The following is a 115,343-nucleotide window of genomic DNA, read 5'->3' on the forward strand; positions in this document are numbered from 1 at the left end:
TGTGGTTGCCAAACCAATCATTAACATTTTGCCATAAGCAAATTGAACTCGTTTCGCTGTATGAACTACTCTATAAATCAAAGTCACAAACAAAATAAAAACGGCCAATCCTGCAAACCATCCGAATGAATAAATGATATACGTCAACATCCAATCAGTGTGAACATCATACAATGCGTACGGATTTATCTGAAAACCATTTGAGCTAAATTCATGAAGTGAGTATTGGTAAAAGTGGGACATATCAGCTTGATAAAGAGAAAATAATTGAACCATGAGATAGACAATACCTGCTGCTGTAAACGGAATAAGCTGTCTCATTCTTGCATGAGATACATACATCATCGTTATGCATATGACCATAAAGGTGATGGTTGCAGAAAGAGATCCGACTATATGTAATAAAATAATGGGTAAAGTGACAATCGCTAACCCTAACCAAGACTTAAAACCATTCTTCCAGTTCCAAGATTGGTAAATGCCCGCTAACGAAATAATCATCAGAAATGGAAAAATTTCAGTCAGATTGATCGATCCATTACTTAAGCTTAAAAAAAGAATACCGTTCACTCTTGTCCCAATCATCATTGTAAGAATCAGCATTCCAATCGTTCCTATATATAAATACCATGAATAGGGTAAAAAGCGCCGATAATCAAAAGCAAACAGCCCAAACATCAACGCAAGACCAAATACATAGTAAATGAGACTTTTATAAAAGATATTCGTGTCTTGAAAATGCAGTAAATGAGAATGAAACTGAAAATAATACATCACAAACAGCCCAAATGAACAAGTAGCTAGTACAAGAAGTATCGTTTTAAAGTCCACTTGAGTTTTGTGTGTTTCATGGAGCTGCATTCCGAGTATGGCTGCATCTCCAATTTGATTGAGCGCTTGATCTATCGCCTCTTCTTCTGACATGCCCGCACTGACCGCTTCCTCTTTCAGTGTGTATAAATGATCACGAAGCTCAAGCTTTATACTTGCATGTACGTCTTTATTTTTGATTCGTTTACACACATTTTTGATATATTGTTCAAATTTTTTCTCTAGTCCCATACGACTTTCTCCCCATTCAAAACGCCATCTACTGCATCTTTGAAGACATTCCATTCTTCCTTCTTTTCTTTCATAAACGCTTTGCCCTGTTCATTAATCTTGTAATACTTTCTTTTTCGATTGCCATTCCCTTCGCCCCAGTAAGACACAATGAATCCTTTCCCCTCCAAAGTGTGCAAAATAGGATATATCGTCCCCTCTTTGAAGCTAAAAATTCCTTCGGATTTCGACTCTAATTGCTTAATCATTTCATATCCATACATTGGCTTTTCATTTAGCAAGCTTAAAATAAGGGTAGCAGTACTCCCCTTTAGAAGCTCTTTACTCACTTTCATCCATCGTCACCTCTAATACATAGATTTACTATGCATATATTTGATATGCATATCTTACATGAAATCACATACTCTGTAAAGGTTCATCAGAAAAAAACAAGAAATTTGATACATCATAGCGAAAAACAGATAAAATAATTGAATAACAATCTGAATTCTACATAAGGCTTTGACATATAAAACAAGCATGTGACAACAATGTCACATGCACGTCTGTTTTGTTCGCCAAATCGCAGGAAGTCTGGTCAGCTTCTTTTTATACTAGAGATATCAATTAAATAAAAAAGGGGTTCGACAGATGAACATTTTAGAAGCTCGCAAATTATATAAAAGCTATGGAAATAAATTCAATAAACAAGAGGTGCTGAAAGGCATTGATTTGACGATAGAAGCTGGAGAATTTGTCAGCATCATGGGGCCATCAGGCTCGGGGAAAACGACCCTTTTGAACGTATTGTCATCGATTGATCATGTGTCCAGCGGATCGATTCGGATCGCAGATGCAGAAATGACGCAAATGAAAGATCAGCAGCTCGCTGAATTTAGAAAGAAACAGCTTGGCTTTGTTTTTCAGGATTATAACTTACTTGATACACTCACGGTTAAAGAGAACATCCTCTTGCCATTATCCATCTCTAAAACGCCTAAAAAAGAAGCTTTTGAACGCTTTCAACAGCTTGCAGAGGATATGGGGATTTATGAACTAAGAGACAAATATCCAAATGAATTGTCTGGTGGACAAAAGCAACGGACATCTGCGGTACGTGCCTTTATTCATGAACCAAGCCTCATTTTTGCTGATGAACCAACCGGAGCACTTGATTCCAAATCTGCTTCTGACTTACTGAACAAACTGCAAGAATTCAATCACAAGCGCAAAGCAACCATTGTCATGGTGACGCATGACCCTGTTGCAGCCAGTTATTCAAGACGAGTGATTTTTATCAAAGATGGACAGATCTATACACAATTGAATAAAGGCGCACTAGAGAGAAAGATGTTTTTCGAGGATATTATGAAAACGCAAGGTGTTTTAGGCGGTGTGAAGCATGAACATTAATCAGCTCGTCTTCCGCAATCTGAAGAAAAACTTAAAAAATTACTATTTATATGTGTTTGCACTTGTATTTAGTGTAGCGCTCTATTTTTCCTTTGTCACCTTGCAGTATTCACCAGCACTTGATGATGTAAAGGGGTCCATTAAGGGCGGTGCGTCGATTAAAGCCGCTTCAGTACTACTCATTGCCATTGTTGGAATCTTCCTGTTATATGCGAACAGCATTTTTATTAAACGAAGAGGGAGAGAAATAGGTCTCCTGCAGCTCATTGGCATGACGAAACAAAAAATTGCCAAACTACTCAATGCAGAAAACTTTATCCTATACGTGGTCTCCATGGCTATTGGTATCATAGCTGGATTTATCGGTTCAAAACTCATGCTGATGGTGCTATTTAAAGTAACCGGCGTGAACGCCATCGCCAACCTGCATTTTTCAGGCATGGCCCTTTTGCAGACACTGATCGTCTTTTTCGTCATCTATGGATTAATTATGTTAAGAAATCGATGGTTTATTAATAGACAGACGATTTTATCTTTATTTAGAACCACGTCTTCTACAGAACAGCGTGTGAAAAAAATCTCTGTGTTTGAAATCATCATTGGGGTTCTAGGCATTGCATTCATCAGCTCAGGCTATTATATTTCTTCTCAGCTTTTTACCGGCACATATACGTCCATGCTTGCGTTACTTTTAGCGATGATTTATATTCTAGCCTCTGTCATTATCGGTACCTTTCTTTTCTATAAAGGCTCTGTTTCGTTCATTGCCAATATCGTACGCAAACGAAAAAATGGCTATCTCGCCATTCATGAAGTCCTGTCTCTGTCATCTATTATGTTCCGGTTAAAATCAAACGCACTGCTTTTAACGATTATTACAACGGTATCTGCGCTTGCCATCGGGTTGTTATCTTTAAGCTACATTTCCTATTACTCAGCAGAAAAAACCGCTGAACAACAGATCCCATCACATTTCGTCATGGGTTCTGAGAAAGATACCGATACCTTCACTCGTGCACTTTCTGACAAACATATTGCGTATGAAACAAAGCAGTTCAAGGTCATTCAAGCGAAGTTTGACGCAAAAAAGATCATGGATTCAGAGATTAAAAATATGAATAATGATCCAGGCGTCTTAACTCTACCTGTGATCAGTGAGAAAAACGCACCAAATATTCATGTGAAAAGCAACGAAGTCATCTTAAGCGGCTACAGTGATTTATTGAAGAAATTCATGCCGATTCAAAGTTCAGGAGATGTGAAACTACTTATTAAGAAACCCCTTGATTTAAAGGTCATTGATATGAAGAAAGATTACCTCATTTCTTACAACTTTACGTTTGGTGGTCTACCTGTTGCTGTCGTCAGTCAAAGTGTCTTTGATCAGCTTGACCAGCTGAAAGATCCTAAACTTCAGATTGAGAATAATCAATATCACGCAGTCAATATAAAAGATGATCAAAACCTTGAACAAGCGAATGATGTGTTTACCTCTTTAAAACTAGGTGACAACAGCATGTCTCAATTGGCTTCAGCTCAGCAGCAAAAACAAACCATCGGATTGATGATGTTTGTAGTCGGATTTTTAGGCCTCAGCTTCCTTGTGACCTCAGGCTGTATTTTATACTTCAAACAGATGAATGAAAGCGAAGAGGAACAAAGCTCATACACGATTCTGCGTAAGCTTGGTTTTACGGAGACAGATCTCTTAAAAGGCATTCGGCTCAAACAGCTTTTCAACTTTGGCATTCCGCTTCTCGTTGGGCTCTTGCACAGCTACTTTGCTGTACAATCTGGCTGGTTTTTATTTGGTAGCGAACTGTGGACACCTATGCTGATTGTCATGGCGATTTATACCGTTTTATACTCCGTCTTCGGATTCCTATCTGTCCAATATTATAAAAAAGTCATTAAAGAATCGTTGTAAAGTATTCCCCATAGGCAGTGGCCTATGGGGATATTGCACGTCATTTTGTTGATTCAAACTGATGCGATAAAATGTGATCTCTTGCCGCATAAGCTTTTTGTTTGACCTCTTCTAAGTTCACTCCAACCAGCTTCCCATTTTGTTTCACTGCTTTTCCAGCCACATAGACAGAATCAACATTTGAAGGGTGTGCCGTTTGCACAACTGCCCCAGCTGGATCTGTCATCGGAAGAAGATTCATGCTTGTCCGATCGATCAAGATAAAATCAGCTTCTTTTCCAGGTGTGAGTGAGCCGATTTTGTCATCAAGCTTCAAGGCACGAGCCCCGTTTATTGTGGCTGCTTCAAGCATTTGCTGAGCAGACAATCCAAGTTCAGGTCCCGGCATCGTCCCTTCCATCAATAAAGATTGATTTTGAATCGCTCGCTCCGCCTGTAGTCCGAATTTCATTTGGGCAAATAAATCTCCTCCTGTCGCTGTCACCACATCTACACCAAGCGTTGGCAGAACGCCATTTTCAATAGCAAGCCCTGTGACAGGATATCCGTGTCCCATCATCATTTCAATCTCAGGTGTAATCGAGATGGAGCTTCCGCTGTCAGCTAACATCTTCATTTGATCTGCATCAATTGCATTGATATGCACCATATTCAAATCAGGCCCGAGCAGCCCTGCTTGATGAAGTCGCTCAATCGATCGATCCGCTGCTCCCCAATTTCCAAAGCCAATGTGCATACTGCATAATGCATCTAGTGATCTCGCTGTTTCAATTTCAAAGACGGTCGTCTCCCATGAAGAAAATTCTGGTCCACGAATGGCAAGTCCCATCGTCAACAGCTGATCCGAAGATTGAAAATGTTTTTGTTTCATGCGGGCTGCGTCTTCCATATTCGTGAGCGTACTCTCTCTGTCCCAATATGCTGCATCTCCAGAGGTACCAAAACCAAAGACCGCTCGAATACCCGCATCTTTTAAACCTCCAATGAGTTCTTCTGTATGATCCATAGAATTGATCATCGTCCAGTCGAAAAACGTGGTCACTCCTGCATCTAATGCCTCTAATGCGCCTAAATAATTAGCAATTCGATCATCTGATGGACGTCTCATCGCCCCATAGTTGCCATAATAAATTTTGCTCAAGTACGTTTGCAAAGACCAATCTGTTCCGATTCCCCGTATGACAGACTGCCACACATGACGATGGGTATCCACAAGCCCTGGCATGATGACCATGTCAGACGCATCCACAACATCAGCACCGCTTGCTTCAATCGAAGGTCCGACTTCTAAAATATGTGCCCCTTCAATTAATAGATCTCCCTTCTCCAGAAAACCTAAAGATGGATCAAGTGTGATAAGAGCCGCATCTTTAAACAATGTTTTCTTCATCCATATCCCCCTTTTCAAATAAAGAGAATGAGTCACTCACTCTCTCTGTCATTTTAAGACATAACAGGTTCAAATTAGAAGAAAAGTGACTCAAGGAATGTGGTTTTATGAGCTGATATTCCGAAAATAGTTGTATATCCGTTTTAATTTCACGTCATGCTTCCCTTTCGGACTTTCCATCATGCCAAATTCAAAGAACTTCACCGGTTTAATCCCGACATATTGTAAAAGAGCTCGTTTCATTAACATCTTATGAGCATTTTGCAAAAAGAAGAAAGGATAGTGGGTCGGTCCTTGCATTGTCGAAACACATACAGCCCTCTTTCCTTTTAACAAGCCTTCTGGAAGCAGCCCGCCTGTTTGACGATAAGCAAAATTCGCTGCAAACATGCGATCAATAAAACCAAGCAGCATGGCTGGCGGCCGCCCCCACCAAATCGGATAAACAAACACGATGTTGTCTGCCCATTTGATTTTCTCTTGATATTCTTGAATCTCAGGGTCCTTATGCATATCACGTCTTTTTTTCTCTTCATTAAAAATAAGTACAGGATCAAATTTGTCTTGGTATAAATCGATGATTCTCACTTCTTGAACGTTTGGATTTTCTTCACTGCCCTTTAGGATTTCTTTAAAAAAAGCACCATTTAAACTATTGTGATGGGGGTGAGTATAAATAATGAGTACATTCATGGCTTGGCTCCTTTAGTTATCATTTGATAACTAAAAGCATACACCCCTCTTTTTTAGTTGTCAAATGATAATTGTTTTTTGATAATAAATTTGGTATGGTACGTAGGAGGTGAAACATGATGAAAAACCCACATTTTTTCAAAGAGTTTGTCACATTTGCTTCTACTTTTTCTGAGCTGAAACATGCTATGATGAGCAAGATCAAACCCTCTGATCTAACCACTCTACAATATTTGATTCTGGAGCAGTTAGCCGTCAGTGAGCCGCTAACACCTAGCGAAATCGCCGATTGTCAGCACATGTCTCTTCCGAATGTCAGCAGAGAATTGAAAAAGCTTCACGAAAAACAATTCATTGATAGACAAGAAGATAAAGATGACAAGCGAAAACATGTCATTATGCTGTCTAAAAAAGGCCGCGAGTGTATGGACAAAGCATTTCAACAAATTGAATCCATGCTCATGGACAGCCTTTCTTCCTCTGACCGAAATCAAATGGATGATATCGTACAAGCTCTCCGTCTATTAAATCAAACCATCTTCAAAAAATGATCGAATGAAAAAAGCATGAGCGTATCGCTCATGCAAATGATTTTTGAACACATTAGTAAAGAGATGCTAAAAGATACGTGATGAAACCTACTATTGGAATAATCGGGATCATCAGCTTCAATGTTTTATTCGTATTCTTATATAAATTCCACAGCAAAACTGGTACACCAAACGTCAATGTATCCAAGACAGCAAGCACTGCCCCTTTACGCTGTTCTTTATGAGCCATTTGAAAACCTCCACATCCAATAAAATACATTTTTTTATAGTGTAGCATACATTCTATTTTGATCATTTCCTCCAGGTAATTGAATCGTCAGCATGTCTGATAAAAATGAACAGGATGTAACTGAAGCTTCTCCCGAAATAGTAGTCAACAAAAAAGCGCCAGATGTTTTCCATCCAACGCTTTTTCCCATGACATGTTCAGCACTCATTTTCATGCATCACGCCTCTTTTGCTCTATGTATCCTTTATCCAATAAGCTGATAGGCGATATATAATGCAACCAGCCAGATCATGACCGCAGAGGCTTTATTGATCCGGTTCATCCACTTGCCGTTTGTATCTAGCTTTCCTAACATTTTCCCGAGAAGGGCAAGACCCATAAACCATAACCACGAGACAATGATACAGGCTGCGGTAAATGCCACCTTTTCCGCCCCATGATATTGAAGAGAGTTCGTTCCTATCACTCCTATTGTATCGAGAATCGCGTGAGGATTTAAAAGTGAAACGGAACAGGCAAATATGATTTGTTTTCTCACAGGCATCAAGTCCATCTTTTCTTGATTACCTGTTGCGGAGCTCGTGTTCCAAACTGACCACCCCATATAAAGTAAAAAGAAAAATCCAATGATAAAAAGACCCATTTGCAAGATAGGGATGGTGAGTACAACAACCGAAACCCCAATGACAGCTAAAGTAATTAAAAGTGTGTCGCAGAGAGCAGCTGTAATGACCACAGGCAGTACGCGATATAATCGAGGCTGAAGGGCTCCTTGCTGAAATACAAATACATTTTGTGCGCCCAAAGGTAAAATAAGACCAAAGGCAAGCACAATCCCATGAATTATCGCAATCGACATTTTCAGAACATTCTCCTTTTCAAATCATCCTTACACATTTTAACATAAAACATCATGAACGAATTTTACATATTTGATTTGTCCAATAAAAAAAGCGCTGGATGATTTTCCATCCAGACGCTTATTGTTTCTACTGTTATGATGATTTTCGTGCAAGCTCTCTTTCTCTCAGCTCGACACGTCGAATTTTCGCTGACGGAGTTTTTGGTAGCTCGTCAATGAATTCGATTTCTCTTGGATATTTGTACGGTGCTGTTGTATTTTTCACGTGTGTTTGCAGTTCTTTAATCAGCTCATCGCTTTGTGCAGATGCATCACGCAGGACGACGTATGCTTTCACGATTGATCCTCTGATTTCATCTGGACTTGCCACGACCGCACATTCTTTCACGGCTGGGTGTTTAATCAGTGCATCTTCGACTTCAAACGGGCCAATTGTATAACCTGAGCTGACAATGATATCATCCCTGCGGCTTTCAAACCAAAAATACCCGTCTTCATCTTTTTTCGCACGATCACCGGTGATAAAGTAATCCCCGCGGCGCTGCGCCTTTGTACGCTCTGCATCTTTATAGTATTCCTTGAATAAAGCCGGCGTTTCAAGATGAACGGCAATGTCACCTATTTCTCCTGGAGCACAGATCTGGCCATTCTCATCAATGATCTCTACTTCATTGCCAGGTGTTGGTTTGCCCATGCTGCCTGGCTTGATGTCCATTCCTTTCAGCACCCCGACTAGCAGCGTGCTTTCTGTTTGCCCGTAACCATCTCGCACTTCGATATCGAAATGTTTTTTGAACGTATCGATGACTTCACGGTTAAGCGGCTCTCCCGCAGAAACAGCACTATGCAATTTCGGCAGCTCGTACTGACTGAGGTCATCTACTTTTGCCATAAACCGATATTCCGTTGGTGTACAACATAAAACATTGATTTCATTTTTTTGAAGCAGCTCTAAGTACGTATCCGGATTAAACTTTCCTCCATAAACAAAACCTTCTGCTCCACTTCCTAAAACAGATAAGAGAGGACTCCACACCCATTTTTGCCAGCCTGGTCCTGCTGTTGCCCATACTTTATCCCCTTCATTAATGGAGAGCCATGCTTTGGCCGCTGTACGTAAATGTGCATACGCCCAGCCGTGTGTATGAACAACCCCTTTTGGATTACCTGTTGTGCCTGATGTATAAGATAGAAACGCCATGTCCGTACGTGTTGTGTCTGCCAATTTCAACTCGCTTGACTGCTCTTCCTTTTGCGCAACAATGTTTGTCCAGCCATGATCATTCTCACCAATCGAGAATGTTTTGAAATCTTTTGGCTGGTTGGTTCCTTCAAACGATTGAATGAATGATGCGTAAACAATCGCTCCTTTTGCTTCTGCATGTTCAATTCGGTAATCTATATCTTTAGCGCGAAGCATTTCTGAACAAGGAATTACAACCATCCCTGTTTTTAAAATCGCTAAATAAATGCTGTATGCCTCTAGCATACGCGGCACCATCACAATGATTTTATCGCCTTTTTTAAAGCCTGCATTTAATAGAACATGACCAATTTTATTTGCCTCTTCCACTAATGCTGCATATGTCACATGCGCTTCATGGCCATTTCCGTCCTGCCAGTGCAGGGCGATTTTCTCCTGATCATGACTGAACGCTTCAATCTCACTGACTAAGTTATATTGTTCTGGTGCAATTAAGTCTTCTCTTTTCATGGTACAGCTCCTTTTAGCCTCTTTCTATGAAACGAATCATGTTTCAATTTACCTATTCTAACACTCATAACTGAAAAATGCTTGAATTAGGACCTACTCCTAGTATTATGCCATAATTTTTTCATTTCGTCTTCTTTTTTAAAAATATTCTAACAATTTATGTACAAAAAAAAGAGCGGGAATAAACCCGCTCATAAGCCATAGCTTTTTAATTGTGTGTCTTAGAAAGATCCGCCACCCATATGTTGTTGAGCGTAAGATACAAGACGCTTAGTGATTTCTCCACCAACTGATCCGTTAGCGCGAGCTGTTGTTTCTGGTCCAAGGTTTACGCCAAATTCTGAAGCGATTTCGTACTTCATTTGGTCGATCGCTTGTGCAGCGCCTGGAACGACTAATTGATTAGAACTGCTTTGTCTGTTTTGTTGAGCCATGTGTTCTCACCTCCTTGTGAATATAGAATGTGTAGAAACACATGACTTCATGCGATTGATTTTATGGTAATTATTATGAAATTTTTTATTTAGAATAAATCAGCGAATTTGTCAGCTGCTTTCTTTTCATTTGTGACAACGATTGTTTCGATCTGCTCCACTGCATCATCAAGCATTGGCTCGAATTCAGCAAAGCTTTCGTATCGTTCTACTTTTTCAAGCTTTGGTTTTGTTTTTGGAGATGGCGGCGTAAAGATCGTGCAGCAATCCTCAAATGGCTGAATGCTTGTCTCATATGTGCCAATTCGTCTCGCTTCTTCGATAATGTCATTCTTATCCACGGCAATCAGCGGGCGAATAATCGGTGTGTTTGTGACATGATTAATGGCATACATGCTTTCAAGTGTCTGACTTGCCACTTGACCAAGGCTTTCCCCTGTAATAATGGCAAGCGCATCACGCTTGGCTCTTATTTTATCTGCAATTTTGAGCATCATTCGTCTCGTTGAAGTCATCGTATAGTTTTCTGGTACTTGTTTGTGAATGAGTTCTTGGATTTTCGTAAAAGGAACGATGTGAAGCTTGACTTCGCCTCCATAGGCAGCTAAGCATTCCGCTAAATCAATGACCTTTTGCTTGGCACGTTCACTTGTATAAGGTGGGCTAAAGAAATGAACAGCTTCAATTTGAATACCTCGTTTCATTGCCTGATAGCCGGCCACTGGGCTGTCAAAGCCGCCAGAGAGCATCAGCATCGCTCTTCCGCTTGAACCAACTGGCAGTCCGCCTGCACCTTTTACATCTTTAAATGTAATGTACGTCGCGTGTTCTCTTATTTCAATTCGCAAGTGAACATCTGGCTGTTTCACATTAACGGTTAAGTTGTCTGTATTCCTTAGAACATGTCCACCAATTTCTCGGTTCATTTCATTTGAATCAAGCTCAAATTGTTTATAAGAGCGTTTCGTTGAGACCTTAAATGTATTTCCTTGTTCATACACTTCATGAACCGCTGAGAGTGCCGCTTCTTTGATGGCATCAAGATTTGTCTCACATTTTACAGCCAGGCTAAAGCTTTGAATGCCAAATACACCTTTAAGCTGTTCTGAAATCGGTTCAGGGTCTTCTCCGTTTAGCATGATCGTAATGCGGTCTCTGTCAGATGCATACTTTAATGCTTCAAAGTCTTTTAATACAAACCGGATATGCTGTCTTAGTTTTTCGATAAATTTCTTTCTATTTTTCCCTTTTGTTGAAATCTCACCAAAACGGACTAAAATATGGTCATACTTCATGTTGTTATCTCATTCCTTTTAATTTTTTCACACTTTGTGCGATCGATGTGATGATTTGTGGCGCTAGCTCTGGTCCTTGCCCATATGTCAAACTGATTCTCATGCTGCTTTTGGCTGCTTCTTCTGATTTCCCCATCGCCAGCAGGACACGGCTTGGTTCCTTTTTCTTAGCAGAACAAGCAGACGTTGTCGAAACGTAAATGCCTTCTTTTTCGAGCATATGCAGAAGGACTTCGATTTGAATACCTGGCACTGAAAAATTCACAATGTGCGGTGCGCTATGCGTCAGCGGTGTGTTTATGACGACGCCTTCTATCTTTCCAAGCTGCTGCTCTAGCTCTGCTTTTAAAGCGACCATCTCATCATGATGCTTGTTTAAATGTTCAAATGATTGCTTTATGGCTTTTGCTAAGCTGACAGCTCCAGCAGGGTTCTCAGTCCCTGAGCGAAGGCCTAGTTCCTGCTCTCCTCCTGTGATAAAAGGGGCAAGCACGATCTCTTTCTTTAAAAAGAGGGCACCTGTTCCCTTCAGGCCGTGAATCTTGTGGCCTGACATCGTTAAAAGATCAATATCCATCTCTTTAGGCAGCGGAACCTTGCCAATTCCTTGTACGCCGTCGACATGAAAAATCGCCTCTTTGGCATACGTCCGAATGATGCTGGCCGCTTCCTCTATCGGCTGAATCGCGCCTGTTTCATTGTTTACATGCATGAGACTGACAAGCACTGTATCAGGGCGAAGCACTTCTTTTAAATGCGTCATATCTGCACGGCCATGCTCATTTACTTGAATATAGGAAATATCAAAGCCAAATAATGTTTTCAGCTGTTCAAACGATTCGATGACAGATGGATGCTCAATCGCTGTTGTGACAATATGTCTGCCTCGGTTCATCTTGGCAAGAGCAGCCCCTTTGATGGCAATGTTATTTGCTTCTGTTGCACCTGAAGTAAAAATAATCTCATATTGTGTAAAGCCTGTATAGTGAAGGATTTGTTTTCGCGTTTCACTTAATAGACGGCTCGCATCAATTCCAAGTTGATGCAGCGAAGACGGATTCCCAAAAAAACGCTCACTCACTTGCTGATGTACTTGTAAAACCTCTGGATAAGGCTTTGTTGTGGCACTATTATCAAGATAAATCATATCTTAAACTCCTTACAAAAAAACTTAAAAAATAAATGCATTTATATGTTACCATAATGAAGTCAGACAGAGAATTTTCTGAAAATGGCAGTTGACAACTTTTCATTTTCACTATATCATCCATAGTGCAAATGTCATATAAACACCTAAATTGTCAGAATATTTAAATTTGACACAATACACTGATTGAGGAGGGACTATTTTGAAAAATAGTTTAAGTATAAAAGAAACATTTGCTATTGGACTAATGCTTTTTGCATTATTCTTTGGCGCCGGAAATATGATTTTCCCGCCTGTTCTTGGACAATATGCTGGTGAAAACGTATGGCTTGCCATCGGCGGATTCCTACTTACAGGCGTAGGTCTTCCACTATTAGGGGTTATTGCTGTCGCCCTTACAGGTACCGGAGCCAAAGGCCTTGCTGATAAAGCACACCCTAAATTCGGGACTATCTTCACCGTGATTCTGTATTTATCCATTGGACCATTTTTCGCCATTCCGCGAACTGGTACGGTTTCGTATGAGATAGGATTAGCTCCATTTCTCTCAGGTGCCCAATCCACTTCATGGGTACCACTATTCATCTTTACCGTAGTGTTTTTCACTATTTCATACTTGCTTGCGTTAAATCCTTCAAAGCTGGTTGATCGTATTGGTAAAATTTTGACACCGATCTTATTAACTGTTATTGCTATTATTGTCATTAAAGCCATTGCTACGCCAATGGGAATGATCGGTGCTCCAGATAAAACATATGAGGCAAATCCGCTTTTCACTGGATTTTTAGAAGGCTATAAAACAATGGATGCACTTGCTTCTATCGTATTTGGAATCGTCGTAGTGACAGCTGTTAAGGACAGAGGCATCACAGAGCGAAAATCTCTTGCAGCAGCTTGTATTAAGGCAGGACTCGTAGCAGCTGTTGGACTGGCACTCGTGTACATTTCCCTTGCTTATGTGGGTGCTTCAAGCCCCGATGCCACGGGAATGGTTGGTGCAAATGAAGGAGGAAAACTACTTTCACTTTCTGCCAACTTTTTATTCGGTTCTGCTGGTAACATTGTTCTTGGCGCAGCCATTTTATTCGCTTGTTTAACGACTAGTGTTGGACTTATTTCATCTTGTGGAGAATATTTTTCAAAGCTCTTCCCTAGCCTGTCTTATCGCACAGTCGTTCTGATCGTCTCTTTATTTAGTACACTGGTTGCAAACCTTGGACTCGCACAGATCATCTCACTATCCGTTCCAGTTCTTGTGACCATCTATCCACTAGCCATTGTGATTATTTTATTGTCATTCCTTGATCGCTGGATTAATGGCAGAAGAATCATTTATATCACTTCTCTCATCTTTACTGGTTTCTTTGCCATTATTGATGGATTATTAGCTGCAGAAGTGAATCTAGGCGGCTTGCCTGGCATCTTGAAATCAATTGTTCCGTTTTACGATTTAGGCATTGGCTGGATCATACCAGCTATTATCGGTGCTTTGATTGGTGTACTTATTTCCATGTTTACCAGCCCACCAAAGCAACTTGCCTCATAATCATCGCAAATCAAAACATCCCCTTCTAAAGAAGAAGGGGATGTTTTTTTATTGTTCTTCATATACTAAAATAGAAAAATTCATGACTTTTGTACGAAAACACATGTTGACATCAGGCGTACATCCTTTATAATTAGTGATTGTTAATGATGAACGGTTACCTAGCAACTAATTAACAGAATATTTCAACATAATAATGGAGGCTTTAAATGCAATGAAGGCAACTTTGTCGACGAAAGATACGGTTATCATAGGTTTTATGCTGTTTGCTCTATTCTTCGGCGCCGGTAATATGATTTATCCACCAGAGCTTGGGCAATATGCTGGGCAAAATGTGTGGAAAGCAATGGGCGGATTTTTATTAACAGGTGTCGGTTTACCTCTTCTAGGGATTATTGCAATCGCTTTGACAGGTCGAGATGCAAAAGGGTTAGCTGATAAAGCTCACCCAGCTTTTGGAACAGCGTTTACCGTCATTTTATATTTATCTATCGGGCCACTTTTCGCTATTCCTCGTACAGGAACGGTTTCATATGAAATTGGTGCATTACCCTTTTTAGCAGGTGTACCAGCTTGGCTCTCACTTTTTTTATTTACACTGGCCTTTTTTGGTATTACGTATTATCTTGCGCTAAATCCAACAAAAATTGTGGATCGTGTAGGAAAAGTGTTAACACCGATTAAATTTACGATTATTTTTATTATTATTGTCAAAGCCATTCTAACGCCGATGGGCGTCATTGGCACACCTGATGTGTCCTATAGCAATGGATCATTTTTCAAAGGGTTTCTAGAGGGTTATAAAACAATGGACGCTCTTGCATCTATTGTTTTTGGGGTTGTTGTCATCAACGCCATTAAAGGACGTGGTGTAACAAGTAAAAAAGCACTCACATCTGCTTGTATCAAAGCTGGCCTAATTGCAGCTTGCGGATTAACATTTGTTTATCTATCACTTGCTTATTTAGGCGCTTCAAGTACACACGCCATTGGGTTTGTTGGAGATGGCAGTAAGATCTTGGCGCAGTCTTCTCAATTCTTATTTGGCAGCTTAGGAAATATCGTGTTAGGCGCTGCAATTACGGTGGCTTGTTTAACGACAAGTATCGGTCTTGTTACATCATGTGGAGAGTATTTCTCGAATTTATTACCTAAACTTTCTTATAAAATGGTCGTTACACTCGTGACATTATTCAGTTTTATCATTTCAAATTTTGGACTTGCTCATATTATCGCTTTCTCTGTACCAGTGTTAACTGCCATCTACCCGCTAGCGATTGTCATCATTGTTTTGTCGCTGGCAGATAAATGGCTTGGTCAAAGAAGACCTGTGTATGTCCTTACTTTGATTTTAACTGGCTGCGTCAGTTTGTTTGACGGCTTAGCAGCGGCGAAACTGCCGATTGGTCCTGTGAAAGATCTCTTTCAAACGATCTTGCCGCTATATGACCTTGGCATTGGCTGGATTGTACCTGCCATACTCGGAGTCGTGATTGGATTTGTCATCTCTCTTTTCACTTCTTCTGCTTCAGAAGAACGCCAAAAACAAGTTTCATAACATGGAAAAAGCTGAAGTCCTAAAATGGACTTCAGCTTTTTTATTGATGCTGATATTCTTTTTCTTGCTGAGTTAAAAGCTTCTGGACGGCTCCAGGTGATGCTTTTTCGACAGCAGCTGCTGCCACTTCAAATGAATCGTTATAATCATAGGCATAAAATCTTCGTTCTGCCTCTTTTAATTGCTCTGAAAGAATGTGGTTTTGACTTCTAAACCGGTTGCCGTATTGTATAATCCGTTCAATTTGATCCACTTTACGAAGCATGTCATGTGTTTCATCAACCACATGTCTGACTGTTTCAGAGGCTTCTTTTAATTGCTGGTTCACTGCCGGCATATTCAGCGGCAAATTCTCTAGCTGCTCCTGCACTTGCTGAATCATCTCCTGCGCTTTTTCAGCACGGTCTTTGATGTCAGCAGGTACACCTGGAATGTTGCTTTTGTGCAGCTGGCGCACTGTATCTGTCAGCATGGTTTTAAGTTCAGCCAATGTTTCTCTTGCCTGTAATTCTTCTTTTCGTAAAGATTGAAGGTGATCTTTAAACGCTTCATGAAGTGTTTTGGCATCCTCAATAAAGGTCTCAAGCTGATTGATTTCATCCATTAATAATGTGTATGCGACATGGTCACGATCAAGCTTCTCTCGTATTTGCTTCATGAGCTTTTCAATTTCTTCTAATCGTTTTTCGAAAGCTTTCTGCTGATCCAGCTCTCCTGCTGTCAGCTTGTAGCTTTCTTTCACAAGAGCCGTTTCTGCCTTTGTCTGCGTGTGGTCTTGTTCAAGTTTTTCAAATGCTTCGGTCAGCTCAGGCATTTTGCTCTTGATTTCCTGACCTGCTTCTACTTCTGCTTCTAGCTGATCATACAGCGTCTGAATCGCATCATCAATCATTTGCAGAATGCTTGATGCTTCATCTAAGTTGAGTTCATCAATCAGCAGCTTCTCCGCCCGGGTCAGCTGTTTATTCAAGTTATCCAGCTCTTTTGTGATCTGGATGTGCTCTAGTTTGTAGCCTTTGTCTGTCATTTCTTTATAACCGTCTTTCAGCTTCGTCAGCTGACCTGGCACAGTTTGTTTGCAGTCTGCGATGAGCTTCGGTACATCATTGATATATAATTGCAGCTGATCGAGTCTGCGGTCTTGCTCAAGCAAAATTTTCCTTGCTGTCATGTAGTTTCCGTTTTCTGTCTCTTCTTCATACTGCTTGATCCCTTCCCAGGCCTCGTCCAAGTCCTGCTCCATTTTGTCATAAAGGGTGCCATATAAATGGCTGTAAGCAAGTAGATTTTTTCGTACCGTTTGATATTGCTCTTTGACCTTCTCGATGTCTTTTCGGTTTTGCTCTTCACTTGTGACAAGGTCTGCAATCTCTTTTAAAATGTCTTCGATGTTTGAATCAGCAGCGGTGAGCAGATCTCCTATATGTGCAAGAACTTGCTTCGCTTTGGAGAATCGATATTTATCAGAATACTCCTCTGCATCATATAATAGCTCCTCTACCTTTGGAAGATGGGCTGTGACGATATCGTCCCACTCTGCACGCCATCTTTCAAAAAACTGCTCTGTTTCTCCGGTCATTTTTAAATGTTTGATTTTTGAAATTTCTTCTACAATTGATCTGTTTAAAATTTCAATTTTCCATGCTTCCAATCGGTCAATCTCTTTATATATATTTTTTCTGAGGAAATAACCGACTGAAAACAAAGCAAGCAAAATGACAATTAAACCGATGATAAACTCCATAATGAGCCCCCTTGTTGTGATCTAAGTGATGTCAGGGTAGTGTCCCGAGTAGACCTGAGAACCCTTTCGTGTCCGCTTTGCATTTGTTTTTTATAAGCAGGATTGTATTTTTGCCAATACGCTCCATTCACGGTTTTATGTATGTTTTTTCAAGAAAGTCATTCAGGCTTTCTATCGTTTGATCACATGTATTGATGTGACCTGTTTTTATGTATGCGGAAGCTGTCGTTTTCATTGTTATTATGATACCATGTAACCAGCATTTTTGGTCATGATTTTTCATTATTTTCGCTGATAAACATGACGTTTTTCAAAATATCGACAAGAGGTGACGACATGTTGAAACAAGATGCACATTTACATACGCCATTTTGCCCGCACGGTACGCTTGATCCTTTTCATTCTTATATTGAAAAAGCAATGAAAAAGGGATTTGATTCCATCACCTTTACCGAGCATGCCCCGCTGCCTCCTTCGTTTCGAGATCCAACGCCTGAGCAGGATAGCGCCATGAAGCTTCAAGACCTTGAAGCCTATTTGACGAAGCTGGATCAGCTGAAACAGGAATATAAAGGACAGTTAATAGTAAAAACTGGGCTTGAGGTCGACTATATCAAAGAGTATGAAGAGGAAACAAGTGCCTTTTTAGACTGCTACGGCCCTGAACTAGACGATAGCATTTTATCTGTTCACTTTCTTCCTGCTGGCAATGATTATATTTGTCTTGATTTTGATGAGCACGCCTTCAAGCAGCTGATCAGTATCTATGGCAGCACAGAACACGTCTATCAAAGCTACTATGACCAAATTCATTCTTCTATTCTATCATCTTTAGGTCCATATAAGCCAAAGAGAATCGGTCATATCACCCTTGTCCAGAAGTTCAAACAACTTTTCCCATACGAAATGTCGCCAGAACTATGTCAAAGGGTCACCCTTTGTCTTGAAGAAACGGCAAAAAAAGGCATGTCCTTAGATTTTAATACATCAGGTCTTCGTAAAACATATGCCAGAAGTATCTATTTAGATCAATGGATGATTGATCTTGCAAAACAGAAAAAAATTCCGCTCATATTCGGGTCTGATGCCCATCAAGCGGAAGATCTCGGGTATGCGTATGATCAATTTGAAGACATCATGAGTTTCAGGTGAGGATCAAGTGCGGGTTCGTTTGGTTCTAACAGATGATGAAGCGACCGGCTCAGTTCCTTATAATACGTTTGATAAAAGTAAGGCTCGCTTGGGTTGATATAAAGCACCTCTGTTAAATATTGCGGCTGCAGATATGGCATCATCAGAAGTGATTTTAGCTGGATCATAAATGATGAGAGTGACAGCTGCTCACAAATCACATGGGTGCTTTTTCCTTTTTCAATGATGAGCTGAAACAAGTATTTTTCCTTTGTTAAATAGGTGGACATGATTTCCCTAATCAGCGTTGAATCAATGGTCACCTCTCGATAAACGAAACGGGTTAATTGACGATTTTCATGCTGATAAGATAAAATATCAAAAACCACATGAAGTAAACATTCTTTTGCATGACGGATTTCCATGTGCTGGATGTGCGATTCAATCATCTGAATATAGCCTTCATAAAAATCGGATACGAGCTGCTCGAGCAGCCCTCCTTTTCCTTGAAAGTAATAAGATATATGGGCAACGTTGACGTTTGCTTCCTTCGCAATCTCACGTACAGAGGTTCCAGAAAATCCTTTTTGGTTAAAAAGTCTGATGGCAGCTTCAATAATACGGTCTTTTGTTTGCACGGTTGTTGATGTTTTCATCCGCTCACCCCTCTTCATGTGTACATACTTCAAGGTGAAGGCGGAAGTTCCTTTAATCATTGCTCGACAAATCCCACATGCGAAGCGCAAGTTATGTATTTTTGAGATAGAAAGTAGGAGATTTTCATGTTTCATGTCGAAAAACAGTCTGGCGATCCATCGAAAGACTATCAATTACTCATCAAGCAAGTAGAAGCGATTACGGATGGTGAACCTGATCTCATTGCCAACCTAGCCAATGCTGCGGCGCTGCTTTATCACTCGCTTCCTGAAGTCAATTGGGCAGGATTTTATTTAGCAAAAGGCGGAGAGCTTGTGCTTGGTCCATTCAACGGACTGCCCGCATGTGTACGTATTCCTTCTGGAAAAGGGGTTTGCGGTACAGCATTTGCTACAGGTGATGTACAGCGTATCGCTGATGTCCATGCATTCCCTGGTCATATTGCATGTGATGCAGCATCGCAATCTGAAATTGTGATCCCACTTAAAGTAAATGGACAAATCATTGGGGTACTCGATATTGACAGTCCAGTGAAAGATCGTTTCAATGAAGTGGATGAAACGTACTTAGTTCAATTTACAGAAGTTCTCCAAAATGCGTTATCAGCCTCTACTGATGCGTCATGATGCTTGAAAAGCAGACAATGTGTCTGCTTTTTTGTTTTGCTTTCTTCCCGGATGAATGCCGACCACGTTTGACATTCTCCTCTTTAAATAGGTTGACTTCTCCTATCTGGCGTCATATAATAGAGTTTGTGTGAAATATGGCAGCCTTTTTGTTCGGCTTTTTTGTATCATTTTGTTCCTTCTATATGGAGGTGCATCTTGTAACTCCCTGCTGCTGGAGCGAGGATGCATGAAAACATAATGACGGAAAAGACAAAGAACAGACGGTTTTTATTTTTCACAAATAAAAACAATAAGGAGGAGTCACATTATGGCTCGCTATACAGGTCCAAGTTGGAAGATTTCCCGCCGTTTAGGCATTTCATTAAGCGGAACAGGTAAGGAACTTGAAAAACGCCCTTACGCTCCAGGCCCACATGGTCCAGGACAACGCAAAAAACTATCTGAATACGGTTTACAATTACAAGAGAAGCAAAAGCTTCGTCACATGTACGGTGTCAACGAACGTCAATTCCGTACACTATTTGACAGAGCTGCTAAACTTCCTGGTAAACAAGGTGAAAACTTCATGATCCTTCTTGAAACTCGCCTTGACAACCTAGTATACCGTCTTGGCCTTGCTCGTACACGCCGCCAAGCTCGTCAGCTAGTAAACCATGGTCACATCCTTGTTGATGGAAGCCGTGTAGACATCCCATCTTTCTCTGTGAAACCAGGTCAAACGATTGCTCTTCGTGAGAAATCTCAAAACCTTGCAGTTGTGAAAGAATCAGTTGAAGTGAACAACTTCGTACCTGAATACCTTACTTTCGATGCTGAAAAGCTTGAAGGAACTTTCACTCGTCTTCCAGAGCGTTCTGAATTAGCGCCTGAAATCAGCGAACAACTAATCGTTGAGTTCTACTCTCGTTAATTTCATTGCTCTCTCAGAGAGTGATCAAACAAACCCTAGAGACCTTGATTATTCAAGGATTTCTAGGGTTTTTTGTTTGGTCTTTTGTACGATACTCTCTAGCTACAAAATTACACACAAGAAAATTAGAACACAGATAACTCTTTACTCTTTTTCGTTTTCCTCTTACAATTACATTTACTGGATAACTCACAACTTAAAACAATAATGTAAGGAACGTTAGGAGGAAAGCAATTTGTCGATTATTTCATTTATGTTAGCACTTATGCTCATTTCAATTATTATCTATGCGATTTTGAGAAAGACAAAAGTTGTCGATGAAGCGCCTGGAGCTATCGCTGAAATTCTCCTCATTTTACTCATCTTTTTTTCGATTAGTTTTGTCATCATCATTCCAAGTTCTGTACTTTATGTTGTTTCATTAGGAGTGAATTTTCTTTTTGGAGAATATATTACCTATGCATCCTTTCTTTCATTATTGACCTTCTGTCTATTCGTCAGTGGGATTGTTCTTTTTTGGTCGATCTTTTTAGTATTCATTGGTAAAGGAATTTCCTCTTTGCTAAGATTTCCTCAATGGTTCACGTTTATCTTTGAATTTTTACTCTCATGGGTCGTTGTGCATTTCTCAATTAAGTTTGTACTTAATATGAACATAGTCAATGTCTCCATTTGGGAGCACGGCACACTCATTTTATCTTTCTTTGTCAGCTTCTTATTTATTGGAATTGATCTCATATACTCAAGTATTGAACAACGAAAACAGCCGCTGGATGAACAAGCAAAAAGCTCCTAGAGATGATTCTAGGAGCTTTTGCTTGCCCAATTTGTGATCAGCTGCTCTGTTGTCAGGACAGTCGCAAATTCGTCATGCAGTGTTGCAAGTGAAAGGCGATGGATCGTTTCTGCGTCATAGTATGTACCGGTTTGATCTGCGAGTCCAAAGGCGGCTGTTGCATCCGAAATGAGGTATGTATCAAAGCCTAGGTTTCCACTCATTCTTGTTGTGGTAGATACGCAGTGCGGTGTTGTGAGTCCAGCAATCACAACAGTGTCGATCTCGTTTAATCTTAGTTGTTCCTCTAAGTTTGTGCCTATAAAGCTGCTGTTGACTTTCTTTTGTATGACCGTTTCTTCATCTAGCGGTTTGGCGATCTCTTTGAAGGAGTGCCCTTCATTTGCTGGATGAAATAAGGAGTGCGGCTGATCCGATGTATGCTGAATATGAATGACTGTCCAGCCTTTTTCTCTCCAAAACGTCAATAGACGACTGATGTTCTTCTCTGCATCTAGATTATTCCGTTCTCCCCATTTTTCGTGCTCGAATGCTTTCTGTACATCGACCATAATCAAAGCCTTTTGATGATGTTGCACAAATCCCCACCTCCAAAGAATCTCGTTCATTATATGTAGTGTAAGGAATGGTGGTTGATTTGTACATGTTTTTATTTGGCTATGTACGATGTTTTGTCTGTTTTTGCAGTAAAAAGACAAACCACACACTGGCTATTAAGTAATAGATACCAATGATGGATGTACAATTAGATATGACTTCTGCCCATTGTACTGATTTGACGATTGCCATCCAGATCATATAGATGATCAGAAATGAACATGGGAAATAGAGAAAGTAGCCTAAGAAAGCATATTTGAGTTTTTGCGTCATCTTTTATCCTCCTAAAAACCTTCTGCAACACCTAGCAGATCCTATATAACCATGACATCAAAAAAGACAGCACAAATCGCTGTCTTTTTCATTTTTTAATTCGTATTCTGTCCTCCGCCATTCAATCCTTCTTTCACATAGCCTTTGACTTGGCTTGAGGTTAATAGACCGATATGTCCAACGCCGTGGATGAGGACGTTTCTCGCGCCAATTAAACGTGAGAGGCTGTTGACGACAATGAGATCGGCTGAGCTATAGACAGATGTGTAAAGAATTTTTTGATTTGGATCGGTGCCTGGTAATGCTCTGAGTGATACGAGTCCATTCGCTCCACCAAGTGTGACGACGTTTTCAATTTTATCTCCACCGTCTAGGTTTTTAATATAGTATAACGTGTTCGCACCACCCATACTATGAGCCACAATATCTACTTTTTTGGCGCCCGTTTTGGCTAGTACATCTTTGACGAATCTAGAGAGCCTCGGGCCATTGTTCAGGTTATTGCCTGTTTTGTCTATGAAATCGATTGCAAAAAGTTGGTTTTGATCCCAGCCCTGTGTCACTAAGTATCGTTTGATCGAAGCAAAGTTATAAGACGCACCGCCCATACCATGCACCATCACAACCGGATTATGCGCAGCCGCTTTGACTTCTTTCGGCTGGATGAAGGCCATTGAACCTAGCACTAAGGCAAGGGCAACAAGAATTTGCAAACTCTTTTTCTTAAATCGAATCACTTTCATTCCCCCTTATTCATCTTATTCGACTCTATTTTATACAAGAAAAATATGTCAGAAAAGTGAACAAGGTAATGTTTTATGAGATGATTTTACAGAAATATAAATAATCATAAAGCACCTTGGACTTTTTTAAATTAAAACAAAAAGACTACGAGACCTTCTTTCTTTCATATATAATATCAATAGACAAAAGGAGGTTCTGCTAGATGCTGTTTACTCAAACACCTGCACTACCCTATTATGCCGTGATTTTCACATCAAAACGAACAAATGTCGAGCAGAAAGAATACGCCGTGGCTGCTCAAAAAATGGAACAATTAGCGAAAGAACTAGACGGGTTTCTTGGAATAGAAAGTGTACGAGATGAACATGGTGTTGGAATCACTGTCTCTTACTGGGATTCATTAGCAGCCATCAAATCATGGAAAGCACATACAGCACATCAGCGTGTTCAAAAAAAAGGAAAAAAAGATTGGTATGAATCCTATACAACCCGAATTTGTAAGGTAGAACATGCTTACACAAACGAAGATTCACTTCTTGAATAAGAAACAGACAAATGAGAGAAAACCGCTCTGTAAAAGCTTAATTCCTACTTCTGAATAAAAAAGAAAAACACCTCAATGTATATGAACATTTGAGGTGCTTTTCATGGTACTTACTGTTTCATAAGGATTTATTTATACGTTACAAGGAAGTATTTCTTTTTCCCTCTTCTTAAGACTGTAAATTGGTTTTCAATTCGGTCTTCAGCTGAAAGGACATAGTCTTTGTCGGTTTGTCTCTCTCCGTTGATGTAGACGGCACCGTTTGTGATATCTTCACGTGCTTGACGTTTTGATGGAGACAGTTTTGATTCGACAAGAACATCAACAAGTGTTAATTCTTCTGCACTGTCTTTCTCCATTGATGGCACATCTTTAAAGCCTACTTTCACTTCTTCTGCTGTAAGAGATTTGATCTCGCCTTTAAATAGCGCATTTGAGATGTTGACAGCCTGTTCTAGTGATTCACGGCCATGCACAAGTGTTGTGACTTCTTCTGCCAAACGGCGCTGTGCTTCACGTTTTTCAGGGGCTGTTTGCACTTTTTCTTCGTACGATGCGATCTCTTCTTTTGATAGGAACGTAAAGTATTTTAAGTATTTCACGACATCACGGTCATCTGTGTTAATCCAGAATTGGTAGAATTCATATGGTGATGTTTTTTCTTTATCTAACCAGATGGCACCACCTTCTGTTTTCCCAAACTTCGTGCCGTCTGCTTTTGTCACAAGCGGCATTGTGAGACCGAATGCTTTTGCGCCTTCTGCTTCAGACTTACGGATCAACTCAAGTCCAGATGTGATATTTCCCCACTGGTCACTTCCGCCGATTTGCAGCTTACAGTTTTCATTTCTGTAAAGGTTCAAGAAGTCTAACGATTGCAGAATCACGTAGCTGAATTCTGTGTACGAAATCCCTGTTTCAATACGGGAGCTGACGATATCTTTTGCGAGCATGAAGTTGACACCGAAGTTCTTTCCAATATCACGAAGGAACGTGATGACATTCATTTGACTGATCCAGTCATAGTTATTGACGATGACAGCTGGGTTGTCACCTGCTTCAAAATCAAGGAATTGAGAGAGCTGGCCTTTGATTTTCTCTGACCACTGTTCGACGATTTCTGCTGGGTTTAGTGAACGTTCTGCTTTTTTGAAACTTGGGTCACCAATCAGTCCAGTTGCGCCGCCAACAAGTGCAATCGGATGATGGCCTGCTTCTTGGAACCTGCGTAATGTTAAAATCGGCAATAAATGACCAATGTGCAAGCTGTCAGCTGTTGGATCGAAGCCGGAGTATAGCTTGATTTTTTCTTCTGTTAATAATTTTGTTAAACCTTCTTCATCTGTTTGCTGCTGAATTAATCCTCTGAACGATAAATCTTCCATCAATTGACTCATATCCAAATCTCCTTTTTTTACAATTCAACATAAAAAACGCCCCTTCGAATGAACGAAGGGACGATATATATCGCGGTACCACCCTGCTTAAAAGACAAAACAACACGTCTTTTCACTTACACTGATAACGGACAGATCCGTTCTTTCACTAATCAGATAGCATATGCTCCTTTTCGTAAAAGCGGTTCGTGAGGGTAATTCGAATATCTCTTTGTACTGACTCGCACCAGCCGTCAGCTCTCTTGGACAGGGAAAGATGATTCTACTGAATCTCAGTCAAAACCTTTTCATATTCAACTAAAGTCATTTTTAACATACTTTTGATATCAAGTCAACTGACGGAAGTGATTAATCTTCCATTGTCGAGAGATCGCCAGCAGGTAAATTCAGTTCCCACGCTTTTAGCACACGTCTCATAATTTTACCGCTGCGTGTTTTTGGCAGTTTGTCTTTAAACTCAATTTCTCTCGGTGCTGCATGTGCAGCGAGTCCTTTTTTCACAAACGTACGAATCTCTTCTTTCAGCTCATCTGTCGGTTCATATCCGCTTCTAAGCGCTATAAATGCTTTAATAATTTCACCGCGCACAGGATCTGGTTTTCCGATGACACCAGCCTCTGCAATGGCCGGATGTTCCACCAGTTTACTTTCTACCTCAAATGGACCGACCCGCTCTCCTGACGTCATAATGACATCGTCGACACGTCCCTGGAACCAGAAGTATCCGTCTTCATCCATATAAGCTGAATCTCCTGAAACATACCAATCTCCCGGCATAAAGTAAGATTCATATTTTTCAGGATTGTTCCAGATCGTATGCATCATAGACGGCCAACCTTTTTTGATGGCAAGGTTCCCCATCCGGTATGGCGGAAGTTCATTTCCGGCATTATCTACAATCGCAGCTTCAACGCCTGGAATTGGTTTCCCCATTGACCCTGGTTTGATATCCATGCATGGATAATTACAAATCAGCTGTGCACCAGTTTCCGTCATCCACCAAGTGTCGTGAATTCGTTTGCCAAATACAGCGTCTCCCCAGCGGATCACTTCAGGATTGAGAGGCTCTCCTACACTTAAGACATGTCGAAGCGAGCTGAGGTCATATTTTTGAATGAGGTCGTCGCCTGCCCCCATCAGCATTCTGAAGGCTGTGGGTGCACTGTACCAAACGGACACACCAAGTGATTCAATGGTTTCATACCACGTATCAGGATTAAACCGGCCTCCTAAAATGACATTCGTCGCCCCATTTAACCACGGTGAAAAAATACCGTACACTGTCCCTGTTACCCAACCTGGATCAGCTGTGCACCAGTAGACGTCTTCTTCTTTCAGGTCAAGCACCCATTTACCGGTCTGATCTTGCTGCACCATTGCGCCATGGACGTGCAGCACACCTTTTGGCGTACCAGTTGACCCTGACGTGTAATGGAGCAGGAAACCGTCTTTTTCATCCATCCATTCAATGTCAAGTTCCTTTGCTGCCTCCTCAAATGCCTCTTTATAGTGAATTGTCCGCACGTCATCGATGTCTTCCTTTTCTCCGCCGACAATGACGACTGATTCAAGCTTTGGAAGCTCTGCAAATGGAATGCGCTCAAGCAGGTCAGGCGTTGTCACAATCACTTTTGCCTCACTATTTTCTAAACGATCTTTGACGGCACCTTCCATAAATGCCTCAAATAACGGACCGACGATCGCACCAATTTTGACAGCACCAAGCAGTAGAAAATAGAGCTCAGGTGATCTTGGCATAAAGATAAACACGCGATCCCCTTTTTGCACATGTGCCTGTTCTCTTAATAGATTTCCTGCTTTGTTTGTCTTGATTTTCATATCCCTGAACGTATACCTTTCATCCCGCTGTGAATCTTTGTAGTGAAGCGCCACCTTGTTTTTACGAAACGAGTCCGCATGTCTGTCAATCGCTTCATAAGCTGCATTTACTTTTCCTGTTTCATACCAAGAGAAATTTTTTCTCGCTTCCTCCCATGAAAATTCCTTGTATGCTTGCTCATAATCATTTAAATGATAGTCCCCTTTTACTGATGGTAGCGTTTCCACTTTCATCAAACAGTCCCCCTTTGCATACGTTTACAATGACCATTATAGTATAGATGACTTTTTTTCTCAATTTTTAAAAAACTTCTGATGAAACCGTTTTAATTATTGTCAGATTTAAGATAAAATAGAGACGACTCACTAGAATTTGAGGCGGTGGATACGTGGAGCATCCTAAAACTTATTATTCAAAAACCATTGAGCGAGAAACAGGTTCCATCCTGATTGAAGGACCGGTACCTGCATCAGAGCTGGCGAACTATACGTTTCATGAAGGACTAACGGCATTTCGCACGCCTGAGGAACAGAAACAAGCACTTGTTGAAATAGCAGATCTTCCTGAAGGACGTATTATCATTGCTAGGGTGGATGAGCTTGTCGTAGGCTATGTCACGTATTTGTACCCTGATCCGCTTGAACGCTGGTCAGAAGGCAACATGGACAATTTAATTGAGCTCGGTGCCATTGAAGTCGCTCCTCCATTCAGAGGCTGTTCACTTGGCAAGCATTTACTGGATGTGAGCATGATGGATGAGCAAATGGAGAATTACATTATCATTACAACCGAATATTACTGGCATTGGGATTTAAAGGGGACAAAGAAAAACGTGTGGGAGTACCGCAAAATGATGGAGAAAATGATGAACGCAGGCGGTCTTGTCTGGTTTGCAACAGACGAGCCAGAGATTAGCTCACATCCAGCCAATTGTTTAATGGCACGGATCGGAAAAAATGTGAGTCCTGATTCGATCGAGCGTTTCGATCGTCTTCGCTTCCATCAGCGCTTTATGTATTAACGTTCAATTCGTTTTTTTGGCAAAGGGGATTGGTAAACATGATGATTGAACAAATTATGGAGCGTGATGTGATCACGCTGCGAAAAACCGATACGATTGAAGAGGCCATTCAAAAAATGAGTGCACATCATATTCGGCATATTCCCATCGTATCTGAGCAGGGATCTGTCATTGGGATGGTGACAGATCGGGATATTAAAAATGCCAGTCCAAGTATTTTTGAAACAGAGAAAAGGCAGCTTTTTATTCAGCGGCCGGTTGAAGACATCATGGTGCTAGAGGCGATTACCGCTCATCCGCTTGATTTCGTTGAAGAGATTTCAAGTGTCTTTTTTGAACACGGAATTGGCTGTCTTCCCGTTGTGAGACGCGGCAAGCTTGTAGGGATCATCACAAAAACAGATTTACTTCGTACTTTTGTAAGACTAACAGGTGCAGATCAGCCTGGATCACATTTAGAGGTTGAAGTAGCGCAAGTGACAGAGGGTCTTGCAGACATTACGGCCATTTTAAAAGAGCAGCATATCCAAATGCTGAGTGTACTTGTGTACCCACATGCCAATGAAGCCTCTAAAGTGCTCGTCTTCCGCCTTCAAACGATGCATGCTGATCATGTGACGAAGCTAATTCGTGCAAAAGGCTATAAGGTGCTATGGCCTATGGAGCAGACGATCAAATGAAGGAAGCGACCTTTGTTTTTTCACCATCTTTTCAAACGTACCAGTTTCACCAAGATCATCCCTTCAATCAGCTTCGCGTCTACTTAACTTATGATCTTCTTCAAAAAATGAAGGCGTTAACGGATGATGAGATTGTCGCACCTCGTATGGCGACGCTGGAGGAATTAAAGCTTGTCCATACAGCAGACTACATTCAAGCAGTACAGCGGGCAAGTGAAGGAAAACTGTCCACCGCAGAGGGGGAACGTTATGGTCTTGGCACTGAGGACACCCCGATGTTTGCAGGGATGCATGAGGCTGCTTCTCTCCTTGTTGGCGGAACATTAACAGCGGTTGATCAAGTGATGCTTGGACATTCGCAGCATGCGCTCAATCTTGGTGGCGGGCTTCACCATGGATTTAAAGGACGTGCTTCTGGCTTTTGTATTTATAATGACAGCTCTGTGGCCATTCAGTATATTCAAAAGACATATGGCGCTAGAATTTTATATATTGATACAGATGCTCATCATGGCGATGGTGTCCAGTTTAGCTTCTATGATGATCCAGAGGTATGTACTGTTTCCATTCATGAAACAGGGCGCTATTTGTTCCCTGGAACTGGACAAGTACAGGAAAGGGGTCATGATAAAGGCTATGGCTATGCATATAATATCCCGCTTGACGCATTTACAGAAGACGAATCATTTTTAGAAGCCTATCGAACAGCAGTGACAGAGATTGCTGCTTTTTTTAAACCAGATGTCATTTTGACGCAAAATGGAGCAGATGCCCACTATTATGACCCTTTGACGCATTTATCTGCTACCATGAAAATATATGAGGAAATTCCTAGAATTGCCCATGAGCTGGCGCATCAATATTGTGATGGAAAATGGATCGCTGTGGGCGGAGGCGGCTATGATATTTGGCGTGTCGTTCCAAGAGCATGGAGCCGCATTTGGCTTGAGATGAAAGGCATTACACCACCAGATGCGCTTCCTCAGGAATGGATTCGGGCATGGGAAAAACAATCGCCTGTTCCGCTTCCATCCACATGGCTAGATCCTGACGATTTATATCCACCGATTCCAAGAAGAGCAGAAATTACAGAAAAAAATGCGCAAACGGTAGAAAAAGCTCTCATGCCTGTTAGACGAGAAAAGAAAAAGGCATAAAAAAAAGCAGGCGTCCACTGATCAAGTGAGCCTGCTTTCTTTTTTATTTCGTCGATTGTCTTTCTTCAATTCTATGTGGTAATTCAACAATTTGATCTTCTACTTGTTCTTTGTTCATGAGCTTTGTCAAAAGTCTCATCGCAACAGCGCCAATATCGTAAGTCGGCTGAACAACTGTTGTCAATTGAGGGCGCACCATGAGGGATAGTCTTGTGTTATCAAAGCCAATCACTTCTAAATCTTCAGGAATTGATACGCCTCTGTCCTGCGCTCCATGAATGACACCTAGCGCCATTTCGTCAGTCGCTGCAATCACAGCCGTCGGCTTGTCAGATTGCTCAAGCAGATTAGCGAGCGCTTCAATACCAGAGTCATATGAGTAGTCTCCTTCAGCAACAAGCGCTTCGTCAAACGCGATACCAGCTTCTTCAAGCGCACGCTTATAACCAGCAAGCTTTCTCATAGAGTTAATTGGTTCTGACATTGGTCCAGATACAAACGCAATTCGTTTATGTCCTTTTTCAACTAATAGCTGAACTGAATCATAAATGGCTTGTTCATAGTTAATGTTGACTGATGGTGTTTGTGCCTGCTCTTCGACAGATGCAGCAAGTACAATTGGTACAGGAGAGCGCTTAAATTCTTCCACATGCACATCTGTAATGTTTCCGCCCATAAAAACGATTCCATCTACTTGTTTGCCAAGCATTGTGTTTAACAAATGAAGTTCTTTATCAGTATTTTGGTCTGAGTTGCTCAAAATAATGTTGTACTTGTACATCGTTGCAATATCTTCAATTCCTCGTGCAAGCTCTGAATAGAAGATACTTGAAATATCAGGGATGATGACCCCAACTGTTGTGGTCTTTTTACTTGCAAGGCCTCGTGCGACTGCGTTCGGACGGTAGCCGAGACGATCAATTGCTTCAAGCACCTTTTTTCTTGTTGTTGGTTTTACGTTTGGATTACCATTAACAACGCGTGATACCGTTGCCATACTTACGTTTGCTTCTCTTGCTACATCATATATTGTAACATTATTCACATAAATCACTCCTTCAAATACACTTCATATCTATAGCATTCACCAATTGGATAGAGACATGTCAGATACGAGGAAAATAATATCCTATTTGTCATTAAAACGATGAAAAGAGACACATAATTTTTCAATCTACATCAAAATGACATTCTTTTATGAAATTATACACGTTTTTTCTTCATATGAAAACGTTCCCTTTCTTTTTATAACTAAATTAAACAAACTTTAATGAGCTTGTTACCTGTAAATTGAATCATATTTCACCAAAAATCGTCGTGAACGTCAGCTATGACAATGATCTTAGCAGATTCTATCGCATTTTAAAAATGAAAACATTGTGAACAAGCATATTTTTAGCTTGCAATGTGCTCTCTTCCTTTCATTGCCAATCTTGATCGTATTTTTTCATGAAAAAACCGCCGGGCTGTCATCCGGCGGCTTTTCTAATTATGATTATGCGTGAATGTTGACAAGTGGTCTTAACGCATCTAACCATTTTTCGAATTGTGGAATGTCCATTTGCTGCGCTGAATCAGATAGGGCAACAGATGGATCTGGATGCACTTCTGCCATCACACCGTCTGCTCCAATCGCAAGAGCTGCTTTAGCTGTTGGAAGAAGTAGATCTCTGCGTCCTGTTGAGTGTGTCACGTCAACAAAGACTGGTAAATGTGTCTCTTGTTTCAAGATTGGCACAGCCGAGATATCTAGTGTATTTCTTGTGGCTGTTTCGTAAGTGCGGATGCCTCGCTCGCAAAGGATGATTTGGTCATTTCCTTGTGCGATGATGTATTCAGCTGCATTGATGAATTCTGAAATTGTTGCTGCTAAACCGCGTTTTAAAAGAACTGGTTTGTTCACTGATCCAGCTTCTTTTAAAAGCTCGAAGTTCTGCATGTTACGTGCTCCAATTTGGATGACATCGATATGCTCAATCGCTTCTTCAATATGAGCAGGATTCACGATTTCACTAATAACTGCAAGACCGTATTCATCTGCTACACGTTTTAGAATTTTTAGACCGTCTACGCCAAGTCCTTGGAAGTCGTATGGACTTGTGCGAGGCTTAAATGCGCCGCCACGAAGAAGTTTTAGTCCCTGCTGTTTCGCTGCTGCCGCTACTTCTGCAACTTGCTCGTAGCTTTCAACGGCACATGGTCCAACGATGAAACGTTGTTTTCCGTCACCGATCGCTTCTCCATTGATATTTACAATTGTATTTTCAGGTTTTTTCTTACGAGAAACAAGAAGTGCTTTGCTGTGGTCATCTTCTTGAAGCTCTAAACCTGCTTTGAAAATTTCTTTGAAAATATGTTGAATCGTTGAATTTTCAAAGGGGCCATCATTTTCTTCAAGAATTTGATTAAGCATTGTGCGCTCTCTGACAGGGTCATAACGGTTGACACCTTGCGCTTCTTTTGCCTTTCCAATTTCTTTTACAATGTTTCCTCTTTCATTGATCAGTTTTAAGATTTGAAGATTTAGTTCATCTGCTTGCTGTCTCAATTGTTCCAATTCATTGTTGCTCATATTTGTCATCCTTTCCTCTGCCCGCTCTCGCTTTTTATTTTTGATCTCTTATAATAGGGTTTATTATAAACAAAGATTTCGGAATTGTCACGAAAAAATTCTTTATTACCCAAACGCTTTTAAGCGATAAAGTATTATGTGTAAGATTATAGCATACTTTTGATGCAAGTAAACCTTTTTTATAAAAAAAACGTCAGCAATCGCTGACGTTTTTCTACATGTTATGCTCAAGCGCTTCTTTTGTAATGCTTGAGTGAGAAGCATGCCACTTTACTTTGCCACCGCTAAAGATGAGTGCCTGCGGGCTTTCGTGCTTGATCCCTGACTTTTCAGTCACATAGGATGAAAGCTCTCTTGTGTTTTGAATTTGCAAGAAATAAGCAGGAACATCCTCATGTTCTGACGCAAACGCTTCAAACTCTTGAAAAGCAGCTTGGCTGATTGGACATGTCAAACTGTGCTTAAAAAAGACAAAGGTTCCGTCTTGATTCGTTAGTTGATCAAACTGTTCTTCTGTTTCTATGAGTTGTTTAGACATGATGTGCTCCTTCCTAACTTAAGCAGCGAGTTAGCCTTTCGTAGATTGTTCTACTTTTGCTTTGACATCTTTGATGCCGTCTTCAATGTCTGCTTTTGCTTCTTGTGCTCTTACTTTTGCTTCATCTGCTACATCTGAAGCTTCATTTGCAATATTTGCTGCAGCATCTTCTGCTTCGCTTTTTACTTGTTTAGCTTTTCCAGCTGTACGATCTTTTATGTCTTTTACTTTGTCTAAAATCTGGTTTGATTGCTCTGCTACGAGCTGAGACAATTCAGATGTTTTGTCTTTCGCAATCGTCACATATTCAGTGCCTTTTTCCTTTGCATCTGTTGTGAGACGATCTGTTTTTTCTTTTAGGGCATTCGCTTGGGTGTTCAAATCATCGCGAAGCTCTTTCCCTGACTTTGGTGCTAAAAATAATGCCGTTGTTGCACCGATAATGCCACCGATAAGTGTTCCGATCAAAAAGTCTTTGCTATTGATTCCGTCTTTGCTCATGATTATTCCTCCTATGCGAAAATGGTTGATTATTGTTGTTTACGCTGTTTCCATTTTTTATAGATTTCAAGTGCTGCGTTACTCCAGCTTACCACATCCGTGACTTTCTCTTGATTTCGTTCAACGGATGAAGAAACCGCACCAGCTGCCTGCTTTATGCTTGTATTAAATTGGTTGATCGAGCCACCAATTCCCTGCACCGCATCCACAACTGTGTTAAGTTTTGCCGATTTGTCTTGAATATCTTCAGCAAGCTGATTGGTCTTATGTAGCAACTGTGCTGTCTCTGTGGTGATGCCTTGCATCTGTCCTTCAAGACCTTCTAAAGTTGATGCGACATTCTTTAATGTCAGCTGTAAGGATTTCAATGTTTTGGACAAGTAGATGACAAGAATGAGGAAAGCGATTGCGATGAGTGCAATGCTTAAATAGAGAATAATAATCATCTGATACCTCCTTTGCTGCGGGCATATTCAATTCAATACCCTCTCGTTGTATCATTCAAACATCGCCTAGAATGACCGATTGAATAATAATTCTACACTTATTCGCCAATTCCTGTCCACAGCGAACGAAAAAAAGCGGCACATCTTGTCACATTTAGCCCCTTTGTCACATTTTATTCAAAATAAAAAAGCGCCGATTGAATCGGCACTTTTTGACAGGCAATTATACTGCGACTTTCTCATAAGCACGAAGATACTTTTGAATATCTCCTGCTCCCATAAAGACCAAGATCGCATTTTCGTGTGCTTTCAGCACAGATGTCTCTTCTTCTTCAATCAATTGGGCTTGCGGAATTTTTTCCCGCAAATCTTCAATGCTTAGTTTCCCAATGTTTTCACGAGCTGAACCGAAAATATCACAGAGGTATACATAGTCTGCTTTTTTCAGACTGTCCGCAAATTCACTTAAAAATTGCTGTGTACGAGTGAAAGTGTGCGGCTGGAAGACTGCTACAATATCACGGTCTGGATACTTCTGGCGGGCTGCTTCGATCGTGACTTCAATTTCAGTCGGATGGTGCGCATAGTCGTCAATTAAGACTTGTTCACCGACTACTTTTTCATTAAAGCGTCGTTTCACACCGCCAAATGTCGTTAAAGCACCTTTGATGAGCTCTACATCAATGGCCTCATAGTGGCATAATGCAATGACCGCTAATGAGTTAAGGACATTGTGGTTTCCGTAAGCAGGAATGTAGAAGGTATCATAAAACGTATTACGTACAAATACATCAAATGTGGTGCCTTCTGTGTTTTTCACAACATTTCGTGCTTGGAAATCATTTTCTTCATTGAATCCGTAGTACACAACAGGTACTTTTGCTTGGATCTTGAGCAGATGCTCGTCATCACCGCAAGCGATGATGGCTTTTTTCACTTGAAGTGCCATGTTTTGAAACGCATCGAACACGTCATCAATATCCGTGAAATAATCAGGGTGATCAAAATCAATATTGGTCATAATCGCATAGTCTGGATGGTAGCTGAGGAAATGTCTGCGGTATTCGCACGCTTCAAATACAAAATACTCGCTGTTTTCTTTCCCCATTCCAGATCCATCACCGATTAAGTAGGAAGTTGGTTTTGCCGCTTGCATCACATGTGCAAGCAGACCTGTTGTCGATGTTTTACCATGAGCACCAGTAATTGCAACGTTTGTGAATGAATCCATGTATTCTCCAAGAAATTTATGATAACGAATAACAGGAATCCCTTCAGAAAGAGCACGCTCAATCTCAGGGTGTGTATCTGGGAATGCATTTCCTGCAATCACCGTCATCCCTGGCTGAATATTATCTGGGTCAAATGGAAGAATTTTAATATTTCGTTCTTCTAATGCTTTTTGTGTAAAGATATGTTTTTCGATATCCGATCCTTGGACAGTATACCCAGTATCATGAAGAATTTGGGCCAGTGGACTCATACCTGTCCCTTTTATTCCAACAAAATGATAAACAGTCATAATTGTACCTCCAACAAACGTCTATCTGACTTACAGTATATGACGCTCATTTCAATTTGCAACTTGTGATTTTTGTCTCTAGCTGATCACAAATCGCAGCTCCAAATAAAGATTTTTTTCCGATCTTCCTATTCTAATCAATATTAACTATGATTAGTATCCGACAACTTTCCCATTTCTAACACCTGCTTTCGCTCATTTTCGTTAAAAAGCGTGCAGACAGGCATGCGAAAAGCGTCCAATTCAAAAATTGCACCTATGTGCTATCATACCATGTTTATCAAAAAAATGAAGTGGTTTGTTTAGATCAATTGTTCTAAGTCACTCAGTGTCATGAGGACCTCTCTTGGCTTACTGCCTTTTGCCCCAGAGATCATTCCTTCACGTTCCATCATATCAATTAATCTTGCTGCTCGATTGTAGCCAATTCTAAACCTTCTTTGCAAACTGGATGTACTTGCACTATTTTGCTCGATGGCGAACCGGCATGCGTCCATAAACAATTCATCTTCGTCTGTAATGGCAGAGCCTTGGAGCATCAATTCTTCCTGTTCAAAAAGGAACACAGGTTTGCGCTGTTTTCTCACATGCGCTACCACTTCATCAATCTCTCGATCTGATACAAAGTTCCCTTGTAGTCTTGTCGGTTTGCCAGAGCCATTTTCTAAGAACAGCATGTCTCCTTTTCCGAGAAGCTTTTCAGCACCTGCCATATCAATGATCGTTCTTGAATCCACTTGGCTTGAAACAGAGAAAGCAATTCTTGTTGGGATGTTTGCTTTAATGAGGCCTGTAATGACATCAACAGAAGGTCTTTGCGTCGCAATGAGTAAGTGAATCCCGCATGCTCTTGCTTTTTGTGCAATTCGACAAATGCTTTCTTCGACTTCATTTGGTGCGACCATCATTAAATCAGCCAGCTCATCAATGACAACGACGAGATATGGCAGTTTTTCACCCATTTGTTTTTCTTTCACCAGTTCGTTAAATCGTTTGATTTCTCTCACACCAGAGTGTGCAAACAGTTCGTAGCGTCTTTCCATTTCATCTACTACCCATTTCAAAGCAGCTGTTGCTGTCTTGGCATCAGTAATAACCGGGCTCACAAGATGCGGAATGTGATTATACGGTGCCAGTTCGACCATTTTAGGGTCGATTAACAGCATTTTCACTTCATCAGGTGAGGCTTTAAACATCAGGCTCACGAGAATGGTATTAATACAGACACTTTTCCCTGAACCTGTTGCTCCGGCAATTAAGCCGTGCGGCATTTTTTGCAAATCAACCACAACGGGCTGACCGGAAATATCCAATCCGAGTGCCGCCGTTAATGGAGATGGATTGTCTCTGAAGGCACTGCTTCTGATCATTTCTCTTAAGAAAACCATTTTACTGTGAAGGTTCGGCACTTCGATTCCAATCGTGTTCTTCCCAGGAATCGGCGCTTCGATTCGAATATCTTTTGCAGACAAACTGAGTTTGATATCATCTGACAGGTTTGTAATTTTGTTCACTTTCACGCCTGGTTCAGGATGCACTTCAAATCTTGTAACAGAAGGACCTTGTGTCACATGAACAACACTTGCTCTGACATTGAAATTTTTCAGTGTGGCATTGAGCAGTTCTGCCCGTTCTTTCACCCATGTTCCGTCCTCTTCTTTTTGTGCTGGCGGAACGTCTAGAAGAGCTAAACTCGGAAATACATATCCTTGTGCATCTGCCGTTTTCTTCTGTCCTTGCACGCGCTGATCACTTTTTAACATCATGACGTTAAAAGGAACGGTGGAGGTTTGACCGCTTGAGCGCTTTGGCTGTGGAGAAGACGGTTTTGGTTCTTCACGTTTTATTTCAGGCGTTTCTTCAGGTGTTTCCTCAAGCTCTTCTGCCATATCCCCGGCGATCTCTGCTTGTCCAGAGTCAGCAAATTCATCTGATGCTTCTTCAACTGGCATGACTTCATCATCTGTTAATTTTTCTTCCGGCAGGGAATCATCATCTTGCGAATCTTGTATGATCACCGGTTCTTCTTGTTCAAATGCTACCGCTGACACGTCTACTTGACTTTCTTCTATCCGTGCAGCCTCTGCTCTTTCCTCCATAGCCTCTATGTTCTTCTCTTCCAGCATCGCAGTTTCTTCTACTGGGCTTTCTATCTCCATGTCGAGTGCTGGTGATGGGCTTTCAGCTGTTTCAAATGTAAAGCTCTCTTTTTTCTGAGCATCATCTTCAAGCGGAATCATCGGCTCTTCTTGTTCAATGGTGACTGTCTGTTCTTGCTCCATCTCTAGAGGCTCGTTAGATGCTTCAGCTTGCTCCATATGTAAGAATGCTTCCCGATCGTCTTTGGTCTGTGACAAAGCTTGATCTTGATCCTCTGTCTCACTGAAAGGCTCGTCATATAAACGTTCCATCGTTGATTGAACGTGATCTTGATAAGCGAGTTCCTCTTGCAAAGTAAGCGGGGTCGTGACAGGTTGCTTCTCTACTTGTTCTGCTGTTTGGGCTGACATCATGTCTTCCATACGTTGTTCTTTTCGTATAGACGGGATGTTCATTTGCTGTCTTACATTCCGTTCACGCTCTGCTTCTTCTGATAACAGTGTGACACGCTGTGACGTTTCTTCTGCCGATTTCATTTTGACAGAAGATGTGTCTTCTTTGGCTGCTGCATGTTTTGGACGCATATCCTGGTGGTAGCCATAGATGGGTGAAGGGATTTGCTCTGGTTTAAAAGGCTTTTTATTGAGATCAGGCTGCACCGTTTGTTTTGGCTGATAGGTCGTCTGCTTTGCCTTTGGCTGACTTGGCCGCGTGCGCCTTCTTTCTTGCTGCTTTGCTGCCTCACGTGCAGGTTCATCTGGAACGAGAGGAAAGCGGAAATTGCCTTTTGGATATTCATAATACACTTTCGTATCTTCAACTTTTTTATATTCTTTATGCTGTTCAACAGCTGGCTGCTTTGGTGCAATCGGACCTGTTTCAGGCCTCTCAGCTTTTTCTTCTTTTTTTTCTTCTCCTAAAAATACACTAAAAAATTTATCTAACCAACTCATCATTTATCACTCACTTTAACTCCCCTTACGTTTTCTTGGGCGATTTTTAGTATACCATTGCTTTTTCATGCAGAAAAGCGAGAAAAGTGCTACGCTTTGCTGTTCATGCTGTCTGTAGATGAAAAAAAGTCACTAAGTACGTACTTAGTGACTTTTGGTATAACACATTCTTCGCTCATTTGTACCCGTTTATGGGAGGTTACGCTTCAAATGGTTCGCCAGCTTGGTGGCTTCCTTCTAGAACAAGGATTCCTTTTTCAGCAGGCGCATTCGGAAGATCTAATTCTTTTGCAGAACAAATCATTCCGCTTGAAGGAACACCTCTTAATTCAGCATCTTTGATCACCAAACCGCTCGGCATCACAGCACCGACCTTTGCAACCACAACATATTGACCTTGATCAACGTTTGGTGCACCGCACACGATTTGTAAGGTTTCATCGCCAACATCTACTTGGCAAATGTTCAGTTTATCTGCATTCGGATGTTTTTCTTTTTCCTTCACATAACCGACCACAAACTTAGGTGATAGATCAACTGTTAATGTTTCACTGACACCGTTGCGGTTCAAAATTTCATTGATATCTTGAACAAGCGTTTCAGAAAGCGGTACAGATCCGTTTTCTTCAATTTTCATGTAAGTAGATGCATTGAAAATATTAAAACCTGTTGTTTCTTTTGTGTCTTGATTGAAGATTCTTACGACATCTCCAAACGTTTCATGACCTACTTCTTCTCTTGTTACATCTTTCAATGAAATAAGGAGTGTGTCGCCGACACCTTCTGCATTATAAAAAACGTTCATTCTTCAAAATTCCCTTCTACTGCTGTTTTGGTCTACTTTTTGCAAGAATAAAGATCGGTTCAAGCTTGCCTTCGTCATATAAAAATGACAAGGCCGTAATCGGAACCGTGCCGCTGGCGAAGAAGCTCATCGACATTTGCCCTAAAATATCATAGCCTGATTCATTGCGTACATCTGCAATGATGAACACATCTTGATGGGGAACGGAAATAGCCATTTGTCCCTCTACTTTTTGCGCGTATTCTTGTAAAATCGATTCATTTAATATTCTGCTTGCATCGTACCCGTCGTTTGCACGGAAGAAATAAAAACGGTTGCCCGCCACTTCATCCATTTTCACGACAGTCTTTAGTGAACGGACGTTAAAACTTGCGGTTTCTCTGATTCGTTCTTTTGTCCAGTTTTCCTTTTGCAGCATCTTCTCGTCAATTAATCTGTAGGTGCTTCCAAGGTCAAGTGCATAGTAGATTCTTGTCTCTGCTGTATGCTCATCAAAAACGAGCGGAATCTTATCACTTGATGTTTCTGGAAAGGACGTTGAACGAATGACCGGATAAATGTGCTTCTCTTTGCCTGAGATGTGCTGCGCTTCACCTTTCATAGCGCTGAGCGCCTCTTTCACATAATAAACGATCTCATCCAGTGTTTCATCAGGCTTTACTTCCCACTTTGCAATAATCGGCGGGAGCTCAAGCGTGATGCCCTTTCCTGTATGTTTATCTTCCACACGAAGCGTATCTTTTTCCCTGTCAAACTGGTGGGTCCAGCTGTCGTTCGTCAGACGGCTTTTCAATTGATTGGCAAGCTGTCTTGATGTCATTTTCGCCATGATAAGACTCTCCTTTCGTTATTTAGAAAGAGAATCTGTTAAAAATGCTTCAATCTCTTCCTTTGTCTTACGATCTTTGCTGACAAAACGGTTGATCTCTTGTCCGTTTTTAAAGACTAAAAAGCTTGGAATTCCGTAAATTTCCCACTCTGCACAAGTGTCGATGAACTGATCTCTATCCACATAGAAGTATTCAAATTCTGGATAGTTTGCTTCAAGCTCTGGCAAAAACGGCTCAATAAATGTGCAGTCAGGGCACCAGTCAGCTGAAAATAGTAATACGGTTAAGTCTTCTTGAATCACTTTTTGTAATTCTTCGTTTGATTCAATTTTTTTCATGTTTGATTCCTCCAGTTTGTATACTTAAATCTCCGAATTGTATATAGCCTTTCTTTCTCATCCATTCTGATACTACCAAACTAATCACTGCCGGGCCAACGATATGCAAAAGAGCAATTGCGAGGAAAACGGATGGATGAAATCCCATGACTGTGAGTGTCATGAGCTGGCCGACAAGACCGCTCGTTCCCATACCCGCTCCTGCCGCATTATTGACCATCCCAAAGCCAATAATACCAATTGGCGCAAGAATCAGTCCTGCAATCGTCGGCGGAATGAGAATGAGCGGATTTTTCACAATGTTCGGCAGCTGTAGTTTTGATGTTCCAATGCCTACCGCAGCAAGACCGCCAAAACGATTTTCTCTAAATCCTGCAGCAGCAAAGCCGACCATCTGCGCACAGCAGCCAATCGTTGCCGCACCAGCAGCAAGACCGCTTAAATCAAGCATCAGCGCAAGCGCAGCACTTGAAATCGGTGAGCTAAGAGCAAGTCCAACAATGGTTGCAACCAGCATGCCCATGATGAGTGGACTTTGGTCAGTCCCCCATACGATCAGCCTGCCGAGCCCTGTCATCACCGCCTGAATCCCAGGGCCGATGAAAGCAGCGGTGAGAAAACCTGTGATAATGGTCACAAGCGGCGTTAAAATAATATCAATTCTTGTCTCACCACTGATCAGTTTGCCTAATTCCACACCAATGAGAGCAGCCACGAAGCTTCCAGCAGGTCCCCCAAGCTCTGCTCCAGCGGCACCTGAAACAACACTTGCGAAAATAATTAAAGGAGAAGCGTTTAAGCGATAAGCAACCGCTACGCCAATTGCTGGTCCCATCAGCCCCATAGCGAGCGTTCCCATTTCCACGATGAGAGGAAATGATAACAGGCCGCCTGCTGTTTTTAAAATCAGCCCTACCACTAATGTAGCAAATAGACCTAGAGCCATATAAGAGAGTGCATCAATAAAATACACCTTTGGCGAAAGGGAAATACCCTTTCTTTTTAAATAAGTCATCAACGTCGTCTTCCTGCTTTCTCATAGGAAAGACGAAGAGGCCTGTCCTTCCCATTATATGTAGTCTTCTTACGATGAAAAATAGTCTCTACCATGAATATCATAATCATATTTTTTTTGCTTTATCAAGCACTTCTTGTGTAACATGAAAAGAAACAGGGCAAACCTTTACTAAGTTTGTGCACAAGGAGGAGATTGTTATGCAATTAACGGTTTATTTAGCTGGAGAAATTCATAGCCAGTGGCGCGATGAAATTAAGGAAAAAAGCCAGTCGTTGAAACTCCCAGTGACGTTTGTTGGTCCAATGGAGAATCATGACCGATCAGATAACATCGGAGAAGATATTTTAGGTGGGCAGCCAAATGCCATCTTGAAAGACGATGCGGCTTCTGATTTGAACAATTTCCGCACCGAACTATTATTAAATAAGGCAGACGTCGTCATCGCCCGCTTTGGTGAGAAATATAAACAGTGGAACACGGCAATGGATGCTTCTTCTGCCATCGCCAAAGGAAAACCCCTTATTTTGATTCGTCCTAAAGAATTACATCATCCCCTAAAGGAACTATCAAACAAAGCAAATATCACTGTCGAAACAGTGAATCAAGCGATTAAGGCGTTGTCATACGTGTTTGAACAGGAATAAGAAAAAGGCTGTGCTCTTAATGAGACAGCCTTTTTCTTATCGTTTACACTTGTTGATAAATCGAATCCACCGTGCTTTGATCACAATTTTTCACAAGACGAACAATTAATTCTTTTGCCGCTGCATAATCATCCACATGCAAGACAGAGTGACTTGTATGAATGTAACGCGCACATACACCAATAACAGCAGACGGTACACCTTGATTTGAGATATGGACACGTCCAGCATCCGTACCGCCTGGCGATACGAAATATTGATATGGAATATTGTTTGTTTCGGCTGTATCGAGGACAAATTCTCTCATGCCTCGGTGCGTAATCATCGTGCGATCATAAATACGAAGAAGTGCACCTTTTCCAAGCTGGCCAAATTGTGATTTGTCTCCCGTCACATCATTTGCGGGACTCGCATCTAGAGCAAAGAACAGATCAGGCTGAATCATATTCGCAGCTACCTCAGCCCCTCTGAGCCCTACTTCCTCTTGGACGGTTGCGCCTGAATATAGCTGACATGAAAGAGCTTCGTGTTTTAATTCTTTTAATAATTCAATAGCAAGTCCGCACCCATAGCGGTTATCCCAAGCTTTGGCTAAAATCTTTTTCGGGTTGGCCATTGGGGTAAAGACCGTTGCAGGAACGATTTGCTGCCCTGGGCGAACCCCAAGCTCTTTCGCTTCTTCTTCACTATCTGCACCAATATCAATCAGCATATCTGACGGTTTTACTGGTTTGCTTTTTTGTTCTGGTGTCAGAAGGTGAGGAGGTGTGCTCGATACAACGCCCGGAATTGGCCCGTGATCCGTATGAACATCCACACGCTGCGCAAGCATCACTTGACTCCACCAGCCGCCAAGTGTTTGAAAACGAATCATTCCGTTTTTCGTAATGGATGACACCATAAAGCCGACTTCATCCATATGACCAGCCACCATAATCTTCGGCGCGTTCTCTGGGCCTTTGCGGACACCAAACACTCCGCCAAGACGATCCTGTATGAGTTCATCGGAATATTTCTCAAGTTCCTTTTTCATAAAAGCACGCACATGGTGCTCATTACCTGGAGTTCCTTGTAGTTCTGTTAAATTTCGGAAAAGCGACATTGTTTCTTCGTTCATTTGACAGTTACCCTCATTTCTATGTAATGACCATATAAATTCCTATAAAAATAACACTCACTTTATACTATAAGAATTCTTTCGGTTTTCCAAGTATCTCTCCAGAAATTTTGAATATGCTTTCAAGTATTCGGATTTCTTAACATCGCTGGACAAGTTTTGTATAATGGAAAAAACAGCAATACGGAGGTGCAGCACGTTGAAGTTAAAACATGTTCTGATTGGTGCAAGTATTGGCGTAGCCGCTGCAATTGTTGCAAAGAAAGTCTTTTTCCCGACGTATATCTCGTCTGAAAAAGCGTTAAAAATTGTGAAATCCGCTTTTAAACAGCGCGGCCCGATTGATGGCTCTTGGATTTATACTGTACCAGAACCGTATACCGTAAATGGTGAAACGATTGATGTGTACAAATCTGGCATTACACGCTCCGCCTTTGGCGAACTTGAGCAGTATGAAGTCATGATTGATGCAAAAACAGGCATGATCGTTGATGTCATTGATTCTGTTGCTTAATAAGAAAGCTTCGCAAAGACAAGTCCTTGCGAAGCTTTTTTTAGATGGCTTTGATTTTTTTGTATACAGGGTGCCACATGGCGTCTTGTACAGCCTGAATGAGATCATCAGGGGTTTCTTCCGCAATTCCTTCGTCAATCGCTGCTTGTGCCACACGGACAGCCACTGTCGCTGAAACTGTTCGGAGCTGATCAACACTTGGAAGCATCGCAGCACCCGGTTTTCCGACATTGACCATGCTCGCAATCGCTTCAGCACTCGCAACAAACATGCTGTCTGTCATGAGGCGGGCTTTACACACAATCGTTCCAAGACCAAGCCCTGGAAACACGAGGGCATTATTTGCCTGCCCAATTTCATATGTCACGCCCCCATATTCTACTGGATCAAACGGACTTCCAGTTGTGACAAGCGCACGTCCTTCTGTCCACTCAATGAGATCTTCCGGCTTTGCCTCTGAAAGAGGAGTCGGGTTAGACATCGGTAAAATCGCTGGCCGCTCTACATGTGACGCCATTTCTTTCACAATTTCCTCTGTAAATGCCCCACCTACAGTTGAGGTACCAATTAAGATCGTAGGTTTCGCCTGCTTCACGACCTCTAACAAATCAATGGAATGCTTTGGACCATTACGTGCATAATCCTTCACTTCATCAGAACGTCTTGCATACGGCTTTTGGAATGGCTGAATATCGGGTGAATCATCTGTGAGCAATCCCGTTTTATCAATACACCAGAAATGATCATATGATTCCTCTTCTTTGACACCATCTCGCACGATGGCATCACGAATTTGCTCGGCTATACCAATCCCTGCTGTACCTGCTCCAAAGATCACGATTCGGTGATCTTTCAGCGGAACCTTCGATGCTTTTGCACAAGCCAGAACGGCAGCAAGTGAGACGGCTCCAGTTCCTTGAATATCATCATTAAACGTACAAATACGGTCCTTATATTTTTCCAAAATGGCGCGCGCATTTTTTGTACCGAAGTCTTCCCAGTGAAGAAGTGCATTTGGAAAAGTCGCACGGGCAAGCTCAACATATTGATCAATAAACTGATCATAGCGCTCTCCTCGAACGCGGGAGTGCTGATTTCCCACATAAAGCGGATCATTTAAAAGGCTTTCCTGGTTGGTCCCAGCATCAAGCACCACTGCCAGTACGCGGCTAGGATCAATACCTGCTGCGGCTGTATAAACAGCCAGCTTCCCGACTGAAATGGCGATTCCGCCAACACCCCAGTCACCGATGCCTAAAATTCCTTCTGCATCTGTTGCGACAATGAGATCAATTGATTCATCCACTCCGTAAGATGCAAAAATTTCTTCCATTCCTTCTAGATCATCAATGGATAAATAAATTCCTCTTGGCTTTCTATACTCGTGGCTGTAACGCTGAATCGCTGTTCCTACGGTCGGTGTGTAAACAATCGGCAGCATTTCTGCCAAATGCTCATTTAATAATTTATAAAAGAGCACTTCATTTCTGTCATGAAGCGCAGTTAAATAAACGTTTTTCCCAAGTGCGTCTGGCTGTGCTTTGAACTGTTCATATGCACGCTTTGCTTGATCTTCTAGTGTTAACACCTTCGGCGGCAGAAATCCCTTTAACCCAAGCTCTTCCCGCTCTTCCTTTGTAAATGCGACCCCTTTGTTTAAATAAGGGACAGACATGACCTCGATCCCTCTTAACGGTGTCTCGATGACATCACCATGTACACGATAAAATTGATTCACCTGCACTCTTCCTTTCACAAGTTCATTTTGTCGTTATTTTGTGTGAAAGGCGAAAAAACATACAGATGATCTTTTATCTTCCGGTTTCTCTTTTGACCTCATGGGTCATTGCCCCGTCTTCATCCCACTTTACAGCACGGTAGATGGCATCATGATAAAACAAGTACCATGCATTGTTTTCTTCGGCAAATGCCTGCCATTTTTGCTTCGCCGGGATCGAGGTCATTGGATAATCATCGTATGCCAAGACCCATAGCGGGTTTTTATGAGCGTGTGTCGGCATGATATCCGCTAAATGAATAGCTGTTTCTCCCTGACTTGTGAGCGTTAAGATGCTATGCCCATCGCTATGTCCACCTGTATGATGCAGGCGAATGCCTTCTGTTACTTCAATGCTATCTTCAAATGTCATGACTTGATCGGCAACAGGCTCCCAGTTTTCTTTCCAATATGTATTTCTTGAGCGGATGTTCGGCGCTCTCATTTCGTCCCATTCAATTTTGGACGTGATGATTTTTGCCTGTTGAAAAACAGACACGAGCTCTTCGCCTTCACGTTTTGTCAGCCCGCTTGCATGATCAAAATGCAGATGAGTCATTAAGACGTAATCTATATCAGATGGGCGCAAACCGAGAGCCGCAAGTGATTCTTCTATTTTCGTTTCCTCTGTGACGCCATAATTGCGTTTTTGTTTCTCTGTCAGCTTCCCTGACCCGATGCCGGAATCTACTAACAGATGAAGACCGTTCCACCGTATGAGCATTGGATCACACCGTAATTCAATTTGATTTCGATCATTCACAGGGTATTTCTTTGACCATAATGGCTTTGGCACCACGCCAAACATGGCACCGCCATCCATGTGTGTATCTCCCCCATTTAACCAGAACAGTTCCATTTCGCCTATTTTCATTGTCTCCATTGCTGTCATCCCTCCTTTTTCTATCGTAGCAAATACAAAGAAAAATCGCATGTACTAATCTTTTCATCAAAAAAGCTGACTGCAATCGTTCGTTGCAGCCAGCTTTGTTCGCTTGTTATTCAGGGAATTTTACTTCTGATCGATAGATCGGTTGTCCCATGGAAGAGAATTTCTCTTCATATTCTGTCATGACATTTCCTTCGAGACCATCCTCATGTAAATCAAGGCTCACATACGTTAAAAGGAGTCCGTAAGACGAAAAGCTTTTCAAGGAATATTCAAATAGTCCGCGGTTATCGGTTTTGAAATGTAATTCACCGCCTGGACGGAGGATCTGTTCATATCGCTTTAAAAAGGCTTTAAACGTCAACCTACGTTTTTCATGCCTTGATTTTGGCCACGGATCAGAGAAGTTCAAATACACCCGGTCAATCTCATTTTCCGCAAAGACATCTGTCAGTGTCTCTGCGTTGATGTTTAGAAGCTTTACGTTTTCTACATCTGTTTCTTTGATTTTATCGACTGCCGTCACAATGACACTTTTAAATAATTCAATGCCGATATAGTTTATCTCAGGATGAAGCTTGCCCATTCCGGCAATAAAGCTCCCTTTTCCTGTACCGACTTCGATATGGATTGGATGATCATTTTCAAACAGCTCATGCCATTTCCCTTTGTATTGTTCAGGGTTGGCTAAAGCAATATGAGCATTTTCAGCTAAATAATCATCCGCCCACGGTTTATGTCGCATTCTCAATTTGATACACCTCTATTTTCTTTACATTTTATCAAGATACCATGAAACATAAAGAGCCGCAAGACAGCATCTTATCCGCACATATGAAAAAGACCAGCTGCTAATTGGGCTGGTCTGCTTCATGTATAAAATCAAAGCTGAATGCACAGTTTAATCACATAAATGACACGCCTTGAAAGGAGCATACGTATGGGATTAAACCGCCAACATCAGCTTCAATTAATCAAAGATATTTTAACTGATCACCAGCTGGATTGCTGCGGGACTGTTGCAGAATATGAACAGGTGGGACGCGTGATTCAATTAATGCTGGCAAAAGAAGATTTGGATGCTGACGTTCGTCAGCTACTAACCGATATTTATGATTACAGCCAAAAAGGCACCTCTGTCAGTTCAATTGATGCACATATCGAAGCGCATCAATCTCATCTATCTAACTGGGTCGAGAACATTCCACTGTCTTAATGGATGTTTAACCGTTTTAAGAGTGCATGTAGCTCGGCTTGCACTTCTTTTTGCGCCTTTTCATTTCCTTTTCTTTTATGCCAAACGACAAACGAGACGGTTTCAGCCAGCACATACCATGCCATGCGTTTTCGCAAGTTGTCGGTCAGCGGAGCACCATACATAGAGAGCCAGCTTTCCCAGTTCTCTTCTTCAACATAATGGTATAAGAGCGGTCCAAGATCAATCGCTGGATCCGCAATCATTGCCCCGTCCCAATCAATTAAATAGAGCTGGTTTTCATCTGTCAGCAGCCAATTATTATGGTTGAGGTCACAATGGCATACGACCTTATCCTCGTAATGAACTGCCTCCACATGTTTCTCTAAATACTGGATGGCACGCGTGATATCATGCGAGTCAATCTGCTCTTTTAAGATCGATGCCTTGAGATGCATCAAGATCGATGCCGGGTCAAGCGAGTGCTTTTCTAATCGTTTCAGCATATCGAGCAGCTCTTTTGATGTATGAATTTTTCTTAGCTGCTCCGCTACAGGACGGTCATTCATGTCCTTTGGCTTCAGCTCTCTCCCGCTCAGCCAGTGCTGCGCAGTGATGACATCCCCATTTTCCATCCGTTTTGTCCAGACAAGCTTCGGCACAATGCCTTCAGCTGACAAAACCGCAAGAAACGGTGACGTATTGCGTTTTAAAAATAGCTTTTGGTCATTGTGTGTTGCGAAGTACGCATCTCCCGTAGCGCCTCCAGCAGGAGAGATGTGCCATTCGCTACCTAATATTTGTCCCAACCAGTTCATATCAATTTTCAACCCATCATTTCTTAAAATATTTTAAATCATGCTTTTTTAGTCGACAAAATTCAGCCGATTGAGATCAATTGGCTGTTTATTTTTTATTTATATGATCATAAAAACAAAAAGGACAGCTATTGAGAATGAGATGCTAAACAATAGCCGTCCTATAGATTTTATCGCTACCTTCTTATACTCGTCAAGCAAAACTAGAAAAACAGGACAAGAACCTTATGAAAAGGGAAGTCTTTTTTCATGTTTCTTTTGCTCGTGCGCACACTGGCTGCTTCTTAGCCACGTAATTTTAACGATCGCTCACTAGCCTTAACAAACACTGGAGTGGCGCCAATCACTTCTCCATCAGCGTGAAATAGGATTTTTTCATCTGCCTCCAAGTAGGCTTCTTCATGCTGAAAAAGGGTGACTCCCTCCATTACAAGGTGCTTTTTAAAAACCATTGCACTTAAAAATAAGAGGACTTTCAATGGATTCAAATCCGTGACAACGATTGTTTGAAATCCTGATTGCCTCGCACTTGCTTCCGGCGCTGCTTCCAGCCCGCCTCCATAATATGGGTGATTACATACAATCACAAACCACACTTGGCGAAAAACTTTTCTCTCATTTTCAATAAAAAGAGCAAGGTCAAACGGTTTGAAAGACCATAACGAATGTAGAAAGGACAGCGGGTAGATGATAAACCCGAGTTTGAGTCGGTTGAGCCACTTTTTCCCTCTAAAATGGACCGTTCTCTTCAAGACATGCGCATCAAAACCAACACCAATATGATTGAGAAAAAGAACAGATTGCGGACTTTCTGCATGATCTTGAAAGGAACCGAGAGAAAATGTTTTCGTCAGCATCCTCTTTTGTTTTCTCACTTCTTTGATCACATCATGACGCTGGATGCCCAGCCCCTTCGCAGCATCATTCCAATGACCTGCTGGGACAAAGCTTAGCTGCACATGATCAATTTCTTTCAAACCATTCAGTACTTCATGAAATGTACCGTCACCACCAATGACGATCAACCGTTTCAATCTGTCGTCTTGCATAGCGCTAATCTGTCTAGCCAAAACTTCGGCATGTCCTTCATGCTGGGTAAGAAACGATCTGTAGGAGATCTCTACCTTTTGTAATTCTTTCTCTATGCTTCTCCAAGTGCGGAGTCCTTTTCCTTGTCCTGCTGCTGGATTGACGATAAAGTACCATTCATTCATATATTAGCTCCACTCAGGTCTCATTTTTTGGTGACCTTGATATGTCTTTAATCGAGCCATTCCTGCCTTCTTTTGCTGTCTGATTCACCATAAGCGAGCAATGCCTTTGTCGCTTTGAATTGCTGGTGCTTTGTCGGCGCGGTGTTTTTCCGCTGCTTGTCAAACCAATCCTCCGCTTTCTTCTTATCGACAACCTCCATCCCGAATGGAACTTCGGGCAAATCAATATACGAAGTGCGGCTGATGAGGATTTTTTTCACAGGAAGTTCTACACCACTTTGCTGTAAAATTTTTGACACAACAGTTCCAGAGCGAAGAAGGCTTGCACAAGGGTTTAAAACGGATTGAACAGCTTTTCCCGTCGCCCGCTTTTCCCAAAAACGTTCCTTCGATCCAATATATACGCTGTCTGGCTCTGCTTCTAAGAAAGATAAACAGATGACTTCAAGCGGCGTAATGAGCACTGGACACAATTCTATCTCAGCTTTTTGAATGAGCAACACCGGCTTGTACATCACAAAATAAGAATCTGGCAGCTGCCTTGCAAGCATCCGCAGCTTTTCATCATATCGAATGTGGTGAGAGACAGTTGAAATATGAGAGATCGTCGAGCTGGCCCATTTTAATTGAACATCGTAAAGATGATCCTTAAAAAAGTGAATCAGCTTCGTTTCATCGGTAGGAACGTTTGTAAAAACACCTTGTTCTATATCTGTTGGCTCGTTAAAAAGACTCAGGTCCCGTTCCTTTTTCATATCGGCTTCTTTTTGCTTTCTTTTTAAGGAGAATTTCTTTCTCTTTTCTTCCTCTTGCTCAGGTGCTTGCTCGGTGGCTTGGTCAGCCTGCTTTTGCACCTGCTCTTTTGAAGCCTTTTTTAACTCGTCCCACCTTTGTTTTTTCAACCGAATAAACTGATTGATGTAATGATGCGGGTCTTGTTCATATCGTGATATATAATCTTGGATTTTAATAATTTGCGCCATCTGCTGCTCACTCCAACCTCTAGAATCATTTATGTAGTGTAAATTGTTTGAACGCGTGATAACGTGGGGTTTCTTTTAGACGAATTTCAAATAAAGCGATACTAGAAACCTCCATCGAGTATGGTTCTTTCCATAAGGGCGCTTGTTCTATATAGGACTGTTCTCTATTCCATTTGCGCGCAATCGTCATATGTGGATGAAAGGGTCTCTTTTCGACAGGATGACCTGCTGTCAAAACGGCTGCTTTCACCTTTTCTCTTAGATCCATCAAAGGCTTACTTTCATTAGGCTTTGCAAAAAAGACTCTCGGCCGCTCCTTTTGACCAAATACCCCTACCTCATTCAGCTTCAGCGGGAAAGCAAACACCTCATGAGACAGCTGTGCAAGTAGCTCAGAAATCTTATTTAAACGGTCCTCTGGAATCGCACCTAAAAACACAAGGGTGACATGATAATCAATGGGTGCTGTCCATTTTTGAAAGGAAAGTCCGCTCCTCTTGTCTATATCCGCTTTTATTTGATGCGCAAGTTGTTCAGGGATTGGAATCCCGATAAAATAATGACGGCTTTCAGTCATATCTTCACCTGTCCTTTTTAACAAACTTTACGAATCCCCATTGATGATAGTATAACTAAAGTAATGCGGAATGAGAAGAAAGGGTGTCACATGATGAAGGTTGCACAAAATATAGCTGAATTAATAGGTCATACACCACTTGTAAAATTACAGCGCCTTCAGCCAGAACATGGCGCTGCTGTTTATTTAAAACTGGAATCATTTAATCCTAGCGGAAGTGTAAAAGATCGGGCTGCTTACAATATGATCCTTGAGGCAGAAAAACAAGGAAAGCTCACAAAAGGGGCAACGATTATTGAACCAACAAGCGGGAATACAGGAATTGGCTTAGCGATGAACGCTGCTGCAAGAGGCTACAAAGCCATTCTGATCATGCCTGACACGATGACCCAAGAAAGAATCAATATTTTAAAGGCATACGGCGCACAGGTCGTTTTAACCCCAGGGGAGGAAAAAATGCCAGGCTGTATTCGCAAGGCAGAAGAATTAGCTGCTCAAATTCCTAACAGCTTTATTCCCATGCAATTTGACAACGGTGCGAACCCCGATGCTCATAGAGGGACAACGGCTGTAGAAATTATCGATGCAGTGCAACAGATCGGGCAGCCGCTTGCCGCTTTTGTCGCAACTGCTGGAACGGGCGGAACCATTACAGGCACTGGAGAGGAACTCAAAAAAGCATTCCCGGAATTGACGATACATGTGGCAGAGCCAAAGGGGTCTCCTGTTTTATCAGGCGGGAAACCTGGCAAACATAAGCTTGTTGGCACAAGTCCAGGATTTATCCCACATATTTTAAACGAACAGGTGTATGATGAGATTGTGCAAGTGAGTGATGAAGATGCTTACGACATCACACGAAAGCTCGCCCGTCTTGAAGGTATTTTAGTCGGTCCATCATCTGGTGCGGCATGCTATGCAGCGATTGAAGCAGCCAAGCAAATGCCAAAGGATCACATTGTCATTTGTATGACAGCAGACACGGGTGAACGTTATTTATCAAGTGATGTGTTTCAAGATTAAAAAAGGAACAGGGTATATGCTCCTGTTCCTTTCAGATTGTTGACAAAGGGCTAAAATGAACTTGATTTTAGCCCTTTGTCTTCTTTTCAGCGTGATAGAAAACCTTTGAAGTCTAGGAAGGACGAGCACTGGCACGGAGCGAATTTGACATTCGTGAGTACCAGCGCGCAGGACTGACAAAGAATGCGAGGGTTTGTCTACACGCTGAAAGGAACAACTCAGACCGTCTTGACCTCAGTCTGTTCGCCTGTCACAAGTAAAACTTGTTCATCAGTGAGCGGGCATAAAGAGAGCGTATTTTGATCTTTCTCTATGATGTGCTGCGCGGCTTCACCTAAATAAGGATTGTTTATATGCGGTACCGGATAGCTGCTAATCTCATCGAATCCTTCAAAGGAAGATAATTCTGGCGCTTTCTCCTGATCATCCATCAGTGAGATGTATTCAATGCTTGGTCCCATGATAATACTCCCCGCAGATTCTCCGATATACAGCTTGCCTTTGCCGATCTCTTCTTTCAATACACGATCGAGCCCGTGCTTTCTTAATTCTTGCAGCAAATAAAAGGTATTGCCGCCAGATACATACATGACATCATTCTTCCTAATGATCTGTGTGATCTCTTGAACTGTTTGCCCGGTCAGCTGAACAGTCTCTACACGCATTTCTAATTGATGAAAGGCTTCTTTTGCTGCATCGACATAGTGCGTGACTTCTTCCACTTCACTGGCTACCGGAATGAATGTCACACTTTTTCCTTTTAAGGTGTCGCCTGCAAAGTCAGACAAGAGAGAATAGCTATCTTTGAATGAAGAGCATAAGAACATTTTTTTCACGGTGAATCCCCTCTTCTCTTTCCTTTTTTATTTCGCCAATTCATACATGGCTTGTGCATATAGCGCAGTTGCTCGTAGTAAATCATCGATTTCGATATATTCATCCTTTTGGTGTGCGCAATCAGGTCTTCCAGGGAATAGAGGGCCAAAGGCAACACCTGCTTCTAATGACCTTGCATACGTTCCTCCCCCAATCGCAATAAGATGGGCAGGATCTCCTGTTTGTTCTTCGTAGACACGCTGTAATGTTTTCACAAGTGGATGGTCTTTTGAGACATGATGAGGGGGACTGTCATCAAATTTCTCAATCGTTGCCCCTTTTATTCGTTCAATCCCTTTTTTGACTTCCTCACCGTCCGCTGTTACGGGATAGCGGACATTCAGTCCAAGCTTCGCTTCTTCGTTTTGCGAATAGCGGATTGTGCCAACATTCAAGGTCAAGTCACCACTAATATCATCTTTACAAGCGATGCCGAGTTTTTGTCCTCTTGTGTCTTGATCAAATAAGGCATTAATTTGTGATGTAAAAGCGAGCCCTCTTTCATCTAATTCATGCGCACATAAGAAATTCGCCATATGAATGCCCGCATTTGTGCCATTCGCCGGCTCCATTGCATGAACTGATACACCTTTTAATGTGAATGTCAGTCCATCTGCTGTATGGTTTGTCTCACCGGTTAACTGATTTTCCGCAAGATAGGCTGCAAAAGCCGTTTTTAAGGCTTCAGCATCGTGATCATTTGCTGCTGCCACAATCGCGCGAGCCTCATCTGGGACCATATTGAGACGCATGCCTGATGTGAATTGCTTGAGGATGTAACGTTTGTTTTCTTCTGATTGTTCGTATGTAAAGGATACGATGGCATCTATGATCCCTTTTTCAGCATGAATAATTGGAAAATCAGCATCTGGCGCAAAGCCAATTTGTGGCATCGCCTCATGCTTGAAATAGTGATCGACGCAGCGCCAATCGCTTTCTTCATCTGTGCCAATGATGATTCGAATCTTTTTCGACAGCGGCAGACCGGCATCTTTTAACATTTTCAATGCGTAAAACGCCGCCATGGTCGGCCCTTTATCATCAATGGCTCCTCTTGCAAAGATTTTATTTTCTCTTATGTCCGCTGAAAATGGCGGGGTTGTCCAGTCGTCTCCCGCAGGCACGACATCCACATGACATAGCACACCGACGATATCTTCGCCTTCTCCATATTCAATATGACCAGCATAACCATCAACATTTTTCACTTTGAAGCCCTCGTCCTGCCCTTTTTTGAGCATATACTGAAGAGCCTCATCCACTTTTTCACCGAACGGTTTTCCTTCTGTGCCGCCTTCTTCATCCAAGACACTTTCAATTTGTAAAAAAGATTGTGTATCCTGAATCAAACTGTCTTTTTTTCGTATGACTTCTGCTTCCCAATTCATTTTTCCATTCCTCCTTGAAAAAAGGTTGCAATCCACCCTTAAAACGAATATTATATTAAGTGTTTTGTAATAATGTTCGTAAATGGAGGATTTTATGTTTCAGTTAAAAGAGAACCAAACCAACATAAAGAAAGAATTACTCGCTGGTATGACGACATTTTTTACGATGGTATATATTGTAGCCGTCAATCCAGGAATCCTTTCAGATGCAGGCATTCCTTTTGACCAAGTCTTTACTGCAACCATTATCGCTGCTGTTGTCGGTACCCTCTGGATGGCACTCTTTGCAAACTATCCGATTGCCATTGCACCAGGTATGGGGCTGAATGTCTATTTCACCGTCACTGTTGTCGGTGGTGGGGGTCTCAGCTATCAAACAGCATTTAGTGCGGTATTTGTTGCTGGAATACTCTTTATCATTTTATCGTTAACATCCCTTAGAAAACAACTCATTGAGGCGATTCCAGATAATTTAAAGTACGGGATTACAGCAGGTATCGGACTATTTATTGCATTCATTGGGCTAAGACAGTCTGGGATCATCACTGCTGATCCACAAAACCTTGTGAAACTAGGCAATCTAAGCTCACCTGTTGTCATTTTGACACTCGTTGGTTTAATGATTTCTGTCATATTAATGGTTCTTCAAGTGAATGGAGCGCTGTTTATCGGCATGTTAGCAACCACGTTAATTGCACTTGCAACAGGCCAGCTTCATTTTCCTAAAGTGTTAGTGGATACCCCAGCACTGCCTGAAGGAATGCTGATTACAAATCCATTCGCTGCGTTTGGCGATGTATTTTCCCATCACTTGTATGCTGTTGTCTTCTCCTTTTTACTTGTGACGATTTTTGATACAACAGGAACAATGATCGGGGTTGCGGAACAAGCAGGTTTAATGAAAAATGGTCAGCTCCCAAAAGTACGCAGAGCCTTACTTGCTGACTCTGCTGCGACGACAATTGGCTCAATGTTTGGAACAAGCCCAACCACAGCTTACATTGAATCATCATCAGGAGTTGCCGCTGGTGGAAGAACTGGACTGACCTCTTTAACTGTTGCTGCATTGTTTATTGTGGCCTTGTTTTTTGGTCCGCTCGTTCAAGCCATTTCGTCTTTGCCGTCCATCACTTCACCTGTCTTAATCATTGTCGGCTGTTTGATGATGAATTCAGTGTCACGTATTCGCTGGAATGAGCTTGACGAAGCATTTCCTGCTTTTCTTGTGATTCTTTCCATGCCGCTGACATCTAGCATCTCTACAGGAATTTCACTAGGATTTATTTCATATCCACTTGTGAAGCTGGCAAAAGGAAAATGGAAAGAAGTGCATATTCTTGTGCTCATTTTCGCCGTCTTATTTTTCGTGCAGCTCTTTTTCTTAGAAGGATAGCCAAAATAAAAAGACACATTTCTCATTTGAATGTGTCTTTTTTGTATGAATGATTTTTTATTTTGTAAATTTTCTGTGTTTATTTTTTGATCTTTCTTAAGTGGTAAACTTCTTTATACGCCTTGTGTTTATTGGGTTGTAACCGGATTCAAATCATGATATATAACATAATTTCATTCATAAAGACAAGTTTAAAAACACGTAAAGTTGACTTTTTGGTGGAACTAGATGCATAATAACGTGTATAATAGAATAAAACATTAAGAAACACGAACATTTACCATTGTTGCATGTCCTTATGTCGCAGTTTTAGTGTAGTAAGTTGTGGTTAGTCAAGTCCATCCGATCTTATTGATAGGGAGTGGTTTTTTGAAACCTTCAACAAACCGTATGATGACTCGAATAAAATCAGTTTATATGTTCATTCAAGAGAAAGGTCTTGTGACGACACAAGAACTGGTTGATGAATTCGGGATCACACCTAGAACCATCCAAAGAGACTTAAACGTGCTTGCCTATAACGATCTTGTTCATAGTCCAAGCAGAGGCAAATGGGAAACAACGAGAAAAAAAGTAAAAATATCATCATAAGCGAATAATGAACTTCCATATAACAAAAAGAACCGGCGATATGCCGGTTCTTTTCATTTTCTCTATATTAATCACGATTGATTAAGCTGTCTAACTCTTCCTCCGTCAATTCACGGTATTCTCCAGGCGCCAAATCTTCGTCTAATGAAACAGCTCCCATCGAGAGCCGTTTTAAAAAGATCACTTCATTGCCCACTGCTTGTGCCATCAGCTTCACTTGATGGTACTTCCCTTCAGTAATCGTTAAACGGATTCGTGTATCTGCCTCTTGGTTGGCATCTACTTCAACCTTCGCCGGCTTCGTTCGGTAGTCGTCTAAAATCACAACTCCCTCTTCAAGACGAGTGATGTCTTGATCTCCAAGCGGGTATTTCAGATGAACTTCATACGTTTTCGGGACATGCTTTTTCGGAGATAACAATTGATGAGCAAGCTGGCCGTCATTTGTAAGGAGGAGGAGACCGACTGTATCCTTATCCAGTCTCCCCACAGGGAATGGCTCCCTTGCAATATCCTCTGGCTCTAGTAGATCGACAACCGTCTCATCTCGCAGATCCTCCGTTGCTGAAATGACACCGTCTGGCTTGTTCATCATGAGATAAATGAATTCTTTATACTCTACACGCTCTCCATGCACGAGCACTTCATCATTTGTTGGATCGACATGATCTTTCACCTGCTTCGCCACTACTCCATTCACTGTGACAGCCCGGGCCTTGACCAGCTTCTTTACATCTTTCCTTGAACCAAAGCCGGTATTGGCCAGCAATTTATCAAGCCTCATGCTTCTCCACCTCTTCTAACTCTTTTTTCTTAAAAATGATGGCATCCGGCTGCCAAGTACACGCTCTAACAATCCAACTTTATAAGATAAGAACATATACACACCGCCGCCAGTGATCATTGAAATCAAAATAACAATACCAGCTTGTATGATTCCGCCTTCATATGAAATGACTTGACTCACAAGCTGACATGTCACATAAGCCACTACAGCCATGATTGCCGTTAAAATACCAATTAAAATAAACCGTTTGAAAATCCTGCGGAACGAATAGCCTGCATGGCGCTTGATCATGATGAACATATACAAAATCGAGGCACTGTATCCTAATGCCGTTGCAAGCACAGAACCGTTTCCTTGCAACCAGCTAATCAGCGGGATATTGAGAACCGTTTTAATGATGATCCCTAACAAAAGACTGACGATCGCAAATTTTTGTTTGTTAATCCCTTGTAAAATCGCTGCGTTAATGGTGAATAAAGAAAACAGTAACGCAACAGGTGCATACCAAAACAAAATAGAAGTCCCAATCTCAGGATGCACAGATGGATAGAAAAACCAATAAACTGGTCCAGCCAATGCCGAAATACCAAATGAAGCAGGCAGAACGAAGAATAAAATGACCTGCATCGTTTGATCAATTTGCCGATTCAACAGCTTGTAATTACGTGCTGTAAAGGATTCCGTAATGGTTGGAATCAATGTTAAACCAAATGCAGTTGCAAGTGACACAGGAATCATGACGAGCTTCGGTAAATATAACGTCACAATAGACAGGACCGCTGTACTAATATCCTGATGTCCTGATGCAATCATTGCTCTGTTAATTGTATTTGTATCAATATAAGAATAAATCGGAATGGCAAGCCCAACAAACACATAGGGTGCTGCATAACTGAACAGCTCTGTAAACATTTGCTTATAAGATAATCCAGAATAGTCCCCTGTATTCGGCTGCATTGCCAAAAGCCGATCTTTCCGCTTCAGCCAATATAAATAAAGCGTAAATAGACCGCCAAACGCACCAATGAGTGCGGCAAATGTGGCATAACCAACCGCAATAACAAGACCGCCGTCAAGCACTTTTAAAATGATAAACGTCGCTGTTAATAGGAAGATGATTCTGACAAGTTGTTCGATGACTTGGGAAACAGCTGTCGGGCCCATCATCGAGTGCCCTTGGAAAAACCCTCGCACAAGACTCATAATGGGTACAACCAATAGACCCAAACTGACCATCCGAATCACATAAACCACTTGATCGACCGTCAAACCGCCCGTTTCATTCGATCCTCCAAGCTGAATCTTGGCAAAGATCGGTGCGGTCAAATATAAAATAGAAAAGGCGATAATACCGGTGACAAGCATGACCGACATACCCGCCCTGAACATTTTTCTTGTTGTCTCATAATCGCCGATTGCATTATATTTAGAGACGAATTTCGATACCGCTGTTGGAAAACCGAGCGTAGCAATACTTAAAAAGATCGTATACTGATTGTATCCATATTGGAATAGCGCACCACCAGTCGCTCCGACCATTGCGCTAAATGGAATTAAGTAAATCATACCAAGAATACGAGAGAGATAAGTCCCTATCGTTAAAACCAACGTACCACGAAGCAGTTTATTAGACATGCGCTTAACCACCATTTTTCTAATGAATATTCAACTTAACTATTTTAACACATCATTTCATCGCACAGGTAACAAATCCAATACAGAAGTCACAAAACCAATCAATTCATATTTCAGCCTTCCCCAATCTTCGTTATAATAGAGAAATGACTGAAAGTAGAAAGAGGAATGTAACATGAAACATTATGATGTCATTGTCATTGGCGGTGGACCTTCTGGACTGATGGCCGCGATTGCATCGGCAGAACACGGTGCATCGGTTCTGTTAATTGACAAAGGAAACAAACTTGGCAGAAAGCTCGCCATTTCTGGCGGTGGACGCTGCAATGTGACCAATCGCCTTCCAGTAGAAGAAATTATCAAGCATATTCCCGGAAACGGCCGTTTTCTATATAGTGCATTTTCTGAGTTCAATAACGAGGATATTATTTCGTTCTTTGAAAATCTAGGTATTGAACTAAAAGAAGAAGACCATGGACGTATGTTCCCTGTCTCAAACAAAGCACAATCTGTTGTGGATGCCCTATTGGATAGGCTCCGCGCGCTCAATGTGACCATTCGAACGAATGAAAAGATTAAAACCGTTCTGTATCAAGACGGACAAGCAGCTGGAATTGTTACAAATAATGATGAAAAAATTTCAAGTCATGCCGTTGTCATTGCTGTTGGCGGGAAAAGTGTGCCGCATACAGGCTCTACTGGCGATGGCTATGCATGGGCAGAAGCCGCTGGTCATACCATTACAGAGCTCTTCCCAACAGAAGTACCCGTCACGTCAGACGAGCGTTTTATTAAGGACAAAGTGCTACAAGGTCTGTCATTAAGAAGTGTGGCTGTGAGTGTTTTAAATAAAAAAGGAAAACCCGTCGTCACTCATGTCATGGATATGATCTTTACACACTTTGGCTTATCAGGTCCTGCCGTTCTGAGATGCAGCGGATTTGTTGTGAAGGAACTGAAAAAGCAACCGGCCGTCCGTCTTCAAATTGACTTATACCCAAAGCTCAATGACGAGGAGCTTTTCCAAAAACTTCATCGTGATTTAAAAGATGAACCAAAAAAAGCCATTAAAAATGTCCTGAAATCTTGGATGCAAGAGCGCTATTTATTGTTCCTTTTAGAACGAAATGGCATTGATCCGCAGGAGACATTTTCTGGTCTCGCTAAAGAGAAACTCCGCGCTTTTGCGCATGATTGTAAACATTTCATCGTTCATGCAAATGGGACGCTTTCTTTAGATAAAGCCTTTGTTACAGGAGGCGGCGTTTCTGTCAAAGAAATTGAACCGAAGAAAATGGCATCCAAAAAAATGGCCGGTCTTTATTTCTGCGGAGAAATTTTAGATATTCACGGTTACACAGGCGGTTACAATATTACGTCAGCACTTGTGACAGGCAGGTTAGCTGGCATGAATGCCGCACTAGAAGTAAAGGAGAGATTTCAATGATTAGACGCGCACTTCCGATTGTCCTTGCAGTTGTCATTAGTTTGACAGCCGCTTTCTTTATGAAGCTGTCCATTACCCCGTTAAAAATTACCATTATTTTAGCGTTTACGATTTTCGCTGTTTGTTTAAAAGAATATGTCTACCGTCTGCGCAAAAGAATTGAAGAAAAGTCATCTTCACACATCGATGGTTGATAAATGGAAGCAAAACATGTTACGGTAAAATAGAGGTCGAGTGAGAAACTCGCCTCTTTTTGTTTGAAAATAGTTGAGACAGGGGATATTAAATTAAATCCTCTGCTTAAACGTGTAGAACAACAGGAGAGTGAGATGGTGTGAAAAACGTATCAAGTGTATTTTGGATTGTGATTGCTATCACATTTATTGCCGTTCTATGGGGAGCCCTTTCTCCAGATACGCTGCAAAATGTGACAGATCAAATTCAAACATACATTACAAATGACTTTGGCTGGTATTATTTATTAGTCGTATCGCTGCTAGTCGGCTTTTGTCTATTCTTTATCTTTAGCCCTATCGGAAAAATTACGTTAGGAAAGCCAGGTGAAGAGCCTGAATTTGGTCTTTTTTCTTGGTTCGCCATGCTATTTAGTGCTGGAATGGGCATTGGGCTTGTTTTTTACGGAGCCGCTGAACCGATCAGCCACTTTGCCATTCAATCCCCAACAGGCGAGACGGAAAATGCACAAGCCTTCCGTGATTCCCTTCGTTATACCTTTTTCCACTGGGGACTTCATGCATGGGCCATTTATGCAATTGTCGCCCTTTGCATTGCATACTTTAAATTTAGAAAAGATGCACCTGGATTAATCAGTTCCACCTTATACCCAGTATTCGGAAACAGAATTCATGGATGGATTGGAAAAACCATTGATTGCATCGCAGTATTTGCAACGGTGGTCGGTGTAGCCACTAGTTTAGGACTAGGTGCCGCACAAATTAATGGCGGATTAAACTATTTATTTGGTATTCCAAATAACTTCCTAACTCAGCTCATCATTATTGCAATCGTCACGGTCCTGTTCCTTCTCTCTGCTTGGAGCGGTATTGGTAAAGGGATTAAATATTTAAGTAATTCAAATATGATCTTTGCTGCTTTGCTTATGATCTTTTTACTCATTGTTGGACCAACTGTGTATATTTTAAATTCATTTACTGATTCAATCGGTCAATACTTATCAAATATTGTACAAATGAGCTTTAGATTATCACCAAATGATCCTGAAAAGAGAGAATGGATTAATGGATGGACCATCTTCTATTGGGCATGGTGGATCTCTTGGTCGCCATTTGTCGGTATTTTTATTGCAAGGGTTTCACGCGGGAGAACCATTCGAGAATTTTTAATTGGTGTCTTAGTGGCTCCTTCCATCCTCGTGTTCCTTTGGTTCTCAATCTTTGGCGTATCTGCAATGGACTTACAACAGAACAATATCGTCGATGTTGCAAACATGTCTACTGAAACGATGCTGTTTGGTGTTTTAAATGAATACCCACTCGCCATGATTACATCCATTCTGGCACTGATTTTAATTGCGGTATTCTTTATCACATCAGCAGACTCAGCTACATTCGTTCTCGGAATGCAGACAACCTATGGATCATTAAATCCAGCGAATAGTGTAAAGATCAGCTGGGGTATTATCCAGTCAGCAGTAGCGGCAGTGCTCTTATTTTCAGGCGGTCTTCAGGCCTTGCAAAACACAGCCAAACTTGCTGCTTTACCGTTCTCTGTTGTCATCATTTTAATGATTGTATCCCTGTACAAATCATTAAATGAAGAACGAAGAGCAATTAAACAAGCAAATAAGTACAATAAACCAAGAAGTCCAAGAGTAAAAAAAGCATAATCATCACAAGAGAAAAGTCGTTCCTCATCCGAACGGCTTTTTTTCTCGTTGAAATAATTGAAGATTGTCATGACATGGCGTATTCCGATAAAATAGTGTTGAATCATCACTTTTCTACATAATGGAGGTTTATATGACGTTACCTACGTTCAAGTACAACCCAGACCCAGTTTCATTACATGTGATTAAAAAAGAGCAGACGATATGCCCCGTTTGTGAGAAAGAACGAGATTATGTATATCATGGTCCTTTTTATTCTGTTGAAGACGTTTCTGGCATTTGTCCTTGGTGCATTAAAGATGGATCAGCTGCTCAAACATATAATGGAATGTTTCAAGACGATGTGAGTTGTGATGACGTCGATCATGAAGAATATATAGATGAACTGATCTTCAGAACGCCGGGTTACCGAGGATGGCAGCAGGAATATTGGTTAAGCCATTGCGGGGATTTTTGCGCGATTGTGCAGAATGTTGGATGGAAAGAGATTGAGCATTTAGAAGAAGAACTCTCAGAGGATATTGAAGAGATTTGCAGCGGTGGACATTTCACAAAAGAGAACCTGAAACAATGGCTCGTGAACGGAGGAGACTTGCAAGGCTACCTCTTTCAATGCGTTCACTGCAAAAAGCATCGTTTACATATTGACGCTAGTTGATCATGGCAAAAGGACCCTTCAGCAGGTCCTTTTATTTTTTATATAAAATGAGCGCTGAAAAACAGTAGAGCTGCTCTCCTCCTTGCTCACAGATCACCGCCACATTGTATTTGATGTCAATAATTTGGTCGTCGTCCATTCCTTTTAAAAAAAGATTGATTTCGCTTTGCAAATCTTTCTCGTGTTCTTCATCAAATACAGCTACCTTCAGCACATATGCCACTCTCCCTTCTCTTGCTACTCTATTTTTATGCAAATAGAGACGGACATATGAACAAAAAAAGCCTTCCATCTTGTCGATGAAAGGACTTCTTTTTACAGCTTCGGTTTTGTTTCTCCTGTCCATGCAAGCATGCCGCCAACGACATTGGTTGCTTGATAGCCTTGGTCTTCTAAGAAATAGCAGACATTCTCACTGCGTTTACCAGAACGGCAAATAATATAATACTCTTGCGTCTTATCAAACGCATCTAGCTTCTCAGGAATATCGCCCATTCGAATATGGACTGCCTCTGGAATCATGCCTTCTGCTACCTCTTCATCCTCACGCACATCGACGAGTTGAATGGCTTCTTCTTGCTCTAGCTTTTGCTTTAATTCTTCTATTGAAATTTCTTTTACTGACACGACTCTCATCTCTCCTTTTATTCACGGTGACACCATTATAGCAAATCATACACATCACTGCGTATTCACCCGCTTGGATTGAAGGAAAGACGGGAATCGTTTCTTCACATCAACTGCCGGCTGCTCGCTTTCAAACTCTATCTTTTTAAACACTTGATAGGCTAGCCACATGTGGCCATATGCGAGAATGCTGATGCTAAAAAACGGCACGATCCCTGGCAAATAAGCAAATAGGATAAAGAGAACAGCCGAGAAAACGAGCATAGAGAGCGTATATTGCAAATACGAGATCCCAAGTAGAAGGGAAAATTTCAAATAAAGACGCTTTTTCCAATCATAATGAGCCAGCAGCGGAAAGATATAAAACAAGCTGACAATAAACAGAAAACCAAAGATATAGATCGCAAAGCGAAGCACGTGTAAAAACCAGCTCGTTGGATAAATATAAGCAAGGTCTACATAAATAATTGTCCCGATGATGACCAGCACCACTCCAATGACATTAGAGCGTACAAATTCTTCGCGGTATACTTTCCAAAAGGTTTGAAAGACGCTGACTTGCTCATGCCCTTGTATCCACTTTCTCATCACAGAAAATAACGCTGTTGTTGCAGGCATGAAGCCAAAGATTCCAAGCCCAAGTAAAGTGAACAAAAGCCATAACAAATTCGTATAGGCAAGTCTCATCACCCACTCACACATGCGCAACATTCTGCTCATTGATCCATCATGATCCATCTCTCTTCCCTCCTCTCTTTCTCGTTACACCGTCTCTTTTTGAAACAATTCTTCTATTTCAATCGGACGTTTTTCTGCAACTGAGCGCCACATGCCTTCGCCAAGTGCAATGGAATAAGCACCCGCCTCTGCTCCTGCCGAAATGTCATAAGGAATGAGCGGATCTTTTCTTAAAAATAAATCTGCTAATAATAGCGGATCTCCGCCTCCATGACCACCTGATTGCTTCACAACTTCAATCGTTTCTTTTCCACCAAACATCGGGTAGTATGCAATTGTCTGTTCAGGGAATTGAAAAGGGATTCTCGATGGCACATGAAACTCATTTGTTTCAATCCGTCCCTTCGTCCCGTTAATCGCAAGCCGGTAGCCTTCATATGGCGCTGAAAATTGAATCGAGTAACTTAACAAAGCCCCCTGATCATAAGCCACTGACGCCACATATGTATCCTCAATATCAATTTCTTGATCAAAAATACAGGCATCTGGGCGATAATTCGAGTATTGCTTTGACTGCTGCTCACCTGATTCAATATGGTCATCCTCCACCTTTGTGCGCTCTACCCGCGGATTCCACCTTGCTTCATAATGACAGGTATCTCTTACATGACAGGTTCCACAATATCGATTCTCTTCACCCTGCAAAGGATTCCAAGGACTTTCATCCCCATAATAATTCAGTGCGCCATAGGCAAATACTTGCTTCGGCTTTTGATCAATCCACCAGTTGACCAAGTCAAAGTGATGGGTCGATTTATGAATAGACAGACCGCCTGAATATTGACGCGAGCGGTTCCACCTTTTAAAATAACTGGCTCCGTGATACGTATCAATGAGCCAGCTTAACTCAACAGACGTGACCCTGCCAATCTTTCCATCTAAAATGAGCTCTTTTATCTTTCGATGGAATGGATTGTAGCGATAATTAAAGGTGACGGTGACCTTCCCTTTGCTTTCTGCCTCTTTTTCCATCACCCGTTTGGCGTCTTTTGCTGTTGTGACCATCGGCTTTTCCGTTATGACATCCAGATCATGATCCAGTGCCTGCAGGATATATGTGACATGTGTATCATCTCGCCCCGCCACAATGACGATATCTGGTCTTGCTTCCTTCACCATCTGACCAAATGCATCCTCATGAAAAAATGAGACGCCCCTTAGTGATGGAAAACGCTCCTGACAAAGTGTATACCGCTTCTCATCTACATCTAGGAGCCCTGTAATCCTGTAATGCTCGTTAAAATCCTCGGTGAGCGGTTTGATAAACATATTGAAAGCGCGGTGACTGAGCCCGCAAACGGCGACCCTTTTCACATTCCCCCACCCCTTTTTCTATTGGTTTTCACGAAGCTGCTTCATGAGAGACAGTGCCTCTTTAGATTTCTCCGCATACACAGGAATGAAGGCGACCATATCTCGATGTAATCGAAAGGTATAGCCATTTAGCTGCTTTGTTCCTTTCTTGATTTGGACCGCATAATTGACTGTATTTCCCGTCTTTGCATCTTCTACCGTATATGGTCCTGCCCCTTCGCCATCTACCCGCATCTCTTCAAGCAGCTGAAAGCTTTCAGGGTCATCATATGTTCTAAACATTTCTTCCGGGACAAACATCACGTCCCCCTCTTTTGCAGTTATTTCAACAAGAAGTTTTTCAGGAATTGCAGGGAAGATGTGAACGTCATATGTCTCCTGATTTGGTTGAAAAGCTTTCTCCACTAATTGGTCTTTCATTGCTTTTGACATGTCAGAAAAAATAAGGACATCAATCCCCTCTGTTTTCCCCTGACAGGCGGACAAATAAAAGGCAGCGATGAAGCTTAAGAGCCATGCCGCAGCCCTTTGATGCCGCCTCATACCTTTTGAAACACAGACAGCTTTTCTAGTTCAGTTAACGCCATAATAAAAGCGCCTGCTCCATGCAAATCATTCGTGCTCCGCTCTCTGCCAACGTAATAGTCATAAAATCCCGCAGATGTTCCAATACAAATATCGTTCACTGTAAAATCGCCGTTGTCTTTTTCCTCCGTTTTATACTGAATCAATCCTTGATACGCTTTGACCACGTGATCAACATATCGAAGACTGACATATCCTTCATTCATGGCTTTTGCCATCGCATATATGAATAGACATGACCCTGAGCTTTCAAGCCAGTTGTCGCTATGACTTCCTTTATCAATGATTTGATGCCATAGACCCGTTTCGTCGTCCTGATATTTTGCCACACTTTCCAGCATATCTGTCAGTGTGTCCTTCCACACTTTTCGTCCTTCATGTCCTTCTGGTAAATCTTCGATCATATCGGCTAACGCAAGGACATACCAGCCAAAGGATCTTGCCCAAAATTCTGGGGAACAGCCCGTCTGTTGATCAGCCCATGGCATCACTTTCCGTTCATCCCATGCGTGATAGTAAAGGCCCGTTTTTTCATCTTTGGTATGCTTTCTCATGAGATGCTCTTGATGGATGACCATGTCCACCAGCTCCGATTCTCCTGTCAACTGGGCATACTTTAAAGCAAAAGGCCCACCCATATAAAGACCATCTAGCCACATTTGATAGGCATAATTGTCTTTATGCCAAAATCCGCCCTCAGACGTGCGATTCAGCGTCAGGTAAAGCCCCCGAAGCTTTTCTGCTGCCTTCACATACCGCTTCTCTCCCGTTCTTTCAATCAGCGGGAATAAAATGAGCCCTGCTTGAATGGCATCAAGCTCGTCTCTTCGGAATAACAGATTCCCATGGTCATCAATGAGTGAGTCTGCATAATTTTTCACATAATCAAAGTACGCCTCGTTTTCTGTTGCTTCGTAAAGCTTCATCACTCCGCAAAGGAAAACCCCTTGATGATAGTGCCACCTTCCAGCTGGCGGAAGTTCAATCGGTGTATACGCTTTCATTATTGTTTGTGCTAATTTCTCTGCATGCTCAAGCGGTGATCCCTTTTCAATCGATAAAGTCATTGGTCTTCATCTCCCCTTTTAATAAATCCCTTCTTCTCCAAACTTCTTCGCTAAACGGTTTGCCATCATGACCAAAATAAGTCCAACGGCTGCTTTAAATAAACCAACAGCGGTACTATAGCTGAATTGTCCTTGCTTCAGACCAGCTGTATACACATACGTATCAAAAATCTCTGCGACTTCCCTGTTGGTCGCATTGAGTAATAAATAGACATGTTCAAATCCAAGCTCTAATGTATCACCGATTTTTAAAATGAGCAGTACAACAATGACACTTTTAATCGCAGGAAGGGTGATGTGCCACATTTGTCTAAGTCTACCGGCTCCATCCATTTTTGCTGCTTCATATAGCTGCGGATCCACTGCTGTAATCGCCGCAAGATAAATAATGGTTGACCAACCCGCTTCTCTCCAGATTACCTGCAAAATGTACATGGGTCTAAACCATTCTTGACTAAGAAGGAAGTTAATCTTTTCTCCTCCGAAGAAAGCAATCAATTCATTGATTAACCCGCCATCTACCGTTAACAAAACAAAAGATAAGGACACGACAATCACCCATGACATGAAGTGAGGAATATAAATCATTGTCTGAACAAATTTCTTAAACAGTGCCAATCTGACCTCGTTTAAAAGAAGGGCTAATAAGATCGGAATCGGAAAGAAAATCACGACATTCATGGCAAATAAAATGAGCGTATTTTTTAATAAGATGAAAAATGTTGGTTCTGTAAATAAGCGAATAAAGTGTTTGAAGCCAACCCACTCACTGCCAAGAATTCCGAGAAACGGCTGGTAATCTTGAAAAGCAATGATCAGCCCCCACATAGGGACATATTTAAAGACAAGAAAATAAAGGAGCCCTGGCAAAATCATTAAATACAGAAATTTTTGACTAAGTAATTGATTAAGTAAGCGCTTTCTCTTTTCTTTTTTCAAAGCTGCCGCAGGCACACCCTTGGCAGTGACATCCTGTGTTTTCACAGATAAAGCCTCCCCTCATGCTGATGCATGTGTTAACTGTATCTTAAGGATGAAAAATCTGTCTACAATCATATCATCAGATCATATTTACTCAGGGGAAGCTACTCAAAACGTTACATAAAACATAAGAAAATGATCCTAATCTCAGAAAATGATTATTGACAAACCTACCAGATTTTTGGATTAATAAACTAAGGGGAAAAGATTGTTTCGTTTGAAATGGGGGGTTTTATGAAAAGAAAGCAGTATAAATTTTATTACAAGCTGGTGACGTTTTTTTTCGTGCTTAGTACGATTCCTGTTATTATTGTCGGTATTTTTTCTTATCAGCATTCGCAAAAAACTGCACTCGAAAATATTTCAAATGAAAAGCTGGACAGCGTCAAACAAACGCAATCCAATATTGAGCATATTCTAAAGACAGTAGATCATTCTCTCACTCACTATGTCAGTTCGCCGCCTCTCCTTCAAACACTGGCAGAACCTTTAAATCCAGACCAATTCCAACTTTATAATCAAGTCCAGCAAGAACTGAATTACCTGCAAACCTTCGACACCGATCTCTCCAATATTACACTTGTTAGTAAAATGGAAGATTGGTATATGAACAATTCTGGTCTTTATCATGTCTCAAACGGAGATCAAGAGAAAGCGTTAACCTCTTACCTCAATATTCCGAGTCATTCCAGCTGGGCACTTGAAGAAAATAATCCACTTGTCTCAACAAAAGAAGGAAAGACATCCTTTTGCAAATACAATGTGAATTTAATTAAGCAGCTTCCAATGAACAGTGTCCAAAAAAAGGGGATCGCCGTCGCCAGCATTCCAAGCTGCGTGATTGCTGACAACATGCCTGATTTCTCTCAATCTGATAGTATGTTTGTCATTGATACAAACGGAAAAGTACTGCTACATAATCGAAAAGAACAAATTGGTGACTCGTTAAAAAATCAAGATTTCGTCAAACATGTCCTGTCACTTGAAGAACGATCCGGACAATTTGATATGAAAATCGATGAACTAAACTATCAAATTACGTTTCAAAAATCAGATTATAACGAATGGACATACTTATCCTTTGTCTCCATTCCAGAACTAAAGCAGCAAACGAAATCAATTGGGTGGATCACCTTTATTATTTGCTTTATTTTGTTAGCGCTTTCATTGTTATTTTCATGGTTTGGATCTAGACACTTTTATAAACCGATTCGCTTATTATACGAATCCTTTGCACGTAATGAGTCGTTTTTGCATAAACAGCCTTTCCAAAATGAATTTGAGCTCATCGAATCGAGCATTAAACAAATGAAAGATCAAAACAATGATCTAGAGGAACGGATTGAGCAGCAAGTGACACACTTACAGCAATACTTTATGGTGCGACTGCTGCTTGGCAAGCTGACGGAAGAAGAGATTCACAACCGATTTCAAAGTCTAGGCTTTCCTCGTGACTGGTCCCATTTGTCCATGCTTGTGACCCAAATCGATACACTAAAAGGAACGCCGTATGAAAAAAAGGATGCAGACTTGCTTTTATTTGCGATAAATGGACTGATTGAGCAGATTATTCCGCTAGAGGAGCACCTTCAGCCGACCGTTGTCAATCAGCATCAAACGACGATTGTTCTCAATCAATCGAAGTCAGAAGAGGAATTTACTGAATATTTAAATCAATTAGCCGAAACAATTCAGCAGCGGATTGAGGAAGAGCTGGGCTTGTCGATCAGCATTGGGATCAGTCGCTCATTTAAAGAGCTCTCTATGGCCAAACATGCTTATATTGAGGGAAAAGAAGCCTTGAAATACAGGCTCAAGGCAGAGAAAAAATCCATTCTTTTATACGAGCATATTCAGCAAGGAAAGACGTTTAAGACTCACTTCCCAAAACAGCTGCAGCATGATTTATTTGATGCCATTAAAGCAGGCGATCAAGGCAAGGCAGATCACTATTTACATGTGCTTCTGCAATCCATTTTTTCTAAAAATGCTGGACCACATGAGTACCAGATTGCTCTCGCTCGTTTTTTAAACAATCTCATCGAGCTGATGCATTTGCTAGGCATTGAATTGTTTGAAGTCGAAGATAATAAAATGCTCTATGATACGATCTTTGAGTTTAAAACGTTTGAAGATACAGAAGCGTGGCTGAAACATGAGATCATTCGACCCATCATTGATCAGCTCGGCGCGCGTGAAGACTCTCAATATAAAAATATCTCAGAGAAAATCATTCATATCATTCATCAAGAATTTGACTCAGATCTGACCTTGGACGAAATCGCTACACGCCTGCACTATAATCCAAATTATTTAAGTAGTATTTTTAGAAAAGAAATGGATATCTCCTTTAGTGAATATCTCTCGTCTTACAGACATCATGTCGCCAAAAACTGGTTGGTGGAGACGGATATGTCGGTGAAAGAAATTTCGGAAAAGCTAAAATACAAAAATCCGCAAAATTTCATCCGCTCCTTCAAAAAGCTGGAAGGCACGACACCTGGGAAATACCGTGATCAGAAAAAAGGCACATAAAGCAAAGTCCCGCTCTCACAAGAAGCGGGACTTTTTTATTTAAACTGTTCATTTAGGATACTGTCTTCCAGCACTGAAAGCGGCTCGCCATACACTCGTTCAATATGGGCTGCCCCCCAATCACATAACGCATTCAAAATTCGCTCAAGTGACTGTCCATATTCACTTAATTCATATTCCACTTTGGGCGGCACTTGTTCATATACAATGCGGTTAATCACACCATCATTTTCAAGCTCTCTCAGCTGCTGTGTGAGCATTTTTTGCGTGATATTTGGCATGAGGCGCTTCAGTTCACTCGTCCGCTTTTTCCCATGTGTTAAATGACATAAGATGACACACTTCCATTTCCCACCGATCACTTCAAGCGTTGCCTCCACAGAGATATTATATTTCTTCTTTTCCAACGTCGCTTCACTCCTTTTGATGCTGTACAGGCACTTTTTAGTACCTATATTACAAAAAAGTACGTACTTTTTTTTCTGTCATCTATGTTAGATAATAACTCTTGCCGATCGGCTTCGTCTATTAAAATGTCATGAAAGAAGGATGTGAATCACGATGCAAAACAAACAAAATCACTTTGCCCTTCTCGCACTAGCGATTAGTGCATTTGCTATAGGTACAACTGAATTTATCTCTGTAGGTCTTCTGCCGATGATATCAGAGGACTTTGGCGTGAGTGTCAGTCAGGCCGGCTGGACCGTTTCTTTATATGCGCTCGGTGTTACTTTTGGCGCACCAATTCTAACCTCACTTACGTCAACGATGAAAAAAAAGACATTGCTTTTGCTCATTATGCTCGTCTTTTTGATCGGAAATACACTCGCCACGATTGCCCCGACTTTTTCTGTAATCTTAATCGGACGAGTGATTTCAGCCCTATCACATGGCGTATTTATGTCGATTGGCTCAACCATTGCCGCAAGCCTTGTGGTGAAAGAAAAGCGGGCAAGCGCTATTGCCTTTATGTTCACTGGTTTAACGGTCGCTACTGTGACCGGTGTGCCATTCGGTACGTTTCTTGGTCATGAGCTCGGCTGGCGGACGTCATTTGGTGTAATTGTCATGATTGGCCTAATCGCACTAATTTCTAACTATTTCCTTGTTCCGTCTCAATTGAAACAGGGCGTGAAAACAACGTTTAAGGATCAAGCAGCCTTATTAAAGACGAAAAGAATGTTGCTTTTATTTGTCATTACTGCTACAGGGTATGGAGGAACTTTTGTCGTCTTCACCTATTTATCCCCTCTCTTGCAGCATGTGACAGGTCTTGCGCCTGGAACAGTTGCCTTGATCCTGCTGTTATACGGGATGACCATCGCCGCTGGGAATGTCATTGGCGGAAAAGCAGCGAATAAACAGCCAATGAAAGCACTCATTTATATGTTTATCATTCAAAGTCTCATCTTGTTTATCCTTAGCTTTACTGCTGGATTTATGACACTCGGGATTGGAACTGTGATGCTGATGGGACTGTTTGCTTTCATGAATGTACCCGGTCTTCAAGTTGCCGTCGTTGATTTTGCAGAAAGGTATACACCTGGAGCTGTCGATGTTGCTTCCGCTCTGAATATCGCTGCCTTTAATGCAGGTATCGCCATTGGTTCATTTTTAGGCGGCATCGTGACAGATACCCTTGGGCTTGTGCATACCGGCTGGGTTGGCGGCATCATGGTGCTCATGGCTGCCTTACTCACAATGGTGAGTCATCAAATCGAACAAAAAGAATACAAACAAACCATGTAAAGGAGTCTTTCATATGAACAATTTACAAAGTACAAAAACATTAAACAACGGGGTCCGCATGCCAGGATTTGGTCTTGGGGTCTTTCAGGTTGAAGAGGGAACGGAATTAATTGAAGCTGTTAAAACAGCCATTCAATTAGGATATCGCAGTATTGATACAGCTTCTATTTACGGCAATGAAGAAGGTGTTGGACGAGGCATACAACTTGGTCTAGCAGAAACAGGCCTTCGCCGCGAAGATATCTTTGTGACATCCAAAGTGTGGAATGCCGATTTAGGATATGAAGCGACACTAAAAGCATACGAAGACAGCCTGAAAAAACTTCAGCTTGATTACCTTGATCTGTATTTAATTCACTGGCCAGTTGAAGGGAAATACAAGGAAGCATGGCGCGCACTTGAAACGCTGTACCGTGAAGGAAAAGTCAGAGCCATCGGTGTGAGTAACTTCCAGCCGCATCATCTAGATGAATTATTGAAAGATGCGGACATCATTCCAGCGATTAATCAAGTCGAGTTTCATCCAAAACTCACGCAGGAAACGCTGTTTACGTATTTGAAAACACATGGCATCCAAATGGAAGCCTGGTCACCACTTATGCAGGGAGAGCTGCTGCACCACCCGCTGATCACGGAGCTTGCGGGCACATACAGCAAAACACCTGCTCAAATTATTTTGCGCTGGGATGTGCAAAAAGGCGTCATTACGATTCCTAAATCAACGAAAGCCCATCGTTTAAAAGAAAATGCCGATATTTTCGATTTTGTCCTATCTGATGAGGATATGAAGCGCCTGTCTGCCTTAAATGAAAATAAACGAATTGGTCCTGATCCAGACAACTTCGACTTTTAGTGAAAACACCCCCGCTTGCTTTTTACTAAGCGGGGGTCTTCATGTTCATCATTTTGATTTTTTAAAGGAAGCTTCATATTCTTCTATGATTTTATTTCCACCATTTGATTTCCACTTCTCTACATCTTTCTTAAATTGTTCTTCGTTGATATCACCAAGAATGAACTTATAGGTCGCATCATCGATGATTTTCTTCAATTCATTTCCTCGCTCTGATGCTGTTTCTGAATACAGGCTTTCAGCAGGGTTAGCGACAATGATGTTTTTATTGTCTTCTTCTAGCTCTTCATATTTTGTACGAACTGCATCGCCTTTATTTTTCAAGTAACGTTTATCAATCCCTACGAGGCTGACAAGTGGCTGTACATCTGTCTGCCAGCTTTTCACTTGGCTTTCTTCCCTCACAAATGTATTTCCATCTTGTTTGTTATAATGCTTTCCATCAATCCCGTATGTCATGAGACCATACACGTCTTCTTCTGCAATGCGGTCAAAGAAAGCCAAAATTCTCTTTAACTCTGCTTCTGATTTGACGCTTGTTTTAGGGAAAGCGAAGATGCCATTATGGCCGCCTGATGCCCATACACGTTCTTTGCCATCTGGGCCTTTGATTCGGTTGATAATATCCACTTCCATGTTCTTATCTGTTGCATCATCTCTTAAGTTCACTGCATCTACCATATTTCCAACATAGATGCCCGCTTTTCCTTGTGAAAATAATTCTTGCTGCTGCGTTTTGCTTGTGACTGGGAAGTCTTTGTTTATATAGCCGTTGTCACGCAGCTTTTTCATATATTTCATTGTATTCATATACTCATCTGTCATAAAGTCTGGCGTAAATTTGCCGTCTTCTTCTTTCCAATCTGTTGGCATTCCTTCATAAGAACCAAGCGTTTTAAATGCACCGTAAATCAAATCGTTACGGTCTGTAAAACCAATTGTATCGTCCTTGCCATTTTTGTTCGGATCTTTTTCAGTAAATGCCTTGGCTACTTCATAAAGGTCATCTAGCGTTTTTGGTGTATCCAAATTTAAATTTTCAAGCCAATCCTTTCGAATGACAATCCCTTGTCTTGAAAGTGGTCTCTCTCTATAAATGCCATAAAGCTTCCCATCGATAGAGGCATTTTTATTAATCAGTTCGTTCATCTTACTTAAATTTGGATAATCCTTTAAGTATGGACCGATTTCCCAGAACATGCCTGATCTGAACGCATTGATAGCAGATGAATTCTTAATGTCTTGAATCGTCACAATTTGCGGGAGGTTCCCTGCGGCAAGTGCTGAATTTAAACGGTCTTCTTTCACCGCATCAGGCACCCACGTAATATCAAGCTCTGTATTTGTAAGCTTCTCAATCTCTTCTAACACTGAATCTTTTGGCGGCTGCTGATGATACAAAATCGCCATCCATGTCAGTTTCACCTTTTTGTCTAAATCAACCTTTTCATCTGATGAGCTTGCTCCTTTACTTGAACAAGCTGACAGAATACCGCTTGCGGCAAATAACAAAACAAAGGCAATCAGCCATAATTTCTTTCTCCCCATAAGATCCCTCCGTTATTCCATCTTTTTAACCCTTTACAGAACCTAGTAATGCCCCTTTGTTGAAATGCTTTTGAATAAATGGATAGACAAGCAGAACGGGAATGGTCGCCACGACGATGACCGCCATTTTAATGGTTTGGTCTGGCGGCGGTGTTGATGAGCCCATATCTGACATATCTCCTTGCATACCGCTTGATACAATGACGATTTGTCTTAACAGGACCTGAATCGGCCATTTCACTGAATCGTTTAAATATAAAATGGCTGTCATGTACGTATTCCAATACGTCACGGCATAAAAAAGTGAAATCGTCGCAATAGCTGGCAAAGAAAGTGGCAACACGATTTTAAAGAAGATCCCTAAGTCGTTACAGCCGTCCATCTTCGCTGATTCTTCAAGGCTTGCCGGAATGTTTTGAAAGAAATTTTTCAAAATGATCAAATTGAATGCATTGATGGCCACTGGCAGAATGAGTGACCAGTAAGTATCAAGCAGCCCTAGTGTTTTCACGACGATAAACGTCGGAATCATCCCTCCGCTAAACAGCATCGTGAAGACAACGAGAAACATGAGGGTTCTCCTGCCCTTTAGCTCCTGACGAGACAGCCCATACGCCATAAGTGAGGACAAAAACATGCTGACCGCTGTTCCAACGAGTGTCACAAGAATGGATACAATCAGGCTGCGATACACAATATCTGTAGAAAAGATATAGCGATAGGCCTCTAGAGAAAACGTCGTTGGAAACAAAATAAACTTCTTTGAGATGACCTCTTCTACTGTCGCAAAAGAGGCGGCAATGACATGGATGAACGGGAGCACACATATTAATGCGAACATGAGTAGAAAAGAGTAATTAAATACATTGAACAATCGGCCTTTAATAGAACGATCTATGTTCATCACGCCCTTTCTTTGTAAGCGTTATCATTTCGTCTGAACATATGCTGCAGCCTTTGACGATATCGTGATTAAAATGTAACAAACGTGGGAAGAAAGCGTCTATAATCATCATGACAGACCACAGAGATGATCATGCCATTCGTGCTTTTAGCCTCATCAATGAAAAGAAAAAGATCATCAGCTAATGTCATGATTATGCCCTATGCCTGATCGTTTTCTTTCAGAATTTCTGCCGTATTGACATCTGGCCTGTAGCCTAACTCCTGCTTCGTTTTCTCAGTAGACCAAGGTTTTCCTTCGTTTTCTGATACAGCATAATAAGTCCCGAATGGAACGTCCGTTTCGATGGCAGCCTTGATCATGCCGAAAAGGTCTTCATGTGAAAGAAGCGTTCGTTTCGTTCTTTTTTTGGTGTGCAATCCTTCCATCTCATCTGTCACGACGGTTCCAATTCTCAAATTGATGACAGACATACCTGTTTGATCGTGAAACAAACGCCCAAGCTGTTCGGAAGCAAATTTTAAAATGCCATACACATTTTTCGTTGCTGGTACATCATCAGTCGTAATTTCTCGCCCTAGTAAGGAGTGACCATCTTTTTCATATCGATCTGTCACATGATTACTGCTTGCAAAAATGACTTTTGGAATGCTTAACCTTGCCGCTGAACGAAACATATTATATGTGCTTATCCAAAACACCTCATTCATTTTTGCAAACTCTTTTTCATTCATCACATCATGCGTCATGTCTATGTTTAAAAGATGAATGATCACATCTGTATCTCTTGGAATGGCTTGAAACAACTCCTCTTCATTTGCCGCATTTGCAAAAATGATTTCTTCTACACATCTTGTTTGATCAATGATGGTCACGTCATACTCCGAAGAGAGCTCTTTAGTTAATAAACGTCCGATGACACCACATCCGCCAATCATGGTGATTTTTTTCATCTGTTTCCTCCTTCATCTTCTATCGGAGTAGTATGTCCATGCCGTCTATTGATTACAGCCACTTTTTCAAAAAACGTGTAGCCTCGTGGCGCATAGCAGCCGTTTCAAAATGACCTGCATGTAAACCTACAAGCTGATAACGTTCCTTTAAGGAAGCAGCTTGATAGGTTTGACTTAATGTCTGTTGAATTCGTCCAACACCTTCAGCAGGTGTAAGCTGATCATGCTTTCCAACTAAGCTTAAATGCGGTCTTGGGAAAATCATTTCTTGGATGTCAGCTGCTGTAAAGTGCTTAGCTAAGCTCGGTACATAATAGTAAAAACCGTGTCTATCTAAATGATTTGTTTCAATCAATGTGTGATGATCAACCTGTGCGCAAAGATCCACACACACACTGACCCTCTCATCAAGTGCTGCCGTCCACCATGAAAGAAGGCCGCCCATTGACATCCCAAAAACAGCTAAACGCTCTGGGAGCACATCAGAGCGGGACAGCAAATAATCAATTGCACACATGCTCTCATACAGCATCATGCCCCACATCACTTTTCCTGTTAACAGCATTTCTTTGAAAATTTCACTTTCTGTTCTTCCCCTTCTTTCACCAAATCCCGCATGATCAATCGCCAACACACTATAGCCTTTTGAAGTGAATTCTTTTGCGTATGAAGGCGCTTGCAAATAATGAGCCCCCTTCAATAACTCTTCTTTCCCATCCACATAATTCCCACCATGAGAATGCTGGAACAAGACAACAGGCCTTTTTTTCACTGTATCTTTCGGCTTCACAAAATAAGCCGGAACTTCCTCCACCCCATGAATAGAGAGAATGAGTGTTTCTAATAAGTACGATTCACGTTCCTCAATCTTTAACGTATACGCCTCCACACGATGGCGCTCTGGCATTTCCCCTAATAAACTGAGCAGTTGTTCACGTTTGCTTTCCTTTTCCATTGACGTCACTCCTCATTTTCTTGATCAACTTGTTAAATACGAGATTGATGGAGGAATCACCTTGTTTTCGACAAAATTATGTCCCGGGAAATAAACAACACCCATCGGCTGATACCGATGGGTGCGTTCATTAGTTCGCGACAATATTGACAAGTTTTCCAGGAACCGCAATCACTTTACGGATCGTTTTCCCTTCAAGCTGTTCTTTTATCCGTGCATCATTTTTCGCAAGCTCTTCTAGCTGCTCTTTTGTTGCATCAGCAGGAACCGTTAATTTTGCTTTCACTTTTCCATTTAGCTGTACGACAATTTCCACTTCATCATCGACAAGTTTTGACTCATCATATTGCGGCCATGCTTCATAAGAAATAGACCCTTCATGACCAAGTTTGTTCCAAAGCTCTTCCGCTACATGCGGTGCAATTGGAGAAAGAAGTTTCACAAAGCCTTCTGCATATTCTTTCGGCAGTGTGTCAGCCTTGTATGCATCGTTGATGAACACCATTAATTGTGAAATCCCAGTATTGAAACGTAAGCCTTCATAATGATCCGTTACCTTCATGACGGTTTCATGGTAGCTGCGCTCTAATGCGCCGCCAGATTGCTCTGTCACTTTATCACTGATGGAGCCATCTTCATTTGTAAACAGACGCCATACACGATCTAGGAAACGACGAGCACCATCAAGACCTGTTTCAGACCAAGCAATCGACGCATCTAAAGGTCCCATGAACATTTCATACAGTCTTAATGTATCTGCACCATGAGATTCTACGATATCATCTGGATTGACAACATTCCCTTTTGATTTACTCATTTTTTCATTATTTTCACCAAGAATCATTCCTTGGTTGAACAATTTCATGAACGGTTCTTTTGTTGGAACAACACCAATATCATACAAGAATTTATGCCAGAATCGTGCATATAGCAGATGAAGCACAGCATGTTCTGCTCCACCAATATACACATCAACCGGAAGCCATTTCTTTAGCTTTTCAGGAGATGCAAGCTCTTCTGAGTTATGTGGATCAATATAACGCAAGAAATACCAGCAGCTGCCTGCCCATTGCGGCATTGTATTCGTTTCACGGCGGCCTTTCTTACCTGTTACAGGATCTACAACCTCAACCCAGTCTTTAATATTTGCTAAAGGTGATTCACCTGTTCCGCTTGGCTTAATCTCAGTCGTCTTAGGCAAAATCAGTGGAAGCTCTTCCTCTGAAACAGCTGAAGATGTTCCGTCCTCCCAATGAATAATTGGAATTGGCTCTCCCCAGTAACGCTGACGGCTGAACAGCCAGTCTCTTAAACGATAAGTGACTTTCTTTTCACCTTTTTGATGTTCTTCTAGCCATGCAATCGCTTTTTCAATTGCTTCTTCTTTCCCTAAGCCGTTTAAGAAATCAGAGTTGATGTGCTTTCCATCACCTGTGTAGGCTTCTTTGTCAATGTCTCCGCCTTCAACAACCTCTTTGATTGGAAGATCGAATGTTTTGGCGAATTCATAATCACGCTCATCATGAGCAGGAACTGCCATGATCGCTCCAGTGCCATATGTGGCTAACACATAATCTGCAATCCAAATCGGCATCTTTTCCCCATTCAATGGATTGATGGCATAAGCACCTGTGAAAATGCCCGTTTTCGTTTTAGCAAGATCTGTCCGCTCTAAGTCACTCTTAGATTGAATTTCTTTGATATATGATTCAACTGCTTCTTTTTGAGCAGCTGTTGTAATTTTTTCAACTAGTGCATGCTCTGGTGCAAGAACGGCATATGTTGCACCAAATAGTGTATCAGGACGTGTTGTAAATACCGTAAACTGTTCGTCATGTCCTTCTACTTCGAAGTGAACATGTGCACCTTCAGAACGTCCAATCCAGTTGCGCTGCATATCTTTGATGCTTTCAGGCCAATCAATGTCTTCTAAATCTTCTAACAGCCTGTCCGCATATGCTGTAATTTTTAGCATCCATTGCTTCATTGGACGTCTTTCAACAGGATGCCCTCCGCGCTCACTTTTCCCATCAATGACTTCTTCATTTGCAAGGACTGTACCGAGTGCTGGGCACCAGTTTACAGGTACTTCATCAATATACGCCAATCCTTTTTCGTACAATTTCAAGAAAATCCACTGTGTCCATTTATAATAATTCGGATCTGTCGTGTTAATTTCTCGATCCCAATCATACGAGAAGCCTAATGATTGAATTTGACGGCGGAAATTATTAATGTTCTCTTCTGTAAATGCAGCTGGATCATTTCCTGTATCCAGCGCATATTGTTCCGCTGGAAGACCAAATGCGTCCCATCCCATTGGATGAAGAACATCGTATCCTTGCATACGTTTCATACGTGATAAAATATCCGTTGCTGTGTATCCTTCAGGATGCCCTACATGAAGCCCTGCTCCTGATGGATAAGGAAACATATCTAGCGCATAAAACTTTGGTTTATCTTCCGAGTCAGATGTGGCGAATGTTTTATGTGTCAGCCAATAATCCTGCCACTTCTTTTCAATTTCCCGATGCTGAAAACTCAATGTGAAAACCTCCTTTAATATGTACGGCTTTATCTGCTCAGATGACCACTGCAAGAATTCAGATTTTTCTAAAATCAACAAAAAACCCTCATCCCTGGAAAGGGACGAGAGATTTTTTGGTTCCCGCGGTACCACCCTTGTTAGCGTCATGAACTGTTCATACGCTCACTTAATATCTTTAACGCAGACATGCGACAGAAGCTTTAACGCAACTGCAACTCTGAGGCGAGTTCAGAAGCAGATTTGATTGACTTTCACCAGCCGTCAATTCTCTAAAGACAAATACTGCTTTCCTACTACTCCTCTTCACTGTTCTTATCGTAACCGTCATCTAAGTAGTATTTTATAGAATTATGATCATAAGTGCAAGCAGGTTTGTATACAATGGGAATGTACCCTAGACTAGGGTAAAGTGAGGATATTATTCGTGTGGAGATCGGTTATGACGGTTGGAGCCTGCATCCTGTGAACGTTCTTCTCTCACAAAATCGAAGCTTCGCAGAACTGCTTCTCCTCCGTAACCTGAAATAATGGATAAGATGATCAAGTGCAGACTAGATTCGGGATTTGAGGATAAGACAAGCAGTGTAGCAGCAATCATCCCAACGAGCCAATCTTCAATAAACCCTAGATAAATAAACTTCTTTGTCATTCTGGGCTTCTCTAGCCTGCCTTTTTTCTTTACGTGACCGAGAATGCCCATGACCCCTCCAATGGCGCAAGCAATAATGACTTGTTGCAGCATTTTCATCACCTTCCTAAAGCCCTTAGAATAGTAAAGCGACTTCAGGCTGTCCAGCCCCCTGTAATGCCATTCTGCTGTTCCGTCATAATCCATGTAAAAGGTCTATTCTCTCTAACGAAGAAAAAAAGCTTGTTTCTTCCATTATATGTGAATGACCCAAAAACAATCTTGATGCATTGGAATCATTTTCACCTAATCCATATTAACTATTTTTGTCATTTTATGAATTATTCCCAAATGATTCCTTCTTTTTCTAATGAAAAGTCTCCTTACTTACTCTATTCTAATGGTGGACAAACTATGATGACAAATTTAACAAAACGATTGCAATCATTGAAACAGAACATATGTTATGTTACGTTTAAAAAGAATTCATTTGGTTTTAAAAAAACCATCTTAAATGTCTGATAGTAGCAGCAAAGGAGGGTAATATGGTCAGCTCGAACATCTTCGGCTTGCAAAAACAGCTTGAACTCATAAAAAAAGCGCTGGATCATGCGCGGATTGGTGTTGTCATTACAGACCCTTCTTTAGAGGATAACCCTATCGTTTATGTGAATCATGGCTTTACACAAATGACTGGATACAAACCAGATGAGATTCTTGGACGTAATTGTCGATTCCTCCAAGGAAAAGACACAAATCAAGAGCAACTTGACTTAATACGTCACGGAATTCAAAACAAAACACCTATTACCACACAGCTCAAAAATTATAAAAAAGACGGTACTTTTTTTTGGAATGAACTCAATATAGATCCTCTATACATTGAACAAGATGACAAAACATTTTTTATTGGCTTTCAAAAGGATATTACAAAACAGAAAGAATATGAACAACTCCTAGAAGATTCCTTACAGGAAGTCACCTCTCTGTCGACGCCAATTGTCCCAATCAAAAATGGTGTTTCCGCTCTTCCACTCATCGGAAAATTATCAGAAGAACGCTTTGATGCCATCGTCGCGAAGTTAACTTGTATATTAGAAGATTCAAAGGATGATTATTTAATTGTCGATCTTTCTGGTTTAATAGATGTCGATGATTCCGTTGCAACGCGAATTTTCAAACTGCATCACCTGCTGAACTTAACTGGAACTGAACTCATCATCACTGGGATCAAACCACAGCTTGCGATGAAAATGAAAGACTTAGATACAGACTTCCAGAGTACGATCACTTATTTAACGGTAAAAGAAGCAATCAAAGGATTGCCATTAGCTGAAAACCCTGTATAAATAGGGTTTTTTTAATTGAACCGCTCCCCAAAATGGAAAAATGAGGTATGATAGGTGTAAATAGCGATTTAGGGGGGCTGCCAGATGATGATGTTACTCATCATAGGTCTTTTATGTATTTGTTTCGCCATAGGATATGCCGTCAATTTCTTATTACTTAAACACCAAAATCAACAAATCTTTTCAAAAAAACTCTTCTATCCTTTTTTGACCATTGGTCTTGTTTTTTCTATTATGTCATTACCGTTTGCCGGCACAGGTGCTCCGAAAGCACAAGCAGATCCATCTTCTGAACAGCTGCTGAAAGAGCAAAAACAATTAGCATCTGACATTTCTCGTCTAAAGGAAGACAAAGAAACGCTGACGGCCTCTTTAGAAGACGTGACCAAAGAAAAAGAAAAGCTAACCAAGAAATTAGAAAACATCACCTCCGAAAAGAAGACAGTCAAACAGCAAGAAAAAACCATCCATGAGCTTGAAGAGAAAATAGACAAGCTAACCTCTACAAACGAAACACTCAAAAAAGAACACCAGAAAGTAAACAAAGACACCACGTCATCGGCCCAGCGATCTGCTCCTAAAGATGATGGGTCGAATACTGGCGGTCATGAGTCACAAAAAGAAACAAAAAAAGAATCTGCCGCCTGTAATATTAAAGGAAGTGTCAACGGCATATATCACACACCGAGCAGCAGATACTACTCACGGACAAAAAACGTGACCAAAATGTTCTGCTCCGTAGAAGAAGCTGAGCGTGCAGGGTACCGGGCACCAAAGCAATAGACATCTTTTGACGATAAAAAACCTCCTGTCAGCCCAATATAGGTACAGGAGGTTCTTCTTTAAATTTCTCTTCTTAATGCTGTTAATACATTCGTTTTTGTCGCCTTACGTGCTGGATTGAGTCCAGAAATAATGGCGACTCCTGCACTAATCACTGTTGCTGTGACCACAAGGCTTAGCGGAATATAGGAGAAGGTGATCGAGAATTGATCACTGGATCCCCCTTCAGACATGGAAGACAAAATCGCTGGAATGATTAAATTCACTGCAAAACTAACGATGTACGAGATGATGATCCCGATGATCGATCCAATCACTCCAATATAAGCACTTTCCATGAGGAACATTCGCTTAATAATGGAAGGATTCGCACCAATGGCTTTCATGATTCCAATCTCTTGTGTCCGCTCTGTTACGGCCATTGTCATCGTATTGAAAATGCCGATTGCCGAAATAATGACCGCAATACATCCGACAAAGATGAGTCCAATTTTAAAGACTGTAAAGAACATATCCATTCCTTCAAGCTGATTCGTCACAGAGATGACTTGATAGCCGTCATCTGTCAGCTTATCCGTGAGCGCACCGACATTGTCGAACTTATCAGCATAGACAGACGTCATTTTTTCGACATTTCCTGCATCAGGAGACAGATCCAGTACTTGACTAAATTCTTTTTCATAAGCATTCGGAATAAGAATTCTATGATCCTGCTGCCACTCCAAATTCGGTTTTTTCAACACGCCGACGACACGGAAATCGAACGTCTTTTCTTTCACCACTTCATTTTCTTCATTCAGTTTTGGCACCTTGATTTGAATGACTTTGTTTAAAATTTCCTTCGTATAGCCTTTTGGCTCTTCCGGTGTCTCTTCACCATTTGATGTCTGATTCATTTCTTTTTCATAGTCTTTTCGTTCTTTTTCCGTCCAAAGTTGTTCTGCCATTTGATATCCAACTACAATTTCATTCGCCGATGTTGGGACTTTTCCACGGTCTAGTTCAAGGCCTGCCTCTTTTTCTTCTTTCATATCTGTCAGTACAGCCTGCGTATCACTTGAGCGATTATCGAGCTCGACGTGAACCGATGGAATGATTGACGTTCTTGCAACGACAGATTTCGCATGATCATATTTCTTTAGATCGTCAACCTTGACGTCACCTTTTTCTTTGCCTAACACTTTAATTTCTGTGATGATTTGTTGTTTCATGATTTCATCTTGAGCCGATTTTTGCAGACCAAAACCAACTGACGCTAGAACGATTAAGAAAGAGCATGCCATTGTCGTTGCAAGTATGGTCATAAACACACGCAATCTATTTTTCTTCATATTTCTTCTGATGAATTTGACCTGATCTCTAAATTTCAATGGACTGATCCCCTTTCTTTAATACACCATCATGAAGCTGGAACGTTGTGTCTGCGATTGAAGCGACTTCATCGTCATGTGTAATGATGACAAATGTAATTCCTTTTTCACGATTAAGCTGCTGGATAAAGGCTAGAATTTCGCCTTCAGTTTCTGAATCCAGACTGCCTGTTGGTTCATCTGCTAAAATAATAGACGGATTAAGGATCAAGGCTCTCGCAATACTCACACGCTGCTGCTGTCCACCTGACAGTTCATTAGGATAATGTCCTGCGTGATGTTCAAGACCAACTCGTTTCAGCATTTCCTTTACTTTCACTTTTCGCTCAGACGGCTTCACACCTTTTAAAGTGAGCGGAAGTTCAACGTTCTCATATGTTGTTAAACTCCCGATCAATTGAAAGCTTTGAAAGATAAAGCCAAAATGATCTAACCGAAAGTCTGCCCATTCTTTCTCATTAAAGCCGGTCACATTGGTGCCATCAACGATAATTTGTCCGCTTGTTGGCGTAATATATCCCGATATTAAATTCAGTAAAGTTGATTTCCCCGAACCGCTTCGTCCGACGATACATGCAATTTCGCCTCTTTTAATAGACAAGTCAATGTCTTTGAGTACAGGAATCTCGTTCTCCCTGCCCTTTTTCCCAATTTTAAACACATGATCTAACGATTGAATTTGAATCATCTCTACTCCCCTGCTCTCTGTTTATCTTTTTCGATAGATTAAGAAATAACTCGTCAGTGCGCCTACAGCTCCACCGATGCACATACCAACAAAATATCCAACTAATGAATCTGAGGAGAAACCAACCCAGCCAAACCCTAAGACGCCAAACACAATCACCATAATTTGAATTGGGCGATCCATTATTGAATAAAGGAAGAATCGGCCATTTCGTTCAATTGGATGTTTAATAAAGCTAAACAAGCCAATAAGGTAAAATAGCAACATCATGACAATTGGAACGATGTATTCTTCACCATTGAACCAAAGCGGATATTCCTGATAAAAACTGTTAGCTGTAATATAAGTAATGGGGGAAATGGGCGTGATCAAGAAATTAAAGATTTTATCCAGCCACATCCCGCTTGTTTTAAAGATAAAATCTAAATGAAGGATTGGTAAACCAATCACTAAGTAAGGTAAAATAGCTGTACTAAATCCAACGATTGCTTGAGAAATAGCACTCCCTGTTAAAGCACCTGCTGCAAAAAACAAACTATAGATCATCAAGGCTGACAACAGTGCAGAAACATAAAGACTGTTAAATCCAGGTGTCTCTATTGGCCCAAGACCTAATTTTAATAAATAAATGAGAAGGTATGAAACAGCATGAACACTTGTAATGATTCCTGCACCTAAGAAAAACTTTGTATGAAAGATGGAACTTCTACTAAACGGCAAGGATACGGTAAAGTCCATCTGCCCTTTATTTCTTTCAAATCCTAGCTGAATCACAGCAAAAAATATTCCCATGACCCATGAAAGTGAGAGAAATGCGTCCGTCTTAAAAATATAAGTGAATGTTGTTGTATCCATTAGACAGTCTCGGTTATTCAAACAATCTTGAAAGGTTGAGTACTCCATTAAGAGGGATAATGGCGTCGCAAAGACCGCAACAAGCATCACTAAAATGAATGTCAGCTCAGACTGCTTCCATTCCTTATATAACAATTGCCGCTTTACCATCTGCGTTTCCCTCCAAACTTTGCAATGAATACTTCTTCTAAATTTACAGGCAGTTCATGCCACACTTTTGGTTCAAGCGATTTCAAATACTCTTTTGCTTCTTCATCTGTTTTGAGTACAAGTGCTGTATAGAACACACCTGCTTGATCTAAAATGGCAACGCCTTTTTTTCTAATACTTAAGTTCATATCCTCTTCAAATGCCATCTGGATTTTGACGTAGTCATTCTTTAATTCATCTAAATCCATAACACTTGTGAGCTGATTTCCTTCCAAAAACCCGATTCGGTTACACATACGCTCAATATCCTCTAAACGGTGAGATGTAATTAAAATCGTTGTTTGTCGTTCTGCCACCTCGTCAATCATCAGCTGAAGAACGTCATTTCTTGTGACTGCATCAATCCCATCTGTCGGCTCATCTAACAAAATGACTGCTGGTTTGATGGCAAAACTTAAAATGAGGGACAGCTGTTTCTTTAAACCTGTCGACAATTCACGGTATTTCACTTTTTCCGGAATCTCATACCGGTTCACAAGCTCATTGGCATATGTCACGTCAAACTTTGGATACAGTTGTTTTAACAGCTTCACAAGCTGTCCATAATTGTACCGGTCAAAGTAGGGATTTACGACTGGCATATACACAATATTTTGCTTCACTAACGGGTGGTCTTTTACGAGTACATCTTTAAAATAAATCTCTCCTTCATCTGGAAGAAGGATTTGCTGAATCAAGCGAAGAAGTGTTGTTTTACCAGAGCCATTCCGGCCAAGCAGGCCAAAGATCTCTCCTTCGCCTATCTTGAAGGAAACGTTGCTGAGTACTTCACGTCCATTTAATTTCTTTGATACATTTCTGACCTCAATCAACTTGGTTTCCTCCTTTTAGACTTGAGCCGATCTCCTCCAACCACTCTTTGAGTTGATGAATATCAATACCGGCATAATGAGCTTCAATAATGAGTTGCCTCAATTGCTCCTTCATCTCTAACACCTTCCCTTCATTCAGCTTTAACTGTGCACCTTCTGTCACATACGTTCCACGGCCTCTTAATGTTTCAATAATTCCTTCCCGTTCAAGCTCTTTATACGCTTTGCTGACGGTGTTTGGATTCGCAATAATAATGGTGGCAAGCTCTCTCACAGAGGGCAGTTTGTCACCTGGTTTCATCACGCCTTTTAAGCACAGAATTTTTAACTGCTCAATGATTTGTTCATATATTGGTGCAGCGCTTCTTGGATCTATTTGAATCATGATGGCTCCCTCTTTTCTCATTCATGCTTTTGCAGTCCTATCGCTTGATCATGTCCTTGCATTAAAGGGACCGAATTTGGAATAAAATCTTTTTGAACTTCAAAACCAATGAAAACGAGAACGAAAAAAAATGTACATGCTAACGCAACAGCCAGCACCATCCACTTTAAATTGATTGGTTTTTTTTCTTTTTTCATGGTTAAACACCTTTCTTCACGTTTAAGTGTCTATAGTGTATTAGTTGATGTAGTACACTTAATACAATATAGACACTTATTTGAAAAGTCAAGAGACTTTGGAAAAAATAAAAACAGACCCTTAAAAAAAGGATCTGTTCATCATTCGTTCTCGTATGAAATACCCAAAATCATTTGGTTTTGCAGACTTTGAATTTGTACACGCGTTCTGTCTAAACGTTCTCTTTGCTGATCATTGGCGACATCTTTTAACTTTTCTAATTCATTCACTGCATCCTCTAGCATGAGCTGTGCTTTTGAAAATTCTTCCTCGTTATAATGTTCTTGGCGAGAGCTCAAATCCAACTGTTCGCTTGCAAACTCAAGAGTCTCAGTACTTTTTTGGACAAATTCATCGATTGATTTTCTAGTTGCCATCTAGCCATCCCTCCATTTCATCATTTCTCTCGCCTATTTTGCCCACGTAAAGCTTTTTCACTAAAGAAAATGTTGGACAGATTCAATTGTCCTCTTTCGTGATTTTTGTTAAACTTTAAGGATGCCTATTATTATGCAAGGAGGTTACTGACTTGGATCAGCATAACCCTTTTTTATATTCAAACAGCGAAAAACGTTATCACACATGGAATTATCATTTGCGTGAGCACTTTGGTCATAAAGTATTTAAAGTCGCACTAGACGGCGGCTTTGATTGTCCAAACCGTGATGGTACTGTCGCACATGGAGGTTGCACATTTTGCAGCGCAGCAGGATCTGGTGATTTTGCAGGGAACCGGGCGGATGATCTCATTACTCAATTTAATGAAATCAAGGACCGGATGCATACAAAATGGAAAGATGGAAAATACATGGCGTATTTCCAAGCTTACACAAACACACATGCACCGCTGCCTGTTTTAAAAGAAAAATACGAAACCGTTATGAATCTGGATGGAGTGGTTGGTTTATCGATTGCCACAAGACCTGATTGTCTGCCAGATGACGTCGTGGAATATTTAGCTGAGTTAAACGAACGGACGTATCTATGGGTTGAACTTGGTCTACAAACTGTACATGAGCGGACAGCGATGCTCATCAACCGTGCCCATGATTATGAATGCTACGTAAAAGGTGTAGAAAAACTGCGAAAACATGGCATTCGAGTCTGTTCACATATCATCAACGGTCTTCCTCTTGAAAACCGAAATATGATGATGGAAACAGCAAAAGCTGTCGCTGATTTAGATGTGCAAGGAATTAAAATTCATCTACTTCACCTGTTAAAAGGAACACCGATGGTAAAGCAATATGAGAAAGGCAAACTAGAGTTTCTCAGCCAAGAGGAATATGTCCAGCTTGTCTGTGATCAGCTGGAGATCCTGCCCCCAGAAATGATTATTCATCGTATTACAGGCGATGGTCCCATTGAATTAATGGTAGGTCCAATGTGGAGTGTGAATAAATGGGAAGTGCTCAATGCCATTAATGCTGAGCTTGAAAGACGTAACAGCTACCAAGGCAAACGCTTCGTCAGATTGGAAGAAGCGGCAAAATGATTTTAAAACGGATGCTCCCTTTTAGTAAAGAGCTGTTAGAACGTGCTTGTCAAAAAGGCGATATTGTCATTGATGCAACGATGGGAAATGGCCATGATACACACTATTTAGCTGACCTTGTCGGGAAGGATGGACAAGTTTTCGCATTCGATGTACAGAAGGAAGCCATCGAGCAAACAAGCAAAAGACTTGGTGAGCACTACCCTTACGTTCACCTGATCCATGACGGACATGAACAACTTGCTGAGCATCTGCCAGCCGAAGCTTATGGTCACATATCTGGTGCAGTGTTCAATCTTGGGTACTTACCAGGAGGCGATAAAACCGTCACAACTCAGGCCCATACGACCATTGAAGCGATCAAACAGCTCATGGATTGGCTTAAGCCTGGAGGTCTGATCGTTCTTGTGATTTACCACGGTCATCCCGAAGGAAAAAAAGAGAAGGACATCCTTCTTGATTATTGCAAAACACTCCATCACGAAGAAGTACAGGTGATCTCTTATCAATACATGAATATCCAAAACGATCCGCCCTTTGTGGTAGCCATTGAAAAAAAACTCAAATCCTCTTAATGGATTTGAGTTTTATTATTTAATAAGCGTATTGGTCAATGATTTCTTCAAGCACTACTTCCAGCTCTTCTGCATCTGCAAGCTCTGATCGAGTAAAGCGGACACGTACAAGCTGTTCTCCGTCATTATACATTTCTTCCAGCCAGCCACGCAGCCCTCTTGCTCTACGGTCAACTTCAAAAATGATATCTAGCCCCTCTTCATCAATGAAGAAAATCACCTCTAACTCATCAAGCATTTGACGATAATAGTCGGAAGTCGGTATGAACTCAAACTCTTGAACAAAGGGAAGGCGGCGCCTGAAATAAGGTGCTTCTTCACAGTCTGCTTCATGAAGGTGAAAGCCTAAGTTTCCGACAGCCTCAAGCACACGTTTCACCCAAGGGTGCGCGCTTACGAAAATGCGGTCATGATCAAATTTATCAATACCACCTTGAATATCAAGGTCTGTCACAACAGCCACCTCTACTTTACCTACAGTCATTGGTGTATCAAGAGGAAGGTGAAATGAGAATGTAAACTGATGGGCTTCTCCAGGCTGAATCGTGAATGATTCAGTCACTCGGACAGAATGGATGGTTGTGTGTTTTCGCTGCTCTTCATCATCTTTTACAATGGTGTACCATGTTTTCAACTTTAAATCAATATAGCGAATATCTTGAGGCACTTTTCCGCCCTTCACATGGACTGTTCCCTTTACTTCTTCTCCCGGTTCATACGCATCTTTCTCCAAAATTGTATCCACTTTTGCTGCACCGATTCCTACACTTGCTGCAAACTTTTTAAAAAATGACATATTCGACCTTCCCCTTTTTTAAGTTTTTCAACAAATATACGTCATAAGGAGTAGATACGATTCATTCGATCCTTACTTTTCTCCTATTTTTCGTACACTAAGAATAATATCGGCAGCAAATAAGAGGATTGTAATCATAAAAGAACTGTACATGGTCCAAAGCGAAACAGTTCAAAACAAAAAAGCTTGTAGAAAACCATTTTCTACAAGCTGATGAGCTTACTGTATCCTTTATGAAGATTTCATCCAAGGCATTTTCTGATAGGTTCGATAGGCTCTGCCATTGATATAGAAAAAGAACGATGTTTTCCCGCTTGATTTGATCAACCGTTTTGCCAGCTTGTTCATCTCTTTTTGGGCTGTCACTTTTTCATCAGACAAATAGACCGCAAGTAACCCTCTATTGATTAGTTTGTGAAAATTCTCGTGTGGAATGCCTTTCAGCTGTTCATCCGCTTTTTCAATAAAATGCTGTAGTCTATCCATCATCTCATGATGAGAATTGTAGTACGAGCAAAAATTCAAATCGCCTTCCAGCCTGTCCTCTTCTTGGTCGATTAAATAGTCCAGTAAGATGTGCAGACCTTGGATATAAGGGAAATAGCTTTCGTAAATTTGCTTCGCCTGCTTCTCTGTAAAATCAGGTTGCAGTGCATAAGCCACAAGACAGAAAATGCCCAGCGTTGATCCTGCACATGCGGAAAACTCATACCACTCCATCTTCGGTAAATCCTTTTCATACTGGCGGAACCATGACTCTAATCGAGGTTCACGCTCATGAGGAACCACATGCTTATGTACTTGTAAATCACTATAATAATCACACAGCGTATGTAAATAGGGCTGAATGATCTGATAATGCGCTAGACGTGACAGCACATCTTGGCACGTCCTGACTAGCGCATGCAGGTACCCATGATCCTCTTGATCATCACGGAATTGATAATACGGCTTAAGCTCCGCATGAATATCGAGTGCATCTCTCATTGCCTGATGCAGCATATGAAAATCCTTTGGATCAAGTGATGTACTGCGGTCACACAAATTATCTAAGTAATCGCTAATCGTTTGGTACGCCACAATGAATTCAATACACGTTTCCTTCGCTTCACCTGCAAGCAGAGATAAAATTCCCCCGCCTTCACAGTGAAAGGTTTTACTGGATATGCTCGCTAGTGCCTGCGTTCTCAGTTCTTCATTTTCAATCATTTCTGCATGCGCCCGCCACTTTTTTAGCTCCTGATGAACTAGCGGAAAAATATCTTTATACACCTTCGTCATCAGTGCAAAAGGACGTTCTGGTACTGACAAATCAATCCACCCCCAACTTAAGCTCACAATCAAATATATTGATCAGTAAAGGCTCTTGCCGCCTTAAACACATCTTCTCGCTCGGGCTCATTAAAAATTTCATGATAAAGCCCTTCCCATTCACGGTATGATTTATTGGTTGATTCAATGCCATTGAACCATTTCATCACTCTTGTTTTATCTACAATCTTGTCATCGCCTGCCTGCATGAGCAGGAGTGGAATCGACCGAAAAACATTCGTAGGCTGCATCGCCGCATCGATATTTTTCACCAGTTCTCGATACCAGCGAACCGACACCTTCGTCACATAAAGCGAATCATTCGAATCTGCCTCTATCACATCTTGATTCCGCGTGGCAAGTTCAATCGACAGCCCAGATTCGACTTTAAAAGACGGCGCCAGCACATTTAGCCCTTTTGACGCAAAATCCATCAGCTTCTTCGGTTTAAATTGCAGACCTAAACAAGGTGATGATAAAATAAGGCCATCAATCTTCGTATGGGTATACTGCTTGAACCATTCAATCGAAATCAGCCCCCCCATACTATGTCCAAGTAAAAATGTCGGAAGTCTGAACGACTTCGCATGTTCAATCCATTCATCCACTGTATCAATGTATTCTTGAAAAGAACGAATGTGGCCTCTCGCACGTGTCGATGTCCCTTGCCCAGGCAGGTCACCCATGACGACGTGATAGCCTGCATTTCGCCACATTTCGATCAGCCATTTATATCGGCCATGATATTCACTAGCACCATGTACAATGACAATTGTACCAACCGGTCTTTCAGCATGCCAAGTCCACAAAGTAAACACCTCACAAATGTTGTATTAAGAAAGGAAGTCGAAAAAGTGATTTATCCATATCATCAGTTTACACCTGAGATTCATGAATCGGTCTTTGTTGCAGAAAACGCCACCATTACAGGTGATGTCACAATAGGAGAATATTCAAGCGTTTGGTTCCAAACGGTCATTAGAGGCGATGTAGCTCCTGTGAGAATTGGAAAAAACGTCAACATTCAAGACTTATCCTGCCTGCATCAAAGTCCTGGAAAAACACTTCTGATTGAAGATGGTGCTACCATTGGACACCAAGTCACATTACATAGCTCTATCATTCGAAAAAATGCCCTCATTGGCATGGGATCCATCATTCTCGATGGTGCGGAAATTGGCGAAGGAGCCTTTATTGGTGCAGGTAGCCTTGTCCCGCAAGGAAAAGTCATCCCAAAAGGCTCACTCGCTTTTGGCCGTCCAGCCAAAGTCGTTCGCCAGTTAACAGATGAAGATATCCAAGACATGGATCGTATCCGCAGAGAATATGTAGAAAAAGGACAATACTATCGTTCCCTTTTATCGCGTTAACATCATACATGTATCTTCACTTTATCATGTTTTTTTCAGGATATTAAGCAATAACTGTGTACCGCTTGTTATTTTACCCTTTTCCACTACTTTCTATCATGACAAAAAAGGTTTTCAGCACAAAGCTGAAAACCTTTTTCATTAGCTAAAAATAACTTCTTTCGGCTGGTGATTCAACTGCTCTGGATCAATGCTGCGCTCTACATAGATGCTATGCCAGATCATAAAGATCAGGACAGTCCAAATCTTACGGCTATGATCTGCTTTTCCAGCACAATGATCATTTAATAAATCAAGAACATATGCCTTGTTAATGTATTCATCTGTCTGACTGTTTTTAATGATATCTTTCGCCCAAGCGTTCATCTCATTTTTCAGCCAATGACGAATTGGCACAGGGAAACCTAGTTTTTTACGGTTTAACACATGGTCTGGTACAATGCCTTCTGCTGCTTTACGCAATAAATATTTCGTTGTACCGTCTTTCGTTTTCAGCTCTTCTGGAATTTTAGAAGCTGCTTCAAATACGACCTTATCAAGGAATGGAACACGAAGCTCAAGAGAATTCGCCATTGTCATCTTATCTGCTTTCAGCAGGATATCCCCGCGCATCCACGTATGGATATCAACATATTGCATTTTGTTAATATCACTGTAGCCTGCACTTTCTTCGAAGTATGTTTTCGTCACGTCACGATACGTGATGTTCGGATCATACTGCTTTAAGAGGTTTTTCTTCACTGGCTCTTCAAAGATTTTCGCATTGCCGATATAACGTTCCTCTAATGGCGTACAGCCGCGAACGATAAAGCTTTTCCCTTTCATTCCTTCTGGCATTAAACGAGCCAGACGAAGAAGAAGCTTTTTCAGCATGGATGGTACAGATTCAAAAGGCTTTAGAGACAGCGGCTCACGGTAAATATTATATCCACCGAATAGCTCGTCTGCTCCCTCACCTGAAAGAACAACTGTGACTTGTTTTTTCGCTTCTTTTGCTACGAAATACAATGGAATCGCCGCTGGATCAGCCAAAGGATCATCTAAATGCCAGACGATCTTTGGAAGCTCATTCATATATTCCTCAGGAGAAATCACAGCACTAAAGTTTTGCAATCCCAGCTTATCAGCTGTTTCTTTTGCTACATCTACCTCACTGAATCCATCCTGCTGGAAACCAACAGAGAATGTCTTCAGTTCAGGGTGAAATTCCTTTGCGACCGACACGATGAAAGAAGAATCGATCCCACCTGATAGGAATGAACCAACAGGCACATCACTTCTCATGTGGACTTTTACAGAATCATAGATAGCATCACGTACTTCTTCTACTAATTTCTGCTCTTGTGTTTGTTCAGGTTTGAATTGAACTTTCCAGTAAGTCTTAAATGCAATGTCTTGGCCTGGACGCAGTGTAAACTGATGACCTGGCTCAACTTTGTGCACTTTTTGATCAAGTGTATTTGGCTCAGGAACGAACTGAAAAGACATATACTGCTGCAAAGCAGTCTCATCAAATAAAATGTTCTCATTCACAGCCATTAAGCTTTTGCGTTCAGAAGCAAAGTACACTTGGTCATCCAATTGTGTAAAATAGAGCGGTTTAATGCCGAAAGGATCTCTTGCGCCATATAATAACTGCGCTTCTTTATCCCAAATTAAAAATGCAAACATCCCGCGAAGCTTCGATGCCGCTTCTTCTTTATAGTGGCGATATGTGGCAAGAAGGACTTCCGTATCAGAATCTGTGCTGAACGTATAGCCTTTTTTCACAAGCTCTTCTTTCAGCTCCACATAGTTATAAATTTCTCCGTTGAAAATAATCCAATATTTTTCATCTTCATAAGAAAGCGGCTGCTTTCCGTGTTCAACATCTATAATACTTAAACGTCTAAATCCAAATCCTACATGCTCATCATGAAAGTACCCCTCATCATCCGGACCTCGATGAACGATGAGACGATTCATTTGCTTAATTAACTCTTCCTGCTCAGTAGTTTCGGACAATGGACGGTGATTAAATACACCAACAAACCCACACATATTATTGCCTCCACGTTATGTTATTTCTTAAAAGTAGACCTATAATTAGACAGTATTTTGTCCAATTTTGTTTCACATTTTTACGCTTTTTGTAGAATTTTTTTTAATCAAAAGGAAAACCGCTTAAAATAAGCGGTTTTGTATGTTGTTATTCTCCTAATGCTTCCTTGCGAAGCGTGTCGGCTTTATCCGTTTTTTCCCATGGAAGATCCAAGTCATGACGGCCAAAATGTCCATATGCAGCGGTTTGTTTATAGATCGGACGACGTAAGTCAAGCATTTTAATAATGCCGGCTGGACGAAGATCAAAGTTTGCACGTACCACTTCAATTAATTTCTCTTCAGAGGCTTTTCCTGTTCCAAATGTATCAATTGAAATGGAGACAGGCTGTGCAACACCAATTGCATAAGCAAGCTGTACTTCACATGAATCTGCAAGACCAGCTGCTACGATGTTTTTCGCTACATAGCGAGCCGCATATGCTGCAGAACGGTCAACCTTCGTTGCATCCTTACCAGAGAAAGCACCGCCACCGTGACGAGCATACCCGCCATAAGTATCAACGATGATTTTACGTCCAGTTAAACCAGCATCCCCTTGAGGTCCACCGATGACAAAGCGGCCTGTTGGGTTGATGAAGTATTTTGTTTCTTCATCGATCAGTTCACTTGGAACGACAGGGCGGATGACATGCTCTTTTAAGTCGCTTTGAATTTGTTCAAGCGTCACTTCTGGTGCATGCTGTGTAGAAATAACCACCGTATCAATACGAACTGGTTTGTTTTGTTCATCATATTCAACTGTTACTTGAGTTTTTCCGTCTGGACGAAGGTATGCAAGTGTTTCATTCTTGCGTACTTCTGTTAAACGGCGAGATAATTTATGTGCAAGAGAAATCGGCAGTGGCATAAGCTCTTCAGTTTCGTTGTTTGCAAAACCAAACATCAAACCTTGGTCACCTGCACCGATCGCATCAATTTCTTCTTCAGTCATTGTTCCTTCACGTGCTTCAAGCGCTTTGTCTACACCTTGCGCAATATCAGCAGACTGTTCATCAATTGATGTAAGAACCGCACATGTTTCCGCATCAAAACCATATTTCGCACGTGTGTAGCCAATTTCCTTAATCGTGTCACGCACCGTCTTTGGAATGTCGACATAAGTAGACGTTGTAATCTCACCGCTTACTAATACGAGACCGGTTGTTACAGAAGTTTCACAGGCAACACGTGCATTTGGATCTTTCTTTAAAATTTCATCCAAAATGCTGTCTGAAATTTGATCACAGATTTTATCTGGATGTCCTTCGGTCACTGATTCTGAAGTAAATAAACGACGATTTTGACTCATAATGGCTATTTCCTCCTGTACAAGACCACATCATCCCAAGATGAGGCCTCCAATATGATACGGAACTCGTTCCCTCTTATATTTCAACATGTTTATATTAGAGATGTTATTGGCAATTTGTTCATATGATATCCCAAAAATAAAAAAACCATTTCCTTCATTGCGAGGAAAGGGTCTGAGATCGCATGCCTTTCACTCTTATCGCTCAAGGTGTTCTTGTACCTTGCATCAGGTTAGCACCTTGGTTTCTCAGCATGTTCATGCCTTTTTCATAAGAAACCGGTTGCTGGGCTTCATCGGGCCTGTCCCTCCACCAACTCGGGATAAGAGTATCCGTTCAATAAGATATCTTATCTTAAACCCTTGCGTCATGTCAATGGTTCATAGGAATTATCTCCCCTTTTTTTCACCTCATCATTAGCATCACCAAAAAGCATATTTTCATAGCAGAAATGAAAAAACACACACAAAAATGTTTAAATAGTATAGACTATTATTATCAATGTGTTATACTAATCAAAACAAACAAATTCAACGGTAAAGGAAGGGTTTTTTTATGAACTCAGTGGATTTAAAAGAAGATTTGCAGTCATTGCTCTCATTAGAAAATACGCACCAAAATTTATCTGTTCCGAAACTTGTTGAAAAGATTCTGGCACGTAATGAAGGCGTTTTAACTTCAACTGGTGCTGTACGCGCCACAACGGGTGCCTACACTGGACGTTCGCCTAAAGATAAATTCATCGTAAAAGAAGAAAACTCTGAACATAAAATTGATTGGGGTCAAGTCAATCAGCCGATCTCGAAAGAGGCATTTGATCGTTTATATACAAAGGTTGTGTCATACTTAAAAGAACGTGATGAACTATTTGTCTTTGATGGTTTTGCCGGTGCTGACGAAAAATACCGTATGCCCATTACAGTTGTAAATGAATTCGCTTGGCACAATCTTTTTGCAAAGCAGCTATTCATCAGACCTGATGGATCAACACCATCATCAAACGAAAAACCTTTTACCATCTTATCTGCACCTCACTTTAAAGCAGATCCTGAAACAGATGGCACAAACTCTGAAACGTTTATTATCGTTTCTTTTGAAAAACGTACGATTCTGATCGGTGGAACAGAATATGCAGGAGAGATGAAAAAATCCATTTTCTCTGTTATGAACTACCTGCTTCCTGAACAAGATATTTTATCTATGCACTGCTCTGCTAACGTCGGTCAAGAAGGCGATGTTGCTTTATTTTTCGGCCTTTCAGGTACTGGAAAAACGACGCTTTCTGCAAGTGCAAGCCGCAAGCTGATTGGAGACGATGAGCACGGCTGGTCTAACACAGGTGTTTTCAATATTGAAGGCGGATGCTATGCAAAATGCGTGAACTTAAGTGAAGAAAAAGAACCCCAAATTTACAAAGCCATCAGCTTCGGATCAGTGCTTGAAAATGTAGTACTTGATGAAGAAACACGTGAAGCAGATTATGATGACACATTCTTTACTGAAAATACACGTGCGGCTTACCCAATCGAAATGATTGATAACATCGTGAAACCAAGTATTGCAGGTCACCCATCTGCCATTGTCTTTTTAACAGCTGATGCATTCGGCGTTTTACCTCCAATCAGCCGTTTAACGAAAGAACAGGCGATGTACCACTTCTTGAGCGGTTACACAAGTAAATTAGCGGGAACTGAGCGTGGCGTGACGTCACCAGAAACAACGTTCTCTACTTGCTTTGGTTCACCATTCTTGCCACTTCCTGCTCATGTCTATGCTGAAATGCTTGGTAAAAAAATCGATGAGCACGGCGCAAAAGTATTCCTTGTGAATACAGGCTGGACTGGCGGCGGCTACGGTACGGGCAAACGAATGAATCTTGCTCATACAAGAGCAATGGTGCAGGCAGCGATCGAAGGCGATCTTGACAACGCTGAAATGATCACTGACGACATCTTCGGATTACACATCCCGCTTCATATTCCAGGAGTGCCAGATGAAGTGCTTCAGCCTGCTAAAACATGGGACGATCAAGAGGCTTACAAAGAAAAAGCAAACTTCCTTGCAAATGAATTTAAAAAGAACTTTAAAAAATTCAGCCATGCAGCAAGTGATATTGAAGCAAAAGGCGGACCACTCGTCTAATCAAAAGGAAAAAGCTGAGGGAATGAATCCCTCAGCTTTTTTAGTTCGTTGAATGCAATGACACAAGACGGTACGTCACCTTCGTGATATTGTCTGTGAGCTCCAGCTTTTCAACATGTGCTGTTCCTGTTTTTTCTCCGTCTTTCGTTTTACGCACCTCAAGCGGAATATTTAATGGATAAATGCGGTACCCTTCCTTCATGAGCTCAAACACATTTTCTTCAATTCTTGTCTCTTTTCCTTTTGTGACAATCATTGTATTAAATTCAACAGGCATTCCCATAATGAAAATCCCCCTACTTTCTATATTTCTTTCTACCGTTTATTTTACCACATTTCCGCCTTTTCGGCTGTGCATCCATGTCGTCAGCCGTCTGACAATCTCCCGGTTATGCTGTGGCGGGAAATAATGATGATATCCATGAAAATACCATGTTTCCACAGATTTGCCATGCTGACGCAGGGCATCTTCTAATAAATACGCATGCTCAATGGATACATTCTCATCCAGCTCCCCATGAATGATTAGGACAGGTGCTTCAATTTGGTGCACATGATTCAAGGGCGTTCTAGCCTCATATGCTTCTGGTACCTTATGCGGAGGACCTCCTATTACACGCTTCATCATTCTTCTCATATCCACACGTTCTTCATAGGTGAGCTTCATATCACTTACGCCTCCCCATGTCACAAAGGAAGCGGCCTCATGCTTCATTTCAACAGCGGTCCATATGCCCATAATTCCGCCGCGGGAAAAACCAAAGATATGAATGCGCTCCTGCTTCACCTTTTGATGATGTTTCAACAGCTGAAATGCAGCAAATGCATCTTTCCGGTCTTCTCCGGCAAAATCCTCGTTCCCTTCCCCTCCTTGATTCCCTCGGTAGAAGGGCGCAAAGACGACAAACCCTTGCGCAGCAAATTGCACAATTCGGCCAGGTCTAACCATTCCCACATTTTTAATGCCGCCCCGTAAATATAAAAAACCGTCATAGAGACCTTCTCCGGCCGGTTCAGCGAGCAGCCCCTTCATTCGAAGTCCATCGGCCTCATATGTCACTGTATATAAGTGAATATGCGGATGTGGCGACGGAAACCTTCTCTTTTCCACAATCACTTGAATTCTCTCCTTTTCATTCGGTGTTACGTCAAATGCTTGATGATGGCTTCTGCGACGAGCTGTCCTGATTTTGTCACCATCGGAGTGCCGCCGCCTGGATGACTTGTGCCGCCAACAAACCAAAGCCCTTCAATATCCTTTGATTGATTATTGATGCGAAAAAATGCCTGCTTGAATGAGTTTGACGACATGCCATAAATGGCCCCATGATACGCTCCCGTTTTTTGCTGCAAATCAAGCGGGGTTTGTACCGCTTCAAATTCTACAAGCTGGTCAAGATCAAAGAGACCCTTTTCCTTTAGTTTTGTTTTCATATGCTGGCCATATGTCTCCTTTAGCATGTCCCAATTTTGCTCTTTTGTCACATATGGCGCATTGGCCAATACAAACAAGTTACTTCTTCCTGGCCCTCCGCTTAAAGCTGGCTCTGAATGACCTGAATAACAGATGTAAAGCGTCGGATCATGAGGAAGCTGTTTTTTCTGAAAAATATCCTTGAATTCTTGTTCATAATTCTCTGGAAAAAACACGTTGTGATGAGACAGTTGTTCATAGACTTTAGGGACGCCCAACAAAAGAACAAAACCTGATAACGATGGCTCAATGTTTGCCAGTTTTTGATTTCTAAAGCTCGGGCGGTCTTCTTCATCAATTAATTGGCGATAAACAGTCAGTGCATCTGCCCCCGCAATGACTTGATCTGCTTCATATAACTGTTGATCCGTTTCAACTCCTTGGATTCGCTTATTCTTTACATGAATCTTTTTGACTGATTCATTAAGATGAATTTGGACACCCAATTCCTTTGCCAGTGTCTCAAATGCCTCAACTAAACGATACGTACCGCCCTTAATACCATAAATGCCTTTTTCTCCTTCTAAATAAGCCATCATATTAAAAATAGCAGGTGCCTCGTATGGAGAAGAGCCAATGTAAGTCGCATACCGGCCAAACATCGCCAATGTATGAGGATGACGAAAATATTGACGTAGCAAGCGCTGAACGGATGTAAAAGGTTTGACAGCAAGAAGGGCTTTCATTAACTTGATATCCGCTTTATCCTTCCAGGTCAATAATAAACGATTTAAAAACTGATCCTCTGCCATTTGAAAAAGCTTCTTCGATTCCTGTAAAAATGCCCGGTATTGCTGCGCATCCTCTGGACTAAAGACTGCAATTTGTGATTCCATTTGCTCAATATCTGGCGTAAACTCGACCGTATGTCCATCTGAAAAAACGTTTTTAGTAAGGGGAGAAATCGGATAAAACGTCACATAATCCTCCATTCGTCTATGACAGGAGGTAAATACTTCCTCAAAATACGCCTTCATTGTAATGGTACTCGGTCCTAAATCAAAAGAGTAGCCAGACGCTTGATGGCGTTGTAATTTCCCGCCTAAAGAAGCTTCTTTTTCTAAAATGGTGACCTGGAAACCGCGTGACTGTAAGCGAATCGCAGCCGATAACCCGCCAAGTCCGCCGCCAATAATGATCACTTTTTTCATTCGTACCTTCTTCCTTTCCATTCATAGCCTTCTTTTTTCAGCCCAATTTTCATAGAAGCAAAACCAATGGCAATCAGGCTTATGATACTGACCGGCAATAAAAAGGCCATCGTAGACGTTCTTCCATTTTCGATATCAATGACCGCTTTAATGGATACACCCAGCCCGTAGCAAAGAAGGGCTAAACAGAGATTGACCACATCAAAATGAATCAGTGCGATCATAAAGCAAAGAACAGGAACTACATAAAGGACGGAGTATAAACAAAAGACACTGCTTAACAAAGCAATGTTTCGATTCACTCCCGGGAACAAATTTTTCCGATATCCTTCCCATACTTCCTGTCCACTCTCATACATTCTCATGTAGACAAAAGAATGAATACTTGCCAGTGTGAACGGAAAGCCCTTCTCTTTCACACGTTTAGCCAAAGCCATATCATCCACAAGAGAACCCTTGATCGCTTCATGACCACCTATTTCGTGATAACAGTTCTTTTCAATGGCAATAAAGCCGCCATGTGCTGCGGCAAAAGCAGGATGTTGAGATGTTCTGACCCACTTCACTGGCAAATGACAGCCAATCGTAAACATCATCATAGGAACGACAAGATGCTCAAAAGGCGTTCCCGTTTTTTGCTCTGGGAAACCTGAAAGCATGCCCGTTTTTTGTATGCATAACTGCTTGTACACCGCTTCAATAGCTCCTTGTTTTAAGCGGACATCTGCATCTAAAAATAACAGCCAATCAGACGATGCTGCCTCAGCAAGCTGGGAACAAGCATATGATTTTCCAAGCCATCCTCGTTTCAGTACTTGACCTGACTGCACGCGAATCCATGGATATGTCTCTGCGAAGCCCTCTGCAATCATTCTCGTCTGATCTGTCGAGTGATCATCCAGCACGATCAACTCTTTCGGATGGAGACGCTGATCAACAATCGACTGAAGGCAGGCTTCCAGCCGTTTTTCTTCATTTCTCGCTGGAATGAGGATCGATAATGAAATGGGTTCATCAGGTGAAAGAGATGCCGGCTTGAGTACAGGAAATTGCTTCATATTCCAAATCGTAAACATCAATTGGCAGATCAGCAAAACGCTGATGACAATTAAGAAGACCGCCATGTTTTCACCCACTTTTTAAAGGAATCAAACGCATCACTAGTTGACCGGCTTGTCCTTGTCACCTGCCTAAATTGTTCGTTTGTTGAAAAATCTGGATCAGCAATAACCTGTGCTTGATGTGTGTTTAACTGTGTTTCAAGCAGGTCTCCGAGTAAACTTGTTACTTCCTTACTGCGAAGTGATTCGCCAGCTACTAGGACATCTTCTCCAAACTCAACCGATACCGTCGGTTTTTGAAATTGATTAAATGTATAATGCAGCGTCACAGGTTTGATGACGACCTGCTCAAATTGCCTGACTAAAAAAGAAGCTCCGCCTTCCAGTTCAAGCGGCCGTGTGTCTTGGTGCATAATTTTCCCCTGCGGGAAGAGCCACACAGCCCCGCCAGCCTCCATCTTCTCCTTTGCAGTCATTAATGCCTGCTTGACACTTTTCAGCTTCTCTTTATGAACTGGAAATGCACCAATTTTTTGAAAAAAAGCATATTGCTTCAACTGCTTCTCTTCCATCATCATGGCATGATCCAGCTCAGACATTTGTTCTATTAAAAGAAAAATGATCAGTCCATCCCACCATGAACTGTGATTGGCAAGATAAAGAACAGGATGTTTCTCCTTTGGATCAACCGTACCTTTCATCATGACACAGCGAAAATGTTTGTTCAGTAAATATCGTTCAAGATAAAAATAAAAGAGTCGTCTAAACGATCGGTTTTTGTCGCTTTCTTTCAAATCGAACCCTTCCTTCACACAAGATGACAATGATCAGTGCTAAATAAAAAATGACATCCAGCCCGCCCTTTAATGCTAAAAGACCAAAGAAGAACACCATGGCCTGATAAATACGCCCATTCCAGCGCAATGCCTGCTGATCAATGGAGACGAGCGGGAACAGAAATGAAAGTCCTGCTCCAATGATACCCCAGCTGACAAAATTCTCAAAAGGGATACCAAAGAAACCTCCGCCGTCATACCACACCCAAAACTTTCGTTCAGCTGCTACCGGATCTAATATGAGATCAAGCAGCACAATCCATATACCCGTTTCGACGGCTCGTTTCCACTTCGATTGTTGTCTTGATAAAAAAAGACTATTTAAAAACACACCAACCCATGCAAAAGCGATCGTCAAAGGTACTCCCGCCACAAGAAATCCAAGCGTCGGATAATAATCATAGGCCCCAAATGGAAAATCAGTTGTGATCCCCACCCATTCAACCGTAAACGTCAACACACCCACAATGGCTGCTCTTACGATCACAAAGCTCCATGCCCCGTAAATATTTCGGCCAATCTCAATGACGCAGCAGGCGTAAAGCACAAGAAAGATACCATTCGCAAACTGAAGCCATGCCGGCACTTCAAAAAAGACCATTAAAATAAGACCCACTACATACCATCCAACAAATACCCAACTCAATCTATACACGAAACCGCTCCTTTATTTCTACCAAATTCAAGAAAGCATTCATGCTTCTAGTATAGAAAAAAAGACACGTTCTATAAATAAACAATGCGCTTCTTATTTCATCTAGGCACTCACCAAAAATCCCTTTTGACATACTTTAATTAGTGATCTAGAACAAAGGAGGCGAATTACTCTTGAATCGTTCCATTAAAGTCAGACTGGCATTCATATTCGTTGTCCTGCTCTTTATTCCATTTGTCGCCTGTAAAAAAGACCAAGAGCAGACCGTACAAGTAGCCGAGGTGACCCATTCGGTCTTTTATGCACCGCTTTATGTCGCCCTATCCGAAGGATTTTTCAAAGATGAAGGCTTAGAGGTTGAATTAAAAACCACTTGGGGCGGCGATAAAACAATGACAGCTCTCTTATCCGGCGGCGCTGATATCGCTCTGACCGGATCTGAATCTTCTATTTATGTGGAAGCACAAGACACGAAAGACTCTGTCATGAACTTTGCACAGCTGACACAAACAGACGGTACATTTCTTGTTTCAAGGGAAAAAATCAATCAATTCTCTTGGGATCAATTGAAAGGAAAGGACTTTCTCGGACAACGGAAAGGCGGCATGCCGCAAATGGTCGGTGAATATGTCCTGAAAAAAGAAGGCATTGATTTGAAACAGGATCTTCGCATGATTCAAAATATTGATTTTGCCAACATTTCAGGTGCTTTTTCCTCTGGAACTGGCGATTTTGTGCAGTTATTCGAACCGACAGCTTCCTTAATTGAAAAAGAAGGCAAAGGGTACATTACCGCCTCCTTTGGTGAGGCTTCCGGCAAGGTGCCTTATACCACCTTTATGGCAAAGAAGAGTTACTTAGAGGAAAACAAAGAGACAGCTGAAGCCTTTACTCGTGCCATTTACAAAGCGCAAAAATGGGTCAAAGCAAAGAGCCCAGAGGAGATTGCCAAGACAATCCAATCTCAATTTCCTGATACAGACCTTGATGTCTTATCAACAGCTATCAAACGCTACAAACAGCAGAACTCCTATGCAACAGATCCCCTTCTAAATGAAGAGGAATGGAACAAATTACAGGAAATCATGAAAGCAAGTGGTGAACTGCCGGAATTTATCCCGTACAAACAACTTGTCGATTCATCCATTGCCAAGAAGGTCACAGATCACAAATAGAACAGGAGGTAGCACATGTCTTTCCTTCAAATTAACCATGTGACCCACACGTACTTCTCTTTAAAAGAAAAAACCACGGCCATCAAACACATCAATATGGAGATCACTCAAGGTGAATTCATCTCATTTATTGGTCCCAGCGGCTGCGGGAAAACAACCTTGCTGTCCATCATCGCAGGCATTACGCCACCCTCTGAAGGTCGAATTTTAATCGAAGGAAAAGAACCGAATCAACAGGAGCATCAAATCGGTTATATGCTCCAGCAAGATTATTTGTTCCCATGGAAAACGATCAAGGAAAATGTCATTCTCGGATTAAAAATTGCAAAACAAGATTCACATGAAGCCACCTCAGCTGCCCTTAGCTTACTGCCAAAGCTTGGACTCAATGATGTCGAAGATAAATACCCGAAGGAGCTGTCAGGCGGGATGAGGCAGCGTGCGGCTCTCGCCCGAACGCTTGCAGTTGATCCCGGCCTACTTCTGCTTGATGAGCCATTTTCAGCACTAGATTACCAGACGAAACTGACATTAGAAGACCTCGTCTTTCACACATTAAAAAACTACCAAAAAACGGCTGTTCTTGTCACACATGACATCGGCGAAGCCATTGCGATGAGTGATCGCATTTTCTTATTCTCAAAGCATCCAGGCTCTATCCAGCGAATGTTTACCGTTCCAGATGATCTGAGGACGCTCTCTCCTTTTGAAGCGAGACAGACAGCAAGTTTCCAAGAGCTCTTTCAAACGATTTGGAAGGAGCTGAAGACAGTTGAAACACAGTGACCTTTTACATGAAGCCTATCGAAAAAAAGTTCGAATGGAAAAACGCATGACGCGAGTCTACCAGTTGATCATTTTCGCCAGTTTCTTTTCGCTTTGGGAGCTTGCGAGCCATTTCAGACTGATTGACCCGCTCATTTTCAGTTCACCATCTGCCGTCTGCCAATTGTTTGTACAAAAATTATCAGATGGTTCATTAATCAATCATATGAGCATTACACTATTTGAAACAGTGCTCGGCTTTCTACTTGGTACTTTTTGCGGCATTTTATTAGCCGCCGCCTTATGGTGGTCCACCCGTCTTGCAAATGTACTTGATCCTTATTTGGTTATTTTAAATGCGATGCCGAAAGTCGCTCTCGCCCCCATTTTAATTGTTGCCCTTGGACCAGGCATGATCAGCATTGTCGCGATGGGTGCCATTATCAGTGTGATCATTACCACCATCGTCATTTATACAGCCTTTCAAGAAGTCGATGAGAATTATTTAAAAGTCATGAAAACCTTTGGCGCAAAAAAAAGAACGGTCTTCCGTGAGGTCATTTTGCCAGCAAGTATTCCAACGATGATCTCTGCCATTAAGGTCAATGTTGGTCTTTCTTGGGTTGGGGTCATTGTGGGAGAATTCCTTGTTTCCTCAAAAGGACTCGGCTATATGATCATCTATGGCTTTCAAGTCTTCAACTTTACACTCGTGTTCTTAAGTCTTTTCATTATCGCCGTCTTCGCCACCATCATGTATCAGCTTGTTGAATGGCTGGAACGCCGTTTTCTGCAAAAATAAAAAGCGCAGGGTCATGTCCCTACGCTTTTTTTAACGAATCAAACCGTTCTTTTCTAAATAAGCAAGACTTTGTCTCAAGACATCATCTTTCATAATAAAACTGAAATTTTTATTTTTTGCGATGGATCTTGGTAAGTCTGCGAAAAGAACGGGTCCTTTCGTTTCAAAATACGTGTCCTGCTTGACGAGCCTTTCAATATCAGCGAAATAAATATTTTTGACAATGATTTTCTCTCTGCCAAGCACCTGATATTGACCAATATACGTTAATTCACGAACAACAGCACCCGTCTCTTCGTGAATCTCTCGTATAGCGGCTTGATCTGCTTCTTCATTTGGCTCTACTTTCCCTCCTGGAAACTCGTAGCCTCGATCCTCATGTTCAGTAAGTAGCCATTTTCCTTGATAGCGGCAAATAGCCCAAACATGCTTAGGATGACTTGAAAAAGGCTGCTCTTCAAAAGAGAGCTTGACCGTATTATGATAATAGTCTTTAAATACATGCATGTGAAATCCCTCATATCCTGTCCTTGCTTCTTGTAAAACATCATACCACAGATCACATTTCTCTGAAGAATTTTTATGAAAAGTGAAACAAACGAGTACTTCTATCTCGTCTGTATGTAAAATAAGTATTCTTGCTAAAACCTTTTTATCATCTCCATCCTCATCCCATTTTAATCATGAAACCTTTTGCCCATGATGACGTAAATTAATAAGTGTTTGTCCTACACAGACGAGGAGGAAACCAGCATGAGCATCACAAATGGATCAAAACAAGAAAATAACAAAGCATGGCCAATGAGGCAACATGAGAAAGAAGACGCTTCTCTTGAGACAGTGAAGAAACACCTCATGAAAGGACAAAAGTTAGATTTAACAAAAGACAATCCAAATGTAGATCAAATTCATATCGGACTTGGCTGGGACTTATGTGGTCAGCCAATTGATTTAGATACGCAAGTGTTTCTCTTAAATGAAGAGGACAAGCTTCTGTCTCCAAAACACCTGATCTATTATCATCAGCAGCAAAGCTTAGATGGAGCTGTTCGCCATCTAGGTGATCATCAGGTCGGCGGAGGCCATCGGGACAATGAGATCATTATTATGCAACTGAGCAGAGTCTCACCCGATATTCAGAAAATCGTCGTAACAGCCACGATACATGATGCACACGAGCGGGCACATCATTTTGGACAGGTGACCAATGCCTACTTGCGCCTTTCAGATCAAATCACACAACAGGAGATTTGTACCTTTCAATTAACAGAGGATTATTCATTTTGTACATCCATCATTTGTGCTGAACTAACGAGAGTTGAGAACGAATGGAAAATCACCGCAACCGGACAAGGTACGACCCTTGATTTAAACGACCTATGCCGCATCTACGGATTCACATCTTGACAAAGAAAAGGAGCTGGCACAAATGGGATTTCATTTCAACACGATCGAAGAACTGACCTTACAAGCAGAAGGCAACGGGATCTTTTTTGCTAAAAAAGGCGCTATGATTGCCGATCAAGGTACATTTCAATACCGTAAACGATTACTTGGGACGAATAAAGGAAATGTGGTCAGCCAAGTATTTAATCATATTAGCAGAAAATTAACAGGTGAAAACCTTGAGATGATGGAAGTGAGTGGACAAGGCACTTGCTACTTGGCTGATTCTAGCGAGCATGTGACCGTCATCAATCTTGAGCCGAACGGTCCTTGGCAACATGTTAGCGTGGAAAGTGAAGATTTACTTGCCTTTACTGAAGAATGTCACTATGGCGTGACACCAGTAGGCGTTGGGATTTTATCACAGAAAGGGCTGTTTACTTCAAAGCTCTCGTATCAAGGTCACGGGGCGCAGGTTGCCATCAAAACAAATGGAAACCCGCTGATTTTAAAAGCACCTTGCCGTGTAGATCCTGACGCTATTGTCGCTTGGACGGGCAAAGCACCGAAAGTCAAATTAGATGTGAACTGGAAAACGTTCATTGGACAAACATCAGGCGAATCCTACTTGTTTGAATTTCATGAACAGGACCAAATTGTGATTATCCAGCCATCCGAACGAACATCTGGAATGCGGGTCGGGATAGATGATAACCGGTACAAACCCCAGAGTCAGAGTACCTCACACGAAATCACCAACTCACAGCAGGAAAATAGAGGCGGAATCAGTGATCTGATCGGCGGAATCTTACAGCCTCGAAAATAAAAGCATGTAGAATGTCTCTACATGCTTTCAGATCGTTGACAAAAGGCTAAAATGAACTTTCTTTTAGCCTTTTGTCTTCTTTTCAGCGTGATAGAAAACCTTTGCAGTCTAGGAAAAACGAGTACTAGCGTAGAGCGAATTTCACATTCGTGAGCACTAGCACGCAGGACTGACAAAGAATGCGAGGATTTGTCTACATGCTTTTTCAATTCATCAGTCCATTGGTCTCAATAAAGTTCTTTGTCTCTTCGTTACCGAGATCATGAATCATCGAGTAAATCTCTTTTCTTTTCCTATCCATTTCGTCATTTGGACTATCATAATGATATTCAAGAAATGGAACATGCGCCCGAAAGAAACCTTTCCAATCTGTCATATACTGTTCATCAAAATACTCTCTTAACTGCAAGATTTGGTCATCATCTGCTTCTATCTGAAATTGCCAAGCAGCCGCGTCTCTGTGCTGTGAGATTGATCCGTCTTGAACGGATACATAGTATGTGTGTCTCGCCATCTGATTCATCCTTTTTCCTTTAGTATGACCAGATATGAAGAAATTACGGCTTTTTGCGCAATTTATTTTTAATCATGTCTAACACATCAATAAACAACTGTGGAATAGGAATTCCGAGAGCTTTGGCTGTTGAGACAATCTGGTACGATTCATAAATAATATAAAAGATGAGCGCTAAATCCTTAATTGTCCCCCCAGTCTTCAGCATGACATCGAAGAAGTGTGCCATGGATATTAAAGAAATCGTCACAACCTTTCGAACAAGCCGGGTCAAAAAACGCTTCATCGTAAGTTGTCCAGTCACAGATTCTCTTAGGCTTGAACAAATTAATTCAATAGCCATTAGTGTCACTAATATCATGAGTAAATATCCTGCTCCACCAAACAGAAAGCCCATTGCCGACAAACTGACTGTAAACAACGAAAAGATGCCTAAATCCTTGCTCACTTGGCATCAACATCCTTTCATAGTGGAACTTCTTACTTCAATAGTATATGCCGCATTTGATGAATAGCTTGGACGACAAAAAATAAAGGCATGGTCAGCTGCTCAAAAAACTCGTGAAGCGCATAAAAAGAGCCGCCTGTGACGGCGGCTTTCTTGGTTAAACTCTGACATCAATAAACGTAGCGTCTGAATCTTTGGGCTGAACAGCTTGAGGCTGCTGCTGCACTTGATCGAGCATCACCATAGCTTGGGCTGTGTTCGTGGCAAGCTGTGAATTCAATAAACTGATATTGAGTGTTTTTTGAATACTCGCCACTTGCTGACTCATCATTCCTGCAATTGAGGACATCTTCTCCCCTCCCTTCCCTTTTCTCTTCGGCTAAAAGCCCCATCAATTCAATGGGCTGTCTGTCACAAATCCACAAAAAAAGAATGCCGATCTGTTTGATGATCGACATTCCTTTCACATTCGCTTATCCTAAGTATGCTTTGAGCATCCAGTTGTGTTTTTCAATGGATTGATGAATCGCAAGCAGCATATCACCTGTTGTTTCATCGCCAACTTCTGCAGCCAGCTCCATGCCTCGCTTAAGTTCTTCTGCAATATTAGAGAAATCATCATACAGATTTTTCACCATTTGCTCGGCTGATTCATTGCCTTCCGCTTCTTGAATGCTAGAAATTTCTAAGCACTCTTTCATTGTCGCAACAGGTTGTCCATTTAATGCGAGCATACGCTCAGCCAAATCATCGATATAAGTGGCTGTTTCTGTATATAATTCCTCGAATTTTTCATGGAGTGTAAAGAAATCTTTTCCCTTTACATACCAGTGATAGTTATGTAATTTTACGTAAAGCACAGTCCAATCTGCTACTTGTTTATTGACGACGTTTAATAATTTTTCAGACATGTTGATTCCTCCTTATGTAGTTGCATTTAGTATGGGATTACCCTTTTTTTATTATACTGAAACCTGCCATCATTTTCTTCTATTTTGACCGCATGAAATATATGTTAATATGGAAATAAGGAGGGAGTTAGATGCTGTTACTTGGGATTATCAGCTTTATCATTATCTCAATCGTTGTCTTTTTATCACTGTGGACGACATCAAAGGCTTATGATTACAAGCATAAAGTCGATTCACCACAGGATGCTGAACCAAACCAACGTCCTAACCCAAAATAAAACCGCTTTCAATGATGTGAGGTATCTTCTTCTTCAGTAGATGAACTCTCTTTTTTCACATCACCTACATGGATGTTTGTCTTCGGCATATTATGCTGCTGTTTAGCTGTCACATGGACTTGTATGATATAAAGGCCATCTTGTTTGAAAGCTGTATGCAATTCATATACACCTTTCTCCTTTTTCTTTGGCTGAATCATCTTGCTGTTATCCTTGTCGCCATCTTTCCACACTTCAAATTCAACATCATCTGCATCATCAACAGGCGTATCACCATATGTGACAGCTGCTTTTACGATAACGTTTTCATTTTTCTCCACTTGCTCCGGCCCTGTTAGTTTGACTTCTAATAGCTCAGGCACTTCTCCCTTGTCATTGCTCGCTGCCGAGTTTCCACATGCACTAAGTAATACGAGCATCAAAATGATTCCTACCATTTTCCGCATTCGTGTATCCCCCTTTTTTTACTGACATGTCCATTTTAACAAATATCCCCTATTTTAACAGCTCTCGTTTCATTTCATATAAAAAACCGGACATTCAATATGTCCGGTTCATCATATTACTGATTATCCAAATACTTTTAATAGCTCTTCTTGATCCTGAGACAGCCAGAAACGCATTAAACGTTTTGCTCCTTCAAGATCATGAAGCTTCGCTTGACCGCACTGCTCTTCATTTGCAGCAGGAATTTCTGTTACTTCCACTGCATCTTTGAATGTTGCATCAAGCAGTTCAACGATCTCTCTTGGTGTCGGTGCACCGCTGACAACTAAATAGTAGCCAGTCTGGCAGCCCATTGGAGAAATATCAATGATATCAAAATGATCGTATTTCTCTGAGTGTGTTCTAATATTAAACGCAAGTAAATGCTCTAATGTATGAATCGTATCAGGTTTCATTGCCTGCTTGTTTGGCTGACAAAAACGGATATCAAATTTGTTCACTTCCCCATCTGATCCCACTTTATGAACGCCGCAATGACGAACGTAAGGTGCTTTTACAGCATTATGGTCAAGTTCAAAGCTTTCAACTGAAGGCATTAATCACCACTCCTATAATTGCAATTTCCTATATTATAACATATTGTTCCGACCAGTTTAGTTTATAAAACTTCCCTTCCTTGTCCTTTTTTCTTATACTGTGAAAAGACAGACAAGGAGGAACCTCTATGAAACAAATTTTTATCGGCATCATTCGCTTTTATCAAAAATGCATTTCCCCTCTGACACCGCCGAGCTGCAGGTTTTATCCCACCTGTTCAAACTATGGGCTAGAGGCGATCAAAACGCATGGCGCTTTAAAAGGCGGCTGGCTCACAATCAAGCGAATTTTAAAATGTCACCCGCTGCATCCTGGAGGCATGGATCCAGTCCCACCTAAAAAGGAAAAATAACTTACTTTTCTTCATAACCGTTGACAACTAAGTCAAGCTTACCTGTCCCAGGATCAATCACTAGACCATGCACAGGCACATCAGATGGAAGAAGCGGATGATTTTTAACGACAGACACACTGTCCTTCACGCTATCTTCAACTGAGCTAAAGCTTTTGAGCCACTGTTGAAAATCGATTCCTGAGTATTCCAGTACTTCAATTCGTTTTTCGGGAATACCGCGCTCAACGGCTTTATTTAATAGGGTTTGGCTGTCTATTTTACTCATCCCGCAATCGTGGTGCCCGATCACATAAACTTCGTCAGCATTCAATTCATAAACAGCCACTAAAATGCTTCGCATAATACTTCCAAATGGGTGAGAAACAAGAGCGCCAGCACTTTTGACAATTTTAATATCGCCATTTTTCATGTTCATGGCGCGCGGAAGCAGTTCAACAAGTCTTGTATCCATACATGATAGAATGACAGCTTTTTTCTGTGGAAACTTCGTTGTTGTAAACTCTTCATATCGCTTCTCTTCGCAAAATTGTTGATTGTACTCGATGATTTCGTCTAAAAGTTTCATAAGTTTGTCCATTCCTTTTTCTTTTTTTAAAAATAAATATAGCACAATGTTTTAAATTTCGTCACGTTTTGACGTCTATTTTTTTAGAGGAAACATCTTCTGATGAAAATTTTTTATTTTCCTCTTTTCAAATCGTAATTATTACGATACAATAACTCAGGACATTAAATCGTAATCATTTCTATCTAATAGGTTGAGAGGAGACATTCTTAGATGAAAAAAATCTTTTTTATTTTAACAGCTGCTTTATTAGCGGTCGGTCTTGCCGCTTGCTCAAGCAGTGCGGGGACAAATGCTTCAAAAGGAAAAGCAGACGGGAAATTAACCATTTACACGACGATCTTCCCTATTCAAGATTTCACTGAAAAAATCGGCGGCTCTCACGTGAACGCTCAAAGTGTGTATCCTGCCAATGCAGATGCACACAGCTTTGAACCAAGTTCAAAAACGATGGTTGAAATGGCTGAAGGAGATGCCTTTATTTACAGCGGAACAGGTGCTGAAGCATTTGCTGATAAAACGGCTTCTACGTTAAAAGACCAAGGCGTGAAAACAGTGAAAGCAGCCGAAGGCATCAAGCTATTATCAACACAAGAAGAACATGCTCATGAAGAAGGTGAGGACCATGATCACGATCATGAAGGTGAAGATCATGACCATGATGGACACGACCACGGAGATAAAGATCCCCATGCTTGGCTAGACCCTGTTTATGCACAGCAAATGGCAAAAAACATTAAAGACACACTCGTTTCACTAGATCCAGATCATAAAGACGAATACACAAAAAACTATGAATCACTAAAAAAAGAATTACAATCGTTAGATCAGGAATTCAAAACAACGTTATCTAAAGCAGAACATAAAGAAATTCTTGTTTCTCACGCAGCATACGGCTACTGGGAAAAACGCTATGGCATTGAGCAAATCAGTGTACTAGGACTCTCTGCTTCTGAAGAGCCTTCCCAAAAACAGCTTGAAAATATCGTACAACAGGCAGAAAAGCATCACATCAAGTATGTCATTTTTGAAAATAACGTCAGCAGTAAAGTATCAGATACGATTCGCAGTGAAATTGGGGCAAAGAGCCTTACACTGAAAAATCTAGAATCCATTACAGAAGATGATGCTAAAAATGGCGAAAGCTATGTCAGCTTAATGAAACAAAATTTAAACACATTAAAAACAGCTTTAAATGTTGAATGAATTCATGAACCCTGTGCGATCAGCCGGGGTTTTTTACTGCACAAAAAAACACACCATGATCAGGTGTGTTTCTTTGTTTACATTTGATATTTTTTCTTAAACTGCTCCGCTCTGCCGCCTTTTTCTCCGAATTTCTGGCGTCCTGTATAAAATGGATGCGTATCTGAGCTTGTCTCTACTTTAATGACAGGATAAGTCTTCCCATCTTCCCACTCTACGGTCTCATGTGATGTCTTTGTTGATCTACTTAAGAAGCGGTAACCGCTGTTAACGTCCATAAATACAACTTCATGTGAGGTTGGATGAATATCTCTTTTCAATGTCAAAACTCCCTTCATCATTAAAACGTAACGATTACGTTTTATAATTATATTCTACTCCCTCTTTTACAACTTGTCAAAAAACAAGCTTTCTTAGTCAGGAAGAATAATCTAAAAATGGTGGAGAATAATAAACACCATCAAAAGAGATGCGATAAGAAAGGCGGAGAAAAAATTGACTGATCTCGTTTTAGCTAGAAGTCTGTTCGGCACAACAATGGGCTTCCATATTATTTATGCCTCGCTTGGCGTAGGCATCCCGCTAATGATTTTGTTAGCTGAACTCATCTTTCAAAAAACGAATGACCCGCATTATGCCATCATGGCCAAACGATGGACAAAAGCGCAGGCTGTTCTGTTAGGGGTCGCCATTCCAACCGGTACCATTGCTGGTACGCAGCTTGCCCTTCTATGGCCTGGTTTTATGGAGGTCATCGGAAAAGTCATGTCACTGCCATTTCAAATAGAAATTTATGCTTTCTTTATTGAAGCATTATTTATGTCTATTTATGTGTACGCAGCAGATCGTTTATCACCAGCCATGCGCATCATTACCGTTATTTTCGTTGTCATTGGTGCAGCAGCTTCAGCGATTCTCATTACAAACGTACATGCTTTTGAAGGAACACCCGCTGGCTTTCAAATGGTCAATGGAGAAATAACGAATATCGAACCTTGGAAGGCATTTTTCAATCCAAGTTTTGTTGTAACTGCTACTCACGTAGTACTGTCTGCTTTTACAACAGGCGCTTTTGTCATTACTTCTGTCGCTGCATTTAAAATGTTGAAAACAAGAAAAAACGAAAAGCTCTATACCTTTCATCGAAAAGCCCTTTTTCTTGGACTGATTGTTGGTGGACTTTTCTCTTTTCTCACA

General features: G+C 41.3%; 123 protein-coding genes, 1 riboswitch and 2 other annotated features (2 of these 126 running past the window's edge). Of the genes, 41 read left to right on the forward strand and 82 right to left on the reverse strand.

Annotation, left to right across the window (positions count from 1 at the left end):
- Both ACNO7B_RS13335 and ACNO7B_RS13340 read right to left on the reverse strand, forming a co-directional pair.
- Positions 1-1,062, reverse strand: the 5' portion of a protein-coding gene (locus ACNO7B_RS13335) for an FtsW/RodA/SpoVE family cell cycle protein (protein WP_417901607.1). Its footprint begins 183 nt before the window's first position; the window shows 1,062 of its 1,245 coding nt (coding positions 1-1,062); its start codon is at positions 1,060-1,062; the stop codon falls past the left edge of the window.
- Positions 1,053-1,397, reverse strand: a complete 345-nt coding sequence (locus ACNO7B_RS13340) for a PadR family transcriptional regulator (protein ID WP_047945291.1) — start codon at positions 1,395-1,397, stop codon at positions 1,053-1,055. Before ACNO7B_RS13340 ends, ACNO7B_RS13335 begins: the two co-directional genes overlap by 10 nt.
- A 298-nt stretch (positions 1,398-1,695) precedes the next feature.
- Here ACNO7B_RS13340 and ACNO7B_RS13345 point away from each other — a divergent pair, with 298 nt between their 5' ends.
- A complete protein-coding gene (locus tag ACNO7B_RS13345) occupies positions 1,696-2,457 on the forward strand; it encodes an ABC transporter ATP-binding protein (RefSeq protein ID WP_007501759.1) in 762 nt (253 codons plus the stop codon).
- The gene (locus ACNO7B_RS13350) at positions 2,447-4,384 is read left to right on the forward strand and encodes an FtsX-like permease family protein (protein ID WP_417901608.1); all 1,938 of its coding nucleotides are present in this window, start codon (positions 2,447-2,449) and stop codon (positions 4,382-4,384) included. The genes ACNO7B_RS13345 and ACNO7B_RS13350 overlap by 11 nt, the downstream gene beginning before the upstream one ends.
- Positions 4,385-4,424: 40 nt before the next feature.
- On the opposite strand, the gene ACNO7B_RS13355 is transcribed toward ACNO7B_RS13350, so the two are convergent.
- Together ACNO7B_RS13355 and ACNO7B_RS13360 are read right to left on the reverse strand one after the other, a co-directional pair.
- A complete protein-coding gene (locus tag ACNO7B_RS13355; RefSeq protein WP_417901609.1) occupies positions 4,425-5,774 on the reverse strand; it encodes an amidohydrolase family protein in 1,350 nt (449 codons plus the stop codon).
- 105 nt (positions 5,775-5,879) lie between these two features.
- Entirely contained in the window at positions 5,880-6,467 is a 588-nt protein-coding gene (locus ACNO7B_RS13360) for an NAD(P)H-dependent oxidoreductase (RefSeq protein ID WP_326110802.1), read from the reverse strand.
- 116 nt (positions 6,468-6,583) lie between these two features.
- Here ACNO7B_RS13360 and ACNO7B_RS13365 point away from each other — a divergent pair, with 116 nt between their 5' ends.
- Complete coding sequence (locus ACNO7B_RS13365; protein WP_017358294.1) at positions 6,584-7,018, forward strand: MarR family winged helix-turn-helix transcriptional regulator; 435 nt, start codon at positions 6,584-6,586, stop codon at positions 7,016-7,018.
- Between the two features lie 52 nt (positions 7,019-7,070).
- On the opposite strand, the gene ACNO7B_RS13370 is transcribed toward ACNO7B_RS13365, so the two are convergent.
- From ACNO7B_RS13370 to ACNO7B_RS13400, 7 genes are all read right to left on the reverse strand, one after another.
- The gene (locus ACNO7B_RS13370; protein ID WP_243824407.1) at positions 7,071-7,247 is read right to left on the reverse strand and encodes a hypothetical protein; all 177 of its coding nucleotides are present in this window, start codon (positions 7,245-7,247) and stop codon (positions 7,071-7,073) included.
- Between the two features lie 34 nt (positions 7,248-7,281).
- Positions 7,282-7,461 carry a hypothetical protein gene (locus tag ACNO7B_RS13375; protein WP_410685012.1) on the reverse strand — a complete coding sequence of 60 codons (180 nt, stop codon included), beginning with the start codon at positions 7,459-7,461 and terminating at the stop codon, positions 7,282-7,284.
- A gap of 30 nt (positions 7,462-7,491) precedes the next feature.
- The gene (locus tag ACNO7B_RS13380; RefSeq protein ID WP_039168907.1) at positions 7,492-8,106 is read right to left on the reverse strand and encodes a LysE/ArgO family amino acid transporter; all 615 of its coding nucleotides are present in this window, start codon (positions 8,104-8,106) and stop codon (positions 7,492-7,494) included.
- 136 nt (positions 8,107-8,242) lie between these two features.
- Positions 8,243-9,823: an acyl-CoA synthetase MbcS gene (gene mbcS, locus ACNO7B_RS13385; protein ID WP_056705515.1), complete on the reverse strand. Its 1,581-nt coding sequence runs from the start codon at positions 9,821-9,823 to the stop codon at positions 8,243-8,245.
- Positions 9,824-10,044: 221 nt separating this feature from the next.
- Positions 10,045-10,257: an alpha/beta-type small acid-soluble spore protein gene (locus tag ACNO7B_RS13390; RefSeq protein ID WP_003216385.1), complete on the reverse strand. Its 213-nt coding sequence runs from the start codon at positions 10,255-10,257 to the stop codon at positions 10,045-10,047.
- Positions 10,258-10,346: 89 nt separating this feature from the next.
- Positions 10,347-11,552, reverse strand: a complete 1,206-nt coding sequence (gene thiI, locus ACNO7B_RS13395; protein WP_060781289.1) for a tRNA uracil 4-sulfurtransferase ThiI — start codon at positions 11,550-11,552, stop codon at positions 10,347-10,349.
- 4 nt (positions 11,553-11,556) lie between these two features.
- The gene (locus ACNO7B_RS13400; protein WP_366963413.1) at positions 11,557-12,699 is read right to left on the reverse strand and encodes a cysteine desulfurase family protein; all 1,143 of its coding nucleotides are present in this window, start codon (positions 12,697-12,699) and stop codon (positions 11,557-11,559) included.
- A gap of 202 nt (positions 12,700-12,901) precedes the next feature.
- On the opposite strand from ACNO7B_RS13400, the gene brnQ (ACNO7B_RS13405) reads away from it, so the two are divergent.
- Both brnQ (ACNO7B_RS13405) and brnQ (ACNO7B_RS13410) read left to right on the forward strand, forming a co-directional pair.
- Positions 12,902-14,245 (forward strand): branched-chain amino acid transport system II carrier protein, encoded by a 1,344-nt coding sequence (gene brnQ, locus ACNO7B_RS13405; protein WP_366963411.1) that lies wholly within the window; start codon positions 12,902-12,904, stop codon positions 14,243-14,245.
- 214 nt (positions 14,246-14,459) lie between these two features.
- Positions 14,460-15,803: a branched-chain amino acid transport system II carrier protein gene (gene brnQ / locus ACNO7B_RS13410; RefSeq protein ID WP_417901610.1), complete on the forward strand. Its 1,344-nt coding sequence runs from the start codon at positions 14,460-14,462 to the stop codon at positions 15,801-15,803.
- A gap of 40 nt (positions 15,804-15,843) precedes the next feature.
- On the opposite strand, the gene ezrA is transcribed toward brnQ (ACNO7B_RS13410), so the two are convergent.
- Positions 15,844-17,547 carry a septation ring formation regulator EzrA gene (ezrA, locus tag ACNO7B_RS13415; protein ID WP_048001835.1) on the reverse strand — a complete coding sequence of 568 codons (1,704 nt, stop codon included), beginning with the start codon at positions 17,545-17,547 and terminating at the stop codon, positions 15,844-15,846.
- 336 nt (positions 17,548-17,883) lie between these two features.
- On the opposite strand from ezrA, the gene hisJ reads away from it, so the two are divergent.
- The gene (hisJ, locus tag ACNO7B_RS13420) at positions 17,884-18,699 is read left to right on the forward strand and encodes a histidinol-phosphatase HisJ (protein WP_050827565.1); all 816 of its coding nucleotides are present in this window, start codon (positions 17,884-17,886) and stop codon (positions 18,697-18,699) included.
- Here hisJ and refZ read toward each other — a convergent pair.
- Positions 18,669-19,334, reverse strand: a complete 666-nt coding sequence (gene refZ, locus ACNO7B_RS13425; RefSeq protein ID WP_417901611.1) for a forespore capture DNA-binding protein RefZ — start codon at positions 19,332-19,334, stop codon at positions 18,669-18,671. The genes hisJ and refZ overlap by 31 nt on opposite strands.
- 126 nt (positions 19,335-19,460) lie before the next feature.
- Here refZ and ACNO7B_RS13430 point away from each other — a divergent pair, with 126 nt between their 5' ends.
- The 3 genes from ACNO7B_RS13430 to ACNO7B_RS13440 all read left to right on the forward strand — a co-directional run bounded on the left by ACNO7B_RS13430 (position 19,461) and on the right by ACNO7B_RS13440 (position 21,670).
- Positions 19,461-19,961, forward strand: coding sequence for a GAF domain-containing protein (locus ACNO7B_RS13430; protein WP_041092574.1), 501 nt, complete (start codon positions 19,461-19,463; stop codon positions 19,959-19,961).
- Positions 19,962-20,271: 310 nt separating this feature from the next.
- A complete protein-coding gene (gene rpsD, locus ACNO7B_RS13435) occupies positions 20,272-20,874 on the forward strand; it encodes a 30S ribosomal protein S4 (protein ID WP_007501777.1) in 603 nt (200 codons plus the stop codon).
- A gap of 235 nt (positions 20,875-21,109) precedes the next feature.
- On the forward strand, positions 21,110-21,670 hold the full coding sequence (locus ACNO7B_RS13440) for a hypothetical protein (RefSeq protein WP_417901612.1): 561 nt from the start codon (positions 21,110-21,112) through the stop codon (positions 21,668-21,670).
- Between the two features lie 8 nt (positions 21,671-21,678).
- On the opposite strand, the gene ACNO7B_RS13445 is transcribed toward ACNO7B_RS13440, so the two are convergent.
- From ACNO7B_RS13445 to ACNO7B_RS13455, 3 genes are all read right to left on the reverse strand, one after another.
- Positions 21,679-22,278: a cysteine hydrolase family protein gene (locus ACNO7B_RS13445; RefSeq protein ID WP_410685005.1), complete on the reverse strand. Its 600-nt coding sequence runs from the start codon at positions 22,276-22,278 to the stop codon at positions 21,679-21,681.
- Between the two features lie 49 nt (positions 22,279-22,327).
- On the reverse strand, positions 22,328-22,540 hold the full coding sequence (locus ACNO7B_RS13450; protein WP_039170275.1) for a hypothetical protein: 213 nt from the start codon (positions 22,538-22,540) through the stop codon (positions 22,328-22,330).
- A 95-nt stretch (positions 22,541-22,635) separates the two neighbouring features.
- Positions 22,636-23,214: an esterase/lipase family protein gene (locus tag ACNO7B_RS13455; RefSeq protein ID WP_375830204.1), complete on the reverse strand. Its 579-nt coding sequence runs from the start codon at positions 23,212-23,214 to the stop codon at positions 22,636-22,638.
- A gap of 272 nt (positions 23,215-23,486) precedes the next feature.
- Here ACNO7B_RS13455 and ACNO7B_RS13460 point away from each other — a divergent pair, with 272 nt between their 5' ends.
- Positions 23,487-23,828 carry an antibiotic biosynthesis monooxygenase family protein gene (locus ACNO7B_RS13460; protein ID WP_417901613.1) on the forward strand — a complete coding sequence of 114 codons (342 nt, stop codon included), beginning with the start codon at positions 23,487-23,489 and terminating at the stop codon, positions 23,826-23,828.
- 128 nt (positions 23,829-23,956) lie between these two features.
- Here ACNO7B_RS13460 and tyrS read toward each other — a convergent pair whose 3' ends face one another.
- Entirely contained in the window at positions 23,957-25,225 is a 1,269-nt protein-coding gene (gene tyrS, locus ACNO7B_RS13465; RefSeq protein ID WP_417901614.1) for a tyrosine--tRNA ligase, read from the reverse strand.
- 53 nt (positions 25,226-25,278) lie between these two features.
- Positions 25,279-25,514 (reverse strand) — a binding site (T-box leader).
- A gap of 59 nt (positions 25,515-25,573) precedes the next feature.
- Positions 25,574-27,298, reverse strand: a complete 1,725-nt coding sequence (acsA, locus tag ACNO7B_RS13470) for an acetate--CoA ligase (protein ID WP_417901615.1) — start codon at positions 27,296-27,298, stop codon at positions 25,574-25,576.
- 155 nt (positions 27,299-27,453) lie between these two features.
- On the opposite strand from acsA, the gene ACNO7B_RS13475 reads away from it, so the two are divergent.
- From ACNO7B_RS13475 to ACNO7B_RS13485, 3 genes are read left to right on the forward strand one after another with little or no spacing between them, the layout of a single operon-like run.
- Positions 27,454-28,086, forward strand: coding sequence for a GNAT family N-acetyltransferase (locus ACNO7B_RS13475; RefSeq protein ID WP_058337273.1), 633 nt, complete (start codon positions 27,454-27,456; stop codon positions 28,084-28,086).
- A 38-nt stretch (positions 28,087-28,124) separates the two neighbouring features.
- A complete protein-coding gene (locus ACNO7B_RS13480) occupies positions 28,125-28,766 on the forward strand; it encodes a CBS and ACT domain-containing protein (protein WP_182489252.1) in 642 nt (213 codons plus the stop codon).
- On the forward strand, positions 28,763-29,923 hold the full coding sequence (locus ACNO7B_RS13485) for an acetoin utilization protein AcuC (RefSeq protein ID WP_024718705.1): 1,161 nt from the start codon (positions 28,763-28,765) through the stop codon (positions 29,921-29,923). Before ACNO7B_RS13480 ends, ACNO7B_RS13485 begins: the two co-directional genes overlap by 4 nt.
- 43 nt (positions 29,924-29,966) lie before the next feature.
- Here ACNO7B_RS13485 and ccpA read toward each other — a convergent pair whose 3' ends face one another.
- From ccpA to ACNO7B_RS13540, 11 genes are all read right to left on the reverse strand, one after another.
- On the reverse strand, positions 29,967-30,968 hold the full coding sequence (gene ccpA, locus ACNO7B_RS13490) for a catabolite control protein A (protein WP_008343056.1): 1,002 nt from the start codon (positions 30,966-30,968) through the stop codon (positions 29,967-29,969).
- 450 nt (positions 30,969-31,418) lie between these two features.
- On the reverse strand, positions 31,419-32,495 hold the full coding sequence (locus ACNO7B_RS13495) for a bifunctional 3-deoxy-7-phosphoheptulonate synthase/chorismate mutase (protein WP_017358315.1): 1,077 nt from the start codon (positions 32,493-32,495) through the stop codon (positions 31,419-31,421).
- A gap of 214 nt (positions 32,496-32,709) precedes the next feature.
- Complete coding sequence (gene ytxJ / locus ACNO7B_RS13500; protein ID WP_007501805.1) at positions 32,710-33,033, reverse strand: bacillithiol system redox-active protein YtxJ; 324 nt, start codon at positions 33,031-33,033, stop codon at positions 32,710-32,712.
- Positions 33,034-33,063: 30 nt separating this feature from the next.
- Positions 33,064-33,534: a YtxH domain-containing protein gene (locus ACNO7B_RS13505; protein WP_017358316.1), complete on the reverse strand. Its 471-nt coding sequence runs from the start codon at positions 33,532-33,534 to the stop codon at positions 33,064-33,066.
- A gap of 29 nt (positions 33,535-33,563) precedes the next feature.
- Positions 33,564-33,980 carry a DUF948 domain-containing protein gene (locus tag ACNO7B_RS13510; RefSeq protein ID WP_410684998.1) on the reverse strand — a complete coding sequence of 139 codons (417 nt, stop codon included), beginning with the start codon at positions 33,978-33,980 and terminating at the stop codon, positions 33,564-33,566.
- A 223-nt stretch (positions 33,981-34,203) separates the two neighbouring features.
- A complete protein-coding gene (murC, locus tag ACNO7B_RS13515) occupies positions 34,204-35,502 on the reverse strand; it encodes a UDP-N-acetylmuramate--L-alanine ligase (RefSeq protein ID WP_008343047.1) in 1,299 nt (432 codons plus the stop codon).
- Positions 35,503-35,804: 302 nt separating this feature from the next.
- Positions 35,805-38,558, reverse strand: coding sequence for a DNA translocase FtsK (locus tag ACNO7B_RS13520; RefSeq protein ID WP_282598420.1), 2,754 nt, complete (start codon positions 38,556-38,558; stop codon positions 35,805-35,807).
- A 196-nt stretch (positions 38,559-38,754) separates the two neighbouring features.
- Positions 38,755-39,360 (reverse strand): YtpR family tRNA-binding protein, encoded by a 606-nt coding sequence (gene ytpR / locus ACNO7B_RS13525; RefSeq protein ID WP_035702057.1) that lies wholly within the window; start codon positions 39,358-39,360, stop codon positions 38,755-38,757.
- Positions 39,361-39,376: 16 nt separating this feature from the next.
- A complete protein-coding gene (locus tag ACNO7B_RS13530) occupies positions 39,377-40,189 on the reverse strand; it encodes a DUF1444 domain-containing protein (protein WP_007501814.1) in 813 nt (270 codons plus the stop codon).
- Positions 40,190-40,207: 18 nt separating this feature from the next.
- Complete coding sequence (locus ACNO7B_RS13535; protein ID WP_003217665.1) at positions 40,208-40,528, reverse strand: thioredoxin family protein; 321 nt, start codon at positions 40,526-40,528, stop codon at positions 40,208-40,210.
- Positions 40,515-41,543: a PTS transporter subunit IIC gene (locus ACNO7B_RS13540; protein ID WP_019743715.1), complete on the reverse strand. Its 1,029-nt coding sequence runs from the start codon at positions 41,541-41,543 to the stop codon at positions 40,515-40,517. The genes ACNO7B_RS13535 and ACNO7B_RS13540 overlap by 14 nt, the downstream gene beginning before the upstream one ends.
- Positions 41,544-41,743: 200 nt before the next feature.
- On the opposite strand from ACNO7B_RS13540, the gene ACNO7B_RS13545 reads away from it, so the two are divergent.
- Entirely contained in the window at positions 41,744-42,190 is a 447-nt protein-coding gene (locus ACNO7B_RS13545) for a YtoQ family protein (protein WP_007501817.1), read from the forward strand.
- Positions 42,191-42,233: 43 nt separating this feature from the next.
- Here the strand turns inward: ACNO7B_RS13545 and ACNO7B_RS13550 are convergent, their stop codons facing one another.
- Positions 42,234-43,307: a M42 family metallopeptidase gene (locus ACNO7B_RS13550; protein ID WP_417901616.1), complete on the reverse strand. Its 1,074-nt coding sequence runs from the start codon at positions 43,305-43,307 to the stop codon at positions 42,234-42,236.
- A 199-nt stretch (positions 43,308-43,506) separates the two neighbouring features.
- Here ACNO7B_RS13550 and ACNO7B_RS13555 point away from each other — a divergent pair, with 199 nt between their 5' ends.
- Positions 43,507-43,821: a PepSY domain-containing protein gene (locus ACNO7B_RS13555; protein ID WP_003217759.1), complete on the forward strand. Its 315-nt coding sequence runs from the start codon at positions 43,507-43,509 to the stop codon at positions 43,819-43,821.
- A 40-nt stretch (positions 43,822-43,861) separates the two neighbouring features.
- Here ACNO7B_RS13555 and ACNO7B_RS13560 read toward each other — a convergent pair whose 3' ends face one another.
- From ACNO7B_RS13560 to trmB, 3 genes are all read right to left on the reverse strand, one after another.
- Positions 43,862-45,559 (reverse strand): NAD-dependent malic enzyme, encoded by a 1,698-nt coding sequence (locus ACNO7B_RS13560; RefSeq protein ID WP_035391093.1) that lies wholly within the window; start codon positions 45,557-45,559, stop codon positions 43,862-43,864.
- Positions 45,560-45,632: 73 nt separating this feature from the next.
- Positions 45,633-46,481: a YtnP family quorum-quenching lactonase gene (locus tag ACNO7B_RS13565; RefSeq protein WP_286108466.1), complete on the reverse strand. Its 849-nt coding sequence runs from the start codon at positions 46,479-46,481 to the stop codon at positions 45,633-45,635.
- A gap of 115 nt (positions 46,482-46,596) precedes the next feature.
- Complete coding sequence (gene trmB, locus ACNO7B_RS13570; protein ID WP_007501825.1) at positions 46,597-47,238, reverse strand: tRNA (guanosine(46)-N7)-methyltransferase TrmB; 642 nt, start codon at positions 47,236-47,238, stop codon at positions 46,597-46,599.
- A 189-nt stretch (positions 47,239-47,427) separates the two neighbouring features.
- Here trmB and ACNO7B_RS13575 point away from each other — a divergent pair, with 189 nt between their 5' ends.
- Complete coding sequence (locus ACNO7B_RS13575) at positions 47,428-47,703, forward strand: YtzH-like family protein (protein WP_017358323.1); 276 nt, start codon at positions 47,428-47,430, stop codon at positions 47,701-47,703.
- Here the strand turns inward: ACNO7B_RS13575 and ACNO7B_RS13580 are convergent.
- The 4 genes from ACNO7B_RS13580 to thpR form a co-directional block, all read right to left on the reverse strand.
- Positions 47,700-48,500, reverse strand: coding sequence for a phosphotransferase family protein (locus tag ACNO7B_RS13580; RefSeq protein ID WP_170916852.1), 801 nt, complete (start codon positions 48,498-48,500; stop codon positions 47,700-47,702). The genes ACNO7B_RS13575 and ACNO7B_RS13580 overlap by 4 nt on opposite strands.
- A gap of 284 nt (positions 48,501-48,784) precedes the next feature.
- Positions 48,785-49,714: a YegS/Rv2252/BmrU family lipid kinase gene (locus ACNO7B_RS13585; RefSeq protein WP_007501831.1), complete on the reverse strand. Its 930-nt coding sequence runs from the start codon at positions 49,712-49,714 to the stop codon at positions 48,785-48,787.
- A gap of 47 nt (positions 49,715-49,761) precedes the next feature.
- On the reverse strand, positions 49,762-50,697 hold the full coding sequence (locus ACNO7B_RS13590; RefSeq protein WP_417901617.1) for a hypothetical protein: 936 nt from the start codon (positions 50,695-50,697) through the stop codon (positions 49,762-49,764).
- A gap of 25 nt (positions 50,698-50,722) precedes the next feature.
- The gene (gene thpR / locus ACNO7B_RS13595; protein WP_417901618.1) at positions 50,723-51,298 is read right to left on the reverse strand and encodes an RNA 2',3'-cyclic phosphodiesterase; all 576 of its coding nucleotides are present in this window, start codon (positions 51,296-51,298) and stop codon (positions 50,723-50,725) included.
- 69 nt (positions 51,299-51,367) lie between these two features.
- On the opposite strand from thpR, the gene cysK reads away from it, so the two are divergent.
- Positions 51,368-52,297, forward strand: coding sequence for a cysteine synthase A (cysK, locus tag ACNO7B_RS13600; RefSeq protein WP_056705481.1), 930 nt, complete (start codon positions 51,368-51,370; stop codon positions 52,295-52,297).
- A gap of 218 nt (positions 52,298-52,515) precedes the next feature.
- Here the strand turns inward: cysK and ACNO7B_RS13605 are convergent, their stop codons facing one another.
- Positions 52,516-53,133 (reverse strand): Type 1 glutamine amidotransferase-like domain-containing protein, encoded by a 618-nt coding sequence (locus ACNO7B_RS13605; RefSeq protein WP_410684985.1) that lies wholly within the window; start codon positions 53,131-53,133, stop codon positions 52,516-52,518.
- Between the two features lie 27 nt (positions 53,134-53,160).
- Positions 53,161-54,561 carry a dipeptidase PepV gene (gene pepV, locus ACNO7B_RS13610; RefSeq protein WP_035391082.1) on the reverse strand — a complete coding sequence of 467 codons (1,401 nt, stop codon included), beginning with the start codon at positions 54,559-54,561 and terminating at the stop codon, positions 53,161-53,163.
- Between the two features lie 94 nt (positions 54,562-54,655).
- Here pepV and ACNO7B_RS13615 point away from each other — a divergent pair, with 94 nt between their 5' ends.
- Together ACNO7B_RS13615 and ACNO7B_RS13620 are read left to right on the forward strand one after the other, a co-directional pair.
- Positions 54,656-55,954 carry an NCS2 family permease gene (locus ACNO7B_RS13615; RefSeq protein ID WP_017358329.1) on the forward strand — a complete coding sequence of 433 codons (1,299 nt, stop codon included), beginning with the start codon at positions 54,656-54,658 and terminating at the stop codon, positions 55,952-55,954.
- 369 nt (positions 55,955-56,323) lie between these two features.
- Entirely contained in the window at positions 56,324-56,545 is a 222-nt protein-coding gene (locus tag ACNO7B_RS13620) for a DeoR family transcriptional regulator (RefSeq protein ID WP_008356419.1), read from the forward strand.
- 67 nt (positions 56,546-56,612) lie between these two features.
- Here the strand turns inward: ACNO7B_RS13620 and ACNO7B_RS13625 are convergent, their stop codons facing one another.
- Positions 56,613-57,329, reverse strand: a complete 717-nt coding sequence (locus ACNO7B_RS13625; RefSeq protein WP_366967990.1) for a pseudouridine synthase — start codon at positions 57,327-57,329, stop codon at positions 56,613-56,615.
- Positions 57,330-57,344: 15 nt separating this feature from the next.
- Positions 57,345-58,967: a putative polysaccharide biosynthesis protein gene (locus ACNO7B_RS13630; protein WP_017358331.1), complete on the reverse strand. Its 1,623-nt coding sequence runs from the start codon at positions 58,965-58,967 to the stop codon at positions 57,345-57,347.
- 175 nt (positions 58,968-59,142) lie between these two features.
- Here ACNO7B_RS13630 and ACNO7B_RS13635 point away from each other — a divergent pair, with 175 nt between their 5' ends.
- The 4 genes from ACNO7B_RS13635 (at position 59,143) to ACNO7B_RS13650 (ending at position 62,939) form a co-directional block, all read left to right on the forward strand.
- Entirely contained in the window at positions 59,143-60,414 is a 1,272-nt protein-coding gene (locus ACNO7B_RS13635) for an NAD(P)/FAD-dependent oxidoreductase (RefSeq protein ID WP_366967989.1), read from the forward strand.
- Positions 60,411-60,608 (forward strand): hypothetical protein, encoded by a 198-nt coding sequence (locus ACNO7B_RS13640; protein ID WP_065460913.1) that lies wholly within the window; start codon positions 60,411-60,413, stop codon positions 60,606-60,608. The genes ACNO7B_RS13635 and ACNO7B_RS13640 overlap by 4 nt, the downstream gene beginning before the upstream one ends.
- 140 nt (positions 60,609-60,748) lie before the next feature.
- Positions 60,749-62,281, forward strand: coding sequence for a glycine betaine transporter OpuD (gene opuD, locus ACNO7B_RS13645; RefSeq protein WP_035702077.1), 1,533 nt, complete (start codon positions 60,749-60,751; stop codon positions 62,279-62,281).
- Between the two features lie 133 nt (positions 62,282-62,414).
- Positions 62,415-62,939 (forward strand): CbrC family protein, encoded by a 525-nt coding sequence (locus tag ACNO7B_RS13650; RefSeq protein ID WP_035702081.1) that lies wholly within the window; start codon positions 62,415-62,417, stop codon positions 62,937-62,939.
- Between the two features lie 31 nt (positions 62,940-62,970).
- On the opposite strand, the gene ACNO7B_RS13655 is transcribed toward ACNO7B_RS13650, so the two are convergent.
- The 7 genes from ACNO7B_RS13655 to ACNO7B_RS13685 all read right to left on the reverse strand — a co-directional run bounded on the left by ACNO7B_RS13655 (position 62,971) and on the right by ACNO7B_RS13685 (position 68,254).
- Positions 62,971-63,153, reverse strand: a complete 183-nt coding sequence (locus tag ACNO7B_RS13655) for a sporulation protein Cse60 (protein ID WP_003217582.1) — start codon at positions 63,151-63,153, stop codon at positions 62,971-62,973.
- Positions 63,154-63,254: 101 nt separating this feature from the next.
- Entirely contained in the window at positions 63,255-63,566 is a 312-nt protein-coding gene (locus ACNO7B_RS13660) for a rhodanese-like domain-containing protein (RefSeq protein ID WP_017358336.1), read from the reverse strand.
- Between the two features lie 54 nt (positions 63,567-63,620).
- Positions 63,621-64,304 carry a YesL family protein gene (locus tag ACNO7B_RS13665; protein ID WP_007501858.1) on the reverse strand — a complete coding sequence of 228 codons (684 nt, stop codon included), beginning with the start codon at positions 64,302-64,304 and terminating at the stop codon, positions 63,621-63,623.
- A 24-nt stretch (positions 64,305-64,328) separates the two neighbouring features.
- Positions 64,329-65,618: a Gfo/Idh/MocA family protein gene (locus ACNO7B_RS13670; protein ID WP_417901619.1), complete on the reverse strand. Its 1,290-nt coding sequence runs from the start codon at positions 65,616-65,618 to the stop codon at positions 64,329-64,331.
- 18 nt (positions 65,619-65,636) lie between these two features.
- Positions 65,637-66,161: a hypothetical protein gene (locus ACNO7B_RS13675; protein WP_058213929.1), complete on the reverse strand. Its 525-nt coding sequence runs from the start codon at positions 66,159-66,161 to the stop codon at positions 65,637-65,639.
- Positions 66,158-67,270, reverse strand: coding sequence for a glycoside hydrolase family 88 protein (locus ACNO7B_RS13680; protein WP_135226551.1), 1,113 nt, complete (start codon positions 67,268-67,270; stop codon positions 66,158-66,160). The genes ACNO7B_RS13675 and ACNO7B_RS13680 overlap by 4 nt, the downstream gene beginning before the upstream one ends.
- A gap of 18 nt (positions 67,271-67,288) precedes the next feature.
- Entirely contained in the window at positions 67,289-68,254 is a 966-nt protein-coding gene (locus ACNO7B_RS13685; RefSeq protein WP_008343019.1) for an ABC transporter permease, read from the reverse strand.
- A 231-nt stretch (positions 68,255-68,485) separates the two neighbouring features.
- Between ACNO7B_RS13685 and ACNO7B_RS13690 the strand changes: the two genes are divergently transcribed.
- Complete coding sequence (locus tag ACNO7B_RS13690; RefSeq protein ID WP_019743703.1) at positions 68,486-70,786, forward strand: helix-turn-helix domain-containing protein; 2,301 nt, start codon at positions 68,486-68,488, stop codon at positions 70,784-70,786.
- Between the two features lie 35 nt (positions 70,787-70,821).
- On the opposite strand, the gene ACNO7B_RS13695 is transcribed toward ACNO7B_RS13690, so the two are convergent.
- Entirely contained in the window at positions 70,822-71,193 is a 372-nt protein-coding gene (locus tag ACNO7B_RS13695) for a winged helix-turn-helix transcriptional regulator (RefSeq protein WP_008343017.1), read from the reverse strand.
- Between the two features lie 154 nt (positions 71,194-71,347).
- Between ACNO7B_RS13695 and ACNO7B_RS13700 the strand changes: the two genes are divergently transcribed.
- Positions 71,348-72,535: an MFS transporter gene (locus ACNO7B_RS13700; RefSeq protein WP_046527554.1), complete on the forward strand. Its 1,188-nt coding sequence runs from the start codon at positions 71,348-71,350 to the stop codon at positions 72,533-72,535.
- Positions 72,536-72,548: 13 nt separating this feature from the next.
- A complete protein-coding gene (locus ACNO7B_RS13705) occupies positions 72,549-73,388 on the forward strand; it encodes an aldo/keto reductase (protein WP_396485151.1) in 840 nt (279 codons plus the stop codon).
- A 48-nt stretch (positions 73,389-73,436) separates the two neighbouring features.
- Here ACNO7B_RS13705 and ACNO7B_RS13710 read toward each other — a convergent pair whose 3' ends face one another.
- The 6 genes from ACNO7B_RS13710 to ACNO7B_RS13735 form a co-directional block, all read right to left on the reverse strand.
- Positions 73,437-74,936 (reverse strand): extracellular solute-binding protein, encoded by a 1,500-nt coding sequence (locus ACNO7B_RS13710; RefSeq protein WP_148780139.1) that lies wholly within the window; start codon positions 74,934-74,936, stop codon positions 73,437-73,439.
- A gap of 25 nt (positions 74,937-74,961) precedes the next feature.
- A complete protein-coding gene (locus tag ACNO7B_RS13715; protein ID WP_098680761.1) occupies positions 74,962-75,822 on the reverse strand; it encodes a carbohydrate ABC transporter permease in 861 nt (286 codons plus the stop codon).
- Positions 75,823-76,040: 218 nt separating this feature from the next.
- Positions 76,041-76,793 (reverse strand): NAD-dependent epimerase/dehydratase family protein, encoded by a 753-nt coding sequence (locus tag ACNO7B_RS13720; protein WP_417901620.1) that lies wholly within the window; start codon positions 76,791-76,793, stop codon positions 76,041-76,043.
- A gap of 52 nt (positions 76,794-76,845) precedes the next feature.
- Positions 76,846-77,748, reverse strand: coding sequence for a dienelactone hydrolase family protein (locus ACNO7B_RS13725; RefSeq protein WP_410684968.1), 903 nt, complete (start codon positions 77,746-77,748; stop codon positions 76,846-76,848).
- A gap of 130 nt (positions 77,749-77,878) precedes the next feature.
- Entirely contained in the window at positions 77,879-80,293 is a 2,415-nt protein-coding gene (leuS, locus tag ACNO7B_RS13730) for a leucine--tRNA ligase (RefSeq protein WP_417901621.1), read from the reverse strand.
- Between the two features lie 97 nt (positions 80,294-80,390).
- Positions 80,391-80,612 (reverse strand) — a binding site (T-box leader).
- Positions 80,613-80,714: 102 nt separating this feature from the next.
- Complete coding sequence (locus ACNO7B_RS13735; RefSeq protein WP_008343006.1) at positions 80,715-81,044, reverse strand: DUF4257 domain-containing protein; 330 nt, start codon at positions 81,042-81,044, stop codon at positions 80,715-80,717.
- A 425-nt stretch (positions 81,045-81,469) separates the two neighbouring features.
- Between ACNO7B_RS13735 and ACNO7B_RS13740 the strand changes: the two genes are divergently transcribed.
- A complete protein-coding gene (locus ACNO7B_RS13740) occupies positions 81,470-82,273 on the forward strand; it encodes a PAS domain-containing protein (RefSeq protein WP_019743696.1) in 804 nt (267 codons plus the stop codon).
- An 84-nt stretch (positions 82,274-82,357) separates the two neighbouring features.
- The gene (locus ACNO7B_RS13745) at positions 82,358-83,056 is read left to right on the forward strand and encodes a hypothetical protein (RefSeq protein ID WP_410684965.1); all 699 of its coding nucleotides are present in this window, start codon (positions 82,358-82,360) and stop codon (positions 83,054-83,056) included.
- A gap of 59 nt (positions 83,057-83,115) precedes the next feature.
- On the opposite strand, the gene ACNO7B_RS13750 is transcribed toward ACNO7B_RS13745, so the two are convergent.
- The 7 genes from ACNO7B_RS13750 to ACNO7B_RS13780 all read right to left on the reverse strand — a co-directional run bounded on the left by ACNO7B_RS13750 (position 83,116) and on the right by ACNO7B_RS13780 (position 87,990).
- A complete protein-coding gene (locus tag ACNO7B_RS13750; RefSeq protein WP_410684964.1) occupies positions 83,116-84,426 on the reverse strand; it encodes an ABC transporter permease in 1,311 nt (436 codons plus the stop codon).
- The gene (locus ACNO7B_RS13755; protein ID WP_017367892.1) at positions 84,416-85,114 is read right to left on the reverse strand and encodes an ABC transporter ATP-binding protein; all 699 of its coding nucleotides are present in this window, start codon (positions 85,112-85,114) and stop codon (positions 84,416-84,418) included. Before ACNO7B_RS13755 ends, ACNO7B_RS13750 begins: the two co-directional genes overlap by 11 nt.
- A gap of 21 nt (positions 85,115-85,135) precedes the next feature.
- Positions 85,136-86,119: an ABC transporter ATP-binding protein gene (locus ACNO7B_RS13760; protein WP_417901622.1), complete on the reverse strand. Its 984-nt coding sequence runs from the start codon at positions 86,117-86,119 to the stop codon at positions 85,136-85,138.
- Positions 86,113-86,991, reverse strand: coding sequence for an ATP-binding cassette domain-containing protein (locus ACNO7B_RS13765; RefSeq protein WP_007501894.1), 879 nt, complete (start codon positions 86,989-86,991; stop codon positions 86,113-86,115). Before ACNO7B_RS13765 ends, ACNO7B_RS13760 begins: the two co-directional genes overlap by 7 nt.
- Positions 86,984-87,376, reverse strand: a complete 393-nt coding sequence (locus ACNO7B_RS13770; RefSeq protein ID WP_017358353.1) for a GntR family transcriptional regulator — start codon at positions 87,374-87,376, stop codon at positions 86,984-86,986. Before ACNO7B_RS13770 ends, ACNO7B_RS13765 begins: the two co-directional genes overlap by 8 nt.
- A gap of 17 nt (positions 87,377-87,393) precedes the next feature.
- A complete protein-coding gene (locus ACNO7B_RS13775) occupies positions 87,394-87,573 on the reverse strand; it encodes a hypothetical protein (protein WP_008342991.1) in 180 nt (59 codons plus the stop codon).
- Positions 87,574-87,714: 141 nt separating this feature from the next.
- The gene (locus ACNO7B_RS13780; RefSeq protein WP_417901623.1) at positions 87,715-87,990 is read right to left on the reverse strand and encodes a YtzC family protein; all 276 of its coding nucleotides are present in this window, start codon (positions 87,988-87,990) and stop codon (positions 87,715-87,717) included.
- Between the two features lie 152 nt (positions 87,991-88,142).
- Here ACNO7B_RS13780 and ACNO7B_RS13785 point away from each other — a divergent pair, with 152 nt between their 5' ends.
- Together ACNO7B_RS13785 and ACNO7B_RS13790 are read left to right on the forward strand one after the other, a co-directional pair.
- Complete coding sequence (locus ACNO7B_RS13785) at positions 88,143-89,108, forward strand: TIGR01212 family radical SAM protein (protein ID WP_417901624.1); 966 nt, start codon at positions 88,143-88,145, stop codon at positions 89,106-89,108.
- Entirely contained in the window at positions 89,105-89,683 is a 579-nt protein-coding gene (locus ACNO7B_RS13790; protein WP_212338405.1) for a tRNA (mnm(5)s(2)U34)-methyltransferase, read from the forward strand. Before ACNO7B_RS13785 ends, ACNO7B_RS13790 begins: the two co-directional genes overlap by 4 nt.
- A 19-nt stretch (positions 89,684-89,702) precedes the next feature.
- Here ACNO7B_RS13790 and ACNO7B_RS13795 read toward each other — a convergent pair whose 3' ends face one another.
- The 3 genes from ACNO7B_RS13795 to ACNO7B_RS13805 form a co-directional block, all read right to left on the reverse strand.
- Positions 89,703-90,479, reverse strand: a complete 777-nt coding sequence (locus ACNO7B_RS13795; RefSeq protein WP_417901625.1) for a sporulation protein — start codon at positions 90,477-90,479, stop codon at positions 89,703-89,705.
- Positions 90,480-90,710: 231 nt separating this feature from the next.
- Positions 90,711-91,790 (reverse strand): tetraprenyl-beta-curcumene synthase family protein, encoded by a 1,080-nt coding sequence (locus ACNO7B_RS13800; protein WP_046527561.1) that lies wholly within the window; start codon positions 91,788-91,790, stop codon positions 90,711-90,713.
- A gap of 29 nt (positions 91,791-91,819) precedes the next feature.
- Complete coding sequence (locus ACNO7B_RS13805) at positions 91,820-92,599, reverse strand: alpha/beta hydrolase (RefSeq protein ID WP_019743683.1); 780 nt, start codon at positions 92,597-92,599, stop codon at positions 91,820-91,822.
- A gap of 45 nt (positions 92,600-92,644) precedes the next feature.
- Between ACNO7B_RS13805 and ACNO7B_RS13810 the strand changes: the two genes are divergently transcribed.
- A complete protein-coding gene (locus ACNO7B_RS13810) occupies positions 92,645-93,160 on the forward strand; it encodes a gamma carbonic anhydrase family protein (protein WP_008342977.1) in 516 nt (171 codons plus the stop codon).
- A 141-nt stretch (positions 93,161-93,301) separates the two neighbouring features.
- Here ACNO7B_RS13810 and asnB read toward each other — a convergent pair whose 3' ends face one another.
- Both asnB and metK read right to left on the reverse strand, forming a co-directional pair.
- Entirely contained in the window at positions 93,302-95,200 is a 1,899-nt protein-coding gene (gene asnB, locus ACNO7B_RS13815) for an asparagine synthase (glutamine-hydrolyzing) (protein WP_047945244.1), read from the reverse strand.
- A 148-nt stretch (positions 95,201-95,348) separates the two neighbouring features.
- Positions 95,349-96,551 carry a methionine adenosyltransferase gene (gene metK, locus ACNO7B_RS13820; protein ID WP_008342973.1) on the reverse strand — a complete coding sequence of 401 codons (1,203 nt, stop codon included), beginning with the start codon at positions 96,549-96,551 and terminating at the stop codon, positions 95,349-95,351.
- A 195-nt stretch (positions 96,552-96,746) separates the two neighbouring features.
- Positions 96,747-96,881, reverse strand: a riboswitch (SAM riboswitch).
- Between the two features lie 226 nt (positions 96,882-97,107).
- Here metK and pckA point away from each other — a divergent pair.
- Positions 97,108-98,694 (forward strand): phosphoenolpyruvate carboxykinase (ATP), encoded by a 1,587-nt coding sequence (gene pckA, locus ACNO7B_RS13825; RefSeq protein ID WP_007501908.1) that lies wholly within the window; start codon positions 97,108-97,110, stop codon positions 98,692-98,694.
- Between the two features lie 40 nt (positions 98,695-98,734).
- On the opposite strand, the gene ACNO7B_RS13830 is transcribed toward pckA, so the two are convergent.
- From ACNO7B_RS13830 to ACNO7B_RS13855, 6 genes are read right to left on the reverse strand one after another with little or no spacing between them, the layout of a single operon-like run.
- Positions 98,735-98,977, reverse strand: coding sequence for a DUF2584 domain-containing protein (locus tag ACNO7B_RS13830; RefSeq protein ID WP_017358362.1), 243 nt, complete (start codon positions 98,975-98,977; stop codon positions 98,735-98,737).
- A gap of 39 nt (positions 98,978-99,016) precedes the next feature.
- Positions 99,017-99,811 (reverse strand): alpha/beta hydrolase family protein, encoded by a 795-nt coding sequence (locus ACNO7B_RS13835; protein WP_017367901.1) that lies wholly within the window; start codon positions 99,809-99,811, stop codon positions 99,017-99,019.
- Between the two features lie 26 nt (positions 99,812-99,837).
- Positions 99,838-101,319 (reverse strand): phytoene desaturase family protein, encoded by a 1,482-nt coding sequence (locus ACNO7B_RS13840; protein WP_417901626.1) that lies wholly within the window; start codon positions 101,317-101,319, stop codon positions 99,838-99,840.
- Entirely contained in the window at positions 101,316-102,443 is a 1,128-nt protein-coding gene (locus ACNO7B_RS13845; protein ID WP_417901627.1) for a glycosyltransferase, read from the reverse strand. The genes ACNO7B_RS13840 and ACNO7B_RS13845 overlap by 4 nt, the downstream gene beginning before the upstream one ends.
- Positions 102,428-103,174: a lysophospholipid acyltransferase family protein gene (locus ACNO7B_RS13850; RefSeq protein ID WP_035702126.1), complete on the reverse strand. Its 747-nt coding sequence runs from the start codon at positions 103,172-103,174 to the stop codon at positions 102,428-102,430. Before ACNO7B_RS13850 ends, ACNO7B_RS13845 begins: the two co-directional genes overlap by 16 nt.
- Positions 103,143-103,871, reverse strand: coding sequence for a carotenoid biosynthesis protein (locus ACNO7B_RS13855; protein ID WP_017358367.1), 729 nt, complete (start codon positions 103,869-103,871; stop codon positions 103,143-103,145). Before ACNO7B_RS13855 ends, ACNO7B_RS13850 begins: the two co-directional genes overlap by 32 nt.
- 173 nt (positions 103,872-104,044) lie before the next feature.
- Here ACNO7B_RS13855 and ACNO7B_RS13860 point away from each other — a divergent pair, with 173 nt between their 5' ends.
- From ACNO7B_RS13860 to ACNO7B_RS13870, 3 genes are read left to right on the forward strand one after another with little or no spacing between them, the layout of a single operon-like run.
- The gene (locus tag ACNO7B_RS13860; protein WP_024719321.1) at positions 104,045-105,046 is read left to right on the forward strand and encodes an ABC transporter substrate-binding protein; all 1,002 of its coding nucleotides are present in this window, start codon (positions 104,045-104,047) and stop codon (positions 105,044-105,046) included.
- A 15-nt stretch (positions 105,047-105,061) separates the two neighbouring features.
- Positions 105,062-105,832 (forward strand): ABC transporter ATP-binding protein, encoded by a 771-nt coding sequence (locus ACNO7B_RS13865; RefSeq protein WP_050827612.1) that lies wholly within the window; start codon positions 105,062-105,064, stop codon positions 105,830-105,832.
- Between the two features lie 34 nt (positions 105,833-105,866).
- Positions 105,867-106,613: an ABC transporter permease gene (locus tag ACNO7B_RS13870; protein ID WP_370529235.1), complete on the forward strand. Its 747-nt coding sequence runs from the start codon at positions 105,867-105,869 to the stop codon at positions 106,611-106,613.
- Between the two features lie 30 nt (positions 106,614-106,643).
- Here ACNO7B_RS13870 and ytkD read toward each other — a convergent pair whose 3' ends face one another.
- On the reverse strand, positions 106,644-107,120 hold the full coding sequence (gene ytkD, locus ACNO7B_RS13875) for an RNA deprotection pyrophosphohydrolase (protein WP_039964158.1): 477 nt from the start codon (positions 107,118-107,120) through the stop codon (positions 106,644-106,646).
- 246 nt (positions 107,121-107,366) lie between these two features.
- Between ytkD and ACNO7B_RS13880 the strand changes: the two genes are divergently transcribed.
- Both ACNO7B_RS13880 and ACNO7B_RS13885 read left to right on the forward strand, forming a co-directional pair.
- Positions 107,367-108,020 carry a TerD family protein gene (locus tag ACNO7B_RS13880; protein WP_050827614.1) on the forward strand — a complete coding sequence of 218 codons (654 nt, stop codon included), beginning with the start codon at positions 107,367-107,369 and terminating at the stop codon, positions 108,018-108,020.
- A 22-nt stretch (positions 108,021-108,042) separates the two neighbouring features.
- On the forward strand, positions 108,043-108,825 hold the full coding sequence (locus ACNO7B_RS13885) for an AIM24 family protein (protein WP_019743674.1): 783 nt from the start codon (positions 108,043-108,045) through the stop codon (positions 108,823-108,825).
- Between the two features lie 205 nt (positions 108,826-109,030).
- Here the strand turns inward: ACNO7B_RS13885 and ACNO7B_RS13890 are convergent, their stop codons facing one another.
- The 4 genes from ACNO7B_RS13890 to ACNO7B_RS13905 all read right to left on the reverse strand — a co-directional run bounded on the left by ACNO7B_RS13890 (position 109,031) and on the right by ACNO7B_RS13905 (position 110,698).
- Positions 109,031-109,339, reverse strand: coding sequence for a hypothetical protein (locus ACNO7B_RS13890; RefSeq protein WP_008342945.1), 309 nt, complete (start codon positions 109,337-109,339; stop codon positions 109,031-109,033).
- Positions 109,340-109,382: 43 nt separating this feature from the next.
- The gene (locus ACNO7B_RS13895) at positions 109,383-109,787 is read right to left on the reverse strand and encodes a phage holin family protein (protein WP_058213939.1); all 405 of its coding nucleotides are present in this window, start codon (positions 109,785-109,787) and stop codon (positions 109,383-109,385) included.
- 157 nt (positions 109,788-109,944) lie between these two features.
- The gene (locus ACNO7B_RS13900) at positions 109,945-110,136 is read right to left on the reverse strand and encodes a hypothetical protein (protein ID WP_008342942.1); all 192 of its coding nucleotides are present in this window, start codon (positions 110,134-110,136) and stop codon (positions 109,945-109,947) included.
- A gap of 124 nt (positions 110,137-110,260) precedes the next feature.
- On the reverse strand, positions 110,261-110,698 hold the full coding sequence (locus ACNO7B_RS13905) for a Dps family protein (protein ID WP_007501934.1): 438 nt from the start codon (positions 110,696-110,698) through the stop codon (positions 110,261-110,263).
- A 131-nt stretch (positions 110,699-110,829) separates the two neighbouring features.
- Here ACNO7B_RS13905 and ytzI point away from each other — a divergent pair, with 131 nt between their 5' ends.
- Complete coding sequence (gene ytzI / locus ACNO7B_RS13910) at positions 110,830-110,976, forward strand: YtzI protein (RefSeq protein WP_017358370.1); 147 nt, start codon at positions 110,830-110,832, stop codon at positions 110,974-110,976.
- 8 nt (positions 110,977-110,984) lie between these two features.
- On the opposite strand, the gene ACNO7B_RS13915 is transcribed toward ytzI, so the two are convergent.
- Both ACNO7B_RS13915 and ACNO7B_RS13920 read right to left on the reverse strand, forming a co-directional pair.
- Positions 110,985-111,422 (reverse strand): FixH family protein, encoded by a 438-nt coding sequence (locus tag ACNO7B_RS13915; RefSeq protein ID WP_017367907.1) that lies wholly within the window; start codon positions 111,420-111,422, stop codon positions 110,985-110,987.
- 123 nt (positions 111,423-111,545) lie between these two features.
- Entirely contained in the window at positions 111,546-112,019 is a 474-nt protein-coding gene (locus ACNO7B_RS13920) for an S-ribosylhomocysteine lyase (RefSeq protein ID WP_008342935.1), read from the reverse strand.
- 128 nt (positions 112,020-112,147) lie between these two features.
- Here ACNO7B_RS13920 and yidD point away from each other — a divergent pair, with 128 nt between their 5' ends.
- Complete coding sequence (yidD, locus tag ACNO7B_RS13925) at positions 112,148-112,372, forward strand: membrane protein insertion efficiency factor YidD (RefSeq protein ID WP_008342933.1); 225 nt, start codon at positions 112,148-112,150, stop codon at positions 112,370-112,372.
- 1 nt (position 112,373) lies between these two features.
- Here yidD and ACNO7B_RS13930 read toward each other — a convergent pair whose 3' ends face one another.
- A complete protein-coding gene (locus tag ACNO7B_RS13930) occupies positions 112,374-112,940 on the reverse strand; it encodes a beta-class carbonic anhydrase (protein WP_019743673.1) in 567 nt (188 codons plus the stop codon).
- A 213-nt stretch (positions 112,941-113,153) separates the two neighbouring features.
- Between ACNO7B_RS13930 and ACNO7B_RS13935 the strand changes: the two genes are divergently transcribed.
- Positions 113,154-114,146, forward strand: coding sequence for a metal ABC transporter solute-binding protein, Zn/Mn family (locus ACNO7B_RS13935; RefSeq protein ID WP_024719324.1), 993 nt, complete (start codon positions 113,154-113,156; stop codon positions 114,144-114,146).
- 77 nt (positions 114,147-114,223) lie between these two features.
- Here ACNO7B_RS13935 and ACNO7B_RS13940 read toward each other — a convergent pair whose 3' ends face one another.
- Positions 114,224-114,466, reverse strand: coding sequence for a type B 50S ribosomal protein L31 (locus tag ACNO7B_RS13940; RefSeq protein ID WP_017358374.1), 243 nt, complete (start codon positions 114,464-114,466; stop codon positions 114,224-114,226).
- A 175-nt stretch (positions 114,467-114,641) separates the two neighbouring features.
- Between ACNO7B_RS13940 and ACNO7B_RS13945 the strand changes: the two genes are divergently transcribed.
- A protein-coding gene (locus ACNO7B_RS13945) for a cytochrome ubiquinol oxidase subunit I (protein WP_417901628.1) crosses the window boundary here: on the forward strand, positions 114,642-115,343 show its 5' portion. The gene runs 630 nt beyond the window's last position; only the first 702 of its 1,332 coding nucleotides appear in the window; it begins with the start codon at positions 114,642-114,644; its stop codon lies off the right edge, out of view.

Origin of the sequence: Bacillus sp. AK25, from assembly GCF_048270685.1 — a bacterium.
In the GTDB taxonomy this organism is placed as follows: Bacteria; Bacillota; Bacilli; order Bacillales; family Bacillaceae; genus Bacillus; species Bacillus altitudinis.

Bases quoted from the DNA above. Each gene is read 5' to 3' on its own strand.
- ACNO7B_RS13880 (WP_050827614.1), top strand. From the start codon at position 107,367: ATGAGCATCACAAATGGATCAAAACAAGAAAATAACAAAGCATGGCCA.
- ACNO7B_RS13870 (WP_370529235.1), top strand. From the start codon at position 105,867: ATGGAAAAACGCATGACGCGAGTCTACCAGTTGATCATTTTCGCCAGT.
- ACNO7B_RS13430 (WP_041092574.1), top strand. From the start codon at position 19,461: ATGTTTCATGTCGAAAAACAGTCTGGCGATCCATCGAAAGACTATCAA.
- ACNO7B_RS13780 (WP_417901623.1), bottom strand. From the start codon at position 87,990: ATGGCAACTAGAAAATCAATCGATGAATTTGTCCAAAAAAGTACTGAG.
- ACNO7B_RS13575 (WP_017358323.1), top strand. From the start codon at position 47,428: ATGGGATTAAACCGCCAACATCAGCTTCAATTAATCAAAGATATTTTA.
- pepV (WP_035391082.1), bottom strand. From the start codon at position 54,561: ATGAATTGGGAAGCAGAAGTCATACGAAAAAAAGACAGTTTGATTCAG.
- ACNO7B_RS13460 (WP_417901613.1), top strand. From the start codon at position 23,487: ATGCTGTTTACTCAAACACCTGCACTACCCTATTATGCCGTGATTTTC.
- ACNO7B_RS13845 (WP_417901627.1), bottom strand. From the start codon at position 102,443: ATGGCGGTCTTCTTAATTGTCATCAGCGTTTTGCTGATCTGCCAATTG.
- ACNO7B_RS13935 (WP_024719324.1), top strand. From the start codon at position 113,154: ATGAAAAAAATCTTTTTTATTTTAACAGCTGCTTTATTAGCGGTCGGT.
- ACNO7B_RS13580 (WP_170916852.1), bottom strand. From the start codon at position 48,500: ATGAACTGGTTGGGACAAATATTAGGTAGCGAATGGCACATCTCTCCT.
- metK (WP_008342973.1), bottom strand. From the start codon at position 96,551: ATGAGTCAAAATCGTCGTTTATTTACTTCAGAATCAGTGACCGAAGGA.
- ACNO7B_RS13495 (WP_017358315.1), bottom strand. From the start codon at position 32,495: ATGAGCAACAATGAATTGGAACAATTGAGACAGCAAGCAGATGAACTA.
- ACNO7B_RS13535 (WP_003217665.1), bottom strand. From the start codon at position 40,528: ATGAAAAAAATTGAATCAAACGAAGAATTACAAAAAGTGATTCAAGAA.
- ACNO7B_RS13345 (WP_007501759.1), top strand. From the start codon at position 1,696: ATGAACATTTTAGAAGCTCGCAAATTATATAAAAGCTATGGAAATAAA.
- ACNO7B_RS13735 (WP_008343006.1), bottom strand. From the start codon at position 81,044: ATGAAAATGCTGCAACAAGTCATTATTGCTTGCGCCATTGGAGGGGTC.
- ACNO7B_RS13720 (WP_417901620.1), bottom strand. From the start codon at position 76,793: ATGAAAAAAATCACCATGATTGGCGGATGTGGTGTCATCGGACGTTTA.
- ACNO7B_RS13650 (WP_035702081.1), top strand. From the start codon at position 62,415: ATGACGTTACCTACGTTCAAGTACAACCCAGACCCAGTTTCATTACAT.
- ACNO7B_RS13485 (WP_024718705.1), top strand. From the start codon at position 28,763: ATGAAGGAAGCGACCTTTGTTTTTTCACCATCTTTTCAAACGTACCAG.
- ACNO7B_RS13520 (WP_282598420.1), bottom strand. From the start codon at position 38,558: ATGATGAGTTGGTTAGATAAATTTTTTAGTGTATTTTTAGGAGAAGAA.
- ACNO7B_RS13740 (WP_019743696.1), top strand. From the start codon at position 81,470: ATGGTCAGCTCGAACATCTTCGGCTTGCAAAAACAGCTTGAACTCATA.
- ACNO7B_RS13360 (WP_326110802.1), bottom strand. From the start codon at position 6,467: ATGAATGTACTCATTATTTATACTCACCCCCATCACAATAGTTTAAAT.
- ACNO7B_RS13365 (WP_017358294.1), top strand. From the start codon at position 6,584: ATGATGAAAAACCCACATTTTTTCAAAGAGTTTGTCACATTTGCTTCT.
- ACNO7B_RS13510 (WP_410684998.1), bottom strand. From the start codon at position 33,980: ATGATTATTATTCTCTATTTAAGCATTGCACTCATCGCAATCGCTTTC.
- ACNO7B_RS13340 (WP_047945291.1), bottom strand. From the start codon at position 1,397: ATGAAAGTGAGTAAAGAGCTTCTAAAGGGGAGTACTGCTACCCTTATT.
- ACNO7B_RS13350 (WP_417901608.1), top strand. From the start codon at position 2,447: ATGAACATTAATCAGCTCGTCTTCCGCAATCTGAAGAAAAACTTAAAA.
- asnB (WP_047945244.1), bottom strand. From the start codon at position 95,200: ATGTGTGGGTTTGTTGGTGTATTTAATCACCGTCCATTGTCCGAAACT.
- ACNO7B_RS13795 (WP_417901625.1), bottom strand. From the start codon at position 90,479: ATGTCATTTTTTAAAAAGTTTGCAGCAAGTGTAGGAATCGGTGCAGCA.
- ytxJ (WP_007501805.1), bottom strand. From the start codon at position 33,033: ATGTCTAAACAACTCATAGAAACAGAAGAACAGTTTGATCAACTAACG.
- ACNO7B_RS13380 (WP_039168907.1), bottom strand. From the start codon at position 8,106: ATGTCGATTGCGATAATTCATGGGATTGTGCTTGCCTTTGGTCTTATT.
- ytkD (WP_039964158.1), bottom strand. From the start codon at position 107,120: ATGCATGTATTTAAAGACTATTATCATAATACGGTCAAGCTCTCTTTT.
- ACNO7B_RS13725 (WP_410684968.1), bottom strand. From the start codon at position 77,748: ATGGAAAAGGAAAGCAAACGTGAACAACTGCTCAGTTTATTAGGGGAA.
- pckA (WP_007501908.1), top strand. From the start codon at position 97,108: ATGAACTCAGTGGATTTAAAAGAAGATTTGCAGTCATTGCTCTCATTA.
- ACNO7B_RS13375 (WP_410685012.1), bottom strand. From the start codon at position 7,461: ATGAAAATGAGTGCTGAACATGTCATGGGAAAAAGCGTTGGATGGAAA.
- ACNO7B_RS13640 (WP_065460913.1), top strand. From the start codon at position 60,411: ATGATTAGACGCGCACTTCCGATTGTCCTTGCAGTTGTCATTAGTTTG.
- ACNO7B_RS13480 (WP_182489252.1), top strand. From the start codon at position 28,125: ATGATGATTGAACAAATTATGGAGCGTGATGTGATCACGCTGCGAAAA.
- refZ (WP_417901611.1), bottom strand. From the start codon at position 19,334: ATGAAAACATCAACAACCGTGCAAACAAAAGACCGTATTATTGAAGCT.
- ACNO7B_RS13550 (WP_417901616.1), bottom strand. From the start codon at position 43,307: ATGAACGAAGAAACAATGTCGCTTTTCCGAAATTTAACAGAACTACAA.
- ACNO7B_RS13400 (WP_366963413.1), bottom strand. From the start codon at position 12,699: ATGATTTATCTTGATAATAGTGCCACAACAAAGCCTTATCCAGAGGTT.
- ACNO7B_RS13540 (WP_019743715.1), bottom strand. From the start codon at position 41,543: ATGACTTATTTAAAAAGAAAGGGTATTTCCCTTTCGCCAAAGGTGTAT.
- ACNO7B_RS13445 (WP_410685005.1), bottom strand. From the start codon at position 22,278: ATGAACGAGATTCTTTGGAGGTGGGGATTTGTGCAACATCATCAAAAG.
- ACNO7B_RS13900 (WP_008342942.1), bottom strand. From the start codon at position 110,136: ATGTCCTCAATTGCAGGAATGATGAGTCAGCAAGTGGCGAGTATTCAA.
- ACNO7B_RS13665 (WP_007501858.1), bottom strand. From the start codon at position 64,304: ATGGATCATGATGGATCAATGAGCAGAATGTTGCGCATGTGTGAGTGG.
- ACNO7B_RS13830 (WP_017358362.1), bottom strand. From the start codon at position 98,977: ATGGGAATGCCTGTTGAATTTAATACAATGATTGTCACAAAAGGAAAA.
- ACNO7B_RS13930 (WP_019743673.1), bottom strand. From the start codon at position 112,940: ATGAAACTTTTAGACGAAATCATCGAGTACAATCAACAATTTTGCGAA.
- hisJ (WP_050827565.1), top strand. From the start codon at position 17,884: ATGTTGAAACAAGATGCACATTTACATACGCCATTTTGCCCGCACGGT.
- ACNO7B_RS13390 (WP_003216385.1), bottom strand. From the start codon at position 10,257: ATGGCTCAACAAAACAGACAAAGCAGTTCTAATCAATTAGTCGTTCCA.
- ACNO7B_RS13755 (WP_017367892.1), bottom strand. From the start codon at position 85,114: ATGATTCAAATTCAATCGTTAGATCATGTGTTTAAAATTGGGAAAAAG.
- rpsD (WP_007501777.1), top strand. From the start codon at position 20,272: ATGGCTCGCTATACAGGTCCAAGTTGGAAGATTTCCCGCCGTTTAGGC.
- ACNO7B_RS13890 (WP_008342945.1), bottom strand. From the start codon at position 109,339: ATGGCGAGACACACATACTATGTATCCGTTCAAGACGGATCAATCTCA.
- ACNO7B_RS13590 (WP_417901617.1), bottom strand. From the start codon at position 50,697: ATGGCGCAAATTATTAAAATCCAAGATTATATATCACGATATGAACAA.
- ACNO7B_RS13915 (WP_017367907.1), bottom strand. From the start codon at position 111,422: ATGCGGAAAATGGTAGGAATCATTTTGATGCTCGTATTACTTAGTGCA.
- murC (WP_008343047.1), bottom strand. From the start codon at position 35,502: ATGACTGTTTATCATTTTGTTGGAATAAAAGGGACAGGTATGAGTCCA.
- brnQ (WP_417901610.1), top strand. From the start codon at position 14,460: ATGAAGGCAACTTTGTCGACGAAAGATACGGTTATCATAGGTTTTATG.
- ACNO7B_RS13505 (WP_017358316.1), bottom strand. From the start codon at position 33,534: ATGAGCAAAGACGGAATCAATAGCAAAGACTTTTTGATCGGAACACTT.
- ACNO7B_RS13770 (WP_017358353.1), bottom strand. From the start codon at position 87,376: ATGATTCAAATAGATCCAAGAAGCGCTGCACCAATATATGAACAAATC.
- ACNO7B_RS13705 (WP_396485151.1), top strand. From the start codon at position 72,549: ATGAACAATTTACAAAGTACAAAAACATTAAACAACGGGGTCCGCATG.
- thiI (WP_060781289.1), bottom strand. From the start codon at position 11,552: ATGAAGTATGACCATATTTTAGTCCGTTTTGGTGAGATTTCAACAAAA.
- ACNO7B_RS13680 (WP_135226551.1), bottom strand. From the start codon at position 67,270: ATGACTTTATCGATTGAAAAGGGATCACCGCTTGAGCATGCAGAGAAA.
- ACNO7B_RS13760 (WP_417901622.1), bottom strand. From the start codon at position 86,119: ATGGTAAAGCGGCAATTGTTATATAAGGAATGGAAGCAGTCTGAGCTG.
- ACNO7B_RS13615 (WP_017358329.1), top strand. From the start codon at position 54,656: ATGTTTCAGTTAAAAGAGAACCAAACCAACATAAAGAAAGAATTACTC.
- ACNO7B_RS13745 (WP_410684965.1), top strand. From the start codon at position 82,358: ATGATGATGTTACTCATCATAGGTCTTTTATGTATTTGTTTCGCCATA.
- ACNO7B_RS13690 (WP_019743703.1), top strand. From the start codon at position 68,486: ATGAAAAGAAAGCAGTATAAATTTTATTACAAGCTGGTGACGTTTTTT.
- tyrS (WP_417901614.1), bottom strand. From the start codon at position 25,225: ATGAGTCAATTGATGGAAGATTTATCGTTCAGAGGATTAATTCAGCAG.
- acsA (WP_417901615.1), bottom strand. From the start codon at position 27,298: ATGAAAGTGGAAACGCTACCATCAGTAAAAGGGGACTATCATTTAAAT.
- ACNO7B_RS13865 (WP_050827612.1), top strand. From the start codon at position 105,062: ATGTCTTTCCTTCAAATTAACCATGTGACCCACACGTACTTCTCTTTA.
- ACNO7B_RS13545 (WP_007501817.1), top strand. From the start codon at position 41,744: ATGCAATTAACGGTTTATTTAGCTGGAGAAATTCATAGCCAGTGGCGC.
- ACNO7B_RS13585 (WP_007501831.1), bottom strand. From the start codon at position 49,714: ATGAATGAATGGTACTTTATCGTCAATCCAGCAGCAGGACAAGGAAAA.
- ACNO7B_RS13450 (WP_039170275.1), bottom strand. From the start codon at position 22,540: ATGACGCAAAAACTCAAATATGCTTTCTTAGGCTACTTTCTCTATTTC.
- ACNO7B_RS13710 (WP_148780139.1), bottom strand. From the start codon at position 74,936: ATGGGGAGAAAGAAATTATGGCTGATTGCCTTTGTTTTGTTATTTGCC.
- ACNO7B_RS13700 (WP_046527554.1), top strand. From the start codon at position 71,348: ATGCAAAACAAACAAAATCACTTTGCCCTTCTCGCACTAGCGATTAGT.
- ACNO7B_RS13530 (WP_007501814.1), bottom strand. From the start codon at position 40,189: ATGGCGAAAATGACATCAAGACAGCTTGCCAATCAATTGAAAAGCCGT.
- ACNO7B_RS13920 (WP_008342935.1), bottom strand. From the start codon at position 112,019: ATGCCTTCAGTTGAAAGCTTTGAACTTGACCATAATGCTGTAAAAGCA.
- ezrA (WP_048001835.1), bottom strand. From the start codon at position 17,547: ATGGAGTTTATCATCGGTTTAATTGTCATTTTGCTTGCTTTGTTTTCA.
- ACNO7B_RS13370 (WP_243824407.1), bottom strand. From the start codon at position 7,247: ATGGCTCATAAAGAACAGCGTAAAGGGGCAGTGCTTGCTGTCTTGGAT.
- ACNO7B_RS13455 (WP_375830204.1), bottom strand. From the start codon at position 23,214: ATGGCCTTCATCCAGCCGAAAGAAGTCAAAGCGGCTGCGCATAATCCG.
- ACNO7B_RS13565 (WP_286108466.1), bottom strand. From the start codon at position 46,481: ATGGAGACAATGAAAATAGGCGAAATGGAACTGTTCTGGTTAAATGGG.
- ACNO7B_RS13630 (WP_017358331.1), bottom strand. From the start codon at position 58,967: ATGTCTAATAAACTGCTTCGTGGTACGTTGGTTTTAACGATAGGGACT.
- yidD (WP_008342933.1), top strand. From the start codon at position 112,148: ATGAAACAAATTTTTATCGGCATCATTCGCTTTTATCAAAAATGCATT.
- cysK (WP_056705481.1), top strand. From the start codon at position 51,368: ATGAAGGTTGCACAAAATATAGCTGAATTAATAGGTCATACACCACTT.
- ACNO7B_RS13625 (WP_366967990.1), bottom strand. From the start codon at position 57,329: ATGAGGCTTGATAAATTGCTGGCCAATACCGGCTTTGGTTCAAGGAAA.
- ytzI (WP_017358370.1), top strand. From the start codon at position 110,830: ATGCTGTTACTTGGGATTATCAGCTTTATCATTATCTCAATCGTTGTC.
- ACNO7B_RS13840 (WP_417901626.1), bottom strand. From the start codon at position 101,319: ATGAAAAAAGTGATCATTATTGGCGGCGGACTTGGCGGGTTATCGGCT.
- ACNO7B_RS13635 (WP_366967989.1), top strand. From the start codon at position 59,143: ATGAAACATTATGATGTCATTGTCATTGGCGGTGGACCTTCTGGACTG.
- ACNO7B_RS13675 (WP_058213929.1), bottom strand. From the start codon at position 66,161: ATGAGGCGGCATCAAAGGGCTGCGGCATGGCTCTTAAGCTTCATCGCT.
- mbcS (WP_056705515.1), bottom strand. From the start codon at position 9,823: ATGAAAAGAGAAGACTTAATTGCACCAGAACAATATAACTTAGTCAGT.
- ytpR (WP_035702057.1), bottom strand. From the start codon at position 39,360: ATGAACGTTTTTTATAATGCAGAAGGTGTCGGCGACACACTCCTTATT.
- ACNO7B_RS13790 (WP_212338405.1), top strand. From the start codon at position 89,105: ATGATTTTAAAACGGATGCTCCCTTTTAGTAAAGAGCTGTTAGAACGT.
- ACNO7B_RS13775 (WP_008342991.1), bottom strand. From the start codon at position 87,573: ATGAAAAAAGAAAAAAAACCAATCAATTTAAAGTGGATGGTGCTGGCT.
- ACNO7B_RS13905 (WP_007501934.1), bottom strand. From the start codon at position 110,698: ATGTCTGAAAAATTATTAAACGTCGTCAATAAACAAGTAGCAGATTGG.
- ACNO7B_RS13355 (WP_417901609.1), bottom strand. From the start codon at position 5,774: ATGAAGAAAACATTGTTTAAAGATGCGGCTCTTATCACACTTGATCCA.
- ACNO7B_RS13885 (WP_019743674.1), top strand. From the start codon at position 108,043: ATGGGATTTCATTTCAACACGATCGAAGAACTGACCTTACAAGCAGAA.